The following is a 102370-nucleotide window of genomic DNA, read 5'->3' on the forward strand; positions in this document are numbered from 1 at the left end:
TGTTATACCGCCCTCGGGGCAACCGCTCAAACTTACCTGGTCGGCTTCGCCAGCGCAAGATCCAAGATCTTGCCGGCACCGCCCAAATGTTTTCCCCACAAAACACACCCGCCGTCTGAGCGGATAGTTCGTAGAGGTGGCCCAGTAGGACCGGCCGACGATCGCAACTTGGCGATCAGTCCGCCCGGCTCCCTGCGGGCTTCGTAACTCTACCCGGTCGATCTCGCTGGCGCAAATCCCGATTTCCCGGATCTTCGAACCAGCCTCGCCCGAGGCTTCAGCAAGCTTAGCGCCTGCCTCAGCCGCCCGTCGAATCCCCTCCGGCCCGTCACTTTCGTGCCGTTCCGTCCGGGTTTCCCTCGGGCAAAGAGAAAGTTACGTGATCACCCACCGCCTATGCAAATCGACCCCCGTGCCCGTCTGTCCCGCGAGGCCCCCGCAGCGGGTCGCTGACCATGAAAGAGTGGGCTCATGGGTGAATCCCCGACGCTGGCTGCCGACGCACTACTCGATCTCGTCTTCCCCGTCTGGCAGTTCGTGATCGGAGCACTTGTGCTGGTCACGCTCGTGGTGTCGGTGCAACGAATGGTCCGTCGTGGCCCGTCGCGAATGGGCGGCGCGATGCTGCTGGCCGGCGGCGCGGTGATCGGCGTAGCGGTGATCGGCTATCTCGTGCAGATGCTGTGACCCGCACTACCCCACCCGCATGACTCACTAGAGCCGCCGGTTGGCGAGGCTCGGCAGCTCGGTGCGGATCAGCTCGAGGCGGGCCAGGTCGAGGTCGGCGGTCACGATCCCCACCGCGTCGGGCGCCTGCGCGACAACCGTCCCCCATGGGTCGATGACCATGCTGCGGCCGAAACAGGTGCGGCCCGGCTCGTGGTCACCGATCTGGCCGGCCGCGACCACATAGCACTGGTTCTCGATCGCCCGGGCCCGCAGCAGCACCTCCCAGTGGTCCCGCCCGGTGTGGAGCATGAAGGCAGCGGGCACCACCAGGATCCGGGCGTCACCCTGCACGGCGAGACGCCGGTAGAGCTCGGGGAAGCGCAGGTCGTAACAGATCGACAGCCCGGTGCGGACACCGGCGACGTCGGCCACCACGGTCTCGTCGCCGGGAGCCACCGAGCGCGACTCCTGATAGGAGACCCGGCCGGCGATCTCCACGTCGTACAGGTGGATCTTGCGGTAGGTGGCCGCGAGATCTCCCTGCGGGGAGAAGACCAGGGAGGTGTTGTACGTGCGGTGCTCGTCGGGGCCGGCCTCGTGGAACGAGCCGGCGTGCACCCAGAGGCCAAGCTCGCGCGCGGCGGTGGCGAAGAACGTGGCGAACTCGCCGTCGACGCCCTCCGGCTTGGGCGCGGTCGCGCCAGGACCTAGATAATCGACATACTCCGGCAGTACGGCCAACTCGGCGCCGGCCGCGGCCGCCCGCTCGAGCATGCCCCGGGCCACGGAGAGGTTCTGATCCCGGTTCTCCCGGGAGTTGACCTGACAGACGGCAACGCGCATAGGACGAAGCCTACGGCGACGCGAGGCGTGGTTGTAGGGCCGCGAACGGCCCTACAACGTCGATCAGGCCGACTTCTCCTCGCGGTCCGGGCGACGGCGACGGCCGACGAACTCCCGGGGCACGATGGTCGGGTTCACGTTTTCCAGCACGACCTCGCCGGTGATGACCACCCGGGCCGCGTCGGGATTGCTGGGCACCTCGTACATCACGGAGAGCAGAACCTCTTCCATGATCGCGCGGAGGCCACGAGCACCCGTGCCACGCAGCATCGCCTGGTCGGCGATCGCTTCGAGCGCGTCGAAGTCGAACTCCAGCTCGACCCCGTCCAGCTCGAACAGGCGCTGGTACTGCTTCACATACGCATTTCGGGGCTCGGTGAGGATCTTGATGAGCGCCTCACGGTCGAGGTTGCGCACCGTGGTGATCACCGGTAGCCGGCCGATGAACTCGGGGATCAGCCCGAACTTCAGCATGTCTTCCGGCATGACCCGGCTGAAGATGTCGTCGGTGTTCCGCTCGGAGATCGAGCGCAGGTGCGCCCCGAACCCGACACCGCCGTGCCCCACCCGGGACTCGATGATCCGGTCCAGGCCGGCGAACGCGCCGCCCACGATGAACAGCACGTTCGTCGTGTCGATCTGGATGAACTCCTGGTGCGGGTGCTTACGGCCACCCTGCGGCGGAACGTTCGCGACCGTACCCTCGAGGATCTTCAGCAGAGCCTGCTGGACGCCCTCGCCGGACACGTCCCGGGTGATCGACGGGTTCTCGCTCTTACGAGCGATCTTGTCGACCTCGTCGATGTAGATGATGCCCTGCTCGGCGCGCTTGACGTCGTAGTCGGCCGCTTGGATCAGCTTGAGCAGGATGTTCTCGACATCCTCCCCGACGTAGCCGGCCTCGGTCAGAGCGGTCGCGTCAGCGATCGCGAACGGGACGTTGAGCATGCGGGCCAGGGTCTGCGCCAGGTGTGTCTTGCCGCAGCCGGTGGGGCCGATGAGCATGATGTTGGACTTGGCCACCTCGACGTCGCTGCCCCCACCGGGAGCGCCACTCGACTCAGCCTGAATCCGCTTGTAGTGGTTGTAGACCGCTACCGAGAGTGCTTTCTTCGCCTGTTCCTGTCCGACAACGTAGTTGTCGAGGAAGGCGCAGATCTCCATCGGCTTGGGAAGCTCTTCCCACTTCACCTCGCCGGTTTCGGCCAGCTCTTCTTCGATGATCTCGTTGCAGAGGTCAATGCACTCGTCGCAGATGTAGACGCCTGGGCCCGCGATGAGCTTTTTGACCTGCTTCTGGGACTTCCCACAGAAGGAGCACTTCAGTAGGTCGCCGCCGTCGCCGATCCGTGCCACCTACGTTCTCCTTGAGCTCATCGGCCGGCTTACGCCGTCCTGGTCCGAGGACCCTGGTTCGAGGGTTGAGTGCCTCGTTGCCATCTCATCGTCTGCCGAACCGCGTAACTGAGGCTGCATGCTCGACGTTACCCGCAAAGAGGCTGTTCTCCGACCCCCCAAAACGGGCGTGTCAGGGGTCGGCCAGTTTAGCGTGCACCGGCCGACCCCTGACACCACGCTTCTCAGCTGCCGGAACCGACGGCCTGCAGCGTCTTCTTCCGGCTGGCCAGGACGGTGTCGACGATGCCGTACTCCTTGGCCTCGGCCGCCGTCATGATCTTGTCACGGTCGATGTCCTTGCGGACCTTGTCGACCGCCTGGCCGGAGTGGTGAGCGATCATCTCCTCGAGCTGGGTGCGCATCCGGAGGATCTCGCGCGCCTGGATCTCGATGTCCGACCCCTGGCCGTAACCACCCTCGGTAGCCGGCTGGTGGATCAGGACCCGGGAGTGCGGCAGCGCCAGGCGCTTGCCGGGGGTGCCACCGGCCAGCAACACCGCGGCGGCGCTGGCGGCCTGGCCCAGGCAGACCGTGGAGATGTCCGGACGGACGTACTGCATCGTGTCGTAGATGGCCGTCATGGCCGTGAACGAGCCGCCCGGCGAGTTGATGTACATCGTGATGTCGCGGTCGGGGTCGGAGCTCTCCAGCGTCAGCAGCTGGGCCATCACGTCGTTGGCCGACGCGTCGTCCACCTGGACGCCGAGGAAGATGATCCGGTCCTCGAACATCTTGTTGTACGGGTTCGTCTCCTTCATCATCCCGTTCGAGGAGCGCTCGACGAAGGACGGAAGGACGTAGCGGTTGTGCACCGGAGCGAACCCGGGAGGCATGGTCAGGTCGGTCATTGTTCCGCTCCTCAGTTCAGCGTTCCGGCGCCCTCAGGCACCTCGGTGGCCGTCGTGATCACCTTGTCGATGAAGCCATAATCCTTGGCCTCCTGCGCGGTGAACCAGCGGTCCCGGTCGAAGTCCTCTGCGATCTGATCCTGGGACTGACCCGTGTGAAACGCGATCCGCTCCTGGAACATGCGCTTGGTGTACAGCATCTGCTCGGCCTGGATGGCGATGTCGGCCGCGGTGCCGCCCATCCCACCGGACGGCTGGTGCATCATGATCCGCGCGTGCGGCAGCGCGAAGCGCTTGCCCGGAGCACCGGCGCAGAGCAGGAACTGGCCCATCGAGGCCGCCATGCCCATCGCGACGGTCTGCACGTCGTTGTCGATGAACTGCATGGTGTCGTAGATCGCCATGCCGGAGTAGACCGAGCCACCGGGCGAGTTGATCCAGAGGTTGATGTCCCGCTGGGGGTCTTCGGCGGAAAGCAGCAGCAGCTGCGCGCAGATTCGGTTGGCAACCGAGTCGGTCACCTCGCTGCCGAGGAAAATGATGCGCTCACGCAGCAGGCGGTTGAAGACCGAGTCGTCGAGGTTGCCACTGAGGGTGTCGCCCCCACGCAGCACAGGGCTCGCGGGGATGTGGAGATCGGTCATGGCAGCCCTTCACAGCTGACTGTGCCGGCCTAGGTGCCGGTCGGCAGGTTGTCCGTCGTACGACCAACCTAACCGGTCGAATGCGCATCAGCTTCCCGCTCGGGCAGGTGTTCGCTGACAGCGCACGGACCCCGGAAAGACCGACCGGCCGCCGCCAAAGGGGCAGCGGCCGGTCGCCAGAGCCAAATTAGTGGTTGTGGCCGGCGTGCTCGTCCTCGCTGGCGGCCCGGAGGTCGTCGAGGGTGAGCTCGGTGCCTTCCGAGTCCTTCATCGTGACCTGCTCCATCACCGAGGCGAGCGCCTTGCCGCGGCGCACGTCGCCGAACACGGCGGCCGCCGCACCCGACTGAACGAGCTGGTCGTAGTACTGCTGGGGCTGCATCTGGGCGCGCTGGGCCCGGTGCACGATCTCGTGACCGAACTCGTCGTCGGAGACCTGGACGTCCTCGGCGTCGGCGATCGTGTCGAGCAGCAGCTGGATGCGAACGCCTTCCTCGGCGGCCTCGGTCAGCTCCTGGTCGATCTGCTCCTCGGTCTTGTCCTCCGAGGTCAGGTAGTCGGCCAGGGTGGCGCCGATGCGCTCCAGCTGGTCGGTCATGGCCTGCTTGCGGCCCTCGACCTCGTCCTTCACGACGCCCTCGGGGGCCGGGATCTCGGCGGCCTCGACGAGCTGCTTGAGCGCCTCGTCCCGGGCCGCGTAGATCTGCTCGACCTTCTTCACCTTGGTCAGCCGCTCGCGCAGGTCGCCGCGCAGCTCCTCGAGGGTGTCGAACTCGCTCGCCAGCTGGGCGAACTCGTCGTCGATCTCGGGCAGCTGCTTGTCCTTGACGCTGCGCACGGTCACCTTGACCTCGGCCTCGCGGCCGGCGAAGTCGCCACCCACCAGCTCGGTGGTGAAGTTGGCGTCGGCGCCGGCGACCAGGCCCACCAGGACCTCGTCGAGGCCCGGGAGCAGCTGCTTGCTGCCGACCTCGTGGGAGATGTTGGTGGCCGAGCCACCCGGCACCTCTTCGCCGTCGACGGTGGCGTTCAGGTCGAGCTGGACGTAGTCGCCCTCCTCGGCCGGCCGGTCGACGGTCTTCAGCGTCGCGAAGCGCTCGCGCAGGCCCTTGATCTGCTCGTCGATCTCCTCGTCACCGATCTCGACGGCCGGGACGGTCACCGAGATCGTGGACAGGTCAGGGATCGTGATCTCGGGGCGGACGTCCACCTCAGCGGTGAACTTCAGCGGCTCGTTGTCGCCGAACTCAGTGATCTCCACCTCGGGCCGGCCCAGCGTCTTGACGTCGTGCTCACGAACCGCCGCGAGGATCTGCTGCGGAATCGCCTCCTGCACGGCCTCGTTGAGGACCGCGCCGCGGCCGACACGCTGATCGATAACCGCAGCCGGGATCTTGCCGCGACGGAAGCCTGGCACCTGAACCTGCGCGCCGATCTCCCGGTACGCCTTCTGCAGGCTCGGCTTGAGCTCGTCGAACGGCACCTCGATGGCGAGCTTCACCCGAGTCGGGCTCAGAGTCTCGACGGTGCTCTTCACAGGCGTACTCCTTGTTGCTGCGGAATAGTTGACGTCAGTCGGGGTGGCGGGATTTGAACCCACGGCCCCTCGCTCCCAAAGCGAGTGCGCTACCAAGCTGCGCCACACCCCGTGGCGGTGGCCAGTGTATGCGGTCCGCTTTCCTGCGCGTGCGGTGGAGTCCACCTGGTTCGCGCGGGCGGGAGATGGTTCGTTAAGCTATGCGGGTGTCCCGGTCTCAGACCGGTCCGCGCGGGCGTAGCTCAATGGTAGAGCCTCAGTCTTCCAAACTGATTACGCGAGTTCGATTCTCGTCGCCCGCTCCACGTTTGACCTGCTAGGCAGCATGATCAACAAAAATTTGATCAAGCTCAGCGCAGCAATTGTTGGGGAACTTGATGGGAAACGAGCATCGACACAGGTGTCAGCTCTGACCCCAGATGGCACCGGCGCCACACGCGTGTCTGCGATGCATCCAGCTCAGCCCCAGCTCACAGCGGTCCTCCTCCACCGGCACGAACGCCGACCGGGCAGGGCTTCGACGGCCCAATTGGCATCCTCAGTTAAGACAAACTGATGGTCACGCTTCGAACTCCGCCCAGGTGCCCCGAGCCAGAACCTAGGCCAGCCCCGTGGCCTGTGACTACGACGATCGAGGCCCACCTGGCCGGACAGGTCCTGCAGTCGCAGCACTAGGTCGCCCGAGCCGACCGCACGGCTCAGCGAGCTGGCGCAGCGATGCAGTTGGGCCTTCGGCATCGGCTGGGCCAGAGGGCGGCCGTCCAGCAACGGCTCGACCACTGTCCGGTGATCAATGACGCTTCGGCACGGCCGTCGAGGAGCCCTCGAAAACTGCGCCTCTCGGTTGAGGGCGGGCGGAGAACGCCCCCGCCTAGAACCAGCACAGGGAGCAAGCTGGCGGCGGCGTTGCCCGGGAACAACCGCCACGTCGGACGGTCGCACCCGGCGAGGTGGCGCACAGGCAAGGAACGCCGCACGCCAGGACCGCGGGGCCTCAGTGCGGATCTCATTGCGAGCCGTCGCCGCACCTGCAACGGCTGCGGTACGAACAGGTCATCCTCGCCGCGCGGTCGACGTTGCTGGGCGGCTCACCAGCCTCAGCAGGACACCCGGCAGGGCCAAGTCAAGCGCTCGCCGACGAGCAGCTTGGACGGGTGTGATCACTGGGGCAGTGGTCGGGCGGGTGCCGCCGTGGTCGTGGCCGGCCGCCCGTCCACACCCGTCGGTGACGCTGTCGTGTCGCCGATCACGGTCTGGTCCTCGGCGACGGTCGGTTCGGGCTTGAGCTGGCCGCGCCGGGTGTCCCAGATGTCCCGGGCGATGATCTGAATGATGCCGGCCACCGGGATGGCAAGCAGTGCGCCCAGGATCCCGGCCAGCTCGACCGCGATGAGAATTGCGATCAGCACGGTCAGCGGATTTACCTGCACCGTTCGAGCGAAGATCAACGGTTGCAGCAGGTGATTCTCCAGCTGCTGGTAAAGCACGAAGAAGACGATCACGACGATCCCGGCCGTGGTCGATTCGACGAAGCCGGCCAGGGTGGCGACGATCGCGCCCAGTGTCGCGCCGACCAGCGGGATCAGATCGACGAGCCCCACGAACAAAGCGATCAGACTGGCGTACGGGATGCCCATGATGGCAAGTACGGCGTAGGTGAGTGCCCCGCAGATGACGCTGATGAGCAGGTTGCCGGTGATGTAGCCGGTGATCGTCTTCGCGCAGTCGTGGCCGACCCGGCGGATCCGCTCGGCGCGCGGCTGGTCGAACAGGGCGAGGAAGCCGGCGACGGCCTTCGGCCCCTCCAACACCATCAGATAGGAGAGCACGAAGATGGTCACGATGCCCGCGACGCTGGTGGCGGCGCCGCGCAGAATGGTAAGTGTGGGCGCGCCGAGGGTACCGGCGTACTCCCGGAACCGGGCGGCGTTCTTCTGCGCGTACTCCACCAGGTTGAACCGGTCGATCAGGCCGCCGACCGGTCCGCGTCCGGCCCGGGCGTCGTCCACGATCTTCGGCAGGTTGGCTGCTACCTGTGTTCCCTCATGGACGAGCGGCACGACGAAGAGCGTGACCAGCCCGCCGAGCAGGACGAGCGCGACGACGAACACCAGCAGCGTGGCAAGCCAGCGCTTGCCGAACGCCGCGCGGCGCTGAACCCAAGTGACCGCCGGGTTGAGCGCGACAGCGAAGAACCCGGCAATCACGATCCAGATCATCACCTGGCTGGTGGCCCGCACCAGGTAATAGAGCAAGAGGGTGGCCCCAACCAGACCAATGACGATCATCGTCCGCCGGGCGGTCAACCGGGTGTCATCACTACTCACTAAATTTTCATACCCCACCTATCAAGATCCAAACTGGCGCGACCACGTCTATCCGGGGGGCTCCGGTCGAGCGTGCCCGCCCCGCGCCAAATGCCACGCTCGGCCCTCCCGGAGAAGGACTCGTTGGGCGCTGTGGCGACCGAGGCCGTCAGCCAGGGTGGCAATCGTGGCCTGCAGGCTCGTCAAGGGCCTGTCGAGTGAGGGCGGTCAGGACTTGCCGAGCAGAGGGGTCGGCCGGCGGCCGAAAATCGCGAGACGTCGAGACCGGCGGCGAGGCTCGCGGCCGGTGCCGGCGCCCCCGTTGCCAGAGCGCCTCGGTCATGGTCGAAGCCAGGCCGGCCCACTTGAACACCGCGCGCTTCCGCAGCTCACCGTGGTTCGCGACGCCGCTGCGGAACCGGGCGCCGGACTCTCGCCGCTCCTTGGTGAAGAGGGCACGCCGTCATCGAGCGTCATTCTCCTACGCCGTGGTGGGTGTGCACATCGACGTGGTCGGGCGGGTGCAGCGCGAACACCTGCCCGGCCCGAGTAGGTGTTCGGCTGCGCGTGATACCGAACGGGCACCGCGGCTTGACTGGCGGGTGTGCTTCCATACGGCAGATCGCGCCCTACGCGCATGGTGTCCTGGCAGCGTTCAATCAGCGAGTGATGGGGCCACCGTCGGGTCGGGAGCGGTCAATCTGAACGGCCGAGTTGTCCTTGGCTTCGACCGCAGGACCGGGCTTGTTGAAGGTGACAGCGACGGTCTCGAAGCCTTTGCTGCGCTGAGCGACGGCTTGGCCTGTGTAGGCGCGATGGTCGCCCCTGGTCAATTCAACGTCGTCGGTGAACGGAGTGAGCAGCGCCCGTGGGTAGAGCCGCTCGACGCGTACGACATTGATCTCGGCGCACAGCACCACCGCGACCGCGGTCACGTAGAAGAAGGCCAGCAGGCCGAGTACCAGCGCGAACACGCCGTTGGTGGCGCTGGCGCCCTTGACCACATGCCCGAAATAGGCCACGCCGAAGGTCTGCAACAGCTGCCAGATCACCGCCGCACCGATCGCGCCGGGCGCGACGTCGATCACGCTGAGATGCCGGGCGGTCGCGAGCCGGAAGAAGAACACGAAAACGACCGCGTTGATCACCACCGACGCCACCAGCAGGACAATCTTCAGTACGCCGGCGAGAGAACCCGCGTCGCTGCTGCCGAACGTGGACAGCGTGGTCGTCCCGATAACGGCGACGCCGGCGGTTAGAAGCAAGAGGAGGCTGCGGCCGCGGGCTTTAAGCGGGTTGGGCCTATTGTTGCGCGGGACCCGCCAGACTGAATTCATCGCGTACTGCACCGCTTGCGCCACTCCGAGACCGCCGTACAGCGCTCCGAGAATGCCGATCACCAGACCGGTGGCTCCGCCACCGATCCGGGAGGGATCGTGCAGTTGGCTGCCGACGACCGGGAACTGACTCAATGCGGAGGTGAGGATGTGCTGCTGCAGGTCCGGATTTCCGGACAGAACGTAGCCCAGAATCGTCGCGGCCAGCAGCAGCAACGGAAACATCGAGACGAACGCATAGTAGGCGATCAGCGCTGCCAGATAACTGCCCTGGTCGTCGAAGAACTTGTACAACACGGCCAGCGGGAATCCCGTCCAGGCGTGTTCACGCTGGAACCTGTCAACCCGACCAGAATCGTTCATCCCACATGACCTCTCACGCCGACGGTCCGGCGCGCTGGAGCGAAGAACCGAGCGGTGCTCAGCCCACCGCCTCGTCGACGACTCAGCCGCAAGTACCCGTGAGGTCCTCGTCGCCACCTCTGAAGCGAGGTTGGCCGGGTTCCGCCGCCGCTCGCGGCCGCCGATGGGTGGCAAACAAGATCATCTGTTTAGCGGCATTGGCGTAGGCCAGAGGTCCGACCAAGCCGGCGACGAGCAGTCGTCGACGCCCGAGTGGCGAGGCGACGGTGGTTACCGGCTGAACGCCAGGCGGAAATGGCAGCTCCTGGGCGACGGCGCTGGACCATTCGATCGTGATGCCAGCGTGGTCGTCGGTCTAGGTCTCGGTGCTGTCCAGGCTGGGCTCGACCTGCTAAAGGCGCCCGCAGAAGGTATGCCCCGATGCGGGGAGGGTAAACGACTTGATGGGCCGCTGTCGGCGTAGGCGTCCAAGCCGTGATCCGGACAGTGATCGTGTCGAACGACAGGGTGCATCGACTAAGGCTCGGTCCGGGCATACCAACCCCGCCCGGGCGGGGCAACCCCGCCCGGGCGCTGAAGAATGCCAAGGCGTCGTGCCGGGTCTCGACCTCGGCGTCCAGAAGCATGACCTTCGGCTCGCTGCGCAGCTCGCTCACTATCAGCAGTTGGGCGAACCGCTGCGGGAAGCCGGACGGCGCCTTCTATGAGTACCTCAGAACCCGCAGCTCATCTTCGGATAATGGTCGCCGCCGGGTGACGACGCGGTCGGACGCACCCGCGCGATCGGCGAGTACGTCCGAAAGGCGCTTACCGCGGTCTTAGTAGGTCTTGCCGTTGGTTACGGCCGGCTGGACCAGCAGGGCCACTGGGGTCGTCGGTGTGGCTGGTCCGATCTTCGCTGCGGCGTTCTCCCGGGCGAGGAACGAGCCGAGTTCGCCGATCGTGCACATCAGCGGAGCCGGGAAGACGACCGTAGTGTTCTTGTCGACACCCAGCGTTGGCGGGCCACGGTCATGCTGCGCCCGTTCGGGCCGACCGTCTGGTCGGCGTAGATCAGCGCGTCGGACACGGCGAGGATTCCCGCGGGAAGCCGACGATCTGGCTGCCAAGCCCTCGCGCTCGAGCCACGCATAGCGCGGCGGAGTAGTGCGCGACCAGGCCGACGATCCGGCTCGGCCAGCCCGCGGCCTGCAGGTACCGGGCGCCGTCGATCGGGTGAAACCGGTGTCCTCCAGCACGGCCGTGTATCCGATGTCGTGCAGCCATCCCGCCGTGAGCAGGATGTCGCCCTCGCCGCGCGTACCGGTGGCGCCGGCGACCTGCTCGGCCGTGACCGTTTCGTGACCAAGTGAATTTGTTGTCGCATCGGTCGACGTCATCCGCGAACAGTCGTAGCCTGGCCGTTCGGCAAAGCCCTGGGTAACGGACGGTAACGCGATGAGCGACGCGACGGTCGACGTCGAGACCAGCCCGGACGGCACCCTGGTCGTCCAGCCCCACGGCGTCCTCGACGCCGACGACGCGGTAGACCTGCGGCGAACCCTGGTGCACGCCATGCGCCGGCTGCGCCCGATGCGACTGGTCGTCGACCTGCACGACGTACGCGACCTCGATCCCATCAACCTGGGCACCCTCGCCGCGGCCTGCCACCTCGGCGACGACCAGCATGTCGCGGTCTTCCTCGACCGCTGCTCCCGGGCGATCGCCGAACGACTCACCGCCGCGGGCGTCCCCGCTCACCGGCTGCGCTACACCACATCGGCGGTCTGAACCGATCGCCCGGTGTATGTCGGTTGATCGTGGCTGCATCGGCCAGCAGGCGGGTTGAGCCCGTGCACCCACCGGTAGACCGTGGCGTGATCGAACCGGATACCGCGTTCGGCGAGTAGTTCCTCGACGTCGCGGTAGGGGACTGTAAAGAGTTTCTTGACACTCGCTGCCCTGCTGTGTGTCCAGCACGGGGGCGTGGAGGACGAAAGCAGTCCGAGGGACGCGGCCCTCGGAACGCCGATGCCGGGGCTGGCGCTGGTGCCACGGATGTGCACATTCTGCTATCGGACATCCCAGGAGTGGATGTGGCGCATGAGGGTCCGGCTCTTGGTTTGTACCTCGCTCATCCGGGCGAGGATGTCGTCGAGGGTTCGGATGGCGTCGGTGATGTGTGGCCCCTTGTTGAGCATGACGCAGTCGGCGCGTTCACCGGCGGCCGCGTCAGTGATCTCGGCCCGTGCGGGTTGCCCGGTCTTGGCGAGGGTTTCCAGGACCTGGGTCGCCCAGATGACCGGCACGTGGGCGGCTTCGCAGAGCGCGAGGATTTGCCGGGGTACTTCGGCGAGCCGTTCGAAGCCGATCTCGACGGCCAGATCTCCCCGGGCGATCATGACGGCCACGCGTGGGTGCCGCATGGCGACCAGCATGATGGCGGGGAGGTTCTCGAAACCCTGCCGGGTCTCGATCTTCAGCACGAGGCCGAGGTGATCAGCATTGGCGGCGTGGAGCCGGTCGAGTACGTGTTCGACGTCGCCAGCGGTGCGGATGAAGGACACGGCGACCATGTCGGCGTGGGCGGCAATGAACGGCAGGTGCGAATCGTCCTCGGGGGTCAGTGCGGTCAGCGCCAGGACGGTGTCGGGCAGGTTGATGCCTTTCTCCGCGCCGAGATGCGATCCGCCGGGCTGGGCCTGGGTGATGCGTACGGTGGCCTCCCCGGGTTCGACGGACTCGACGACCGCGGCTATCCGGCCGTCGTCGAACAGCACCGGGTCGCCGGGGCGCAGCGCGGCGATGGCTTCGGCCAGCGTGCAGCCCAGGCGTGTCAGGTGCCCAACGCTGGCCATGTGGGACGGCGCGAGATCGGTGGTCAGCACGAGTTGCTGACCGGTGTTGAGGGTCAGTCGCCGGATGACCGGTGGGATTCCCCCGGCGGTGGTCGCGCTATCGGAGCACCACAGCTTCGCGCCGTTGTCGAGATAGGTGTTGTGGTGTCCCTGCGCGAGCACGCCGTCCGGGCTGACGGTGGTCACGGTGAAGGTGCGTTCGGGTCCGCGGGTGTCGTGCAGGGTGATGACGTCGCCGGGACCGCGGGCGGAGAGCCAGGCTTCGTCGACGTGCACCGCGAGAGCCGGATGCCGGGCCGGGGCGGCCGGTGCCGGAGGGGATGCGGGGTGGTGCGCGGGGGTCAGCCAGAGTCCTGCGGGGGCGAGCACGTGTCCGGACTCGTCGCGGGTGACCCGGGCGCGGCCGACTGCCGGCCCGTCGAGGATCGGACCCGTGCGCAATTTCGGGCCGGGAAGATCCATCGAAACCCGTACGCTTCGCCCGGCTGTCGTGGCGGCGGCCCGGACGTTGGCGGCCATCCGCTGCCAAGCGGCGGGCTCATCGTGGGCGCAGTTGACACGGGCAACATCCATGCCCGCGTCGACCAGTGCCGTCACGAGTCGGGGATCGTCCGCGGCCTCGCTGGGAAAGGTCACCATGATTCTGGTGGGCCGGTCGGGGCGCATCGGCCCGAACAGAGCGTCCGAATTGGCCTTCAGGATCGCGTCGCCGCCGTCGAGAGCACTGTTGATCGCGTCAAGGTTCCACGGGCCGGTGTCGCCGCGCAATGCGGCCAGGACGTTACGGCCAGCGTGGACTTTTGCCTGAACGTTGGCTTCAGCGGTGGCCAGCGAGGTGGCGCCGATGTCCATCAGGTCGTTCTGCAGTTCTCGTCGATCGCGACGGCGCAGAGTCGTGTAGTGCACGAGGTTCACCGCCCCGGCACGATGTTGCGGCGCGACGGCGGCGATGGCAACGGACTGCGCCGCCTCAGCATCTGACAGATCGTCGAGCAGAGTGTCGAGCCTGGCGATCAACATATCCAGTGACTGTTGCATGATCTTGCTGTTCCTTCCGACACGGCGAGCTTGACAAGGCCGTTTACGAGCCACGTCCACGCGGGGTCAGGACGCAGAGACGCTGGTGTGCTGGCAACTCGGGTGTGGCCCTGCCCGGCACGGATACCTACGGTTTGGCGGTAGGTGTCTCAATTGAGCGGCGTACGAGCCGCTCGACAAAAATGCCCACAAAACTGCGGATACGGGCGGTGGCAAAGCCGCTGTAGAACGTGCGTACCCGGCTGGTGAGCTCGGCGGTCGAGATCTGATCCCGGGTGTACCGCCGCCCGAGTCGGCTGACGATCTCCACAATCTGGTCCTCGTCGTTCCGTTCCTTTGCCGGCGAGGCGACCTGGGCCACTTCTGTCACGGGCGGCACGAGAAGGGAGGACCGGGCGGTGATCTTCCGAACAGGTGGTTCAGGCATGACGTCAGCGCCTCATATAGGTAATTCCAAGCCTTACACGCCCGCCGTGTTCGGCCCCCGATGCCGTCATGAACAGTCGAAGTCGGCACGAGTGAACTCCGGCGAAAGTCGACTCGGGTAATGCCAGACGACGGCAACCCCATGCCAGGGACCTAACCGGACGGCAGCGAACACACCTCTGAAGTCTGCAGGCCGTTCGCGTCCATGGTCTCCTCCTCCAGGATTTGCCGGTTGCGCAGCTAGGCCACTTGATCAGCCAAATTTGATCAAGACCCAGAACAGCTATTTTTGGGGACCTTGGCGGGAAACAAGCGTCGGCACAGGAGCCGAATCGGGTGACGGACACGGTCGGACGGACCCGCGCGATCAGCGAGTACGTCCGAAAGCTGCCTACCGCGGTCTTAGGAGGTTTTGCCGTTGGCTGTGGCCGGCTGGACCGGCAGGGCCACCGGGGTCGGCGGGGTAGCCGGCGTGTTTGGTCCGGCCGTCGCCGCGGCGTTCTCGCGGGCGAGGAACGAGCCGAGTTCGCCGATCGTGCTCATCAGCGGCGCCGGGAAGACGACCGTGGTGTTCTTGTCGACACCCAGCTCGACCAGGCTCTGCAGGTTCCGCAACTGCAACGCGAGCGGGTGGGCCATCATGATGTCCGCAGCCGTGCCCAGGGCATCCGCGGCGAGCGCTTCGCCTTCGGCGGCGATGATCTTCGCGCGCTTCTCCCGCTCAGCCTCGGCCTGCCGCGCCATCGCCCGTTTCATGCTGTCGGGCAGCTGGATGTCCTTGAGCTCGACCAGCGTGACTTCGACGCCCCAGTCCTCGGTGGCGACGTCGAGGATCGTCTTGATGTCGATGTTGATCCGGTCGGTCTCGGACAGGGTCTCGTCGAGGGTGTGCTGGCCGACGACCTTGCGCAGGGTGGTCTGGGCGATCTGGTTGATGGCCGCGTTCACGTTCTCGATCGCAACGACCGATTTCACCGGGTCGACGATCCGGAAGTAGGCGACAGCGGAGACGTCAACGCTGACGTTGTCGCGGGTGATGATGCCCTGCGACTGGATCGGCATGGTGACGATCCGCAGGCTGACCCGGTTCAGCACGTCGATGAACGGGATGATCACGGTGAGCCCGGCCTGCCGGGTGCCGATGACCCGGCCGAGGCGGAAGAGAACACCCTGCTCGTACTGCTTGACGACCTTCACAGCGAGCGTGAGCAGGAGGAGCCCGGCGATAGCGATGGTGACGATGATCCAGATGGCTGGCATGGCAGAGTTCCTGACCCCGGCGCTGGGCCGGATGTCTGTGCTGCGGGGAGGTGCAGGACCAGCCGGCGCGGGGCGCATCGGCCTGGTCGTCTGGTGGTCAAGGGCGCCCCACCGGGTGGTGAAGCGGCAGCCACCGGGGTCTCGAGCGACGGCCCCAACGATACGCCGGCTCCTCCCCGAAGGAAGCAGCCGGCGACGGTGCTGAGGTCAGATGAGCCAGCGGTTCTTCTGGACGAAGGTCAGCTGCGCCCACCGACGGCCCAGGCCCCAGGTGTGCCCGGCGTAGGTCAGGGCGAGCACGACCAGGCCCACGGCGTACACGAAGTGGTAGTCGATGATCGGATTGGACGATCCGCTGGCCTCGCCAGATGCGGTGTGCTGGGCGAGGGGGAACTCGGCGAACCACATCATCGCCAGCACGAGCACGCCGGCGCCGGCGGCGATCCGCATGCCGATGCCGGCGATCAGAGCGATGCCGACGGCGAGCATGGCCAGCATGAACAGGCCGTTGGCGTACCAGGTGCCGGCCATCGTGTGGAACATCGACTGGAACGGGCCGACGTCAACCGACGACAGGAAGCCCTTGGTGGGTGATCCGCCGTTGATCCACGCCTTGGCCGACGGTGTCGAATAGCCGAGGCCGAAAGTCTTGTCGAGGAAGGCCCACAGGAACACGAATCCTGTGGAGATCCGCAGAACGGCCAGGGCCTTGGCGGCGGCGGCCGTGAGCATGGAACCTGGTGCCTCGACGTATTCCAGAGCGTGGGTGGCGGTGGGGGTGGGCCTGACGACGCTCATGGGTTCTCCTCGGTAAATGTAGACATTCATCACTCTCGTCCCCGCTGTACCGGAGCGCGCGGGCTACAGGGCCCTACCGGACGGGACTAAAGTCCCGCCGCCGCCCAAGGTCCGGGACCGCGACGGGAGCCGTCGGCCGCGGATGACCGATAGCATGAGTCGCGTGGCCGGTGAACCGGAGGCAGACCACGGCGGCCCGCAACGCGACCCGCCGTCGCTCGGTCTGACCCCGCTGTCCCGGATCCGCCTCGACGAGTTGCTGCGGGAGATGCTGGATCGCGTCGGTGACGTGGTCGCCAGTCGCGAACGGCTCCGCTCGCTGCTCAATGCCGTCGTGGTCATCGGCGGCGACCTGGAGTTGCGGACCGTGCTGCAACGGATCGTTGCCGCTGCCTGCGGGCTGGCCGGGGCCCGCTATGCGGCGCTGGGCATCGTCGGGTCCGATCGGCAGCTGTCCGACTTCATCACCCACGGCATCGACGAAGATCTGCACGCGGCCATCGGCGAGCTGCCGCACGGCCGCGGGGTGCTGGGCCTGTTGATCAGTGACCCGAGCGCGGTCCGGATGCCGGACATCACCCAACATCCGCGATCGCACGGCTTCCCGCCGAACCACCCGCCGATGCACAGTTTCCTCGGCGTCCCGATCAGAATCCGCGACCAGGTCTTCGGCAATCTGTATCTCTCGGAGAAGCAGGGCGCGGCGGAATTCACCGAGGACGACGAGGAGATCGTTGTCGCGCTCGCCGCGGCCGCAGGCGTAGCGATCGACAACGCCCGACTGTTCGCGCTGGCTACTCGGCGGGAGCGTTGGGTCACCGCCGCCGCTGAGATCACGGCAGCCCTGCTCGGAAAGGTGCGGCGGTCCGAGGCGCTGCACCTGATCGCCCGCCGCGCCCGCGAGGTGGCGGACGCCGACCTGGTGATGGTGCTGCTTTACGACGACGCGGCCGGCCAGTTCACCATCGAGGCTGTTGCCGGCCCGGGCACCGTCACGCCAGGACTGCTCGGCGCCGTCCTGGCGGCGGCCGACACGACCTTCGTCGATGCGGTGACGAGACCGCAGCGCATGCTGCTGGACGACCTTCGCGGATCGGCGCCGTGGCCTGTCCCCATGCCGGACGGCCCGGCCATGGTTGCCCCACTGGGAGGTTCGGACGTCCTGCACGGGGTCCTGATCGTCGGCCACGGCGCCGAGAACGACGCCCGCGACGACGACGTTGTCCTGCTGTCGAGCTTCGCCGACCAGGCCGTTCTCGCTCTGGAACGCGCCCAGGCCCAGGACGAGCGGGAGCTGCTGGTGGTACTGGCGGATCGCGAGCGAATCGCCCGCGACCTGCACGACGTCGTCATCCAGCGGCTGTTCGCCACCGGAATGGAACTGCAGAGCACCGTGCCGCACACGACGCGACCGGAGGTCGCCAAGAGGATCAACCATGCCGTTGACGCCCTCGACGAGACCATCCGCGACATCCGCCGGTCGATCTTCGAGCTGCGTACTCCGGTAGGGGCGTCCCTGCGCACCGAATTACACGACATCGTGGAGGCAGCCACCGAGGTGCTCGGATTCCGGCCCGTACTGGACACCTCCGGGCCGGTCGACAGCGCCGTGCCCGACGACGTGGTCCCGCAGATCGTGGCGGTCCTGCGCGAAGCACTCGCCAACGTCGCCCGCCACGCCAAGGCCAGCACAGTGCGAGTCACGGTGCGCGCCGCCGGCGATCAGATCACGGTGATCGTCGAAGACAACGGCGTGGGCACTGATCCGGCACTCGCCCGTGGCGGTCTCGTCAATCTGCAGGACCGCGCCAGCGACCTCGGCGGCACCTTCGAGGTACGCCGCGGAGAGGGCGGAGGCACCGTTCTCCACTGGCGGGTGCCCCTGACCGGCTGACCCGGGTCGAGCCGGCGCCGGCGAAATTCACCCTACGGACCAGGTTCTCCGGCCCGGCCTACCTGTCCCTCCGCGTCCAGCGATGGATCACGGCGTCCACGTCCAGTTGCGCACCTCGGGCAGGTCCTCGAAGTTCTCCCGGATGTAGTCGTGATGCCGGGCCAGCATCTGTTCACAATGCCGAGCCAGGTCAAGACCCTTCTCCGGTACGCGGCGGGAACGGCGCAACGCCTCCAGGACCAGGTGGTAGCGGCTCATCCGGTTGAGCACGACCATGTCGAACGGTGTGGTCGTGGTGCCCTGCTCGTTGAAGCCCCGGACGTGGAACCGGCCCGGGTGCACGCGTCCGTGCAGCAGTTCGTGGACCGCTCGGGGATATCCGTGGAATGCGAAGACCACGTCGGTGTCGCGGGTGAACATGTCCTCGAAGGCCTGCTCGTTGAACCCGTGCGGGTGATCATCGGCGGGCAGCAGCGCCATCAGATCGACGACGTTGACGACCCGGACCCGCAGGTAGGGCACCCAGTTGCGGAGCAGCTGGGCCGCGGCCAGGATCTCCAGGGTGGGGGTGTCACCGGCCGCGGCCAGGATGACGTCGGGCTCCTCGCGACGTTCCGGCGAGGCGGTTTCCGTGCCGGCCCAGTCCCACACCGAGGCCCCGGCCGCGCAGTGCGCGGTCGCCTCGTCCATCGTCAGGTACTGCAGGTGTGGCTGTTTGTCGACCACGATCAGGTTGACGTGGTCGCGGCTGCGCAGGCAGTGATCGGCGATCGACAGGGTGGTGTTCGCGTCCGCCGGCAGCCAGATCCGCACGACGCCGGGCGCGAGTGGGATCGCTGTGTCGATCAGGCCCGGTCCCTGATGCGAGAACCCGTTGTGGTCGTTGCGCCAGCAGGTCGAGGTGAGCAGCACGTTCAGCGACGCGACCGGCTCGCGCCACGGCAGGTCGGCGGCGTGCTGCAGCCACTTGGTGTGCTGGATCAACATGGACGCGGACACCATCGCGAACGCCTCGTAGGTGGCGAACATGCCGTGCCCGCCGGCCAGAAGGTAGCCCTCGAGCCAGCCTTCACAGAGGTGTTCGGAGAGCACCTCCATGACCCGGCCGTCCGGGGACAGATGGTCGTCGGTGGCCAGGACCGGCGCCTGCAGGCAGCGGTCGGTCACTTCGAAGACCGCGGCGAGGCGGTTGCTGGCGGTCTCGTCGGGGCAGAACAGCCGGAAGTTACCGCCGCCGTCCTGCGCCCGGGTCGAGGCCGTGTAGACGTCGCGCAGGAGCTGACCCAGCGGCTGGGTGTTCTCGTGCGAGCTGACGCCGGGCGTCTCCACCGGCAGGGCGTACCGCTGCAGGGCCGGTACGTCCAGGTCGTGCAGCAGCCGGCCCCCGTTGGCATACGGTGAGGCGGACATCCGCTTGTCGCCGTCCGGGGCGAGCGCGGCCAGTTCCGGGACCAGGCGCCCGTCGTTGTCGAACAGCGTTTCCGGCTGGTAGGAGTGCAGCCACCGCTCCAGCAGCCGCAGGTGTTCCGGGTTCTCCCGGACCTTCGACAGTGGCACCTGGTGGGCGCGGAACGTGCCCTCGATCTGTACTCCGTCGACCACGTCCGGTCCGGTCCAGCCCTTCGGCGTACGCAAGATGATCGCCGGCCAGCGCAACGTTCCCGCCGCCGCGACCGCGCCGGGTTCGCGGGCCTGCTGCTGGATGGCGCGGATCCGCGCGTGTGCGGCCGCCAGCTCGCGCTGAAGGTCGGTGAAGACCGTCGCGGGGTGGTCGCCGGCGACCACGACCGGGTCCCAGCCCTGCGCGGCGAGCAGGGCGATCACGTCGGCGTCGTCCGCTCGGCCGAGCACGGTAGGTCCGGAGATCTTGTAGCCGTTGAGGTGCAGGATCGGCAGGACCGCCCCGTCGCGGCGCGGGTTGAGGAACGCCGGGATCTTCCACGATCCGGCCAGAGGCCCGGTCTCGGCCTCCCCGTCGCCGACGACACAGGCGACTGTCAGGTCCGGATGGTCGAAGGCAGCACCCGCGGCATGGGCGAGGGCGTAGCCGAGTTCGCCACCTTCGTGGATGCTGCCCGGCATCTGCACGCTGACATGGCTGGGCACCCCGCCGGGGGTGGAGAATTGCCGCACCAACGCGGTCAGCCCGTCCAGGCCCTGGGAGATGTCCGGGTAGACCTCGCTGTAGGTGCCCTCGAGATACACATTCGCGAGCAGGGCCGGCCCGCCATGGCCCGGGCCGGTGACATAGATGTAGTCGGCGCCGGTGTCCCGGATCAGCCGATTCAGGAGTGTGTAGATCATCGACAGACCCGGGCTGGTTCCCCAGTGGCCCAGCAGCCGTGGCTTGATGTCACCGGGCATCAGCGCATCACGCACCAGTGGGTTCGCCTTCAGGTAGATCTGGGCGACGGTCAGGTAGTTCGCGGCCGCCCACCAGCGCAGGTCGAGGTCCCGATCCCGGTCGGCGTACGTCGGCGTCGCGGTCACCGGTTCGGACAGCGTGTCCATCGGTTGCTCTTTCCTGGTGCTTCGTGTGAGGGCGCCGGGTGCTGTTACTTGTGCAGCAGTACTTTGAGCGCGCCGGTGCCGGCGGCCCGGCTGAACACGTCGTAGGCGTCGATGACCTGGTCGAGGCCGAACCGGTGGGTGATGAACTTCTCCGGCGCGAGCTGACCGGTGCGCAGCAGCTTCAGCAGTGTCGGGGTGGACCAGGTGTCGACCAGGCCGGTGGTGATGGTGACGTTGCGCGTCCACAGGTCTTCCAGGTGCAAGGTGGCCGGTTTGCCGTGCACACCGACGTTGGCGACGTGGCCGCCGGGGCGGATCAGCCGGGTGCACATCTCGAACGTGTCGGCAATGCCGACCGCCTCGATGGCCACGTCGACGCCGAGCCCGTCAGTCAGCCCGGCGATGACCTTCGCCGGGTCCTGCCGGGACGGATTGACGGTGACGTCCGCGCCGAACTGCTTCGCGGCCTCGAGCCGGGTGTCGGCCAGATCGATGGCGATGATGTGGCTCGGGCTGTACAACCGGGCGCCCATGATCGCAGACAACCCGATCGGGCCGGCGCCGACGATCGCCACGGTGTCCCCGGGCCGGATGCCGCCGTTGACGACGCCCACCTCGTACGCGGTGGGCAGGATGTCGGAGAGCATGAGTACTGCCTCGTCGCTCAGGCCGGCCGGGATCAGGTATGTCGAGGTGTCGGCGAAGGGAACCCTGACGAATTCGGCCTGAGTGCCGTCGATCTGGTACCCGAGGATCCAGCCACCGCCGCCGAGGCACTGCCCGTACCGGGCTTCGCGACAGTAGCGGCACCGGCCGCAGGCGCTGACGCAGGAGACCACTACGCGGTCACCCGGTTTGATGGTGGTGACGGCGACGCCGACGGCTTCGACGGTGCCGACGGCCTCGTGACCGAGGATCCGGCCGGCGGTGGTGTCCGGCAGGTCGCCCTTGAGGATGTGCAGGTCGGTACCACAGATCGTGGTGGCGTCGACGCCGATGATGGCGTCGGTGCTGTCGACGATGCGGGGGTCGGGTACGTCGTCCCAGCTTTTCTGTCCGGGACCGTGATAGACGAGTGCCCTCATGGCAGTTCTCCGCTTCATTGCTGCTGTGCGATGGCATCGTGTGATGGCATCGGTCCGCACGTGCCTCGCTGCGCAGGCTGACCGTTACGCCGCCCGAAGGTTGCTGCGTCCCCGGGCTGCTCGATCCGTCGGATCGGTTGCCTTTGCCTGCCGGGCGAGCCCGGCCGGTGAAAAGAGAACGGCGGCGCTGAACATGAAATGCGAGCATGGCGGACGCGCGAATACGGCGTAGGAAAGCCGATCATCGGGTTCCTGAGCGCGAGTCCGGGTGGCCGAACGGCCTGCGGACCAGCAGGTCAAGGGGTGGGCGGCGAAGTGAATGGGCAGCCACCGGGGACCTGAGCGACCCCTTCACCGTACGCCTCTTTGGCCCTCGGGTGCAGAGCCACGTGGGTCGGCCTTCGAACATCGAGGGTCTCGTGCACACCTGCCGCAGCGGGTTCGGTCGAGTGGGGTCTTTCGGCCCTTATCCAAAGCTGTTGAGAGCGAGACAGTGGAAGGAAACTACATACGGAGGTTCCAAATGTCCGCATCAGCAGAGCGCCTGACGAGCCGCGAGACGACCACCGTCCTCGAGAGTGCAGCCACGGCATCGCTGCACGCTCCATCGGTGTTCAACACCCAGCCGTGGAACTGGCGCATCGCTGGTGAAATTTTGGAACTGTCCGCCGACCCCACCCGTCAACTCGACGCCACTGACCCAGACGGTCGGCTGCTGCTGATCAGTTGCGGCACGGCTCTGCATCACGCCCGGACTGCTTTGGCCGCTGCCGGTTTCGCCGTCACCGTGGAGCGTCTCCCCGATCCGGCCCGGCCGGGCCTGCTGGCCCGCATCCACCTGGGTGCTCCGATCCCGCCAGACCCGGAGGCTCAGCGGATGGCCGCGGCGATCCCCCGCCGGCGGACCGACCGGCGTGCCTTCGGTGACCGGCCGGTGTCCGAGGAGATGCTGACCCGGCTCCGCCGTTTCGTCGAGGCCGAGGGCGCCTACCTGCACCTGGTACCGCAGGATCAGGTGCCGATGCTGGCCGCCTCCACCGAGCATGCCGCCGACGCGGAGCTTGACGATCCCGCCTATCGCGCAGAGCTCGACCGCTGGACGAACCGGGCGGAGTGGCGTGGCGACGGCGTTCCGCCCTCTACCGCGGTGCAGCCCACCCTGCGCCGGGTCGGGGTCCGAGACTTCGTCCCCGAGGGCGCGACCGCCGGATTGACGGCCGGGGAGGGCGTCGACAAGGGCGCGGCGTACGTCGTGGTGTTCGGCATGGGCGACCAGCCCGCCGACCTGCTACGCGGCGGCGAAGCGGTGTCAGCGCTGCTGTTGCTGGCCACGGCGGAAGGGCTGGCCAGCGCGCCGCTCAGCGAAGCCGTCGAAGTGACCTGGCCCCGGCACCTGCTGCGCGGTCTGCTGTCGGACATCGGGGAGCCCTACCTCGTCGTGCGGCTCGGCTACCGGGTGTCAAAGACGCCGCTGCCGGCGGTTCCGCGTCGCGCCGCCGGCGATGCCGTCACGATCGAGAATCCGGAGTTGCGGGTCTAGGAGCTGGCGATGAGTCAGCTGGTCAGCGGGCCTGAAGGCGTGATCGACGGCTGGCTGGCAATGTTTGCTCTACGGGCGAATCGGCGTGGCGTCGCTGCCGTGAGCGTAGCGCTGCTTTGCGGATCTCATCCGCGAGCAGCAACAGAATTCCGCAGGCCACCAGGATCGCCCAGTCCGCCCCGGACAGCGGTGCGGTGTGGAACAACCGCTGCAACACCGGCACGTAGCTGATCGCACAGATCGCCACCAGGCTGAGACCCTGAGCAGCGAGCATTCGCCCGCTGGAGCGCAGACCGAGGGTGACGATGCTGAGCCGGTCGCTGCGCAGGGTCAGCCCGACGAAGATCTGGCTGATCACGATGCCGGCCTGGGCCATGGTCAGGGCTTCCCGGTAGACCGGATTGGCCGCAGTGAAGGAGCTGAAAGGCAGCCCGGCGCTGTGGATGTGCCAGAAGAAGACGGCGGTGACCCCGGCGGCCTGGATACTGCCCAGGAACAGGATCCGGCGGACGACCGCGGCGGAGAACAGTGACTCGCGGGGACTGCGTGGCGGTTTGTCCATTGTGCCCGGCTCGGGCTGGAGGGTGCCCAGCGCGAGAGCGGGCAGCACGTCCGAGCCGAGGTCGATCGCGAGGACCTGCACGGCCGACAGCGGGACGAGCGGGAACCCGGCGAAGGTGGCCACCAGGATCGGCACGAGCTCGCCGACGTTGGACGTGAAGACGTAGATGAGGAACGTACGGATGTTCTGGTAGACCGACCGTCCGCGCTCGACCGCGGCGGCGATGGAGGCGAACGAGTCGTCGAGCAGCACCATGACGGCGGCTTCGCGGGCCACGTCCGTGCCGGAGGCCCCCATGGCCACGCCGATGTCGGCACGGCGCAGGGCGGGCGCGTCGTTGGCGCCGTCGCCGGTGACGGCGACGATCTCGCCCAGGTCCTTGAACGCGGACACGACGCGCATCTTGTGTTCGGGCTTGACCCGTGCGAACAGGACCGGTGACGGGTCGGCCAGCAGCGTACGCAGCTGTTGTTCGTCGAGATGGTCGAGATCTGCACCCGTCAGGGCGCGGGGCGACGCCCCGGTGATGAGACCGACCTTGCGGGCGATGGCTTCCGCGGTCAGCGCGGAGTCGCCGGTCACCATGACGATCCTGATGCCGGCGCGTTCACAGGTCGCGATCGCCGCGGACACCTCGGGGCGGGGCGGGTCGAGCATGCCGATCAGGCCCAGAAGGATCAGGTCCTGCTCGGCGTCGGCCTGGCCGGCGTCCGCCGAAACCGGCCGGTAGGCGACACCCAGCACGCGCAGCGCGTCGCGGGACATGTCGTCGTTGACCGCTGCGACCCTGGCACGCATCGCATCGCTGATCGCGACGACACCCTCGTCGCCTTGCACGATGCGGGTGCAGCGGGCGAGCAACTCCTGCGGGGCCCCTTTCACGTACGCGATGGTCGTCTCGCCGGTGCGGTGCACGGTCGTCATCAGCTTGCGGTCCGCGTCGAACGGGAACTCCTCGATGCGGGGCGCTGCGCGTTGTTCCGCGGTGAGGTCCACGCCGGCCTTGGCGGCCGCGACGAGCAACGCGCCTTCGGTGGTGTCCCCCAGCACTCGCCAGCCACCCGCGGAGTCCGGCGGCAGGAGCCTGGCATCACAGCACAGGACGGCGGCTTGCAGCGTGCCGCGCAACGGCTCAGGGTCATCGACGTCACCGACCGGCTCGTAGCCTGCCCCGGACACCGCGTGGGTCCGGTCGGGGACCCAGACTGCCTGCACCGTCATCTCGGCCTTCGTCAGGGTGCCGGTCTTGTCGGTACAGATCACCGTGGTGGACCCCAGAGTCTCCACCGCGACCAGCTTCTTGATCAGCGCCTTGCGGTGCGCCATCCGCCGGACCCCGACGGCCAGGGCAACGGACATCGTCGCCGGAAGGCCTTCGGGGACCAGCGCGACCATGACGCCCAGGGCGAAGACGAACGAGGTCACCAGCGGACCGCCCAGCGGCAACCGGATCGCGAAGACCAGGGCGCCGAGGCAGAACGCTCCGGCGGCCACCCGGCGCGCCATGCCGGCGACCTGCCGCTGCAGCGGGCTGTGCTCGGTGCGGGTCTGGGCGGTGAGCTGGTAGATGCGGCCGAACTCGGTGTCCTTGGCGGTCGCGACGACGACCGCGCGGGCAGTACCAGCGGATACCGTCGTGCCCATCCACACCAGATTGCCGGCGTCCAGGGGTGGGCCGTCGGCCGCCACCGCGTCCGGGGTACGCCGGGCGGGCTCGCTCTCGCCGGTCAGCGCGGAGTTGTCGACCGTCAGGCCATGGGCCTCGATGACGCGGGCGTCGGCCGGCACCGCGTCACCGGCCTCGAGCACCAGGATGTCGCCGACGACCAGGCTGACCGCCGGCACATCGACCCGTTCGCCGTCACGCACGACCACGGTCCGATGCGGCACCATGGCCCGCAACGCCTCAGCCGTACGCTCGGCGGCGAACTCCTGCCCGAAGCCGATCACCGCGTTGAGCAGCACCACCGCCAGGATCGCCACCGCCAACTGCAGGTTCCCGGTGTCACGGGGCCGGCCCAGCTCGTAGGCAACGAGCGTGATCACGGCCGCGACCAGCAGCATCACCGCGAACAGGTCGGTGAATTGGGCCGCGAACCGGCGAAGCATCGACGGGCCGTGGGCTACCGGAAGTTCGTTGGGCCCATCCCGTGTCAATCGCAGCGCCGCGTCGTCGGCCGACAGGCCCCGCGAGGTCACCCCCAACCGGTCGAGGGCCCCCGCCACGTCCGGCGATGCGAACCCGGGCCGGCTCTGCGGTACGGCCGTCTGCGTGCCGGACCTCGCCATGGCTCCCCCTTCGACCGCTCCGAGCGGCTCTGGGACGAATGCACCGACGGGAGCGACGACGACCTGGTCGGGGCGTGGCGATCCGCGGCGCTGTCTACATGATCGCGGCGCGAGGTCCGGGCACCGGTGGCACACAATGGCCGCGTTCAACGTACGCCCTCACGCCCGTCATCTGGCGACCCGTGCCTTGGCGGCGTCGCCGGCTTGTGCTCGACGCCGTCTGCCGGCGGGCAGAACTGCGCGTAGGGTTGTGGTGTCGCCCTGGTCCCCGGTGGCTGCCCGCCACCGCCACCGCCGCCTACGCCCAGGTCATGACAATCCGGCAGAAATCGAGCTGCTCGTACGCCCTGGCGTGCGGATGTCATCTCCCACGTCGCGTTTCGCGCTGCGCGCCTGGGCATCACAAGGTTCATCGCCGCTGTCGGGTTGGCCAGTCAGGTCCTTCGACCCTTCTGGCTATCCAGATCCCGATACGCCCTTGTTCGGAGGCGTTCTATCGACGGCCGGCGTCGTGGACCCCGGATGTGCCACCACACCGATCAGGAGATGGACATGACAGTTCACGCTGCCGACAGCACCCACCGCATCGTCGTGGGAGTCGACGGATCGCAGGGATCGAAGACCGCACTGAAGTGGGCAATGAACCAGGCCGGCCTGACCGGCGCCTCCGTTGAGGCCATCACCACCTGGCAGGACCCGGCCCAATACGGAACCGCCTACGGGTGGACGACCACCGCGTTCGAAGGCGACACCTACGCCACCGCCATGGTCAAGGTCCTCGACGACACCATCGCCGAGGTCGCTGCCCAGATGCCGCACCCGGTCACGGTGCTCGCGCAGGTGATCGAAGGCCACCCGGTCGAAGCTCTGTTGCACGCGGCCGCAGGTGCCGAGCTACTCGTGGTCGGCAGCCGCGGACACGGCACCTTCGCGGGCATCATGCTCGGCTCGGTCAGCCAGCACTGCGTACAGCACGCACCCTGCCCGGTCGTCGTCGTCCCGTAAGCCGATCAGGCCACGTCGCCGGACGACCGGTCCAGGTCGAAACCCAACTACTTTTGAGAGGTCGACGATGAGCACCGTAGCTGGAGCCGCAGTAGTCGTAGGCGCGGACGGATCGACATGCAGCCTTTCCGCGATCCGAGCAGCCGCATCCGAAGCCGTCGAGCGTGGGCGGCCGCTGCGTATCGTGCACGCCTTCATCTGGCCGGCGCTCGGCGTTGCTGTTGGCCCCGCCGTCAACGGACCGTCCGACATGGGGATGCGAACCACCGCCGAACACATCCTGACTGAGGCCGTCATCGAGGCGGAGAAGGCCGCACCCGGCGTTCACGCCACCGCCGCCCTGGTTGACGGGGCGCCGGCCCCGGTGTTGCTCGGCGAGTCCCGCAACGCCGTACTGCTGGTGATCGGCGACCGAGGACTGGGCGGATTCGGCAGCCTGATGCTGGGCTCGGTCGCCCTGCACACCACCGCCCACGCTGCCTGCCCCGTCCTGGTGGTCCGCGGCCAGGAACGTGCCACCGGACCCGTCGTCGTCGGTATCGACGGTTCACCGGGATCCGAACTAGCGGTCAGCTTCGCTGTCGAGGAAGCGGCACGGCGGAAGACCGGCCTGACCGCGGTGCACGCGTGGGATTCCTTCGACGCCCGCGGCCAGAAGGACGCACTTCCGCTGGTGTACGAGCCGGGCGCGCTCGAGGGTGAGGAGCACCGCCTGCTGAGCGAGGCGCTGGCCGGCTGGGGGCAGCAGTATCCCGAGGTGGCCATCCTGCAGGAACTCGTTCGCGGGCGTCCGGCAGCGATCCTGATCGAACGATCGCAGAACGCTCAGCTTCTGGTGATCGGGTCCCGGGGGCGTGGCGGTTTCACCGGGCTGATGCTCGGTTCGGTCACCCAGACTGTGCTGCACCACGCCGGCTGCCCCGTGGCCGTCGTGCGAGCCTCGTAGTCCGAAGTCCGACCTGAGGTTGTTCGAGCGGGCGGGCTGCGCTTCGCGTCATATGTGCCCACTACGGTGGTGATCATGCTTAGCGGTCTGTCGGCCCTGCGCCGATGAGCTGGCAGACCTGCATCACCGGATGGCCGGCACTCTGCTCTGCGTCGTCCTGGGCGCAGTGATCCGGGTTCTCGTTATCCCCGGACCCGAGGTCTTGGCCACCTATGAGGTCGCGCTCGTGCTGCTTGTCGATTCCTCCGGAGCCGTACTGATGCAGCATCGCGATGATCAGACCTCGGTCTCCCCGAATCAGTGGAGTCTGCCCGGTGGCCACGTCGAGCCCGGAGAGACGTCCAGGTACGCGCGGCGCATCGGGAACTGACTGAGGAGACCGGCCTGAAAGTGGCCGGACTGCAGGCGATGTGGAGCGGCCCGCGGCCCTACGAGGCCGGCTTCCCGCACACGGTGACCGTGCACGTCTTCCATGGCACGACCGACGCTCAGCAGCAAGACGTTGTGGTCGGCGAAGGCCGAGCCATGGTGTTCGTGCCTAGAGACGAGGTTCCTCGGCTGCTGGTCGGCTGCTCGTATCGTTGGGCGTCGGGTTGGTGATCGAGATCAGCACGACAGTGTCTCCGAGCGTCTGGTTCCGCTTGAGTCGACCCATCAGGCGGCTGATCCGGCGGACGAGCGGAATCGTCCGCCCGTATTTGGCGCGTATCTTTACTTGGACGTCAGTGAAGAGCGGGCCAGCCGAGACGATCTCAGCAAGGCCGTGGTAGACGGGCGCTCCTCGCTTGGTATGCCCGCGCGGTGAGCAGGCTTGAATAGTGACGTGAGGGTTGCGGCGCATTCGCTTGAACTTGCCGGTTCCGGCGGCAGTCCACATGCCGACCCGACCGTTGTCTGCCGGTACCGTCCATACTGGCGTGGCCACCCCTTCTCCGCTGGAGCGAAAGGTGGTCAACAGCATGTGGCGTTCCCTCGTGATTGCGGGCGTCATGGGGGAATCCCTGCTCTCTGGATCGACTGTCGCGGTGAATGGGGACCATATGATTCGTGGTCATGGATGGTGCCGTTTCGGCCGGGCGGCCACCCGTCATGCGGGAGTCAGGTGCAGATAGAACTCGGCGACTCCGTGGTCGGCGAGTGATCCGAGGGAGCCGTAACCACGTGGCGGCTGGATGCCCCAGTCGGCCAGCACGATGGGGACGGAACCGGTGGCCTCGACGGTGGCCGTGCTGCCGCGGCTGGTGAAGGTGACCCGAACCGCCCGGGTAACACCGTGCAGGGTCAGCCGGCCGGGTGCTTGAGCGGCACCGGCGGCGAGGTCGACCGGTGCGGTCAGCGTGAAGGTCGCCGTCGGGAAGTCGGCGGTATTCAGGCTGTCGGCGAACTGCTTCGACGGTTCGCCGTTGACCGTGATGGCGTCGAGCTGAAGGATGCATTCCGCTGCGGTGATGCGGTCCCCGGTAACGGTGGCGGTGCCGGAGATCTGGTTGGTGCGGCCCGCGACGTCGCCCTCGCGTCCGAGCGTGGTCTCGCTGAGGCGGAAGCCTGCCACCGACCCCGGGCCGACGGCCCACGTGCCGTCACGGGGCTTTCCCGTCGTGATGGTGGTAGCCGATGGCAGGCCCAATGCGGGCGGGGCGGCCTGCGGTGTTCCACCGATCAGGATCACCGTCAGGACCAGCAGAGTCACCGCGGCCGCAACAGCCCAGAGGGTTCGGCGCCGCCGGCTTCGTCGCTTCACTCTTTTCTCTTGGACGAGCGTCATGTCTGATCACATTCCTTCGGTGAGACGTCCCCGAGGACTCGGAAGACGGAAAAGCGGTCGGCGACCGCGCCGAGTTCGATACCTCTGCAGCAGGCACCAACAGTCCGAGCCGGAAAATCAGGCTTCAGAACCGTGCCCGACAGCGGGCAGCCGGGCCACCCGCGTACATCCGACGGCCTCGTCCGCCCAGATCGGCGATCACGTCACCGCTTAAACCTTACACCGATGTCAAGGAAAGTGGGACGCTAAGATTGGCAACCATGTCAGAGTTACGCCAAGAGCGGCGTCGGCCGCGCTCGGACGGGATCCGCAGCCGTGAGGCGATCCTGGCTGCCGCCATGGCACTGCTCTGCCGGCGTGCCGACGTGACGGTCGATGAGATCGCTTCCGCCGCCGGGGTCAGTCGTCAAACGGCGTACGTGCACTACCCATCGCGGGAGACGCTGCTGCGCGCGGTGAACGACCGGCTCGGCACCGAGGCCGCCGCCGTGCTGGATCCGGTAGAGGCGATGACCGGCCCCGTCACGGAGATACTCGCCCGCTGGCTGGAAGGAATCTGGGAACTGGTCGGGCGATACCCGCTCCTGCTCAGTCCCGCACTAGCGTCCCTGCCCGCGTGCGAGCAGAAACCTCTGACCAGCCGATGTTTCGAACTGCTGGAGCGAGGACGCCACGCGGGTGAGATCGACTCCCGGACGCCGACGTCCTGGATGGTTCTGGTGATCATGTCGCTGGGCTATGCCGCCGCGCAACAGGTCGCTTCACGGGAGCTGACCGCCGACGAAGCCGGGCACCTGTTCCGCGACAGCGCGCTGCGCGTCTGCCTGCCCGGCCGATAAGCCATGATCACGACTCCCGGATATCGCTGATCGATGCGGTGGTCCGGCGGGTCGCCACCGGCGGGTACCTCGACGAGGCGCCTGCCAATCGCCCGGACCGTAGTGTCAACGGTACGTCCGCCGTCCCACCGCGGACGGCATCGAGACCGCGCCTCGACCTCCCTCGTCGAGTATGGAGGCCCTCTTCTAGATACGTATCAGTTCAGTGGCACACGGACAGGCTTCGTTGGCAAAGGACACTCTGCTACCCGACTGCGCGTGACGTGGGTGGCCGGGCCGGGCGTTTCGCCGGGTGCACGAGGCGGTCGAGTCTGATCGCGGCGTAGCCGAGACTGGAGCAGGCCGCGACGATCAGCAGGTCGCCGATGGCCAGCGACTGGGTGCCCAGCAGGTCCTGCAGCACCGGCAGATAGATTCCGGCGAGTTGCAGGGTCAGGGCGACTCCGACCGCCGCGAGCAGCATCGGGTTGGCCCACGTACCCGGACGTGCCCGCGAGCCGAGCGCGACGGTGAGCTGGGTAGCACCAAGAGCGAGGAACGTCAGGGTCTGCCAGGGCCGGTCGGTCGCATGCGCCCATATCCCGACGCCGACGGTGACCGCAGCGATGACCGCACCGACGCGCATGATGCGCTGCCACAGGCCCGCGCCGAGCACCGTCTCGGACGGTGGGCGGGGTGGGCGCCGCATGATGTCCGGGTCGACAGGCTCGCTGCCCAGAGCCAGGCCGGGCAGGCCGTGGGTGATCAGGTTGATCCAGAGCAACTGCGCCGGAAGCAAGGCTAAAGGCAGGCCGACGAAGGGTCCGGTGAGCATCACCACGATCTCGGCGGTGCCACCGGACAGGGCGTAGAGCAGGAATCGGCGGATGTTGGCGTATACGCGGCGGCCCTCCTCGGCCGCGGCGACAACGGTGGCCAGTTCGTCGTCGGCCAGCACCAGGTCGGCGGCCTGGCGGGCGACCTCGGTGCCGCGTTTACCCATCGCGACGCCGATGTCGGCGCGGTGCAGGGCAGGACCGTCGTTGACGCCGTCACCGGTCATCGCGACAACCTGCCCGCTCGCGCGCAGCGCGTCGATGATGGCGACCTTTTGTTCCGGGGTGGCCCTGGCGAACACGCGGGTGCCCTGTGCGGCGCGGGTGCCAGGATCGGTGGTGCGGCAGTCGACGACGTCGTCACCGGAAGCGATGATGCCGAGCTCGGCCGCGATCGCACCGGCCGTGGCCGGATGGTCGCCGGTGATCAGCACCGGGGTGATTCCCGCCTGCCGGCACGCGGCGATCGTGCCGGCTGCGGAGTCCCGGGGCGGGTCGAGGATCGCGACGAGGCCGAGCAGACGCAGGCCGTGTTCTGCGTCGCCGGCGTCGGTGCCGGCCGGGCGGTCGGTCTGGGCGACAGCCAGTACCCGGTAGCCGTCGCCGGCGAGTTCACCGGCCCGCGCGGTGGCGCAGGTGATCAGCTCGGGCGGGTCGTTGAGGACAGCGGCCTGCAGCACGGCCTCGGGTGCGCCCTTGCAGATCGTCCGGGTCCGGTCGTCGGGCAGCTGGTGGGTGGTCGACATGCGTTTGCGGATGCTGTCGAACGGCATTTCACTCACCCTCGGCAGTTCCGCGCGCACCGCCCGCCGGTCGATGCCGAGCTTGGCGGCTGCCGAGATGAGGGCGACCTCGGTCGGATCGCCGACCGGGAGCCAGTCGGGGTGGGTGGCGTCCGGAGCCTGCAGGGATCCGTCGTTGCACAGCGCTGACGCGCGCAACAGTTCCACCAGATCGAGCGCCTCGCCACCCACGACCTGGTCGTGGCGGTGCAACTTGCCCTGCGGTGCGTAGCCGGTGCCGTCGACGAACGCATCGCCCTGAGGCGTCCAGAGCCGGCGTACGACCATGGTGCCTTCGGTAAGGGTTCCCGTCTTGTCGGTGGCCAGGATGGTCACCGAGCCGAGGGTTTCCACGGCGGGCAGGCGCCGGATGACGGCGTGCCGGGCGGTCATCCGGCGGGCGCCCAAGGCGAGGCTCAGAGTGACGACGGCCGGCAGTGATTCCGGCACCGCCGCGACCACGAGGGTGATCGCGGTGATGATCATCAGCTCGAGAGGCTGATCGCGCCACAGTCCGAGAGCGAGCACGACAGCACACAACCCGACGGCGAACAGAGCTAGCATCCGGCCCACCCCGGCGAGGCGGCGCTGCAGCGGTGTCATGCCCGGCGCTGCCACCAGCATCGCCGCGATCCGGCCCATCGCACTGGCCGTACCGGTGGCGGTCACTGTCGCACGGCCTCGGCCACGCACCACCACGGTTCCGGACGAGACCACGTCGCCCGCGCCCGACGACCCGGCGGCCTTGTCGACGGGGGCGGATTCCCCGCTGAGCGCGGACTCGTCGATCAGCAACGCGACTGCCTCCTGCACGTGTGCGTCCGCGGGGACGACGTCGCCCTCGGCCAGCACGAGCAGGTCCCCGACGACCAGGTCCGCAGCGGGGACCTCGTGTTGTACGCCGTCACGCACGACCCGGGCGTCCGGTGCGGTCAGCGCGGACAGTGCGGTGATCGCGCGTTCGGCTTTGACCTCCTGCACCACGCCGACGATCGTGTTCACGACGATGACGAACAGGATGACCGACGCATCGGTGAAGTCGGCGGTGGCCAGGGTGAAACCGGCGGCGGCCAGCAGAACCAGGACGAGGGGATCCCGTAGTTGGGACAGGACGCGGCGCCATAGCGGCGTCGGCCGGCGCGCCGGGAGAACGTTGCCACCATCGCGGTCCAGCCGCATCGCGGCCTCCTGCGATGACAGCCCGGCCGGGTTTGTCGTCACGTCCGGTGGTGCGGGATCGGACTGCGGGTGGGTGAGTTGCAGTTCGGGGGTGCCCATGCCGGCTCCGGTCTCTGCGCGGGAAGGACTTCGCTGGTGGCGCTGAGATACCGGTCGCGGGTCAATCGGTCGTCCGCTCGACCGTCTGGTCGGTGGGAAGGCGTGGGGTGTGCGGGGCTCCGGCTCCGGCCGGGTCGAGGACGCCGAAGCGCAGCACGAGAAACGGGTGGCCGGCATCGCCGAGCAGCTGCCGCACGGTCTCGCGGGTGTCGGGGACCTCGATGGTCACGCTCAACGGCAGGACCGACACGTCAAGCTCGGTGGCCGTGAGCCAGGCCGCGGAAAGCGCCTCGCCGGCCCGTAGCCAGTTCAGTGGGCGATCTTCGGGACCGTAGAGGATGGCGAAGATGGCGGTGCGGTCATGGGCCTCGGCGATCACCATGTCGCTGCGGTGCCCGAAGTCGCGGCTGATCACGGTTGTCGGCGTGGTGCCCTGCGGGATGGCCGTGTCCGGAAGCCCGGTTTTGCGTGGCCGGGCACCGCCGGCCCACTGCTGGAGCTCCGCCTGCCAGCCGGCCTGGCCGGACTCGGTGCGTACGGCGAAATCCGTTGCCGCTGCCAGCTCGAAGGCCTGATGAGGTCTCAGCAGATGCAGCGAGGCGCCTTGCGACTCTGCTGCCGCCGCGATGGAACGCAGTTTGTCGGCATCGATGTGATCGCCCTGGATGGGCCGCCGATCGGTGTACCGCAGCCCGATGGTCCGCAGATGGGCAACCGATTCGGGTTCGATCGGGATCCGCCCGTCGACACGCACCGTGGCGAGGTGCCCGGCGTGCCCTGCGGTGGCCGACCGGGTCACCGTGGCCTGCCAGCCGCCGGCGGCCAGGCTGATGAGGGCGTGGTGCAGTGCCGCACCACAGCTCACGACAGCCAGCCGGCTGTCGGGGTCGGTGACCGCGAGCAGGCGAGCAGGGTCGACCGAGAGGTCGAGGGTGTCATCGTGCGATCGCCAGTGCCACGGCTGGGTGTTGAGAACCGACGGCGCATGACCCGCCGCCGAGACAGCATCGTCCATAGCCCGAGTCCTGGCCCGAGCCTCACCAGGCCGGGCCGAAGCGTTGCTGATCATGAAAGGTCCGTCTCCCGCCATACAGCCTCGAACAATCACGCGGCCAGGCCTGAGTGTGTGGATCTCGTCCACGAGGGGCGCCCACCAGGCGGCGAAGCGTCAGCCACCGGGGTCTAGAGCAACTACGCTGAAGACTACGCCTGTTCGCGAGGTCGACGTCCGGCAACCTGAATCGCATACCGGCCGAGCACGGCTATGGCGCGAGGTTCGTCATGCTGTGATCTCCTCGAGGTCCAAGGATGCGAAATGCCTGTTCGTCACGGGTCGCCGGAACAAGGGCAGGTAGACGTACGTGGTCATCCCGGCCAGCAGCACCGCCACCAGGGTCGAGCTGACTACGGTGGCCACGGAGGCGTCGGGGTCGTGCCGGGCAGCCATGGTGATCGCCATGGCGGCGACCGACGCGCCGATCAACGTGTACGCCCCCAGCACCGCGTAGACCGGTTTACGGGCCCACGGGCGGTGCCGCAACGCACCGACTCCGACGACAATGGCCGCCGGCACGACGATCCCCAGGTCCATGAATTTGACCAGCCAGAACGCTGTCGGGCTGGTCAAGTACTGCACGAAGGAAGGGTGATCGCGCATCGCGTCCAGGTAGTTCGGTAGATGAAGACCGAAGACGACGAACGCCGCGATAACCAGCAGAAGAGCGCCAGCCGTACGATCGACGGCCGCGGACGTTGCCGGCAGCTGCTGCGCGGGAACGCTGTTCCACGCGCGCAGGGCGATCGCGGCAGCGAGGACGAACACAGCGAGCAGAAGGGGGAAGAACCGCTCCACGTTGCCCGGCAGCCGCAGGTACTCGTTGCCGAGGATCAGCTGGGTGTAGGTGTAGACGACGAAAATGGACGGCGCCAGGGCCAGCACCGCAGCGGCCGGGTGACCGCGGACCGCCAGAACCCGATCGCGACAGTCACCGGCACGACCACGACCAGCGCGGCGGCGTCACTCCCGACGATCTGATTCAAGCTCGTCGCGGAGATGCGGTAGCGCAGAACGCCCAGCAAGAGCGGGCCGAGCACCGCCACGGCACCGACCCCCGCACCCAGGGCGATCAGTCCCGCGGCGAGTAGACGGCTACCTGTTCTCATCGCGTACCTCCAGCCGGTGTTGTTGCTGCGAGTCTGCGCCCGGCCGGCCGTAACGGGTCAGGGCCAGATGGCCCCTCATGGATCCCTGGTCTCGTGAAGTGGGGCCGGTCGGCCCTGGTAGCGCGTCCGCGGCCGCTCTACGTTTCGTGGGAGACACGAGATTTCCTGTCTCCGAGACGCAGGATGAAGACAGGAAAACGATGTCGATCGTCCATCAGTTCTACCGGTGGATGTACCCGCACGGTCGGGCGAACCGCCTGGCTCGGGTGCTGAACCGCGTGTCCGCCGTCCAGTTCACCCACGGCATTTTCGCGCCTTCCGGTTGGGTGACGCTGGAGGTTGCCGGGCGCCGCACGGGCCGGCCGGTCAGCTGCCCACTCGTCGTCGCCGACTACCGGGATGAGCGCTATCTGGTGTCGATGTTCGGCGTCGACGCGAACTGGGTGGCCAACGTCCGAGCGGCCGGCGGTCATGCCGTCCTTCACCACCGGTCCCGCGAGAACGTGTTCCTGTCCGAAGTTACCGATGGGACCCGCCCCGGCATTCTGCGCGCCTACCTCAACGCCGCGCCTGGAGCCAGGCCGCACATACCTGTCGACCGGCAGGCACCGCTGCCGGCCTTCGAGCGAATCGCGGCACGCTACCCGGTCTTCCGGGTGACCACCGACCGGACGCTGCCGTGACCATCCGGCCGGCCCTCGGCCACTCGACCCTGGATCGGCGTGAGGAGCCATGATCTAGGGGGCACGACAACGGTCCCGGTCGTGGGGGAAGGCGGAGACGATGGCGTTGCATTCCGGTAAGTGGCCACCTGAGCAGCCTGGACCGCGGGGCGGCAACCCCTTCGTGACAGTTGCCAACCCAGCCGTCGCGCAGCAGGTCGCACCCCCGCTGCACGCGCTCGCCGAGGCCCCGGTCCCGGCCGACACCGCCTGGCAGCTCGTGCACGACGAACTGATGCTCGACGGCCGGTCCCGGTTGAACCTCGCCACGTTCGTCACTACCTGGATGGAACCTCAGGCCGGCCTTCTGATGGCCGAATGCGTCGACAAGAACATGATCGACAAGGACGAGTACCCGCAGACCGCCGAATTCGAGCGCCGCTGTGTCAACATCCTGGCCGACCTGTGGCAGGCCCCCGACCCGGCCGACGTGATCGGTTGCTCCACGACCGGCTCCAGCGAGGCGGCGATGCTTGCCGGGATGGCGCTGAAACGCCGGTGGGCGGCCCGGCAACCGGCGGGATCGACGGCCCGGCCGAATCTGGTCATGGGGATCAACGTGCAGGTCTGCTGGGAGAAGTTCTGCAACTACTGGGAGGTCGAACCCCGGGTGGTGCCGGTCGACGGCGACCGGCTGCAGCTGGGCGCCGACGAGGCAGCCGCGCTCTGCGACGAGAACACCATCGGCGTCGTCGCCGTCCTCGGCTCCACCTACGACGGCAGCTACGAGCCCGTCGCGGAGATCGCCGCCGCCCTGGACAAGCTGCAGCAGCGCACCGGCTGGGATGTCCCCGTGCACGTCGACGGCGCCTCCGGGGCGATGATCGCCCCGTTCCTCGACCCCGGCCTCGTCTGGGACTTCCAGCTGGATCGGGTCGCGTCGATCAACACCTCCGGCCACAAGTACGGCCTCGTCTACCCCGGTGTCGGCTGGGTTCTGTGGCGTTCACGTGCCAACCTGCCGGAAGAACTGATCTTCAACGTGAGCTATCTCGGCGGTGAGATGCCGACCTTCGCCTTGAACTTCTCCCGCCCCGGCGCCGAGGTCGTCGCCCAGTACTACACGTTCTTCCGGCTCGGCCGGGCCGGCTTCCGCGCCGTCCAGCAGGCCTCCCGGGACATCGCCGTGCACCTGGCGAGCGAGATCGAGGCGATGGGCGCCTTCCGGCTCATCAGCCGCGGCGACCACGTGCCCGCGTTCGCCTTCACCACCAGCGCGGACGTCACCGCGTTCGACGTTTTCGACGTCTCCCGGCGCCTACGGGAACGCGGCTGGCTGGTGCCGGCCTACACCTTTCCCGCCAACCGTACGGACCTGAGCGTCCTGCGTATCGTGGTCCGCAACGGATTCACCCGGGACCTGGCCGACCTACTGCTGGCCGACCTACGCCGTCTCCTGCCCGAACTGCTGGCGCAGCCGGGGCCGCTGTCGGCGGTCTCCGGGGCGGCCGGCTTCCACCACTGACCCCGGCTGCTTCCCGGCCGGGCCGACGGTGAGCAGGTCCAACTCCTGCTGGAGCCGAGCCTGCAGGAACGGCAGGTCAGGGCACCGCAGCGGATCCCCGACGACCGTGAGAACGACCGTGCCCGCGTACGACAGAACGGCGAACCCGACCGTGACATTGCCGGTGATCGGCGACACCGGCAGGACGTCGATGATCGGCGCGGCGAGGAAGGAGAGGCGAACGTCGGGGCCGCGCAGGTTGGTGACCATGGTGGTCACCTGGCGCTGCCGGTCGACGAACCACCGGAAGGCGCCCACCCGGGCGAGCAGGCGGAACACCGGGCCGAGCAGCGCGGCTGAAGTGGCGGGATCCGCCGGCCGGCGGGCGCGGGTAGTGCGGGCGACCGCCGCGAGACGCTGGACCGGATCTCCGGTCACGGCCACCGGGACCGGCATCACGCCGACCTGGTTGCCGAGGTGGCCGGCATCGTCGTCGCGGCGTACGGCGACAGCTACGGAGACAACGAACCGGTCGACGGTCTCCCCCCGATGCCGCAGCACCGTATGCAGGTCACCGCGGTGAGCACGACGTCGTTGACTGTTGCGCCGTGCGAGTGCGCTACCCGCTGGACGGCGCCCAGGTCGGCTCGGGCGCTGCCGCAGCCGCGGCACTGCCCGGATGCGTTGCCCGATCGCGCGGCGTACCGCATTGAGGGCCGACGCCGAGGCCGCACCCAGGACGAGGACGGCCGCGGCCTGCATCGGCGAGCCGGGAAGGTCGGAGGCCAGTTGCATCAGGTCGGTCGGACTCGTCCGACCGATCACCGGCCGCGGCTGCGCGCAGGTTCCGCCGCTCGTTGTGCGTACCTCCAGAAGGTGCCTTTCCGAACCCCGTTCGGAGGCTCTTTGTCACGGCCGGCGTTGGTCAGCTCATCGGGTTGTGGCCTGGCTCAGTTCGGCGGCGACGTGCTTCGCCCAGGTGGTGATCTCGGCCCAGGACCAGTGCGTCGTACGACCTCGTGTCACCGACGTCGGCGGCGGGGAGCACCTCGACAACGGTGTCGTCGGGCAGGTCGGCCCGGAGAGCCTCGGCGATGTGCGTCGCGAACTGCGTAGTGGATCCGTGTCTGCTTGCTGCGCTGACGAGAATCTTCACGGTCGTCGCTCAACTCTGTTTGAGTGGGTGTGTTGCTCGGCGCGGTCGCGGATGCCGCGCAGCATGCGCTGGCTCATGACGAAGCTGACGACCGTCACCGGCTCCACAATCAGGCGTGTCCACCATCGCGTGAAGGCGTAACGCTCCCGGACGACCAGGCGGGTCGTGGCCTCCGAGACGGGTGACAGGTCGAAGGTCCAGGTGAAGTCGTACGGCGCGGTGGCCGCTCCCGGCCAGACCCCGCCCTGCAGGACCAGCGTTCGGGGTGGTTTGACGACCGCAACAGTCAAGGCGACCTCGGGTGCGAGCCGCACGGTGTCGCCGACGTCGAGGCGCTGCCAGTCAGGGTTGATCTGCAGCGCGCTGTGAATGTCGCAGCCGATGAGGTTTTCCAGGCTGTCGTAGCTGTAGAAGCCGCCTCGTCCCTGACCGAGTTGGACGATCCAGGGCCACACGTCGTCGATACCGGCGTGGATCGTGATCGCCCGGTCAGCCGTCAGGTCCGGGTCCGGAACCAGTTCGTCGCCCGGCCGGGGTTCGGTGATCTCAGCTGCGGTCGCGCCCCACCGCAACTGCTGCCTCCTCAAGACCGCAGTTGCGACGACGATGGTCATCGACGTGATGAGAGCGACGGCGCGCGATGTCCTGCTCATCGTATGGTCGTGGATTTGCCGGCGTCCGGTATGACGATCACCGGGCACGGCGCGTGCTGGGTGCAGTGCTGACTGACCGACCCGAGCAGCATGCCGGCGAAAGCACCGTGGCCGCGGCTACCGACGACCAGGAGTTCCGCACCGGCCGCGGCCTCGAGCAGGACCTGGGCGGCCGGACCGTGAGCGACCTTGATGCGTACGTCGACGGGTTGTGCCGCCGTCCCGACGACCTCCGCGACCGTTTCGGCGAGGATCTTCTCGGTGATGGCGGCGATGCCGTCGCCGGGAGACGGGAACGGAAGCGCGCCGTAGGAGTATTCGTAGGTCGCCGGCTGCTGCCAGGCGGCTACTGCCTCGACGGCTGCGCCGGTCAGCCGGGCCTGGGTCAACGCCCAGCCCAATGCGGCCCGGGAGCCTTGCGAGCTGTCGACGCCGACGACGATGTACCGGTTCTCGAGATCTGTCTGGGCGGTCATGTCTACCTCTCGATGGTGTCGGTGCGGGCGGCCATTCCGCCCGCAGTGAGCCCGGTGGCCGCAAGCGGCATCGTGCCGCCAGTCGCCAAGGCCACCAACGGCTCGGCGACCGGCCCGTGCGGCTCGGCAACTGTGCTGGTCTGCGGACGATCCGCGTCGCCGGGCTGATGGGACAGCACATCGACGGGACTGGTCGGGACGGGACTGGGCTCGTCGTCGCCCTGGTCGAGCCGGAACGGCGGGTACTGGTCGGTCAGCAGCATCAGGTAGGCGATCGCCCGAAGGCTCCACCGGGCGATACCGAGCAGCAGGTCGTACAGGCCGCGGGGATAGCGGCCGGTGAACAGCAGGCTGATCCCGGCGATGAGCAAACCGAGGCTGACGGCACCGAGCGGCACCGAAGAACCGGCGCCATCCTGGAACTGCCAGGTGGCGGGGCCGGTCAGCGCGGCAACGAGTAGCAGGTGCGGGACGGCGAACAGCCACGCCACCAGCGGCAGCCACCGGGGCAGCCGGGAAGGCGGATCGACCTGCAGCCGGGCCGGGAAGTCGGCGACGTCGGCCAAGGTGAACGGCGGGTACCGGTCCGTGCCGAGCGCCTGATAGCCGTAGTAGTTCACGCGCCAGCTCCACCGCAGCACACCCAGATTGAACGCGAAGATCGCCCGCGGGTAGCGGCCAGTGAACAACACCGCGACATAGGCGACCAAGGTCACCACAACCACAGCGATCCACAATCCGAACAAGATCACGTAGTGCGGCACCAGCAGAAGCCACTTCACCAGCCACAACCAGCGGCTGAGGCGAGGATCGCGGTAGGCGTGCACCTGAACGGGATAACGATTCATGACATCTCCGGAATCTGTTACCCCGAGTAGGCACCGCACTACCGGACGCCGATAGTGCCGAACGGCCCCTCTCGTGCCAAATCTCGTTCTCCCCGGAGATCGACCGGATCGTGCATGCCGACCGATCGAGCCAGTTCGATCTTCCTGGGGGTCACCAGAATCCGGCCGTGAGACACCCCTAGAAATGAAGCCGGCGGCACCGGCGCGACACGCGAGTCGGTGATGCATCCCGCTAACACCGGCTGCCCTGCAGGGTGTCCCAGGAGACGCAAGCCTTGTCGTACCGGGCCACGGGCTCCTCGCCGCCATCACGGTCAATAATAGGGTGATCGACGCGAACGGCAGCTACCTGACCTTGGACATGGCCGTCTGGAAGGCGCCCTGAGTCACCGGGAAAGGGCGAGCCCGGGGCACCTCACACCTGGGCTACTGGCTGCCGTGGGACGCGACCCGACCGAACAAGACCGTCCTCGTCGTGCTGGACGTTGGCGCGAAGGTGCGTCCCGCGTTCACGGAGGTCATCGATCAGCCGCACGGGTTACCGGATTCAGGTCGGCGGACAGGGTCTTGAAGTATCGCTGTGCCGACCATGCCGTGCGATCACCGATGACATAGAGGCGGCGTTTGGCGCGGCTGACGGCGACGTTGAGGAGGTTGGGTCGGCTCGCGGCCCATCGGCGGGCACCGGGCCGGGCCGGGTTGCCGCCCAGGACCAGGATGACCAAGTCAGCTTGCTTGCCCTGAGCGGTGTGGATGGTGCCTGCGGTCAGGCCCGGATACCGCCGGGCACGAGCGCCGATCTGGCGGGCGATGTCACGGAACGGCCCGATGACCATCACTTCGGACATGTCGAAGTCGAGGCCGGCGAGCACGCGGAGGATACCGTCCAGCTTGCGGCCCTCGTCCGGGATCCAGTGGCCCTGCGCGGTGGAGCCGACGACGTCGATCCACTTGGATTCGGGCAGTGTCGGATACCTGGCGTTGAACCGCTCGCGAGCCGCGTCACCGGTGCGATTGATCATGATCCCGTCGTACGCGATGGTGTTGACGATGTCGAACATGGGCTGGTCGCATCGCCGGTGCACGATGAGTGGCACGCCGACCCAGATCCGCTCGTCGTCGCCGGGAAGGTAGGTTCCCCGGGTGGTGAGCCGGTCGGCCAGGTGTTGCACGGAGGTGCGGCTGGTCAGCCACTGCTCATCGACCCCGAGCTCGCCGCGGATGGCTTGTTCGGCCCGGAACGGCAGCATGGTGACGGACTCCAGCTGCAAAGGGTCGCCGACCACCACGGCGCGCCGGGTGCGCCACAGCGCCCCGGCGGCGTTCTGCGGGGTTGCCTGTCCGGCCTCGTCGATCAGCAACCAGCCCAGTGCTTCCCGACCCAGGTGACCGAACAGCCGGTCGTAGGAAGCGAAGGTGGTGGAGACGACGGGTACGACGAAGAACAGGCTCTGCCAGGCAGCGAGCGCGGCGTTCTCAGGGATGTCGCGCGGGGCATCGCCGCCGACGATGTCCATGGCGGCCTGCAGGTTACGGCGCAGTTCGATGGCGGCGTGCTGAACGAACACCTTATGCAGGACGAGAGCGGCAAGAAATAACTCGCTGCGGGCGATGTTCCACTCCGGATCCGTCCAAAGCGCGGCGGGCTCCCGGCGTTCGGGATCGGTCCACCAGGAGTCATCCGGGAAGTACTTACCCAGGGCAGCCGAGAACCTGGCAAGCCGTTTGTCCGCGGTGCGGAGGCGGCTCTCGGCGGATCGCCAGTCCGACTCGGCGGCGACCAGGTCCTGGGCTGCCGCAGTGACTTCCTGGTCGACGCGGGCCAAGTCCCGGCGGGCGACCACAAGTGGTTCGTGGATGACCTCTGGAGTCGGCACCCCCTCGGCCAGCAGGCGCGTCTCGGCGGCCAGCTCACGCTCGGCATCCGCGGCAGCCTGCCGGGACACGTCCACCTCCTGCTGGACCGCGTTCAGTCCGGCCTGCGCCACGCCCATCTCGTGCCGGGCGGCGGTGACCTGAGTGCCCAGCCACGTGTCCTGGCGTAGCCATTGCCGATTCGCCGCGCCGAGGGTCCGCAGAAACGCCCACCACCCCGGCCTGGATTGCTGGTGCGCGGCGTGGGCCTGCCATCGTCGGCTCAGCTCGGACTCCCAGGCTTGCAGGGACCGCCCGGCGTTGGCCAATCTGCCGCTGATGATTCGCTCGGCTTCGGTGCTGCGTTCGTCGGCGATCTGCTCGGCGTCGTGCCTGCGGCGCCATGCGATCCGCTCAGCTTCAAGTTTGCGATCATGCGCGATCTGCTCAGCCTCCGCGCATCGTTCGCGCTCGACGCGGACCGCGAGGTCACGTTGCCCGCGAGCGGTCTCCACCCTGGCCGCGGCGACCGGCACCCCCTTGGCCAGGCGGCCGACTTCCCGCTGCAACACGGCCCGTTCCTCGACCGCACGGTAGGCATCGGACCGCTCGCGGCGGATGGCTTCCACTCGGGCGTCGGCGGCGCGGAAATCGCTCACGGCCAGGGACCACGGTCGCTCCGGCGTGCTCTGTTCATAGCCCTTGAGCAAGGACAGAAGCCCGGACCACGCTTGATCGTCGGGCTCGTCAGAGGTGTGGTACCAGAACGCGTTGACGAACCGGCCGCGGTTGGTCTTGTTACCCAACCGGGCTGCCACCAGCGCCCAAGCTTCGGGTGGCGTCGGCGCAGCGCCCGCTCCGGGTGTCTCGCCGTCCGGCTCGGATGCCAGCAACGCGCCGGCGACCGCGGGAAAGTAGTCCACCTTGGCGGCCTGCTCGCGCCAGCACTCGGCGATCGCGGCCGCGGCCGGAATCTCGTCGGTGACATTCTGCACCGCGCCGTTGTTCGACGAAGCGACCACGACCTCGAAGCCGACGAGGTCCGGGCGCCAGGTGCTGACGACACGGTTGTACTGGCCGGTCTTCCAGCGCAGCTGCCGACCCGTGAACGCCTTCCGCGGCTCGGACAGCAGGGCCAGCTGTTTGGCCCGTTGCACCACGAGCGCGGCGACGAGGTCACGCAACATCGTGGTCTTGCCCGTCCCGGGCGGCCCGTTCACACCCATGATTCCCGCGTCGGCGAGACCCAGAGCACTGTTCACCGCCAGTTGCTGACTCAGCGCCAGTGCATGTTCCGGGTCGGTGGGCCACCGGCCGGCCGGCACGGTGTCCGGGGCGGTCTCCGCCAATACCCGATCGAGTCGATCACGCACGTCGATGCGCCCGCCGGCCGGGATCTCAGCCTCGGGACGTAGATAGTCGCGCAGCGCCGTGCCGAGGTTCCCTTTCGCGGCCTGCTCCGCGACCAGGGCGAGGTCGCGCACGATGAAGCTGTTGAGAAACTCGTGGCCGGTCACGTTGTCGGCGGAGCGACGGGCCACCTTCTGGCTGCTGATGCGTATTTCCACGCACGACAGGGCGGCGCCGGCACCTGCCGCCGCGACTGCCACGGCAAGACAAGCCAGCAGAGCGTCACCGTCGAGTACGCGTGGAGTCCGATCCTCGCCGTCGTCCCGCGGACCCTCTGCGGCGCTGGTGACCACCTCGCGCCACACCGCACTGAACGCCGCCGAAGCATCGCGGAACCGAGACACCCAGTCCGCCCCGGGCCCCTCGGTCAGTACCTGACCGGTGGCCCAGGCGCAGCTGGAAAGTACCTCGGCGCCCGGGACTGCACACCCGTTCTCTCCGACGACGAACGCGGCGAAGGCGCTCTCCCCGCCTGGGCGTTCGTCGTAGCTTTCCGGGTCCGGCTTCAGCACCGTTGAAATCGCATCAAATACTTCGTCGAGGGGGTAGATCCCAAGGTAGACGACGTGCCGCCAAGCCTGGTTCGGCCGCAGAGTGTGCCGGGCCAGTTCGTGACCGGGCTCCCACGGCAGTGGCCGGCCGGGACGGACGGCGAATACTCGACGCTCCTGATCGACCTTCTCCACCCGTTGCGGGCTGAACATCTCCACGGCTTGCCAGAACTCGAGCACCTGCGACCGTCTCGCGTCCGCCTGCCGCGCCAACTCTGACTCCGATCAATCAGGCGTCGTTCGAAGGCTACCGATCGTAGCGTGGCGGCCAGCTACGAGCTTCGATTTACGTCATGTCCTGGTGTCACGTCCTACCACCGGCCTGCGCCGGTGGGGAGGGCGGCGGCCTCGACCAGGAGGTGGCGGAAGGCCGGGTCGAAGCCGTCGGCGTTCGAGTGGCTCTTGAGGAGAGGGGCAAGGGTGCCGTAGACCGGGATGCGCAGAGCGTGGGCGAGCAGGCGGAGGGTACGGCGGCCGGCGTCGCTGACGGCGGTCTCGCAACCGAGGAGCCGGACCGCGGCGATGGTGGGCGGCAGCGTCAGGGTGCGGAAGAAGCGGGCGACGACCGGGTTGAGCATGTCGATCGGGGTGGCGCCGAGGCGCAGCAGGTGGTGGTGGCGGGTCGAGTGGCCGATCAGATCGAGGGTGATCAGGCCGGCGGCACGGTGCCGGGCGAGCACCCGGCGCAGGTCGGCCAGGCCCGCGGCGTGGTGCAGCCGCACGCATCTGGGGTGCAGGCCGGCGTAGAAGGCCTTGGCACAGTCGGGCGAGGCGACGTTGAGCGGCGGGTGGTCAGTCACTGGCACAGTCGGGGGCCTTTCGAACGCCGGGTGACTCGACCGTGATCAGGCAATCGTCACCGGGCGGCACGAGTCGAGGGACAGGACCTCTCTCCGCCCCCGCGACGTGCACGGGGACGGAGAGAGCCAGGAAGGCCGCGACCGGCGCTGCGGCGAGCAGCAGGACGACGGCGGGACGGGTGCGGCGCACGGGTCAGTCGCCCTTGTGGGGCGGTACTTTGACCTCGGTCGCGACCAGAATCGCCGTCGTCACCAGAACAGCGGTGCCGTGCAGGAGCGACGACAGTCGGCGGCGCGGGGCCGGAACTGGCTTGGGCATGGGTATCTCCTTATTCAGCCCTGGTAGGCGTCATGTCAGGTCGCCGAGGCGACCGCTGATCAGGAAGAGGGCGCCGCTCTTCGGCGCGTCCCCCACGCCGATCGCGGTCAGGCTGTCCGGTCCGGCGTCGCACTGGTCGGCCGAGGCGAGGTCGATCCACATCGTCACCGGCGTGGTGTGCGGGTGCAGGGCGCGGCCGGGCGGGTAGACCTCGACCTTGGCGAGCGACCCGCGTTCATCAACGATGTCGGCGTGGTGGCCGGTGTAGCGGTTGCCGGCGCGCGGGTCGGGCTGGTCCGGCCAGTAGACGGTGGTCGTGCACTCGTAGTCGTGGGCGTTGACGCCGGCCGGTGGGCAGGTCGGACGCAGCCGCTCCGGGAGCCGGGCCAGGAAGGAACGTTCGAGATAGACGGCGCCGGCCAGGCTGAGCTCGGGCCACCGGGGGCCGAGGGTGGAGCCGGCGACGACGCCGTTCGGGCCGGTGAAGCAGTCGTCGACCTGCACGTCCGCCCAGGAAATCTCCTTGGCCGCGGCGGCCGCCGGGCTCGCGGCCAGGTCGACCTCGATGAGCCGGTCGGGATCGAAGTCGTGGTCGGTCGGCTCCTCGGCCCAGAAGGCACAGCGGGTGTCGCTGTGGATCCGGCCGAGGAAGCCGGCGGTGCCGAGGAAAACGCAGCGCATGCGCTACCCGCCCTTCGGCACGGTGACCTGGGTGATCAGGTCAAGCAGGAGAGTGAGCATCGTGAGCTCCAGGTCAGAAGACGGCGATGGTGGTCTGGGTGATGTGGTAGGGACCCGGGTTGTCGGAGATCGCCGCGTACACCCACATGTCCCAGGTCATCGTGTTGCTGCCCTGCGGCGGGATCGCCCAGATGTTGGCCCGTGAGGTGGTGTTGACCTCCTCGGCCTCCACGAACCCCGGCCCGACCATCATCAGCGTGTAGGAGGGGCAGAAGATGCTCTGCGTCCAGCTCACCGTCAGATTCGCGCCGAACGGCACGCTGGTGACGACCACGCCGTTGGACTTGACAGTGATCTTGCCGCTGGACAGGTGGATGAACTGGCACTGGTCGTCGGCGTAGGCGGGCGCGGCCGCCACCCCGAGCGTGCCGGCGGTCAGTGCCAGCGTGGCCAGCAGCGTCCCGATGATCCTGAGCCTCTTCATCAACTCGTTCCCCGTTTCGGTTGTCGTCCGGCCATGACGGACTGCCGACTGTGGACAGTCCCCCGGCTGTCGCCTTTCGGCTATCGACGCCGGTCGGCCGCTGAAAGGATCGACCGGGATCATGGCCGGGCCGGTCAGTGCGCCCAGCAGACCTGTCCGGGGTGGTGTCCGGCGAGATTCCCGGACACCTCACGGACAGCCCACGGCGACATCGACATCCGGGAGCTGACGTGGACGATCCGGTGCAGGACTTCGCGGTACGGCTACGCGGGCTGCAGGTCGACTCCGGCGGGCCCTCGGTGCGCGATCTGGAACGGCTGACCGACAAGGTCGGCAGCCCGTACACCCGGGGCACGATCCAGGACAAGCTGACCGGGCGGTCGACCGCGGCGTGGGAGTTCGTGGAGGCGTTCGTACGGGCCTGCGCCCTGCACGCGGGCACGCCGAGCGAGCCGGACCTGCGGCCGTGGCGGGGCTGGCACGCGCAGATGGCCCAGGAATTGGCGGCGGCGCGGTCCGGCCGGCGGCGCGGGGTGCGGCCGGAGGTGTGCCCGTACCGGGGGCTGGAGAGCTTCACGGCCGAACATGCCCAGTGGTTCCACGGGCGGGAGACGGCGGTGCAGCGGGTACTGGCCGGGCTGGCGGCCCACCGGCGAGGCGTGCTGCTGCTCGGGCCGTCCGGTGCGGGCAAGTCGTCGCTGGTGCAGGCGGGGGTGGTGCCGGCGCTGGCGGCGGGCCAGCTGCCGGGCGGGGACCGGTGGTCGGTGGTGTCGGCCCGGCCGGGAGACGACCTCGCCGTCGCGGCCCCCACCGGCACCGACAGCCGGACGCTGCTGGTGGTGGACCAGTTCGAGGAGCTGCTGACCCCGGCCTCGGACCGCGAGGCCCTCGACCGGCTCACCGGGCTGGTCGGCCGACCCGGCCTGACCGTCCTGCTGATCATGCGGGACGACTTCTATCCGCGGCTGGCCTCGCAGGCGCCCGGCCTGCTGGAGGCGCTGGCCCTGGTCAACGTCCCGGCGACGCTGACCGTGCGGGACCTGCGCGACATCGTCACCCGCCCGGCCGAGGCGGTAGGCCTGCAGGTGCAGGACGGCCTGACCGACCGGATCGTCGCCGACGTGCTCAGCGCCGACCCGGACGCCGTCGAGGCCCGGCACTGCCCGACCACCGTCCTGCCACTGCTGGAGCTGACCCTGCAGCAGTTGTGGCAACGGCGGCAGGGTGGCGTGCTGACCCACGACGCCTATCAGCGGGTCGGCGGCGTGACCGGCGGCCTGGCGACGTGGTGCGACACGGTGCTGGAGCAGTTGCCGGCCGCGCGGCAGGGCGTGGCGCGGGAGTTGCTGACCGCGCTGGTCCGGCCCGCCGACGACGCCCACCGGGTGCCGGCCGTCCGGCAGCAGGTGCCGCTGTCGGCGCTGCGGGAGCTGGCCCTGCCGCCGGATCCGGCGGTCGGCGCGCTCCCGCCGCACCGGATGGTCGACGAGGTTCTGGGGGTCCTGACCGCGCACCGGGTGGTGACGACCCGGATCGTCCAGCCGGGTGCGGGACCCGGGGTGCCGGTGGCCGAACTCGTGCACGACTCGCTGATCCGGGACTGGGGCGCGCTGCGCGGCTGGGTGGAGCAGGACCACCGCTTCCAGGACTGGCTGCGCCGCGCCGGGGAGCAGTACGCCCGCTGGAGCGCCCACCGCGACCCGGGCGACCTGTTGCGCGGCACCGATCTGGCCGAGGGAGCGGACTGGTCGGCGCGCAGACGGCTGCCGGCCGCGACCGCGGAGCTGCTGGCGGCGAGCCGGGCGCATCAACGGTCCGGCGAGCGGCGGTCCCGCAGGTTCACCGCGGTGCTGGCGGCGCTGCTGGTGGTGGCGCTGGTGGCGACGGGGCTGGCACTGCTGCAGCGCTCGACGGCGGTGGACGCGCGGCGGGTGGCCCTGTCCCGTCAGCTGGCCGCGCAGTCGGCGGCGCTGCTCGGCTCGGACCCGGACCTGGCCGCGCTGCTGGCGGTGCGGGCTTATCGGACCGAGCCGACGGCCGAGGCGACGAGCAGCCTCTACGCGGCCTCGGCCCGCCCGCTGCGGCGCCGGTTGACCGGGCACACCGAGCTGGTGCGGGCGGTGGCCTTCAGCCCGGACGGGCGGACCCTGGTCAGCGCCGGCGACGACAACACCGCGCGGCTCTGGGACGCCGCCGGCGGCCGAACCCTGGCCGTGCTCACCGGACACACGAAGCCCGCGCTGTCGGTGGCGTTCAGCCCGGACGGCGCCTCGGTCGCGGTCGGCTCGAACGACCATTCGGTGCTGATCTGGCCCACCGCCGGTGGCGGCCCGGTCAGCACCCTGACCGGCCACACCGGCTCGATCTACTCGCTCGCCTTCGCCCCCGACGGGCAGACCCTGGCCACCGGTGGCGGCGACCGCACGATCCGGCTCTGGGACGTCGCGAGTGGACAGACCCGCCGCACGCTGACCGGCCACACCGGGATCATCTACGCGCTGGCCTACAGCCCCGACGGCCGCACCTTGGCCACCGCGAGCGTCGACAGCACGGTCCGACTGTGGGACGTCGCCACCGGCACGGTGCGCCGCACCCTGCGCGGCCACGACGGCTCCGTGCTCGGGGTCAGCTTCAGCCCGGACGGGCGCACCCTCGCCACCGGCGGCCAGGACAAGACCGTGCGGCTGTGGGACGTCGCGAGCGGACGAAGCAGGGCGACGATCACCGGCCACGCCAGCTACGTGTACTCGGTCGCGTTCAGCCCCGACGGGCACACCCTGGCCACCGCCAGCGACGACAACACCGCCCGGCTCTGGGACGTGGCCACCGGCCGGCCGCTGACCAGCCTCGCCGGCGCCTCGATGGCGGTTGCGTTCAGCACCGACGGCGACACCCTCGCCACCGCGGGCGTCGACGGCTCGGTCCGGCTCTGGGACGTGGCCGCCGGCCGGCCCCGCAGCACGCTTACCGATCCGGGCAATCCGGCCTACGCGGTCGCGTACAGCCCGGACGGGCGCACGCTGGCCACCGCCGGTGAGAAGGGCACGGTCACGGTGTGGGATCTGCCCGGCGGGCCGAAGCGGACCATCCTGACCGGGCACACCGGGGAGGTGCTGGCGCTCGCCTTCGCCCCGGACGGCCGCAGCATCGCCTCGACCGGCCACGACGGCACGATCCGCGTCTGGGACGTCGCCGGCGGCCCGGCCCGGACCGTCCTCGACGGAGACGAATCCCGCCCCGCGCTGGCCGTCGCGTTCAGCCCCGACGGGCGTCTGCTCGCCACCGCCGGCGACGACCGTACCGCCCGGCTCTGGCAGCTGCCCAGCGGCCGGCTGCAGGCCACGCTCACCGGCCACCTCGCCCCGGTGACCTCGGTGGCGTTCTCCCCGGACGGGCGCACCCTGGCCACCGGCGGCATCGACCGCGCGGTCCGCCTCTGGGAGGTCGCGGACGGCCGGCTGCGCGCCAAACTCACCGGCCACACCAACGCGATCGGCAGCGTGGCGTTCAGCCCGGACGGGCACACCGTCGCCTCCGCCGGCACCGACGGCACCACCCGCCTGTGGGACGTCGGCAGCGGCCAGCAGCGCGCCACCCTCACCGGCCACGACGGCGCCGTGAACGCGGTCGCTTTCAGCCCCGACGGCCGCACGCTGGCCACCGGCGGCGAGGACACGACGGCCCGCCTGTGGGACGTGGCCGGCGGCCGCCCGCTGACCCGCACCGGCCACACCGGCCCGGTGTGGGCACTCGCCTTCAGCCCCGACGGCCGGACCCTGGCGACCACGGCCGGTGCGGACGGCATCGTGCGCCTGTGGGACGTCACCCTCCAGGCCCCGCCCGCCGCCATCGACAAGATCTGCCGCGCGGTCGGCCGCGACCTCACCGACCAGGAACGCGCCCTGTACCTGCCGGCCAACGACCCGCGCAGCCCCCTCTGCTCCTGACAAAAGGGGCACAGCGCCGGGCCGCCACCCGGCGCTGTGCCGTCTCAACACCGACGAAGAGGAAGAACTCCGACGCCGGGGAGCATCTGACGCCCCGATGAACGGGGCGTGCCGGCGGATCTGGGAGCACTCCCAATCTTGAAGGTTTCCAGTAATCCGGCCGCCAACGTAACGCCCATCTTCGATGCGCGTCCATTAGGAGGTCCTTAAATCTGACCGGGAATCAGCAACTCGTCACACTGGGCGACGCCCTTGACATGTGACCTTTTGGTCACCTAACTTAGCGTCATGGATGACGACGACCGAGTGTTCAAGGCACTCGCCGACCCGAGTCGTCGGTTCCTGCTCGATCTGCTCTTCGAGCGGGACGGTCGCACCCTCGGCGAGCTGGAGTCCGAGCTCCCGATGACCCGTTTCGGGGTCGCCAAGCACCTCAAGGTGCTCGAGGAGGCGGGGCTCGTCGTCCCTCGCCGGTCCGGCCGGGAAAAGCTGCACTTCCTCAACCCCGTCCCGATCCGGCTGATCCACGACCGGTGGATCGACAAGTACACCGAGCACCACGTCACGACTCTCATCGATCTCAAGAACGCGCTGGAGGAGGACCAACCATGAGCGACACGACTCAGGTCTACCGGGTCTGGATCAAGGCCACGCCGGAGCGGATCTGGGCGGCCATCACAGATCCCGAGTGGAACTCTCGGTATGCGTACCAGTCGCCCGGTTACTACGAGTTGCACAAGGGCGGGTCATTCCGCCAGGCGGCCACCGCGGAGATGAAGGAGTTCGGCAAGGCCGGCGGCTTCGAGGTGCCGGACACGATCGTGGACGGCGAGGTGCTCGAGGCCGATCCGCCGCGGCGGCTGGTCCAGACCTGGCGGATGCTGATGGACCCGACCACGGCGGCCGAGCCGTTCACGACGCTCACCTACGAGATCGAAGAAGCCAAGATGCAGCCGGGCGTCTACAAGCTGACCGTCACGCACGAACTGACCGGCGCACCGGCCACCGCCGCGATGGTGGCCGGCACCGAGGACAGCGGGGCCGGAGGTGGCTGGGCGTGGATCCTCAGCGACCTGAAGACGCTGGTGGAGACGGGTAAGAACCTCGTCGAATGACGCATGCTGCCGGTTCGGCCCACCGACAGCGGTGGGCCGGGCCGGGTAACCTCCGCGCATGACCTGGCTCTGGAGTTCACTCATCGTGATCGGCGCAGCCATGATCCTGGCCGCGTTCTGGCCGAGCATCCGCGGCCGCAAGAAGAAAGACGAAAACGAGGAAGGCGTCGGATAGCGATTTCCCCCGGGCTGGCACACTGCCAAGGGTGAGCGACGAAGAGCTGGAGACGTACAGCCTCGTCGAGCTTGCCGTCGACCGGCTGCGGCGAGACATCTTGAGCGGGCGGAGCGATCCCGGCGAACGGCTCGTCGAGGAGCAACTGACCCGCCGTCTGGGCATCAGCCGGGCCCCGTTGCGCGAGGCCATGCGGCTTCTCGCCCAGCAGGGGCTGGTCGAGCACATCCCACGCCGGGGTGCGCGGGTGGCCACCCTCTCCGACGAGGACGTGGCCGAGCTCTACGAGGTGCGCGACGTCCTGGAGCGGCACGCGGTCGCCGCGATGCCGGCCCAACCCGACCTGACCGGGCTCCGCGCGGCGCTCGCGGTGATGCGCAAGGCCACCGAGGCGGACGACCGCCTGGAGCTGGCGAACGCGCACCGGCGGTTCCACACCGAGGTGGTGCGGCTCGGCGGCAACCGGCAGCTGGCCGATCTGTACGGGTCGGTCCTGGTGCGGATCCAGCTCTACATGGCGGTCAACATGCGGCGTGAGGCCGAGACCGCACGGGCCGAGGACGGCGTGGTGCGGCACGAACGCCTGTTCGCGGCGGTGGAGCGCGGCGACTCGGCCGGCATCCTGAAGGCGCTCGGCGAGCACGGCGCCCGGGCCTACCTGGCCTAGCGCAAGCCGCAAAAACACAGCGGGAAACGGCGACGTTACAAAACGAAGCTGTCGCCGAAACAGGATTGTCGACAATCGACGGTGTGGAAGCACACGAGGTCGTCGAGGAGACGCTCGCCCGGGTGAGCGCCAGTGAGGGTGTCTGGATAAGCACCTTCACCGCCGCTCAGCTGCACGAACGCGTGAACGAGATCGATCCCGCGCTGCCCCTGGCCGGGGTGACGTTCGCGGTGAAGGACAACATCGACGTCGCGGGACTGCCCACCACGGCCGCCTGCCCCGGCTTCGCCTACCGGCCGGAACGGAACGCCCCGGTCGTGCAGAGGCTGCTAGACGCCGGCGCGATCGTGGTCGGCAAGACCAATCTCGACCAGTTCGCCACCGGGCTGACCGGCGCCCGCTCCCCGTACGACAGTCCGGAGAGCGTCTTCGGCGGTGGGCTGATCTCCGGCGGATCGAGTTCCGGGTCGGCGGTCGCGGTCGCCAACAAGACCGTCGCGTTCTCGCTCGGCACCGACACGGCCGGCTCCGGCCGGGTGCCGGCCGCCCTCAACGGGATCGTCGGGATCAAGCCGACCCGCGGCCTGCTCAGCACTCTCGGCGTCGTGCCGGCCTGCCGATCGCTGGACTGCGTCTCGATCTTCGCGCCCGACCTCGACCTGGCCGGCCGGGTGCTGCGGGCGACACGTGGCCGGGTCGAGACGGATCCGTGGTCACGCGAGGGGAACCGGCCCCTGATCGCGGCACCGAAGGTCGCCGTACCGGAAAGCCTTGATTTTTTTGGAGATGCCGGGCAGGAGAAAGCGTTCGCGCGTTTCACCGGCGACCTGACGGTCGACATCGGACCATTGCTGGAAGCCGGTGACCTGCTCTATCGCGGGCCGTGGGTGGCCGAACGGCTGGCCGACCTCGGCGAGTTCCTCGCCGACCGGCCCGACGCGTTCCTGCCGATCACCAAACAAATTCTGGAGACCGGGTACGGGTTCAGCGCCGCCGATGCCTTCCGCGCCCAGCACCGCCTTCAGGAGCTGAAACGCCAGGCCGACCGGATCTGGCAGCAGGCTGACGTGCTGGTCCTGCCGACGATCGGCACCACGTACACGCACGCCGAGATCGCCGAGGACCCGGTCGGCCGCAATCTCAACCTGGGCCGCTACACCCAGTTCGCGAACCTGCTGGACATGGCCGCGGTGACCGTGCCGAACGGGTTCACCGCCGACGGCCGGCCCGCCTCGCTGACCCTGTTCGGCCCGGCCTTCAGCGACGAGACGCTGATGCTCTACGCCCGCTCGCTGCCGGTCGACGACAGCATGGCCGGGTCGCACTCGAGGACGGCACCGAGGTCACCGGCTTCCGCTGCGAGGGATACGCGGCGACCGGTGCCCAGGACATCACCGCCGGCGGCGGCTGGCGGAACTTCCGGTTGAAAGGAGCGAACTGATGACCGCGATGATCGGGCCGGTCAAGGCCAACCCGTATCTCTGGCCCTACGACGGGTCGGTTCCCGTGAGCAGGACCGCGCTGATCTGCATCGACTGGCAGGTCGACTTCTGCGGCAAGGGCGGCTACGTCGACTCGATGGGTTACGACATCGAGCTCACCCGGGCCGGGCTGCCGGCCACCGCCAAACTCCTGGCACACGTCCGGGAGCTGGGCATGCTTGTCATCCACACCCGCGAGGGGCATGACCAGGACCTGTCCGACCTGCCTCCCAACAAGCGCTGGCGATCGGCCCAGATCGGCGCCGAGATCGGTGCCGACGGCCCGTGCGGCCGGATCCTGGTGCGCGGCGAGCCGGGCTGGGAGATCGTGCCCGAGGTGGCCCCGGTGGCCGGCGAGGTCATCGTCGACAAGCCGGGCAAGGGCGCGTTCTACGCCACCAACCTCGACCTGGTGCTGCGCACGCACGGCATCACCCACATCATCCTCACCGGCATCACCACGGACGTGTGCGTGCACACCACCATGCGGGAGGCCAATGACCGCGGTTACGAGTGCCTGATCCTCAGCGACTGCACGGGGGCCACCGATCCGTCCAACCACACCGCCGCCCTGCACATGGTCACCATGCAGGGCGGCGTCTTCGGCTGCGTCGCCACCTCGGACGACGTGATCGCGGCAACGGAGGTCTGACGATGCCCACTGTGGACGCCCAACCCGGGCCTTTCTCGTTCGACAAGGACAGCACCGCGCTGGTCGTGATCGACATGCAGCGGGACTTCCTGCTCCCCGGCGGCTTCGGCGAGAGCCTCGGCAACGATGTGTCCCAATTGCGCAGAACGATCGAGCCGCTCGCGGCCTTGCTCAAAGGCTGGCGCGAGGCCGGCCTGCCCGTTATCCACACCCGCGAGGGCCACAAACCCGATTTGTCCGACTGTCCCCCGGCGAAGCTCAGCCGCGGCGCACCCAGCATGCGCATCGGCGACCCGGGCGCGTTCGGCCGCATCCTGATCCAGGGCGAGTACGGCCACGACATCGTCGACGAGCTCCAGCCGGTCGACGGTGAGGTCGTCATCGACAAGCCGGGCAAGGGTGCGTTCTACGCGACCGAGCTGAGCGACGTCTTGGACAAGCTCGGCACCAAGAGCCTGATCGTCACCGGCGTGACGACCGAGGTCTGCGTCCACACCACCGTCCGGGAAGCCAACGACCGCGGCTACGAGTGCCTGGTCCTGGCCGACTGCGTCGGCTCCTACTTCCCCGAGTTCCAGCAGGTCGGCCTCAAGATGATCGCCGCCCAGGGCGGCATCTTCGGCTGGGTCGCCGAATCCCCCTCAGTGATCGCTGCCATTCAGGAGTAGAGATGAGCACAATAACCACGGCCAAGCTGCCGTATTGGGTTCGCGGAGACACCAACGCCTTCTTCGGCTTCGGCGTCAACGTTCTGGTCAACGTCCTCACCCTCACCGGACTCTGCATCGGCGTCATCAAGATGCCGGCCGGCGACGTCTTCGGCGTCATCCTCCCGGCCCTCGGCATCGCCCTGGTGGCCGGCAACGTCTACTACACCTACCTGGCGCGGCGGCTGGCCGCGAAGGAGAACCGCACGGACGTCACGGCCATGCCGTACGGCCCGAGCGTCCCGCACATGTTCATCGTGATCTTCGTGATCATGCTGCCGATCTACCTGACCACCAAGAACCCGATCCAGGCCTGGACCGCAGGCATCGCCTGGGCGTTCATCATCGGTGTGATCGTGCTGATCGGCGCGTTCGTCGGGCCGTACATCCGTAAGTACGCCCCGAAGGCCGCGATGCTCGGCACCCTGGCCGGCATCTCAATCACGTTCATCTCGATGAACCCGGCCGGCAACATGTGGAAGGCCGCCTGGATCGCCCTGCCGGTCTTCGGCCTGCTGCTGATCGGCCTGCTCACCGACATCAAACTGCCGTTCAACTTCCCGATCGGCCTGGCCGCGCTCCTGGTCGGCACCGCGATCGGCTGGATCGGCGGCGCGATGAGCGTGCCCGACGTGACAAGCGCCGCCAAGGACATCGCGTTCGCGTTCCCGCACCTCAAGTTCGACCTGCTGATCGACGGCCTCAAGGACATGGCCCCGCTGCTGGCCACCGCGATCCCGCTCGGCGTCTACAACTTCACCGAGGCGATGACCAACGTGGAGAGCGCCGCCACCGCCGGCGACCGCTACAACCTGCGCAGCGTGCTGCTGGCCGACGGCGCCGGCGCGATCATCGGCTCCTGCCTCGGCTCGCCGTTCCCGCCCGCCGTCTACGTCGGCCACCCCGGCTGGAAGGCGGCCGGCGGCCGCACCGGTTACTCGATGGCGACCGGCGTGGTCATCGCCCTGCTCTGCTTCTTCGGCCTGTTCGGCCTGCTCGGCGCGATCTTCCCCACCCCGGCGATCGTCCCCATCCTGCTCTACATCGGCCTGCTGATCGGCGCGCAGGCGTTCCAGGCCACCCCCCGGGCGCACGCGGCGGCCGTGGTGGCGGCGCTGGTGCCGAACATCGCCCAGTGGGTCACCGGAATGATGGACAACGCCCTGTCCGCGGCGGGCACCACCGCCGCGCAGGTCGGCACGGAGGCCCTGGCCGGTGCCGGAGTCGTCTACGACGGCCTGAAAACGCTCGGCGAGGGCGCCATCCTGGCCGGTCTGGTGCTGGGCGCGATCGTCGCGTTCATCATCGACAAGCGGTTCTGGCACGCCGCGATCTTCGCGGGCTCGGGCGCGGTGCTCACCTTCGTCGGCCTGATCCACGCCGCGAAGGTGCAGTTCAACGCGAACGGGCAGGTGACACTGGGCTACCTGTTCCTGGGCCTGGTGTGCGTACTCTTCGCGCTCACCAAGCCGGCCCCGCGCGAACCCGACGCCGAGGAACTGAAGCTCCTCGAGTCGGAGGAAGTGCAGGGCAACACGTTCACCGAGGCTCCCGAGGGCGGCGTTCCGGTGCCGGCCAAGGCCTGACATCTTTCCGCGGCGGCCCGGCCCATGGCCGGGCCGCCCCCGACCGAAGGGAACGAACGTGGAGATCGACCGGCCGGACGTCATCGCCGAGGTCGGCGCCGCCTTCGAGGCCTACGAACGCGCGCTGGTGGCCAACGACGTCGAAGCCATCCTCGGCTTCTTCGCCCCCCGCGCGCTCCGCTACGGCATCGCCGACCAGCAGGCCGGAATCGAAGAACAGGCCGAGTGGCGACTCGCCCAGGGCGGTCTGCCGCCGGGCCGTCGTCTCAAGGACACCGACATCCAGGCGTACGGCGTAAGCACCGCGATAGTCACGACGCTGTTCGGTTACCCGGGCAGCGACGTGCTCGGCCGCCAGTCCCAGACCTGGGTGCGCCTGCCCGAGGGCTGGCGAATCGTGCACGCGCACGTCTCCGAACCGTCCGCATGATCCGGGTCTACCAGGGCATACCTCGTGCATGACTGATCCGCGCAGCAGATATCCCGGCCCGGCCCTCGACGGCGGCGACCAGCAGCCGCCCGGCTTGACCAGCGCCATGCCGGACCGGCCCGACCACGGCGAGGAGAGCTACCGCGGCAGCGGCCGGCTGACCGGCCGGGTGGCGCTGATCACCGGCGGCGACTCCGGGATCGGCCGGGCGGTGGCCATCGCGTACGCCCGGGAAGGCGCCGACGTGCTCATCTCCCACCTGGCCGAGGAGGAGGCCGACGCGCGGGACACCGCGGCGTACGTGGAGAAGGCCGGCCGCAAGGCGGTGACCGTGGCCGGCGACATCCGCGACGAACAACACTGCGCCGACCTGATCGAGCGGGCCGTCCGCGACCTGGGCCGGCTGGACATCCTGGTGAACAACGCGGCCTATCAGATGCAGCAGCCCGGCGGGATCGCCGACATCACCACCGAGCAGTTCGACCGGGTGCTGAAGACCAACCTGTACGCGATGTTCTGGCTGTGCCGGGCCGCGCTGCCGCACCTGCGACCCGGGTCGGCGATCATCAACACCGCGTCGATCCAGGCCTACCAGTCGTCGTTCGCGCTCCTCGATTACGCCACCACCAAGGGCGGCATCGTGTCCTTCACCAAGGCGCTCGCCGAGGAACTGGCCGGCAAGGGCGTGCGGGTCAACGCGGTGGCACCCGGGCCGATCTGGACGCCGCTGATCCCGTCGACAATGACCGACGAGAAGGTCGAGAAGTTCGGCGCCGACACCCCGCTCGGCCGGGCCGGACAGCCCGCCGAGCTGGCGCCGGCGTACGTCTACTTCGCGAGCGACGACTCCAGTTACACCACCGGCGAGGTGCTCGGCATCACCGGCGGCAAGCCGGTCAGTTGACCTGACCGCTCACCCAGTGGAAGGCGTCCATCACCCACTGGGTCTGCTGCAGGTCGGCGACGCCGACGCCGGCCAGGAACAGCGCGGTGATCAGGTGGGAGCCGCGGGCCGTGCGGCGCTGGCGGCCGAACGAGCGCTCCAGCACGTAATAGCCGACGACGCGGGCCAGGCAGAAGACGCCGACCGCGACGGCCAGGGTGACCGCGAACACGATCAGCGGGGTGCCCAGCACGCCGCCACCGGACGACAGCGACCACACGCCCCAGCAGACGAACGCGAACAGCACCGCCGCGGTGGTCCACTCGCTGCCGCGGCGCAGTTCGCTCCAGCGCCAGGTCATCCCCCGGTGCGGCGGGGCGTCGGCGCCCGGCCAGCCGATGCCGGTCGGCTCGTGCTCCGCGTACCGCTGCGTGTGGTGGATCTGCGGGTTTACCTGCGCGCGACCGCGACTGAACGGCGCCGCGTCAGGATCGGGCGGTGTCACCGGCCCCGGCGCCGTGGGCTGGTCGGCCCACGGATCCTGCGGCGGCATGTCGAGCGTCCGCTCAGACCACTGCGGTTGCTCCGGCATCAGTTCCCCCATTCGATCGGCCCCCACCAACGAGAGTAGCGAGCCAACAAATCATTGGCCGCAGAGCGCTCCGTCCGTTACACAGATGCACATGGACGATTCCGTGCGCCTGCGTCAGGCCACCGCCGATGACCATGCCGCGATCCTCGACATCGAGGGCTACGTCTTTCACCACGACTTCGACGACGATGCCCGCGAGTTCGACCGCCGCCTCTTCGAGCCCGAGCGATCCCTGGTCGCCGACGACAACGGCTCGGTTGTCGGCCACACCACCGCGCTGACCCGAGACCTCACCGTACCGGGCGCGGTCATTCCGGCCGCTCACGTCACCGGCGTCGGCGTGCTGCCCACCCACCGCCGTCGTGGCCTGCTCACCGCGATGATGCATCGCCAGTTGGCCGAGCTCGCCGAGGCCGGCCGCGAACCGGTCGCGGTGCTCTGGGCCAGCGAAACCACGATCTACCCGCGCTTCGGTTACGGTCCGGCGGCGGCGCGCCTCGAACTGAACGCGATGACCCGTGAGGTGCACATCACCCCCGCCGCGCCGTCGGCCGACGGCCGGCTGCGGCTCATCGAGCCCACCGAGGCGGCCGAAGATCTCAAGATGCTGTACGAGAGGGTGCGCCCCGCCCGAGTCGGGTGGTCGAGCCGTCCCGGCGCCTGGTGGGACCGCCGCCTGCGGGACCCGTCGGCCTGGCGCGACGGAGCCACCACCCGCAAGGGCGTGCTCTTCGAAGGCCCGAACGGCCCCGAGGGCTACGCGATGTGGCGGGTCAAGGACGGCTGGGACGACTACGGCCCGAACGGCCAGGTGCGGGTCACCGAGATCGTCGCCGACGATCCCGGGGTCTATGCGGAGCTCTGGCGTTTCCTGTTCGGCATCGACCTGACCCGCAGCACCAGCTACGACTTCGCCGCGCTCGACGAGCCGCTTCAATACCTGGTCGACGAGCCGCGCCGGCTCGGGCGTGGCTTCAGCGACGCGCTGTGGATCCGCCTGATCGACCTGCCGGCCGCTCTCGAGGCCCGCCGCTACCTGGGCCCGGTCGACGTGGTGCTCGCCGTCACCGACCCGCTGATCAGCGCGAACAGCGGCCGCTGGCGCCTGACCGCCGGCCCCGACAAGACCACCTGCGTGCGCACCACCGACCCGGCCGACGTGGCCTGCTCGATCACCGAGCTGGGCGCGGTCTACCTGGGCGGCACCACGCTGAGCGCGTTGCACGCGGCCGGCCGCGTGCAGCGCCTGACCGACAACTTCCCGGCCACCGCGTTCGGCTGGGACCGGCTGCCGAATGCCATCGAGGTGTTCTGAGTGACCTTCGCGGCGGTACCGTCGGCGACATGGCCGAGCCCGAACGCCGACGCCGCCGCGTGCGTCCCCCCTCGTCGTCCAGCGCGGCTGCGGCCGCGCCACCCACGGACGACGAGGCCGCCGTCCCGGCCGCGGGGAGCGCAACTACCAGCCCGGTAGCCGACCCCGACCCAGCAGCCGCCCCTGAGGCGGCAGGCACCCCCGCAATGGCCGGCACCCCCGGGCCGGTGGCCGCCCCCGAGGCGCAGCCGGAAACGGTGGAACAACGACGCCCGGACCATGTCGAACGGCCCCGGCCGGAAACCGGCGATCGACCTCGGCCGGAAAATGCCGATCGGCCTCGCCCGGAGAACGGCGAGCGGCCTCGGCCGGAGAACGGCGAGCGGTCTCGCCCGGCCTTTCCCCGCCGGCCTGCGGGCGCGCCGCAGCCGGGCGGGGCGCCGGGCCCGGCCGGCGATGAGCGCGAGTCCGAGCGCGGCCTGCGCGGGCTTGTCGGTTCGGGTTCGTCGCAGGTCAGCGTGGGTGCGGCGCTACGCGCCCGGGACGCGGCCCGCCCGAGCGAGACCCATCTGGCCGACGCCGACCGCAACCTGGTGATCGTCCGCCGCAACTGGGTCCCGCGCGAAGAGCTGCCCCGCAACCGCTGAGATTTCGCCCGTCAGGGGAAAAATCGGATGTGGGGGCGGGCCACCGCGCGCCGCGAGCAACGCGCGCGGCGCAACTGGCGCGGGCGAGGCGGGCGCCAGCCCGCGAGCCTGGATCGCCACCGGGTACGGGCCGGTAGCCGGGTGGTGGGCTTGCCACCCACCCGGCCGGCCGTGCGCCACGGGACTTTTCCTAGGGCGTACTTTTCTGGTGGTTTTGCTCTAAGAAGGTAGGTCGGGGAGCTTTCGCGTGCTTTCCCACTCGGTGAGTTGGGCGATGCGGCGGGCGTGGCGCGGGTTGCCGGAGAACGGCGTGGCCAGGAACGTCTCGACGAAGGACGTGGCGTCGTCGAGGGTGTGTTCGCGGGCGCCGATGCTGATCACGTTGGCGTCGTTGTGCTGGCGGGCCAACTGCGCGATCTCGGTGCGCCAGACCAGGGCCGCGCGGACGCCCTCGACCTTGTTGGCGGCGATCTGCTCGCCGTTGCCGGAACCGCCGATGACGATGCCGAGCGAACCCTCGTCGGCGACCACCTTCGCCCCGGTGTGCAGGCAGAAGGCCGGGTAATCGTCCTCCGGGTCGTAGACGTGCGGTCCCACGTCGACGACGTCGTGCCCCTGCTTGATCAGGTGGTTGACGAGGTGCATCTTCAGTTCGTAACCGGCATGGTCCGAACCCAGGTAGACACGCATGTCGGAAGTCTCTCAGAAGGTCAGGGCCGCGCGCAGCGAGGACGCTACTTGATCCGTCGCGGCGCGTGCGGCGTCGATCACCGCGAGCTTGCGGGCGAAGCCGTGATTCACCCCCATGTAGCGGGTGTGCACCACCGAGACACCGGCGGTGACCAGCGCGTCCGCGTAGTCGGCGCCCTCGTCGCGGAGGGCGTCGTATTCGGCCGTGATGATCAGCGTGGGTGGCATGCCGGCCAGGTCGGCGGTCGCGAAGATCGCCACGTCGGGGGTGAGCCGCTGCATCAGATCGGGGACATACGTTTCCCAGGCCAGCTTCATCGAGGCGCGGTCCAGGCCGTATTCGCCGAGCTCTTCGTAGGATTCGGCGGCGGTCATCGGATCGAGCGCCGGATAAATCAGGACCTGGTAGTCCAGCGGCATGGCGGCATCGCGCTGCCGCCGCGCCGCGATCGTGGCCAGTTGGGCGCCGGCGCTGTCGCCGCCGATCGCCAGCCGGGTTGAATCGACGCCCATGTCCGATTTACGGGCGTAGGAGATGACAGTCTCGACGTCGTCCAGCGCGGCCGGGAACACGTGTTCAGGGGCCAGGCGGTAGCCGACCGACAGGACGGCACAACCTGAGCGGTCGGCGATCCGGCGGCAGACCCGGTCGACCGTCTCGATGCTGCCGTAGCACCAGCCGCCGCCGTGCAGATAGATGAACAGCGGCGCATCCGGCTTTGTCGCATACAGGCGGCACGGGACGCCATCAGCGTCTACGTCCACCACTACCGGCAGCGGGATGGCCGGGCCGCACTCTAGGTCGACCGCCTCTTCCATCGCGGCCCGCGACTGCACCAGCCGCTCGTAGGGGTCGCCGTCGGCCGGTGGACGGCGGCGGAGCTTGTCCGCCGCCGTCACCTGTGGGTTAAGAGTCATTTTCCAGTCAAGGGTGGTGGTGGGGCGGCGGACGGTCAGTCGAGCTGGGCCAGGACGAGGCCGCCACGCGCCTTCGGAGTGAACCAGGTGCTCTTGCGGGGCAGCTTCTGCCGTTCCAGGTTGACGGCGACGAAGTCGTCGACCGTGACCGGCGCGATCAGCACCGCCAGCTCGGCGTGGGCGGCGTCGACCTCGCCACGCAGCCACTCGGCCGGGTAGTCGCCGCCGATGTAGGAGATTCGCTTGTCACCCGGGTCCAGGCCGAGCACGTCGCCCAGCAGTTCCCGCTCGACCAGCGCGTGATCCAGGTTTTCCACGTCGGGAAGGTTTTTGTCGACCGGCAGCTGGACGCCGAACGTGCGGCCGTCCAGGTAGATCTGGATCGTGCCCTTCACCAGGGTTTCCAGCTCGGCGAGCTCGATCACCTCGGCGCCCGATCCCCGCAGCCGGGTCAGGAACTCCTCGGGCGGCATCGGCAGCTCGCTGACCAGCCGGTTGTAGGGCTGGATGGCAACCGAGGCCGGGGTGGTGACCACGGCCAGGAAGCGCGGCAGGCGGCCGGTCTGGGCGGCCAGGCTGCGGTGGTTGCCGTCGGCAACCACCAGTTCGCCGCCGCCGGCGAGCGTGGTGAGCTCGTCCTGCAGCGGTCCGGGGCCGATCGGCCAGATGGCATGGGTGCGGCCGGTCTGGTCGGTGTCGGTCGCGGCGGGCTCGCCCGCCGACTCGGTCGCGGCCGCGAGGGCCGCGTGCAATTCGTCACCCTTGCCGGTCTGCAGCAGGAGTACGGGTGACAGCAGCGTGCTCACGGCGCGGGCCAGGGCGACCCGCTCGCGAACCTTCTCGATGAAGACTTCTTCGTTGCGGATGACCAGCCCCGCCTCGTCGGCGCTGGCGGAGATCTGGTCGGTGTCGACCATGCTCCACAGGCCGTACGCGGTGGGCTCGCCCGGTGCGGTGATCCGATAGAGCACGACGACGTGCTCAGACGGTGCGTAGCCGCCCTCGGCGCGCTCCAGCGCGAGCCGGGCAACCGCGTCGGGGAGGGAGTCGGTGAAGGACTTGCCCAGGCTGTCGGGCGCCAGGTGCGGCATCTCGACGGCGAGAGCGCTGTGCGGGTTGGCGGAGATGATGGCGGTGATTTCGGCGTCGTCGGCGAACTCGTCGTAGTTCTGCGCGCCGGTGGCCCCGGTGGTGAGCCAGGCCCGGCTGATCGAATGCACGACCGTCGTCATGGCGCGCAATTTACCTGGTCGGACGCTGATGCCGGGTAACCGGCATGTTCCCGCGTGACCTGGCTAACTGTGCTTTTCGCCACGCTCCGACCGGTCGGTCTACCGGAGTCGCCGAGACGCTCACCGGAGGCGCCACCATCGCCGCCAGCTCGGGCGTCAGATCGCCCCAGTCGCCGCGGTGCACGGCGATGCTTGACGACGCGACCGTCTCGGTCTCGGACATCTGGCTGCCTCCGGTCGTTCATGTGCGGTCTTCTACCCCCATCCAACGACCGGTAGTCCGCCCGGGTGGTGCGTTTACGTCAGAAGCATGCACTCCGGGTGCGCCTACGCATGGCGCGTCCGCTTAGTCTGGCGGGGAATAGCTTGTGCGCTCTTAAGGAGAGTGGCTGTGGCCGGAGTTCGAAACTTGACCCAGGTGGAGGCCGCCGATCGCGCCCGCCTGCTCGAGGTGACCGGATACGACATCGCGCTGGACCTGACCGACGGGTACGGCAATCCGGGCGACGGCACCTTCCGCTCCATCACCACCGTCACCTTCCGGTGCACCGAGCCGGGGGCCGAGACCTTCATCGAGGCCGCCGCCCAGTCGGTGCGGTCGGCCACGCTGAACGGCGCGCCGCTCGACCTGACCGGCTTCGCGGCCGAGAAAGGTCTGACCCTGCCGGGCCTGGCCGCCGAGAACGAGCTGGTGGTCGACGCCGACTTCGCCTACTCGGCGAGCGGGCAGGGCCTGCAGCGCAGTCTCGACCCGGTCGACAAGGAGATCTACCTCTACAGCCAGTTCGAGACGGCCGACGCGCAGCGGGTCTACGCGTGCTTCGACCAGCCCGACCTGAAGAGCGTCTACACCTGGCACGCGACCGTGCCGAAGCACTGGAAGGTCATGTCCAACATGCCGGCCGCGACCGTCGTCGAGGCCGGTCCGGGCGCCAAGGCCGTGCACTTCCAGACGTCGCCGCCGATGAGCACGTACATCACCGCGATCTGCGCCGGGCCGTACTACGAGGTGCGGCAGACCCACGACGGCGTCGACATGGGCTATTTCTGCCGCGCGTCGATGTCCCAGTACCTGGACGTCGAGGACCTGCACACGGTCACCAAGCAGGGCTTCGACTTCTTCCAGGAGCAGTTCGGGGTGCGTTACCCGCTGCCGAAGTACGACCAGCTGTGGGTGCCCGACTTCAACGCCGGCGCGATGGAGAACTTCGGCTGCGTCACGCACGCCGAGGCGCACTACATCTTCCGCTCGCAGGTCACCGACTTCGAGTACGAGCAGCGGGCCAACACGATCCTGCACGAGCTCGCCCACATGTGGTTCGGCGACCTGGTCACCATGCGCTGGTGGAACGACCTGTGGCTGAACGAGTCGTTCGCCGAGTGGGCCAGCCACTGGTGCAACTCCGAGGCCACCCGGTTCACCGACGCCTGGACGACGTTCCTGTCGGTGCGCAAGAGCTGGGGCTACCGGCAGGACCAGCTGTCCTCGACGCATCCGGTCTACACCGAGATGCCCGACCTGGAGGCCGTCGAGGTCAACTTCGACGGCATCACGTACGCCAAGGGCGCCGGCGTGATCAAACAGCTGGTCGCATATGTAGGTTTGGACTCGTTCCTCACCGGCCTGAAGTCGTACTTCGCCAAGCACGCGTGGGGCAACGCCACCTTCGACGACCTGCTCACCGAGCTGGAAGCCGCGTCCGGTCGCGAGCTGCGCAAGTTCGCCGCCCAGTGGCTGGAGACCGCGCAGGTCAACACGCTGCGCCCGATCATCACGCTGGCCGCCGACGGCACCTACGCGAGCGTGGTCGTGCAGCAGGAGGCCCCGGCCGACTACCCGACGCTGCGCACCCACCGGATCGGGATCGGCCTCTACGACGTCGAGGGCAACGGGCTGGTCCGCCGCGACCTGCTCGAGGTCGACGTGGCCGGCGAGCACACCGAGATCGCCGCCCTGACCGGGGTGCGCGCCGCCGACGTGCTGCTGCTCAACGACGACGACCTGTCGTACACCAAGCTGCGCCTCGACGAGCAGTCGATGGCCGCGGTGGTCACCCACATCGGCGGCATCGACTCGTCGCTGGCCCGGGCGCTGGTCTGGAACGCGGCGTGGGACATGCTGCGCGACGCCGAGCTGGCCGCCCGCGACTACGTCACCCTGGTCTGCTCGGGGCTGCCCCGGGAGACCGACATCAACCTGACCACCTGGACGGCCCGGCAGGCCGCCAGCGCGGTCGCGCAGTACGCCGACCCGGCCTGGCAGCCCGAGGGCTGGGCGAAACTGGCCGAGCTGGCCCGCACCTCGCTGGCTGCCGCCGAACCGGGCAGTGGCTGGCAGCTGAGCTGGGCCCGGTCGCTGATCTCGGCCACCCGCACCGAGGCCGAGCAGGCCGTGCTGCGCGGCTGGCTGGCCGGCGAGGGCGTGCCGGCGGGCCTGGTCATCGACACCGAGCTGCGCTGGAGCCTGTTGCAGTCGCTGGCCGGGCTGGGCGCGGTGTCCATCGACCAGATCGAGGACGAACTGATCGGCGACCGCACCGCCAGTGGCGAGCGGGAAGCGGCGGTCGCCCGGGCGCTGATCCCGACCGCGGAGAACAAGGCGACGGTGTGGGCCGAGCTGACCGGGGAGGCCGAGATCCCGAACTGGCTGAACCGGTCGCTGCTGTCCGGCTTCCAGAGCATCAAGCAGGTGGAGCTGACCGCGCCGTACGCCGCGAAGTTCTTCGACGTGGTGGGGGACGTCTGGGCCCGCTCGGACTCGGAGCCGGCCCAGGAGTTCGTGATGATGGGTTACCCGTACCTGCAGATCAACCCGGAGACGATCGCGCTGACCGACGCCTGGCTGGCTCGGGACGGGCACCCGGCGTCGCTGCGCCGGCTGGTGGCCGAGGGCCGGGACGGCGTGGTGCGGGCGCTCCAAGCACGCGCCCGCGACACGGCCGCGTCTGCTTAGGCCTCGCTAGGCCCAGGCCGCTGGGGCGATCCTGATCGGATAGGGGGCGTCGAGCTTGACCGGCTCGGCGCCCTCGATTCTGTGCTCCGCGCGGTACTGGACGCCGCTGAGGCGATAGGTCTGCAGGATCGGCGTGACGTGTCCTGGTTCGACCCGCCAGAAGGCGTGAATGCCGGCCTCCGCGTACAGCGTGGGCTTGAGGATGCGGTCGTAGCGGCGGGTCGCCGAGGTCTCCACCTCGACCACCAGGGCCACGTCGGCCGGGTCGGTCCAGATCGAACCGGACGAGCGCGGTCGCAGCACGGTGACGTCGGGAACCAGGTTGCTGTCACCGATCACGATCCCGCGCCGGTCGCAGACCCACCAGCCGGGCGGGGCGGCCGAGCGCAGCGTGCTGATGATCGCCCGGACCATCGCCTCGTGCGACTCGGGCGGGGGCGGGCCGGCGTGCAGGCAACCGTCGACGATCTCGTAGCGGTGGCCGTCCTGCGGGAAGAGATGGAGATCGGGCTCCGTCCAGACACCGTCGGGAGCACTCCAGCGGACCGGCGGGCTAGCAGCCTGCGTCGTCATCACACCTCCGTCATTGGGGTGTACGCGGAGTACAAGCCTACTAACAGTCGGTTGTTGCCGCCGGATTTCCGGTTGATTTGGCACATGAAAAAGGGGCCCTTGCGGGCCCCTTTTGTCGAAAGCTCAGTGCCGGCCGGCGTGCGAGGCCAGCTGGTCGATGCCGGCCAGGACTCCCCCGGCCAGGTCGCCACCCGCGAACGCGGCGGCCATCGACAGCCCGGCCAGTTTCGCGTCCCGGTCCGAGATGCGCTTGCGCGCCTCGTTGCCGGTGACGATCTCCAGCTTGCGCTGGTTAGGCGACACGGCCACGAGCACGGCGTAGTCGGCGTCCTCGATCTGCTTCTGCAGTTTCTCGACGAAGGCCCGGCTCGGGGTCTCCATCTCGCCGATGTAGACGCTGAACGTCAGGCCGGTCTGCTTGTCGGCCACCCGCAGCGCCTCGTCGAGGCGCAGCAGCTGCCGGGTCGTGAAGGGACCGTCACCGGCCGGGTCACCCTGGACCGGCCGGGCCAGCTCGGGTGCGGCCGACAGGGTTTCGCCGCCCGGCTTGGCCAGCGCGGTCAGCGGCTGATTCGCGTGCAGGTCACCAACTGTCACTTGCGCCTCCTGTAGGGCCGGGGAGGACCCGGGCACCCGAAGCGTCCTCGAGGAACGGTGCCTCGATCGCGGCCCGGTCGGGGTGCGCCACTGCGATGACCTGATCCGGCGAGGCCAGGAACCAGATCGGCTGGAAGTCGTACGGCCGGCCCGGGCGGTAGCGACGGGTCGGCTTGGTGCGGTCGCCGCCACCGAGGACGAGCGAAGCCACCAGCAGGATGACACCCGCCGGAATGATCACGAAGACCAGAACGGTGCTTGATATCGACAACCTCAACGCCCCCAGGCGCCTGTGTTCCCAGTTGATCCGAACAAGAGTCACGGTAGCGGAGAGCGAGTCCTGCCGGACCGTCGGGTGTCGAAACCCATGTTCCACGCCATCGGGATCTACGCGGAGATGGCATAGAGATGCGAAAATCACCCTCACGCGCCGTTCGTACCCTCGTGGCCACGGACGGCAGGAGGGGGATCTCATGCGACTGTCCGTCCCCGCCGCCCTGTCGGCGCTGCTCATGGGCCTGTTCGTCCTGTTCCTCGATGCGCCGGCGGCGCAGGCCGCGGCCATCTACCTCGAGATCAACCCCAGCACGGTGCCGGCCGGCGACCAGGTCGGGCTGCGTGCCTCGTGTGACGACAACCTCAAATCGGCGACGGTCTCCTCCGCGCTGTTCGGCGCACAGACCGTCACCCCGCAGTACGGCCTGCTGACCGCCACCGTGCGGATCCCGTCCGGCACCCAGCCGGGTGACTACAAGGTCGATCTGCGCTGCCCCGACGGCAAGACCGCCTCGGCCACCCTGCACGTGGTCGCCAAGGTCGAACCGGCCCGCGGCCCGGCCACCGGCGGCGGTGGCATGGCACCCGGCCGCAATGCGCCGATGCTGATCGGTTCCGGGCTGGCCGTCATCGGCGCCGGGGTAGCCCTGTGGGTAGTGACCCTGCGACGCCGGCGCTTCGGCTGAGTCCGCCGGTGCCCCGCCGACCGCCACCGGGGAACGGCGCGCGCATGCCCGAATCGGTGCTGCGCAAGCAGCCCGCCCAGGTCATCACCGCGCCCCCGCCCGGCACGATCACCGGACCGCTACCGGCTCCCCGGGCCCAGTCCGGGCGCCCTCCCTTCCGGGCCCCGCATCCCCGGGTCCAGCCGAAGACGCCACCACGACCCTTCCGCGGCAAGCAGCGCTGGCCGGTCGGCCTGATCGTGCTGGCCCTGGTCTTCTTCGGGCTGTTCCTGGTGGCGATGGGCATCGGCGCCGCGACCAGCATCGATCTACCGGACCTGTTCGGTTCGGAGTCCGACGAGCCGCCGCCGCGGGCGTTCCCGGTGCTCGACCCGAGCCGGCCGGAACGGCTGAACATCCCGTCGATCAAGCTGGAGGCACCGATCCTCGATGTCGGCCTGGCCACCGACGGCTCGGTGGCGGTGCCCCCGCTGCAGCGGCACAACGAGGCCGGCTGGTTCGACGGCGGGCCGACACCCGGGCAGTTCGGGCCGGCCCTGATCGTCGGGCACGCCGACACCCGGAGCGGTCCGTCGGTCTTCTACGAGCTGCCCAAGCTGAAGCCGGGCCAGAAAGTCGAGGTGCTCCGGGCCGACAACTCGGTGGCCGTCTTCGAGGTCAACTCGGTGGAGCACTTCGACAAGGGCAAGCTGCCGGTGCAGCGGGTCTACGGCGATTACAGCCGCCCCTCGCTGCGCCTGATGACGTGCGGCGGCGAGTGGATCGGCGGCAAGACCGGTTACCAGGACAACATCGTGGTCTTCGCGTCCCTGGTAGAGACCAGAAAGGCTTGAGCTGGCTGGCTCCGCTTCGCTCCGCGGGGGCGATTGCCCTTTAGGCCGATGAGGTGAGTCGCGGTTTTCCGCCACCCGCAAACCCCGCGGGCGTCGCAAAACCGCGGCTCACCTCATCGACGGCAATCGCCCAAAAGTATTAAGCCGCCTCGGCGCGTTCGGCCGGGGCGGCAGGGAGGTCGAGCCAGTCGGCCCAACGCGGGTCTGGGGTGCGGTGTCCGAGCACCCGCCAGGCCACCCCGCGTGGTGCGGCCGGCACCTGGTGCAGCCGCCAGCCGAGCTCCGCCGGTGTCTTGTCGCCCTTGCTGTGGTTGCACTTGGCGCAGGCCGCCACCACGTTTTCCCAGGCGTGCAGCCCACCACGGCTGCGCGGGAACACGTGGTCGATGGTCTCGGCCGAACCTCGGCAGTAAGCGCAGCGGCCGCCGTCCCGGGCGAAGATCGCGCGGCGGGACAGGCCGATGTGTGTGCGGTACGGCACCTTCACGTAACGCGTGAGACGGACCACTGAGGGAACTGGGAGATTGGTGTGCACCGAGTGCAGGATGCCCTCACCGTCGGAGACGGCCTCGGCCTTGGCGGTCAGCACCAGGATGGTCGCTCGACGCACCGATACGACGCACAGCGGCTCGTACGTGGCGTTCAGTACCAACGCGGATGAGCCAACTACGGGTCGTATGTCAGGCATCGCGATCACCCTTCGGTGTAGTTCGCGTCCAGGTTCCGTGCGCCAATAGTCCCTGACGAATGACCAAATTGCGAGCGCAATCCGTAGCCGTCCGGTAAACGTCTGAGGTCCGCGCGCTGTGCGACTCCTGAAAGCCGGCTCAGCCGCGCCCGGTACGGTGGCTTCCCGTGCTCCTTCTCGCCCCTACTCCCGGACCATCCGCGGCCACCTCCACGCCCGAGGTCTTCACGTCGATCGACACCACCAAGGTCTGCGACAACGACGTGTTGTGCAGCCGCGTCCTCGATTGGACAGGCAACCAGTGGCTGGCCAACTCCAGTTACTGGATCATCGTGAAGCCGCTCCGGATCCTGGCGATCATTCTGATCGCCCTGCTGATCCGCTGGCTGCTGCACCGGGCGATCAAGCGGCTCACCACCAGCACCAGCCGGGCGGCGATGCCGGCCCTGCTGAAGCCGCTGAAGGAGAAGACGGCCGCGGCGGTCGAGGACGGGCAGTACATCCCGGAACGCCGCCGGCAGCGGGCCGAGGCGATCGGCTCGGTGCTCGGCAGCTTCGTCACCGCCGTGGTCTTCACGATGGCCGTCCTGCTGGTCTTCGGTGAGCTCGGCTTCAACCTGGGCCCGCTGCTGGCCAGCGCCGGCATCGTCGGGGTGGCGCTCGGCTTCGGCGCGCAGAGCCTGGTCAAGGACCTGATCGCCGGCCTGTTCATGCTGCTCGAGGACCAGTACGGAGTGGGCGACACGGTCGACCTGGGCGAGGCGGTCGGCGTGGTGGAGACGGTCGGCCTGCGGATCACCACGGTCCGGGACATGCGCGGCGTGCTCTGGTACATCCGCAACGGCGAGATCGTCCGGGTCGGCAACAAGAGCCAGGGCTGGGCGCTCGTGGTGATCGATATCCCGATCGGCTTCGTCAACTCCGAGGAGGCGATCGCCGTGCTGCGGACGGCGGCCGAGACGGTGTCCGCGTCGCCCGAGCACGAGAAGGAGTTCATCGAGCCGCCGGACGTAATCGGGGTAGAGCAGCTGACCGTGGACGGCGCGGTGATCCGGACCATCGCCAAGACCACCGCGGACGGCCAGGCGGCCGTGCAGCGAGACCTGCGCCGCGCGCTGACCGAGGCGCTGGAGCTGGGCGGCTTCTCCGAACGCATCGCCGCATCTCGATTGATGCCACGCTCGGCGGTGCCGCCATCTTTCTTGCAACCTTCTGACCCGGATCAAAAATCTGAGGGTACGTCCTGAGCTGGGATTAGTTCTTCCGGGGGATACCGGTACTCCACCGAACGGCCGACATTCGTTCCGTACGCCCTAGCATCGACTCGGACGATCGGGCAGAATCCGCTTGAGCATCTGCACATGCGGCATCACGTCCCGCGGGTCAATCCCAGGGACGTACCCGGCGTTCGTCGCAACCCGGCGCGTGCCGAGATCGATGGAGGACCTGGGTGTCCCACAGACCCGCCGCACGGGGGCGGCACCGCGCCGAAACCGTGACGGAAAGAGACCAACCGGTTACGTTCCGGGAGGTCTTCGCCATCCGCGAGTACCGGGCGATCTATTCGTCGCTGCTCGTGAACTGGCTGGGTGACTACCTGTCCAAGGCAGCGATCACCGTGCTCGTCTACGAGCAGACCGAGTCGGTGCTCCTGTCGGCAGCGGCCTTCGCCGTCTCGTTCCTGCCCTGGATCATCGGCGGGACCCTGCTCTCCGCACTGGCCGAGCGATATCCGTACCGCCGGGTCCTGATCATCGCGGACCTGTCCCGGATGGTGCCGATCGCGCTGCTGCTGATCTCGCACCTGCCGATCTGGGTCATGCTGGTCCTGGTCTTCGTGGCCAGCCTCGGGACACCGCCCACCCAGGCGGCCCGGTCCGCGCTGCTGCCGCAGCTCGTCGGGCGGGACAAGCTGCCCACCGCGATCGCCGTCAACCAGACCACCACCCAGTCCGTCCAGGTCATCGGCTACCTCGCGGGCGCGACCATCGCGACCGCCATCAGCCCGCGGGTGGCCCTCGCCGTCGACGTGCTGACGTTCGCGCTCTCGGCCGCGTTCATCGCCCGCGGCGTACGCCCGCGGCCCCCCGCCCAGGCCCGCGGCCAGCGCAGCCACCTGCTGCACGAGTCCGGCGAGGGTTTCCGGCTGGTCTTCGGCCGGCGAGTACTGCGGGACATCGCGCTGATGGTGTTCGTGCTGAGCGCGTTCTCCATCGCGCCGGAGGGTCTGGCCGCCGCCTGGGCCGCCGAGGGCACCAGCGACCCGGCGGCCCGCGGCCTCAACCAGGGCCTGATCATGGCGGCCAGCCCGATCGGCTTCGTGGTCGGCGGCCTGCTCATCACCCGGCTGACCGGCCCGGCCACGCGCGAGCGGCTGATCCGCCCGTTCGCGGTCCTCAGCTGTCTCGCCCTGGTCCCGGCTGCCCTGGGCCCACCGATGCTCGCGGTGGTGGGTCTGGTGGCCCTCTCCGGGGCCGCCATCGGCGGGCTGACACCCACCCTCAACGGCAAGTTCGTGCTGATGCTGCCGCACGGCTACCGCGCCCGGGCGTTCGGCGTGATGCAGGCCGGCATGCAGCTGTCCCAGTTCGCCGGCATCATGATCACCGGCGTGCTGGCCGACCTGTTCTGGCTGCCGCTTGTGGTCGGGCTGACCGCCCTGGCCGGCACCGCGGTGATGAGTTACCTGGCCGCTCGCTGGCCCCGCGCGCAGGAGTTCGCCACGGCCGTCGAGGAAGCGGCCGCGACCGTGCCGCCCGACCCGCCCGCCGTGCCGTCGCCCTCGCCGGCCGCCCCGATCGAGCAGACCCCGATCGAGCAGGCTCCGGGCGCGACGACGAGCGTCACATCCGAGCGGCCGGCCGCGGCTGGCAGGATGGACGGGTGAGCGCACCCTCCCCGGAAGAAGTCACCTTCTACGAGGCGATCGGCGGCGAGCCCACGTTCCGCCGCCTCGTCGACAAGTTCTATGAGGGCGTGGCCGACGATCCCCTGCTCCGCCCGATGTACCCGGAGGAGGACCTGGGCCCGGCCGCCGACCGGCTGACCCTGTTCCTGATCCAGTACTGGGGCGGCCCGAACACCTACTCGGCGAGCCGTGGCCACCCCCGCCTGCGGATGCGGCACGCCCCGTTCGTGGTCGACGCCGCGGCCCGCGATGCCTGGCTGAAGCACATGCGCGACGCCGTGAATTCGATCGGTCTCCCGGAGCAGCACGAGAAGATGCTTTGGGACTACCTGGAGCGCGCCGCGTACTTCATGGTCAACGCCTGATCGTTTCCGTCGGCGGCGGTCGCTCGTTTTAGCGGATGACCCAATACTGATCATCCGCGCACTGGAGCCGCCCGCATGCGTCGACTGCTCGCCGCCGCCGTCATCGTTGCCGCCGCCGTGGCGTGCGCGCATCCGGCCCAGGCCGATTCGGCCCAATCCGCGGTGGTCTCGGCCAACCCGGTCGACTTCACCCCGCATGTCCTCGACGGCACCGTCTGGAGCATGGCGCTGGTCGGCGATACCGTCGTGGTCGGCGGTGCCTTCACGAAGGTCGCCGACAGCTCCCGCCAGCACACCTACGCCCGGAAGAACATCTTCGCGTTCGGGCTGAGTGACGGGGAGATCCGCTCCTTCGCCCCCGAGGTGGACGGCGCGGTCTACTCGCTCGCCACCGGCGCGGACAGCACGGTCTACGCCGGCGGCGCGTTCAAGTCGGTGAACGGCTCCTCTCAGCGCGGGGTGACCCGGCTGGGGCTGAACGGCGAGCGAGTCTCCTCGTTCAGCGCGCGGATCAACTGGGGCGACGTGCGCGCCCTCCAGGCTCGCGGCTCCAGCCTGTACGTGGCCGGGACGTTCTCGGCCATCAACGGGGTCAACCGGGATGCCCTGGCCCGGGTCAGCGCGTCCACCGGGGCGGTCGACACCGGGTTCGACGCTCGGCTCAGCGCGCCTGGGCTGAGCCGCACCCGGGTTGAGCACTTCGACATCTCGCCGGATGGCAGTCGGCTGGTCGCTATCGGGGCGCTGTTGAAGGCCAGCGGGTACGACCGGACCCAGATCGCGATGATCGGGGTGGCTGGGTCCAGTGCGGTGCTGCTCAACTGGTACACCGACGCTTACAAGCCGGCCTGTATGAAGGGCTTCGACACCTATCTTCGGCAGATCAAGTTCTCGCCGGATGGGAAGTACTTCGTGGTGGCCGCTACTGGGCGGGCTTCCTCGCCGGATCGGCTCTGTGACTCGGCTGCTCGGTTTGAGACCTCGGGTAATGGGCGGCATAACCCGACCTGGGTGCAGCGGACTGGTGGGGATTCGCTTTATGCGGTTGCCGTTACCGGGAGTGCCGTCTACCTGGGCGGTCACCAGCGCTACTTTGACAACCCTTATGGAACTGACGCTAAGGGGCCTGGGCCGGGTGCGGTCTCCCGGCAGGGCATCGGGGCGGTCAGCGCTACCACTGGGCGGGCTTTGAGTTGGAACCCGACTCGGTCTCGGGGGGTTGGGGTGCGGTGCTTCCTGGTGGTGCCTCACGGGCTTTTGGTTGGGTCGGACACCGACGAACTTGGGCGTGAGTACCACGGGCGGGTTGGGATGTTCCCGCTGTGAGGGCTGGGCTGGTTGCACACGGCTGCTGAGCTGGCTGGCCTCGCTTCGCTCGGCTGGCATTTTTGCCCCGGGAAGCTGATGAGTTGGTAGTCGTTTTTCTGCCGCCGCACACCCCGCGGCGTCAGAAAAACGGCTGCCAACTCATCAGCGGGCAAAAATGCACGGGTCCCGTGGCAATCGCCGCCCTTTGACAAACATGACCGTTGGGCGGGGGTTGCTCTTAGAGCAGTGCGCCCTCGTCATGGAGCCAATCGACGAAGCTGGTGGCCACCGCTGCTCCGCAGTCGAGCATCTCTACCACTAGAGCGTCGTGGGCACCTGCGGCCAAGGGGACCTGTAGCTCTGCGTATATCGGGAGTTGGCCTCTTTCGGTGGGGTCACCTACGTAGGCCTTGCAGAAGCGGCGGGTGTGGTTCCACTCGTTTACTACGCGGTATGCCCGGTCGGCCCAGTCTGGTGGGACCGTGGCGTGCGGGCGGGCTCGCATCACCAGGATCTCGTCGTCTGGGCCCTCCAGGGTGAACAGCACCGCGTGCCGCTCCCACATCGCCAGCAGGCTTCCGCCGCCGTCGGCCAGGAACCGGATGTCGAGCATGTCGAGCGCTTTGCCGATGCGCGTCAGCGTCACCGGAGCGATCTGCTCGGACTCTTCGGACTTGGTCGCATCGGGCGGAGGACTCACCCGGCTCGGCTCGCGCTGAGCCGGAACCCCGACGCGAACGGTGCTCCGCACCGCTGTATCACTACCAGAATCCGGCGCGTTACCCGCCGCCGAACCCGGACGCCATGACCACCACGGCATCGTTGTGCACCTCGCTCCCCAGCAGGACCCGCATCGCCGGACGTAGCGAAGTGGATCCGAGGGCCGACGGTACCCGTACAGGTCGCGGAGGTCATCCCCCCAACGGGAGGGCGCGACCGGATGGCCGATCTGGCATCACCCTTTCGGGTGACTCCCTATGGGCATAACGGTCAATTTACTAACCGCCTGTAGCCAGGCAACTCCATATGGTGCGGAAAGACCCACCCAGCGGCCGGCCACCCGCACTCGAGTATCCGGCACGTCGGCGCCTTCCGGGCCCAGGAAACCCATTCGAGATATCGCCTGAACGAGTCGCTGGGAGACCTCGACCGGCCGGCCGGCGGGCGGAGTCACCACCAGGGCCACGTGATCGAGCAACGCGTCGCGTACGGCTCGCTGACCGACCGCTCGGCCGGACAGGCCGCCCGCCGAGACCTCCCGCAGGGTGCCGGCCGCCGCGGCGGCCAGGCGGGTCAGCTCGGTCGCCGACACCGACTCCACCGTCTCACTCGCGGGCGGTGGGAGCGGCCAGCGCCACTGCGCGTCGCGCCGCTCGGGCAGTTGGTCGCCGCCCTTGGCCAGCACCGACAGCAGTTCCGAGGCCGACACCGTGGCGTCGTCCGGCCCGCGACCGGCCACCTCACGGGTGACCAGGACGTCCCACGGGAGCCGGGCCCACAACGCGGTACGGCCGGTCGAGCCGCGCAACCGCACCGGCGCGCCGGGGTCGAGCCGGGTCAGCCGGGCCAGGAAAGCGCCTGCGTCGGGAACCCCGACGAGGCCGTGCTCACTCATGACTCGCGGTAAGGCTCGAGGAACGCCAGCTCGGCTTCGCTGAGCCGGCGTGGATGGCCGTTGGCCAGGTTGTACGGCACGCAGACCGACTTCGCCCGGCTGGCCAGCACCCCGTCGTCGAACAGCTCGTACGCGACGGTGAACGAGGCGGCCCGGGTCTGCGAGATCCACATCTCGATGCGGACCGGGTCGCCGTAGTCGACCGGGCGCAGGTAGTCGATCTCGTGCCGGGCGATGACGATGCCCTCCTCGAAGGAGCCCAGGCCGTGCTTGCGGGCCCCGACGAAGAACATCTCGACGCGCGCCTCCTCGTAAAGGGTGAGGAAGCGCGCGTTGTTGACGTGCCCGTACGCGTCCATGTCGGACCAGCGCACGGGCACATCGGTGACAAATCTAGTCACGAGTCAGCTTGCGGTAGGTGACCCGGTGCGGGCGAGCCGCGTCGGCGCCAAGCCGGTCGATCTTGTTCTTCTCGTACGCGTCGAAGTTGCCCTCGAACCAGAACCACTTGTCCGGGTCCTCGTCGGTGCCTTCCCAGGCCAGCATGTGGGTGGCCACCCGGTCGAGGAACATCCGGTCGTGGGAGATGACCACGGCGCAGCCGGGGAACTCGAGCAGGGCGTTCTCCAGGCTGGAGAGCGTCTCGACGTCGAGGTCGTTGGTCGGTTCGTCGAGCAGGATCACGTTGCCGCCGATCTTCAGCGTCATCGCGAGGTTGAGCCGGTTGCGCTCGCCACCGGACAGCACCTTGACCGGTTTCTGCTGGTCGGGACCCTTGAAACCGAAGGCCGCCACGTACGCCCGGGAGGGCATCTCGACCTTGCCGACCATCAGGTGGTCGAGACCGTCGGAGACGACCTCCCACACCGTCTTGGTGCCGTCCAGGCCGGAGCGGTTCTGATCGACGTACGACAGCTTCACCGTCTCGCCGACCCGCACCTTGCCCGAGTCCGGCTCCTCGAGCCCGACGATGGTCTTGAACAGCGTGGTCTTGCCGACGCCGTTCGGGCCGATGATGCCGACGATGCCGTTGCGCGGCAGCGAGAACGACAGGTGATCGATGAGCGTGCGCCCGTCGAAGCCCTTGGTCAGCTCGTTGGTCTCGATCACGGTGTTGCCCAGACGCGGGCCCGGCGGGATCTGGATCTCCTCGAAGTCCAGCTTGCGGGTCTTCTCCGCCTCGCTGGCCATCTCCTCGTAGCGGTCCAGCCGCGCACGGCTCTTGGTCTGGCGCGCCTTCGCGTTCGACCGCACCCACTCGAGTTCCTCGGTGAGGCGCTTCTTCATCTTCGCGTCCTTGCGGCCCTCGACCGCGAGACGCTGCGCCTTCTTCTCGAGATAGGTCGAGTAGTTGCCCTCGTACGGGTACGTCCGGCCGCGGTCCAGCTCGAGGATCCAGTTGGCCACGTTGTCCAGGAAGTACCGGTCGTGGGTGATGGCGATGACGGTGCCCGGGTACTTCGCGAGGTGCTGTTCCAGCCAGCTGACGCTCTCCGCGTCCAGGTGGTTGGTGGGCTCGTCGAGAAGCAGCAGGTCGGGCGCCTGCAGCAGCAGCTTGCACAGCGCGACCCGGCGGCGCTCACCACCGGAGAGCTGGGTGACGTCGGCCTCCGGCGGCGGGCACCGGAGGGCGTCCATCGCCAGCTCGAGCTGGGAGTCGAGGTCCCAGGCGTTGGCGTTGTCGAGCTCCTCCTGGAGCTTGCCCATCTCTTCCATGAGCTCGTCGGTGTAGTCGGTCGCCATCTCTTCGGCGATCGCGTTGAACCGGTCGAGCTTGGCCTTGGTCTCGGTGACCGCTTCCTCGATGTTGCCGAGGACGGTCTTCGAATCGTTGAGCGGCGGCTCCTGGGCGAGCATGCCGACGGTGTAGCCGGGCATCAGCCGGGCCTCGCCGTTGCTGACCTGTTCCACGCCTGCCATGATCTTGAGCAGCGTGGATTTACCGGCGCCGTTCGGACCGACCACGCCGATCTTGACGCCCGGCAGGAAGCTCAGGGTCACGTTGTCGAGCACGACCTTGTCGCCGTGCGCTTTACGCGCCTTGTCCAGGACGTAGATGTATTGGGCCACGGTGTGCCCTACCTCCGTGATCATGATTTCTTGTGGCGGCCGAGGTGCCGAATTCAGGGGCAATCTTTCCAGGTCGCCCAACGGCCACCTTCGACAACCCCATCAGGCGCGTACGGATTCCCTCACTCGACCCGGTCCACGTCGCTCACCTGGGTCTTCCGTCCGTCCGCGAAGTGCACCTCGAGCTGCTGGCGGTTGACCACGAACTGGGTCCCGTTCTCGGCCGTGGCCAGGTATTCGTCCTCGCCCTCGCGGTTGACCTGGGACAGGAACAGCCCGTTCTTGCCCTGCACCAGCGGACCCTGGTCGCTCTTGGTCTGCGACTGGTAATAGAGCGAACCGGCGCCGTCCTGGCAGATCCAGACCACGGTCCGGTTGTCCGTAATGATCTTGAAAATCTGCCGCAGGTCGGACGGAAGGCCCAGGCTGTCGGCGGTCCGGATGGTCTCGTCCGGGCAGAGCGGCCCGGACGGCTCGGACGAAATGTCCGTAGTTGGGGTTTCACTGCCCGTCTGCACCGACGCCCGCACCCGATCACGATGCCGCTCACCGAGCAGGAACCCGACGGTCATGCCGATGATCGTGAGAAACACGGTGGCAATGACCACAGGGAAGAAGATCGGCCGGCGTGGCGGGGAAAGATCGGCGGACGGTGTCACCGGCCCAGGATGGCACCAGGCAGCCATCGCGGTCCATCTCAGCGGACTGAGACTGGCCGCGCCCCGGTGGTGCTACGCACAGTAGGCTCGGGGTGGGAACAGAAACGACCCGGAGGTGCACTCAGCGTGGCCGAACGAAGTTCCTTCGTCGTTGTCGCCAACCGTCTGCCCGTCGATGAGGTCACCGGCCCCGACGGCGAGAAGCAATGGCGCACCAGTCCCGGTGGGCTGGTCACCGCGCTGCATCCGGTGCTCACCGAGCACGGCGGCACCTGGATCGGCTGGGCCGGCGGCAACGGCGAGGCGCCCGAGCCGTTCGAGCTGGAGGGCATCAACATCCACCCGGTGCCGCTGAGCGCCGAGGAGCTGGAGCGCTACTACGAGGGCCAGTCCAACGCGACGATCTGGCCGCTCTACCACGACGCCGTCGAGACCCCGGTCTACAAGCGCCGCTGGCGCGAGGCGTACCGCCTGGTCAACCAGCGGTTCGCCGAGGCCGCGGCCGAGGTCGCCGAGGACGGCGCCACCGTCTGGGTGCAGGACTACCAGCTTCAGCTGGTGCCGGCCATGCTCCGCGAGCTGCGCCCCGACCTGAAGATCGGCTTCTTCCTGCACATCCCGTTCCCGCCGATCGAGCTGTTCATGCAGATGCCGTTCCGGGCCGAGGTGCTGCGCGGCCTGCTCGGTGCCGACCTGGTCGGCTTCCAGCAGCGGCTGGCGGCGCAGAACTTCGTCCGGCTGGCCCGGCACCTGCTCGGCCTGCGCTACGAGGGCCAGTCGATCCAGGTCGACGGCCGCAAGGTGAAGGCCGGCGCGTTCCCGATCAGCATCGACACCCGCGACATGGAACGGATGGCGGCCGACCCGGCCGTGCAGGCCCGGGCCAAGCAGATCCGCGCCGAGCTGGGCGACCCGGAGACGGTGATCCTCGGCGTCGACCGGCTCGACTACACCAAGGGCATCGAGCTGCGCCTCAAGGCGTTCCGCGAGCTGCTCGCCGACGGCAAGCTCAAGGTCGGCGACGCGGTGATGGTGCAGGTGGCCACGCCCAGCCGGGAGCGGGTCGAGCACTACCAGACGCTGCGGGTCAAGGTGGAGCGCGAGGTCGGCCGGATCAACGGCGAGTTCGCCCGGGTCGGCGTGCCCGCCGTCCACTATCTGCACCAGTCCTACTCGCGGCAGGAACTGGCCGCGATGTACGTGGCGGCCGACGTCATGATGGTGACCCCGCTGCGCGACGGCATGAACCTGGTCGCCAAGGAATACGTCGCGTGCCGCGGCGACACCGGCGGGGCGCTGGTGCTCAGCGAGTTCGCCGGGGCGGCCACCGAGCTGCGGCAGGCGTTCCTGTGCAACCCGCACGACCCGGACGGCGTCAAGGACGCGCTGCTGCGGGCAGTCGCCGCCGAGCCGGCCGAGCTCAAGCGGCGGATCCGGGTCATGCAGCGGCACCTGCGGCAGCACGACGTGGCCGAGTGGGCCCGCACCTTCCTCAACGAGCTGGCCGCCGCGGCCGATCTGGACGTACAGGCGGCGGCCCTCGAGGGCCAGGTCCCGGACGAGAAAGCGTCAGTCGAGAGCTGACACCACGTCGCCGATGACGACCGTGGCCGGTGGGCGCAGGCCCGCCGCCGCGGCGTCGTCGGCCACCGCGCCCAGGGTGCTGCGCAGCGAGCGCTGATCGGGCGTCGAGCCCTCCTGCACCACGGCCACCGGGGTGCCGGCCGGCCGGCCCTCGGCGATCAGCCGCGCCGCGATCTTCGGCAGGTTCTTCAGGCCCATCATCACCACGATGGTGCCGCGCAGCCGGCCCAGCGCCGGCCAGTCGACGAGCGACTGCGGGCTGTCCGGCGGCACATGCCCGGAGACCACCGTGAACTCGTGCGCGACGCCGCGGTGGGTCACCGGGATGCCGGCCAGCGCCGGCGCCGCGATCGAGCTGGTCACGCCCGGCACGACCAGGACCGGAACACCGGCGGCGGCGCAGGCGATGGCTTCCTCGCCACCGCGGCCGAAGACGTACGGGTCGCCGCCCTTCAGGCGCACCACGAACTTCCCCTCGAGCGCGCGTTCGACCAGGATCCGGTTGATCTCCTCCTGCGCCGCCGAGGGGCCGTAGGGGATCTTCGCGGCGTCGACCAGCTCGACGTCCGGCCGCAGCTCGCCCAGGAGCAGCCCGGGGATCAGCCGGTCGGCGACCACGACGTCGGCCGCCGCGAGCAGCCGCCGGCCCTTCACGGTGATCAACTCAGGGTCGCCGGGCCCGGCGCCGACCAGGGCAACCCCCTTGTACTCGGCCGAGGCCGGCGGGTCACTCTCCAAGGCATGAGCAACCAGATCCCGTACGGCCATCGCGCGCCGCCGGTCGCCCCCGTCGGTGACCGCCACGGTGACCTGGCCGTGCCGGGTGACGGCCGGAGTCCAGGCGGTAGCGGCGTCGCGGTCGTCCGCCCGTACGCAAAAGATCCGACGTTCTTCCGCGGCCGCGCTGACCTCGGCCGCCGCCGTGGGGTCGTCGATCGCCACGTGCACCAGCCAGGCGCCGGCGACGTCGGCCGGCTCGAACCGGCGCTCGTGCCACACGATCCGCCCGGCGTCCACGTGCCCGCGCAGGAACGGGGTCAGCTCGGGCGCCACCAGCTCCACCCGGGCACCCGCCGCGAGCAGCGCCGGCACCCGCCGGGTGGCCACCGCGCCGCCGCCGACGACGAGAACTCGCCGGTCGGTCAGCCGCAGCGCCAACGGATAAAGACTCATTTCTCCGACACTCCCGCCGAGTCGAACGTGGCGACCTCGTGCAGCACCCGCACCGCGGCCGCGACCACCGGCAGCGCGAGGACCGCGCCGCTGCCCTCGCCCAGGCGCATGCCCAGGTCGAGCAGCGGTTCGAGGCCGAGGTGGGACAGCGCCACGGCGGCGCCCGGCTCGACCGAGAGGTGGCCGGCGACCATGGCGGCGACGGCGTCCGGCGCGAACGCGGCGGCGGCCAGCGCGCCCGAGGCCGCGATCACGCCGTCGATGATCACCGGGACCCGGTGGGCGGCCGCGGCCAGGATGAAACCGGCGAGGGCGGCGTGCTCGAGGCCGCCGACCGAGGCCAGTACGCCGAGCGGGTCGTCCGGGTCGGGCGCGTGCCGGTCGAGAGCGGCCCGGACGACAGTGATCTTGTGAGCGTGGGTGGCGTCGTCGATGCCGGTGCCGCGCCCGGTGGCCTCCTCGGCGGTGCACCCGGTGAACGCGGCGATCAGGGCCGCGGCCGGCGTGGTGTTGGCGATCCCCATGTCGCCGGTGAGCAGGCAGGCCGCTCCCCCGGCGAGCAGCTGCTCGGCGACCCGGATGCCGGTCTCGACGGCGGCCCGGGCCTCGTCCCGGGTCAACGCCGGCTCGACGGTCATGTCCCGGGTGCCGCGCCGGACGTTGGCCTCGATCAGGCCGTCGCCGGCCGGCGGCGGGGTAGCCACGCCCACGTCGACCACGGTCACCTCGGCGCCGGCCTGGCGGGCGAACGCGTTCACCACCGCCCCGCCGGCCAGGAAGTTGGCCACCATCTGCGCGGTGACCTCCTGCGGCCAGGGCGAGACGCCCTGCGCGTGCACGCCGTGATCGCCGGCGAAGACCGCGACGGCGGCCGGGGCCGGCAGCGGCGGCGGGCAGGTGCCGGCCACCCCGGCCAGGCGCACCGACAGCTCCTCCAGGGCGCCGAGCGAACCGGCCGGTTTGGTGAGCCGGCCCTGCAACTCGCGGGCGGCGGCCATGGCCGGCTGGTCGGCGGGCCGGACGGCCGCCACGGTCGACTCCAGAGACACGTGGGTCACGCTCGCTCCTCGATCACGTCGGTCAGGGTCGCCACGAAGGCGTCGGTGATCGCAGTGTCGCGCACCGCGATCCGCAGCCAGTCGGGGCCCAGCCCCGGGAAAGTGTCGCCACGGCGTACCGCGTATCCGCGTTCTCGCAGCTCAAGACGTATTTTGTCGGCACCTGGCAGGCGTACCGAAACGAACGACGCCGCCGGGGAACCGGCGACCGTGAGGTTCGGCACGTGCGCGAGGCGGCGAAGCAGATGGTTTCGTTCGGCCGCGACGCGCGCCGCGATCTCGCGTTCCGCGGCGATCGCGTTGGGTGACGCGCAGGCGGTCGCGGCCGCGAGCGCGGGCGTCGAGACGGCCCACAGCGGCTGCGCGGCGGACAGCCGCGGCAGTAGTTCGGCCGGGCCCAGGAGGTAGCCGATCCGCAGGCCGGCCAGGCCCCAGGTCTTGGTGAGGCTGCGCAGCACGACCAGGCCGGGGAGATCCCGGCGACCGGCCAGGCTCTCCGGCTCGCCCTCGACACCGTCACGGAAGGTGATGTCGGCGAAGGCCTCGTCGACGACCAGCACGCGTCCGGGACGGGCGAGTTTCGCGATCTCCGCGGCCGGATGCAGCACCGATGTCGGGTTTGTCGGGTTGCCCAGAAAGATCAGGTCGGCGTCGTCCGGTATCAGCGCCGCGTCCAGCCGGAAGCCGTCCTCCGCGCGCAGCAGGACCCGATCGACCTGGTGCCCGGCGTTGCGGAGTGCCGCCTCCGGCTCGGTGAACTGCGGATGCACGACGACCGGGTGTTTCGCGTCGCGCAGCGCCTGGGCGAGCAGCACGAAGGCCTGGGCCGCACCGGCGGTCAGCAACACCTCCGATGAATCCCGGCCGTGCCGGGCCGCCACCGCCGCCGTCGCAGCGCGGCCGTCCGGGTAGGCCCGGAGCTCGGTCAGCGAATCCGCGATCGGCCGGGACAGCCAGGCGGGCATCGGCTCGTGCCGCACGTTCACGGCCAGGTCGATCAGCCCACCACCGACCTCCGTGTCGCCATGGTGCCCCAGCTCGTAGGTCATGGGTCTCAGGATGCCGCACGGTTTTCCCGGTCTCACTTCGGCCGTTTCGTGAGTACATGAACGCTTTTGTCATACCTTCGGAGGGTGGCTGCCGGAAAGATTGCTCCCCTCATCCGCGCCGGCCTGATCGCGGGCCTCGTGATCGCCGGTCTCGCCTACCCGCTGGCCGCCCTCGCCGGAATGGGTGTCAAGGCCGGCACCCAGGCCCTCAAGGGCATGCCCGACGAACTCATCGAGGTTCCGACGGCCCAGACCACCTACGTGTACGCCAAGGACGGCAAGACGCTCCTCACCATGTTCTACGAGGAGCACCGCCGGCCGACCCGGCTCGAGGACATGTCGCCGTACGTCACCCAGGCGATCGTCGCGTCCGAGGACAGCCGCTTCTACGAGCACAACGGCGTCGACGCGAAGGGCGTGGCCCGGGCATTCGTCGCCAACCGGCAGGCCGGCGGGGTCGCGCAGGGCGCCTCCACGCTGACCATGCAGTACGTGCGGATGGCGCTGCGGGACGGCGCGCAGACGCCGAAGGAGGCCCTCGAGGCCACCGAGCAGACCACCGCCCGGAAGCTGCGCGAGATGCGGCTCGCGGTCGAACTCGAGAACCGGCTCTCCAAGCAGCAGATCCTGGAGCGGTACCTGAACTCGGCGTACTTCGGGCACCGGGCGTACGGGATCTTCGCGGCCTCCCAGGTGTTCTTCTCGAAGGCCCCGAAATACCTCGACCTCAACGAGTCGGCCCTGCTCGCCGGACTGGTGAAGGCCCCGTCCGCGTACGACCCGGCGAACGGTGACCAGCAGTCGGCCATCGACCGGCGCAACTACGTGATCGACCAGATGCTCAAGATGCACACGATCACCGCGGCCCAGGCCACCGACGCCAAGGCCGCGAAGATCGAGCTCAAGCTGAGCTCGCCGCCGAACGACTGCCTGTCGATCGCCCCCAAGCACAACGACTGGGGCTTCTTCTGCGACTACTTCAAGTCCTGGTGGAAGGAGCAGCCCGCGTTCGGCACCAATCCCGAGGAACGCGAGGAGAACCTGCGCCGCGGCGGCTACCGGGTGATCACCTCGATCGACCCGGACATCCAGGCGTCGGCGATGGAGCACGTGCTGGACAAGGAGAAACTGCGCAGCCGGTACGCGCACGGCCAGGTGATCATCGAGCCGAACACCGGCCGGATCCTGAGCATGGCGGTCAACCGGACCTACTCGCTGGCGCCGAACAAGAAGAAGAACACGAACTACCCGAACACCGTGAACCCGCTGCTCGGCGGCGGCCGGATGGCCGGTTACCAGGCCGGGTCCACCTTCAAGATCTTTACGATGCTGGCCGCCCTGGACGCCGGGATGCCGCTGGGCACCGACTTCTACGCCCCCGAGCGGTACGTCTCGAAATACATCACCGCGCCCGGGCCGGCGACCTGCGGGAAGTACTACTGCCCGAAGAACTCCAGCAAGGCGATGACCGGCCGGCAGACCATGTGGAGCGGGTTCGGCAAGTCGGTGAACACGTACTTCGTGCAGCTCGAGGAGAAGGTGGGCGCGGACAAGGCGGTCGAGATGGCCGAACGGCTCGGCCTGCGCTGGCGCACCGACGTGGACCGCACGCTGGCCACCCCGGAACACGCGGCCGGGTGGGGTGCCTTCACGCTCGGCGTCAGCGACGTGACCCCGATCGAGATGGCGAACGTCTTCGCCACCCTCGCCGCCGAGGGCAACTACTGCGAGCCGCTGCCGGTCACCACCATCCGCAGCCGGGACGGCACGAACACCAAGTTCCAGGGCAAGCTGGTGGCGGCGCCGCGCTGCCACCGGGTGGTGAGCGCGGACGTCGCCCGGGCGGCGACGGACGCCGCCCGCTGCCCCACCGGGTACGGCTCGGCGAAGGGCTCCTGCGACGGCTGGGGAACATCCCCGATGGTGTACGCGACCCTGAAGCGCCCGGTCGCCGGCAAGAGCGGCACCACCGACAGCAACAAGACGGCGTGGTTCTGTGGTTTCACCCCGCAGCTGGCCGGCGCGACCTTCGTGGCCGACCCGGACGATCCGAACGACTACGTCGGCACGGGCCGCTCCACGATCTCCAAATACACCTTCGCGCAGACCCTGAAGGACGCGCTGAAGGGCCAGCCGAAGCTCAAGTTCACCCCGCCCTCCCGCAAGATCACCTGGGGCGGCAACCGCTCGTGGTCCTCCGACGACGACTCCGACTCGTCCGACTCCGGCTCGAACCGCTCACGCCGCTCGGACGATTCGGACCGCTCGGATGATTCGGACCGTTCGGCCACCTCGAACCGCTCACGCCGCTCGGATGATTCGGACCGCTCGGCCACCTCGGACCATCCACGCCGCTCGGCCACGTCGGACCGCCCCCGCCGCTCGGCGGAGTCGGACCGGCCGCGCCGTTCGGAGGACTCGGACCGCCCACGCCGGTCGGAGGACTCGGATCGGCCGCGCCCCTCGAACGACTCCGGCGGCGACTAGGCCGCCGGGGCCGCCCGCGCCCAGATGCGCGGCGGGCGGCGCCAGGACGGGTCGCGGCCGGCCAGGGCCAGGGTCTGATCGAGCAGGGTGGCCTCGCTGTCGGTGGGGACGACCGGGCCGAACAGGCCGGGCGTGCCCTCGGCCGGCCCCTGGGACAGGAACTCGACAAGGACCTCGAGGGTGCGCGGATCGGCGAAGTATTCCTGGCCGGTGGCCCGGGCGAGGTCCCAGCTGTGCATGACCAGCTCGTTCATCGCGACGATGCCGAGGCTCGCGGCCGGCATGGTCACCCCGCCGGCCCGGGACGTGCCGGTCCACGAGGCCGGGTCTTTCCACGCGTCGGCCAGCTCCTCCAGCAGCACTGGGAGGCGGCTGCGCCAATGCCGGGACAGGTGCTGGGCGGACGGGGCGGGCGGCGGCCCGTCGGTGCCGGGGGCGTCGGTGCGTTTGCGGGCGGCCTGGGTGAACGCGTAGGACAGGCCCATCAGATGATCGAGCAGGGCGGCAACGGTCCAGTCGGGACAGGGGGTCACCCGGCTCAGCTCGGCGGCGCCCACGCCCAGCAGAAGAGCTCGCAGCTTACGAACCGGCGGGTCGAAGTCCAGCGGCACACGATCGGCCACGGTCATCCTCCTTCGGGTCGTGAGTGTTAACCCCACGTTACGGGTGGGGTACGACACTTTTCCGTCCGAGGAAGACCGTTTTCGCGGCTGGGCGAGTTTCCCCTGGCTGCCGACCCGTACGGCCGGCCCGTGCGGCCGACCGTCAGGAGACGGTGATGTCCGCCGTGTCGGCGAGGTCGGGCACGCTCGCCACGCCGGATCCGGTGGCCGGCACCGGCCCGGACGCGGGCCGCGGCCCACCGGCCGGCGGCCGCGGGTTCCCGTGCGGACCTTCCGGTGGCCGCGGATTCCCGTGCTGGCCGTCCGGCGGCCAGACGTTCGAGTGCGGACCCTCGGGCGAGCGTGGGTTTCCGTGCGGACCTTCCGGCGGGCGCGGGTGGGCGTACGGGCCTTCCGGCGGACGCGGGTGCGCGCGCGGGCCCTCCGGCGGACGCGGATGCGAGTGCGGGCCCTCGGGCGGCCGTGGGTGCGGGTGCGGACCCGGCGGGTAGGGCGACTGCTGGCCGTGCGGCATGGCCGGGGAGGCCGCCTGGGCGTAGGCCACCGAGTCCTCGTCGGCGATCGCCGGGGACGCCGGCTGGCCGTAGGGCTGTTCGAACAGGACCTGCTGGTCGTGCGGCATCGCGGAGGACGCCGCCACCGGCACCATCGGCACGGCGTGCGCCATCGGGATCTGGATCGGCTGGGTGTTCTGCGGCGGCTGCAGGTGCTGCGGCGGACCCTGCAGGGCGGCCGGGCCGGCAATCGCGGCCGAGACCACCCGCTTCGCGATCTCGGGGGCGGCCGCCCAGTGCAGACCCAGCTGGGAGGCGTGCACCTGCCGCCAGACGAAGCCCTCGGGGTTGCCACCCGACCAGGTCCAGGCCGGCACCGCGCCGGCCCGCGGCGTCACGATGCCGCGGTGCTGTTTGTAGCCGGTGATCCGGGCCCCGGCCGGTGCCAGCAGCGAGGTGGTCGGTGCGGTCGCCTCGCGGTAGCCGGCCACGGTCTGGTCCCCGCTGACCGTCGAGGTGTCCAGGACCGCGCACATCGGCCGGCCGTCGAAGTCGCGGCCCAGCCAGGGCAGTGCCACGCCCTCGGCCACCACCGGCCAGCCGTCGTGCGCGAACTTGGCGACCGCGTTGCACAGCCGGCGATTGGCGGACAGCTCCTCGGCGTACCCCTCGGGCAGGCCGGCCCCGACGACCAGCGCACGCGTGCCCGCCGGGAGTGCCTCATCGCGCAGCGGGTCGACGACCACCACGTCGGCGCCGGCCGCGGTGAGCAGCTCGGCCGTCTCGACGTACGTGTAGGGGGCGCCCGGCCCGCCGGCCAGCGCGACGATCGGACGCTGCTCGAACACCTCCCCGCCGACCGCGTCGGCGGGCGTCCAGATCGGGCCGGGCACGGACGGCGCGGCGTTCGCGAGGCCCATCAGGCGTTCCAGGTCGAGACCGCCGGCGACGGCCTCGCCGAGCCGGCGCACCGCCCGGCTCGCCTCCACCGTGCGATGGGCCACCGGAACCGGGCCGTGCGCCCGGGACGGCAGGACATTCGGCAGGTCGCCGCGGCGCAGCGCGCCCAGCACCGGCATGCCGATGTCGTCGAGCGCGGTGCGCAGCATCTGCTCGTGCCGGGGCGACGCCACCCGGTTGAGGATCACCCCGCCCAGGTGCACCATCTCGTCGAACATCCGGAAGCCGTGCACCAGCGCGGCCAGCGAATGCCCCATCGCCGCGACGTCGACGACCAGCACCACCGGTGCGCGCAGGCTGGCCGCGACCGCGGCGGTCCCGTCCACTTCGGGCTGGCCGGTCAGCGAGTCGAACAGGCCCATCGCGCCCTCGATGACGGCGAGCTGGGCGCCGGCCGCGCCGTGCGCGAAAAGCGGGGCAATGCGTTGCGCACCCACCAGGCGGGGGTCTAGGTTGCGGCCAGGACGGCCGGCGGCGAGACCGAGGTAAGCGGCGTCGGTGTGATCCGGTCCGACCTTGAAACCGGCGGCCGGGATGCCACGCGCCACACAGGCCGCGAGCAGTCCGACGGCAACGGCCGTCTTACCGTGCCCCGACGAGGGGGCGCTCACGACCAGACGGGGCTGGGCGGTCATCACTGGTTCTCCCGACGCTGAACTGGTCCGGCGTGCCCACGAACAGGTCCACCGGACGGCACAGTACCCGGCTGCGGCAGTCGCTGCCCGGTCGCCGGGTAGCCTCAGAGGGTGTACCGGTTCCTGCTGACGCCGCGCTGGCTGGGCGCCGCCGTGCTGACGATCGTGGCTTCAGTGATCATGGTCATGCTCGGCAACTGGCAGCTGCGGCGATATGAGGAACGCAGCGCCATCAACAACCGCATCGACGCGGCTGACTCGACGCAGGCGGTCCCGCTCACCTCGATCCTGACCCCGCCGGTCGGCGCCGGCACCGCGGGCGCCTCCCCCGGTAAGAGCCTGGCCTGGACAAAGGTGACGGTCACCGGGCAGTACGACGCGACCCACGAGATCCAGGCCCGCGGCCGGACGGTGAACAGCGACGTCGGCTTCGAGATCGTGACGCCGCTGGTGCTGGCCGACGGCACCGCGGTGCTTGTCGACCGGGGCTGGGTGCCGGCCCCGGCCAGTGGCGCCAGCGCGGCTCCGACCGTGCCCGCGGCCCCGACCGGCGAGATCACCGTGGTGGGCCAGCTCCACCTGTCGGAAAGCCGACCGGCCCCGATCGAGCACCGGGACGGCCGTCTGGACACCCGGCGGATCGCGGTGCCCCGGCTCGCCCACGAGATGCCCTACCCGGTGTACGGGGCGTACGTGCTGCTCACCGAGCAGACGCCGGCCGCCGACCCGGCGTTCACCGGGATCCCGATCGACCACGAGGACGCCTGGCAGAACGGCGGTTACGCGGTCCAGTGGTGGCTCTTCTCCCTGATGGCCCTGATCGCGTACGGCGTGCAGGTGCGCAAGGAGGCGCAGGGGTCGTCGGCCCCCGCCCCGGAGAAGAAGCCGACGCTGCGCGACCGGGTCGCCGAGGCGGACAAGAAACGGGAGTCCGCCCGGCTCGCCGCGCTGCACGAGCCGGTCGACCGGGTCGAGGAGGCCGACCGCAAGGCGGCCGCCAGGCTCGCGGCGCGGAACGGCCAAGACTAGGGTCTCGTTCATGACCTCCCCGAGCGACCCGTGGGGCCCCTCCCCGGACGATCCGTGGACCGTGCCGAGCCCCTCGCCGGTCACCCCGGAGCTGCCGGTTTCCGGGCCACCGGCCGCGCCCGGCCCGGTCATCGTGCAGATCGCGGAGATCGCGGTCACCTCGACGACCGTGCACACCCCGGCCGGTGACATCCCGCTCGCCGGGTCACAGTGGCTGGTCAACGACTACTGGCACAGTCAGCAGCGCATCCCCAAGTGGGCGATCGTGCTGGCCATCGTCGGCTTCTGCGTGCTGACCGTGCTCAGCCTGCTGTTCCTGCTGATCAAGGAGACGGTGACGCAGGGCACGGTGCAGGTGACCGTGACCAACGGCACCCGGCAGTACGTGGCGCGCATCCCGGTCACCGACCAGGTCGCCGTCACCACCATCAACCAGCAGGTCAATTACGTCCGCACGCTGGCGGCGCTCTAGGCGTTTCTAGGCGCCGAGTTGCAGCGACCGCACGGTGTCGATCGTGTCGGCCTCGCTCGCCGGCTTGTCTTCGCGGTAGCGCAGCACCCGGGCGAACCGCAGCGCCACCCCGCCCGGATAGCGCGGCGACGTCTGCACCCCGTCGAACGCGATCTCGACCACCTGCTCGGGCCGCACCCGCACCACCCAGCCGTCGTCCTCGGTCCTCAGCTGCTGGAACCGCTCGGTCTGCCAGCGCAGCAGCTCGTCGGTGAGGCCCTTGAAGGTCTTGCCGAGCATCACGAACCCGCCGGTGGCCGGATCGAGCGCGCCCAGGTGGAGGTTGGACAGCCAGCCCTTGCGCCGGCCGTGCCCCCACTCGACGGCGAGGACGACCAGGTCGAGCGTGTGCCGGGGTTTGACCTTGACCCAGGCCGAGCCGCGGCGGCCCACGTCGTAGGGCGCCTCGAGGGCCTTGATGACCACGCCTTCCTGGCCGGCCGCGAGCGCAGCAGCGAAGGCCGCGGCCGCCTCTTGTTCGCTGGTGACCGTGCTGCGGCCGACGAGCAGGCCGGCCGGCAGCGCGTCGGACAGCGCGGCCCAGCGCACCCGGCCCGGCTCGTCGAGCAGGTCGGTGCCGTCGAGGTGGAGCAGGTCGAAGAAGTAGGGCACCAGGGCGGCGGTGGTGGCACCGCGGGTGGCGGCCCGGCTCGACGTCTCCTGGAACGGGCGGGGACGGCCGTCCGCGCCGAGGGTCATCGCCTCGCCGTCGAGCACGGCCTCGCGCAGCGGCAGCGCGCGGACCGCCGCAACCACCTCGGGCATCCGGCCGGTGATGTCGTCGAGGCTGCGGCTGAAGACGGCCACCTCGTCACCGGACCGGTGCACCTGGATGCGGATGCCGTCGAGCTTGACGTCGACCGCGGCGGGCGCGCCGGTGGCCAGCAGCGCGGCGCCCACGTCGGGGGCGCTCTGGGCGAGCATCGAGGTGAGCGGGGTGCCGACCCGCAGGTTGATCTCGGCGAGTGCGGCCGCGCCGCCGGTCAGGGCGGCCACCGCCACCTGCTTGAGATCGCCGGAGAGCAGCAGTGCCCGGCGCACCGCGACCAGCGGCACCTCGGCCGCCTTGGCGATCGCGTCGGCGAGCAGGCCGGCCTGGGCGCCCTGCCGCAGCTCGCCGGAGAACAGGCCGATCATCAGCCGCTGCTCGTCGACGGTCGCCGCACCGAACAGCGCGCCGAGCAGCTCGCGCCGCCGCGCCTGCGAGCCGGCCCCGGCCACCACCGAGATATCGGCGATGGCCGCGTCGACCGCGCCGACGGTCAGCGTCGGCTCAACGGCCGGCGGCGGCCGGTCGCGCAGGCTCGCGTAGCCGACGCCGGTCTGCCGCTGCCGCAGCTCGCCGGCAAGGTAGGCCGACCCGGCCGCGATCTCACCCGGGTCGAGCCGGCGGAGCGCGTCGGCCAGCAGCTCGATCTTGGCCTTGCGCCCCGAGATGGCCGATATGGCAGCCGAGGTGGCCGCCAGGTCTAGGAACCGCACGGGCTCATCCTGGCAGCCACCTCTGACATTTTCTTCTCATCGCGAAGCTCCCGGCCCCCAGTCTCTTCGCGATTTTCTTCGCGCACTCCCCCGTTGCAAGGGCGCGAGATCAGGCCGCGAGCGGCTCGGCGATGCGGAACCCGCGGGCCCGCACCGCGTCGGCGACGCGGGTCAGCTGCGCGTCGATGGCGCACAGGGTCTGGGAAATCTCGTCGAGGTGATCGTTGAGGGCGGAGTCATCCCACCCGGTCACGTCGACCTCGTCGAGCGCGCGCACGGCGGCACGCAGTCGGACGATGGACTCGAGGCGGTCACGGGAGCGAAGTCGATCGATGGCGTGGCGCGGCCCGACGGGCATCGGACGCACCACCAGGGACACCGAGGCAGGCACATCATTCGAACGCATGTTCGAGATCCTAACAGGATCGCGGCGCCGGTTACACCTGCATCAGCGGACCGAACGCCTGCGCGGCGTCGACCGGAAGAGCCTCGGCGGCGACGAACCCGTCCGGCCGGACAAGGTACAAATTCCCTGGTCGCAGCGCGGTTTTCGGGGCCGCCGGGAAAACGTGGACCGGGATTCCCAGGTCGGGCACCTCGGTCGCGGCCACTCCCCCGTAGGCGTGAATCTGCCACTGGAGTGAGCGCAGCGCGGCGAAGTTGTCACCGCTCCACGGCAGCCGTCGGCCCACCACCGGATCGCGCCGCCCGCCGACCTTCGCGAACTGCATCCGGTAGTGGATGCGGGTCTGCGAGACGTACTGGAACAGGCGCGAACCGCCCGGGGTGGACGGCAGCACCCGCACGCCCACCGGCGCCGCGAGCGGCACCACGGCCCGGCGCAGGGCACGGGACACCGGCGACTGCGAGGTGATCGCGCCGAAGATCCGGTCGGTCGTGCCGACCAGGCGTTTCGCCACCGGGCGGCGCTCCGCCTCGTAGCGGTCGAGCCAACCGTCCCGGCGCCGGCCCAGCACCACGTCGGCCAGCTTGAAGGCCAGGTTGTGGGCGTCCTGCAGGCCGGTGTTCATGCCCTGGCCGCCGACTGGCGAGTGCACGTGCGCGGCGTCGCCGGCCAGGAAGAACGGGCCGTCCCGGAACTGGGCGGCGATCCGGTGGTGCACCCGGTAGGTGGCGAACCAGCGGGACTTCTCGTAGGTGACCGCGAACCGGCGCAGCCGCGGCCGGACGTCGTCCTCGGTCAGCGTGCCGTCGCCGTCCGAGTCACGGACCAGGCCGATCAGCCGCCAGGTGCCCCGGCCGCGCATCGGGAAGCCGAGCAGGAAGTCGTCGGTGCCGGGCCGGACGTTGATCGCGCCCTCGACCATGCCGGCCGTGGCCAGGGCGTCGATCACGTAGAACCGGTGCGGGTTGGTGATGCCCTCGAAGGCGATCCGGCGGGCCCGGCGAACGGCGGAGTTCGAACCGTCACAGCCGACGCAGAACCGGGCCCGGACGGTGTCGTTGCCGGCCTTCACCTCGACCCCGCTGTCGGTCTGCACCACCCCGGTGATCGGGGTCTCCCAGCGCACGTCGACGCCGAGCTTCTGCAGGTTCTCGTAGAGGATCTCCTCGTTGCGGCTCTGTTCGAGGATCTCGATGTACGGGTACGGCGTGACGCCCTCCCCCAGGCGCCCGAGCGGAACCCGCCCGTAGACCCGGTCGAGGAAGCCGGGCGCCACCGCGTCGGCGCGCTGGGCCGCGGACAGCACCAGGTCACCGAGGCCGAGCTGGTCGTAGATCTCGAGGCTACGAGCCTGGACGACCAGAGCCCGGGATTCCCGGGTCGGGCCGTCCTTGCTGTCCACCACGATCACATCGACCCCGAGTTTGACCAGCCAGTTGGCCAGCATCAGCCCGGTCGGACCGGCGCCCGCCACCAGCACGTCGCACGTCAGGTCGGCCATCGGCGACCCGCCTCCTTCAGTTCGTGAGCGCCTCCGCCACGTTCTTGAGCAGCAGGGCCTCGGCCAGGCAGACCCGCTCGAACTCGCCGAGGTGCAGGCTCTCGTCGGGGCCGTGCGCGCCGGAGTACGGGTCTTCCACCCCGGTCACCAGGATCGCGGCGTCCGGGAACAGCTCCTGGAAGGTGGCGATGAACGGGATCGACCCGCCGACACCCATGTCGACCGGGGCGGTGCCGTCCCACGCGCTCGCGAACGCGGCGCGGGCCGCGTCGTACGCCGGGCCGGTCGCGTCGATGACGCAGGGCGAACCGCCGGCCTCCAGGGTGACCTCGACCTGGGCGCCCCACGGAACGAACTTCTCCAGGTGGGCACGGACCGCCGCGTACGCCGAAGTGGGGTCGTCGCCGGGGGCGAGCCGCACGCTGATCTTCGCCTTGGCGGCGGGCTGGAGGGCGTTCGCCGCCTCGAAGGTGCGCGGGGCGTCGATGCCGAGCACCGAAATGGCCGGCTTGGTCCAGATCCGATCGGTGATGGTGCCGTGGCCGAGTAGCTTCACGCCCTCGACGACGCCGCCCTCCTCCCGGAACCGGTCCTCCGGGTAGTCGACGCTGGCGCCCTCGCGACCCACCAGGCCGTCGACGGCGACGTCACCGTCCTCGTCGTGCAGGGTGGTCAGCAACCGCGCCAGGGTCATCAGGGCGTCCGGGATCGGGCCGCCGAACATGCCGCTGTGCACGGCGTTCTTGAGCACCCTGACCTCGGCGAACAGGTTGACGATGCCGCGCAGCGAGGTGGTCAGCGCGGGCTGGCCGATGTCCCAGTTGCCGGAGTCGGCGATCACGATCACGTCGGAGCGCAACTTCTCGGTGTGCGCCTCGATGATGTCGTTGAGCGAGTCGGAGCCGTACTCCTCCTCGCCCTCGACGAAGACCACCACGCCCACCGGCAGCCGGTCGCCGAACGCGCGCAGCGCGGCGACGTGCGCCATCACGCCGGCCTTGTCGTCGGCCGCGCCGCGCCCGTAGAGGCGGCCATCCCGCTCGACCGGCTCGAACGGATCGCTGGTCCAGAGCGCCACGTCGCCGGTCGGCTGCACGTCGTGGTGGGCGTAGAGCAGCACGGTGGGCGCACCGGCCGGGGCGACCTTGCGGCCGATGACCGCGGGCTGGCCGCCGTGCCGCACGATCTCGGTCTCGAGCCCGCAGCCACGCAGCAGCTCGGCGACGGCCGTCGCGGACCGCTCGACCTGGGTGTGGTCGAAGCCCTCGAAGGCGATGCCAGGGATCCGGACCAGGTTTTCCAGGTCGGCACGGACCCCGGGCATCTCGCGCGCGATCGCGGCGCGCAGATCGGTTTCACTCAAGCTCATGGACCGATCCTAGGGCTTCAGTCGGACGAATCACGCCCTCGGTTGGAGGCCCAGTCGCGGGCACCGCGGGCGGCCGAGCCGGCCAGGTCGGCAGCGCCGCCACCGACCTTGCGCACCAGGTTGACCAGCGGGTCCTGCGAGGTGGTGAAGGTTTCGCGGTACGAGTTGGCGGCGGCCTTCACGTCCTCGGAGACCGAGGCGTTGCCGTCGTCGTCGCGACGCGGGTATTCACCGCCGAGAATTCTCGCGTACTCCCCGGAGTCGACCCATTTGCGCAGGTCGGCGGCGCGGGCCACCGGGACCGGGTGGGTGCTGCCCACGGTGATGCCGATCTTGTGGATGCTGTCCCGCAGATCGCCGCCGCTCTCGTACTCGGCGGCCTGCTCGAGGAAGGCGGCCGTGTCGATCTGCGACAGGTCTCCGCCGCCGGCCAGCTTCATCAGCAGCCGAGTCGAGGCGGCCGGGTCCTGACCGGCGAGCAGGCCGGCCCGGTCGGCGGACAGTTCGGCCTTGCGCCACCACTCCAGCATCGCCGCGATGATCCCGCGCAGCGCCAGCACACCCACCGGCAGCCAGCTCACGTTCGCGGTCCAGGCGGTGAGGATCATCATGATCGTCTTGTAGACGGCGTGGCCGCTGAGCACGTGGCCCAGCTCGTGCCCGAGCACCGCGCGCAGCTCGTCGTCGTCGAGTTTCTCCACCGCGGCGGTGGTGATCACGATGAACGGCTTGTTGAGGCCGATGGCCTGCCCGTTGATGATCGGCGACTGGTTGACGTAGAGCTCGGGCAGCTCGGCCACGTCGAGGGCGCCGGCCGCCTCGGTGAAGCGCTGATAGACCCGTGGGTACTGCCGGTGGTCGACCCGGATCGCGCCGGCCAGGAACTGGAGGCGGAAACCGCGCTCGTTCCACATGCCGAAGAACGCTTTCACCAGGTCGTCGAAGCCACGCAGCTCACGCAGCGCGGTAAGTGCGCCGCGGTCGGCCGGGTGTTCCCAGGCCCGCGAGCTGATTCCGGTGAGCGTGACCCGCCGGCGTACCGGACGGCTTTCCTCGTCGGTCATGAATCCCCGCCTCTGAGCTGTCGGACACCTCCGTCGACGGTACGCCGGGAACGCAACGCCAGGGCGGGTGTCGGAGTAGGGCCGAAGCGAGGCGAGGCCCAGGTGTCGTCTGGGTGTGCGGCGCGGGCGCCCGAATACCGGGGTTGTATTCGGGTGTTCGCGCCGTGCGGCCAGGCGGCGGCTGGGCCACGCCGCAGCCCGGTCCTACTCCGACACCCGCCCTGAGGGGGCGCCCGGCGGGACGAACGGCAGGTCCACCGGCGGGCCCTGCTCGATCAGGCGCCACAGGGCGGCGGTGTCCAGGTGTTCCTCGACCAGGTCGCCGAGCACGTCGAGGGCCCGCTCCCGGACGGCCGCGAACCGGGTGTCCGGAGCCACCGTGAACCCGTGCCGCCCGGCCAGCCGGGCGGCCTCGACCAGGAACCGCCGGCGGAACTCGTCGTTCTCGAAGGTGCCGTGCCAGTGCGTCCCGAAGACGTTGCCGGCCACCGCCCCCTCGGGGCGCCCGTCGGCGTAGTGCAGCAGCGGCTCGACGTCACCGGCCAGGACGTACCCATGGTGGATCTCGTAGCCGCGCACCGGCGCGCCCAGCCCGTCCCCGGCCGGCCGGGCCAGGGTCTTGCGGGCGGCGAAGGCGATGTCGACCGGCAGCAACCCGAGACCGTCGACCGTGCCGACGCCGCTCTCCACCTCGTCGTCGATGCTGCGGGCCAGCATCTGGAAGCCGCCGCAGATGCCCAGCAGCGGCTTCCCGGCCGCCGCGTGCTGCCGGATCGCCTGGTCGAGACCCTGCTCCCGCAGCCAGCCGAGGTCACTGACGGTCGCTTTCGACCCGGGCAGCACGACCAGGTCGGCGTCGACGATATCGCCGGGTTCGACGGTCAGATGCACCCGTACGCCCGGTTCGGCGGCGAGCGCCTCGGCGTCGGTGGCGTTGGAGATGCGCGGCAGTCGCACCACGGCCACCCGCAGCCACTCGCGGCCGCGCGGCGCGGCGGGCCGGCCGAGCGTGCGCCCGTAGGCGAGCGAGTCCTCGGCATCGAGCCAGACGTCGGGGTGGAACGGCAGGACGCCGTGCACCGGCCGCCCGGTCGTCGCCGTGATCATGTCGAGCCCCGGTTGCAGCAGGCCGAGGTCGCCCCGGAACTTGTTGATCACGAAGCCGCTGACCAGCGCCTGGTCCTCCGGGCTGAGCAGGGCGACGGTGCCGAACAGGGCCGCGAACACGCCGCCCCGGTCGATGTCGCCGACCACGATCGCGGGCAGGCCGGCCGCGCGGGCCAGGCCCATGTTGACGAAGTCGCCGTCCCGCAGGTTGATCTCGGCCGGGCTGCCGGCCCCCTCGCAGATCACCGCGTCGAAGTCTTTCCGCAGGCCGGCCAGCGTCTCGAAGGCGGTTTCCGCCAGTCGCTCACGCATCGCGCGGTAGTTGCGGGCGGTGACCGTGCCGACCACCTCGCCGAGCAGCACGACCTGGCTGGACCGGTCGCTGCCCGGCTTGAGCAGCACCGGGTTGAACCGCACCTCCGGTGCCAGCCCGCAGGCCGCCGCCTGCATCGCCTGGGCCCGGCCGAGCTCCCCGCCGCGCCCGTCCGGGCCGACCACCACGGCCGAGTTGTTGGACATGTTCTGCGCCTTGAACGGCGCCACCCGGACCCCGCGCCGGTGCAGCCAGCGGCAGATCCCGGCGGTCAGCACGCTCTTGCCGGCGTCCGAGGTGGTGCCGGCCACGAGCAGGCCGCCGGTCATGAACGCGCCCAGGCGATCCCGGCCGCGAGCACCGCGGCCACCGCACCGACCGCCCCCGAGACGCGGGCGGCTCGGCGCAGGTGCACGGCCGACGGCCGCGGCCCGTCGCCGAGGAACGGCCGCACCTCGCTGCGTCCGAAATAGACGTTTCGCCCACCGAGCCGCACCCCGAGCGCCCCGGCCATGGCCGACTCGCACTGCCCGGCGTTGGGCGACGGGTGATCGTTGCGGTCCCGCTTCCAGACTCGCAGCGTCTCTTTCGGCCGCCCGCCGGCGATCGGCGACACCGCGATCGTCAGCAGCCCGGTCAGCCGGGCCGGAGCCAGATTGAGCAGGTCATCGAGCCGGGCCGAGGGGGTGCCGAACCGGGCGTACCGCGCCGAGCGGTGCCCGACCATGGCGTCCAGTGTGTTCGCCGCCCGGTAGGCCAGCAGGCCCGGCAGCCCCAGCAGGCCACCCCAGATCAGCGGCGCCACCACGGCGTCCGAGGTGTTCTCGGCGACCGACTCGACAGTGGCCCGGGCCAGCTCGGCCGAGTCCAGCGTCGACGGGTCCCGCCCGCACAGATGGTTGAGCCGGCCCCGGGCCGCGGGCAGGTCACCGTGGTCCAGGTGGCCCGCCATGATCCGCGACTCGCGCCGCAGGGTGCGGCCGCCGAGCACGGTCCAGGTCGTGGCCGCCACCAGGGCCGCCCGGGCGACCGGGCGCCGCCGGGTGGCCGCCGCCCCGGCGAGCCCCAGCAGTGCGGGCCCGCCGACGGCGACGGCCGTGAAAACGGCACCGGACCGGCGGTCCGGCGCATACACCTTCTTCTCGAGCGCGCCAGCCGCCGTGCCGAAACCGGCGACCGGGTGGAACCGGCGTGGATCACCGAGCACCGCGTCGAGCAGAAACCCGGCGAGCAGCCCGGCCGCGTCCGCTTTCACGGGCACAGGTCGCAGACCCACACCGGCTGCTCATCGGCATCCGGCCCGGGTTCGAACGGCACCGGCTCCAGCTGACCCCAGGCGATGGCGCCCGGCGCCCGATCCACCAGGAACTCGGTGACGATCGGGTGCAGGTCGCTGGTGGCCCGGTAGGGCGAGCCGAACGGCAACGCGTCCTGCCCGCAGGTGCGGGTCGAACAGCGCAACTGCCCGGCCTCCCCGTCGTGCCAGACGTAGAACGTGACCGGCCCGGCCTGCTTCGCGGCCGACACCTGGTCGCGCAGCAGTTCGGCGGTCTCCTCGAAGGCGGCCACCACCTCGTCCGACGTCAAGCCCATGCGCTCGTGCGGCGGAGCGCCGAACCAGCTGGTGTTGGCGAGCTCGGCGTCCTGGTCGTGCGGCGAAAGCACCAGCGTCTCGCCTGCGATCGCGCGGATCTCTTTCAACAGCACTGGTTCAGTCTGCCCGCCCGACCCCGGACCGGACCAACCGGGCGGGTCCTCCGGGTGGCCCGATCCCAACCGACGATCGGGCCACCCCGTTCGAGGGGGTGAATCAGGCCGCCACCGGCTCCCGCTTCGGCCGCCGGGACCGGCGCGCGGCCGCCGGCTGCTCCGCGACGAGCCGCTCCACCTCGAGCGTGAGGTCATCCTCTTCCGCCGGCGAACCCGAAGGCGAATCCGAAGGCGCGGCCGAAGGCGCGGCCGGCACCTCCAAAGGCAGCGGCTCGGCGAAGGTCGGCGGTTCCTCGATCGAGAGCGGCAGCCCGTCGCCGAAGCCGATCGGGATCTCCTCGGCCGGCACCGGCTCGGACAGCTCGCCGGTCACCATCGCCTCCGACTCGGCGTCCTCGACCGCGACGACCTGGGCGGCCTTGTGCCGGAAGAACTTCCCCCGGCCGCGGGCCAGGTCGTGACCGATCGACATCGCCTCCATCTCGTAGGAGACCCGCGGGTTGTTGTCCTCGTCGGTCCAGTCGCGGGTGAAGAGCCGGCCGTAGATGACCACCGGGTCACCCACCGCCAGCGACGCCGCGACCCCCTCGGCCAGCCGGCGCCACGCACTGACCCGGACCCGCAGGCTGTTGCCGTCGATCCAGCGGTTGTTGTCCCGGTCGAAGCGCCGGGACGTGGAGGCGACCCGGAAGTTGGCCACCAGCGATCCGGTGCTGGCGATCCGCCGCCACTCGGGTGCCGTGAGCACGTTGCCCACGATTACCAGGTTCGTGTCGAACACTTTTGCCCTCCAGGGTTGGGACGTTTGAGGGGCGAGCATCTCGGCACCGGCGTACCGCTGGGGGATCTTGATCGTCGGCCTGTGGATTGGGGATATCGGCCGCTGGGCCGACGGATCTGGTATGACGACGGCCTACGCATGGGTAGCCTGACGCTGTGGAGATCGACGTCCTGGGACCGCCCTACGAGCGGCACACCATCGATTTGGGCACCGACGACGAGGGTCCGGTGGTCGCTACCCTGGTGCGCCGCCGTGGTGACCAACCGAGCCGCCGCGCTGTGCTCTATGTGCACGGCTTCGTGGATTACTTCTTTCAGACACATCTGGCCGATTTCTTCGTCGAGCGCGGCTGGGACTTCTACGCCCTCGACCTGCGTAAGTACGGCCGGAGCCTGCTCCCGCACCAGACGCCGAACTTCGCCCGCAGCCTGACCGACTACTACCCGGAACTGGACGAGGCGGCCCGGATCATCCGGGAGGAGGACGGCCACGACCAGATGCTGGTGGCCGGCCACTCCACCGGCGGCCTGATCACGGCGCTCTGGTCGCACTCCCGGCAGGATCGGGGCATCGTCGACGGCCTGTTCCTGAACAGCCCGTTCTTCGACTTCAACATCCCGTGGCTGGTCAAGCGCCCGCTGATGTCCGCGCTGCTGAGCGTCAGCGGCCGCACCCCGTACCGGAAAATCCCCACCGCCGGCCTGAGTGTGTACGGCGAGAGCCTGCACAGCGACCACCGTGGCGAGTGGACATACGACCTGGCCTGGAAGCCGATCGAGAGTTTCCCGGTGACGGCCGGCTGGCTGCGGGCGATCCGCCGGGGCCAGAGCCGGCTGCGGGCCGGCCTGTCCATCGACGCTCCGGTGCTGGTGGCCTGCTCGACCCGCACGTTCCGGGGCCGCGCTTGGTCGGAGGACGTCCGCCTGACCGACGCGGTGCTGGACGTCGAGCACATCGCGCGCTGGGCGCCGGGCCTGGGGCCGCGGGTGACGATCGCCCGCTTCGACGGCGGCATGCACGACCTGACGCTCTCCGGCAAGGACGTGCGCGCGGAGGTGTTCCGCGAACTGGGCCGCTGGGTGGACGCCTTCGTCCCGGCACCCGGAACCCCGGAGATCGAGGTACCACCGGCACCGGAGGACAAGGCGGACGACAAGGATTCCGCGACCGCTTAGGATGTCCGTGGCCAGCGCTCGTAGCTCAGCGGATAGAGCAACGGACTTCTAATCCGTCGGTCGCAGGTTCGAATCCTGCCGGGCGCGCCATAGATCAACGGCGGGCGGCGCAGAT

91 protein-coding genes, 3 tRNA genes and 4 pseudogenes are annotated in these 102370 nt (G+C 69.5%); 38 read left to right on the forward strand and 60 right to left on the reverse strand.

The window, feature by feature from the left end:
• Positions 1–471: 471 nt before the first annotated feature.
• Entirely contained in the window at positions 472–687 is a 216-nt protein-coding gene (locus Ate02nite_RS07645) for a hypothetical protein (RefSeq protein ID WP_203801220.1), read from the forward strand.
• Positions 688–714: 27 nt separating this feature from the next.
• Here the strand turns inward: Ate02nite_RS07645 and Ate02nite_RS07650 are convergent, their stop codons facing one another.
• The 6 genes from Ate02nite_RS07650 to Ate02nite_RS07675 all read right to left on the reverse strand — a co-directional run bounded on the left by Ate02nite_RS07650 (position 715) and on the right by Ate02nite_RS07675 (position 6051).
• On the reverse strand, positions 715–1512 hold the full coding sequence (locus tag Ate02nite_RS07650; protein ID WP_203801222.1) for a carbon-nitrogen hydrolase family protein: 798 nt from the start codon (positions 1510–1512) through the stop codon (positions 715–717).
• 63 nt (positions 1513–1575) lie between these two features.
• Positions 1576–2868: an ATP-dependent Clp protease ATP-binding subunit ClpX gene (clpX, locus tag Ate02nite_RS07655; RefSeq protein ID WP_203801224.1), complete on the reverse strand. Its 1293-nt coding sequence runs from the start codon at positions 2866–2868 to the stop codon at positions 1576–1578.
• 224 nt (positions 2869–3092) lie between these two features.
• Positions 3093–3758, reverse strand: a complete 666-nt coding sequence (locus Ate02nite_RS07660) for an ATP-dependent Clp protease proteolytic subunit (RefSeq protein ID WP_203801226.1) — start codon at positions 3756–3758, stop codon at positions 3093–3095.
• A gap of 11 nt (positions 3759–3769) precedes the next feature.
• Complete coding sequence (locus tag Ate02nite_RS07665) at positions 3770–4402, reverse strand: ClpP family protease (protein WP_203801236.1); 633 nt, start codon at positions 4400–4402, stop codon at positions 3770–3772.
• Between the two features lie 187 nt (positions 4403–4589).
• Positions 4590–5939: a trigger factor gene (gene tig, locus Ate02nite_RS07670; protein ID WP_203801238.1), complete on the reverse strand. Its 1350-nt coding sequence runs from the start codon at positions 5937–5939 to the stop codon at positions 4590–4592.
• 38 nt (positions 5940–5977) lie between these two features.
• Positions 5978–6051: transfer RNA gene (locus Ate02nite_RS07675), tRNA-Pro, on the reverse strand.
• 119 nt (positions 6052–6170) lie between these two features.
• Here Ate02nite_RS07675 and Ate02nite_RS07680 point away from each other — a divergent pair.
• Positions 6171–6244 (forward strand) — tRNA-Gly (locus Ate02nite_RS07680).
• A gap of 855 nt (positions 6245–7099) precedes the next feature.
• Here the strand turns inward: Ate02nite_RS07680 and Ate02nite_RS07685 are convergent.
• The 3 genes from Ate02nite_RS07685 to Ate02nite_RS07695 all read right to left on the reverse strand — a co-directional run bounded on the left by Ate02nite_RS07685 (position 7100) and on the right by Ate02nite_RS07695 (position 11324).
• Positions 7100–8266, reverse strand: a complete 1167-nt coding sequence (locus Ate02nite_RS07685) for an AI-2E family transporter (RefSeq protein WP_239147204.1) — start codon at positions 8264–8266, stop codon at positions 7100–7102.
• A gap of 638 nt (positions 8267–8904) precedes the next feature.
• Positions 8905–9945, reverse strand: coding sequence for a YihY/virulence factor BrkB family protein (locus tag Ate02nite_RS07690; RefSeq protein ID WP_203801240.1), 1041 nt, complete (start codon positions 9943–9945; stop codon positions 8905–8907).
• A gap of 818 nt (positions 9946–10763) precedes the next feature.
• Positions 10764–11324, reverse strand: a complete 561-nt coding sequence (locus tag Ate02nite_RS07695) for a hypothetical protein (protein WP_203801242.1) — start codon at positions 11322–11324, stop codon at positions 10764–10766.
• A gap of 58 nt (positions 11325–11382) precedes the next feature.
• Between Ate02nite_RS07695 and Ate02nite_RS07700 the strand changes: the two genes are divergently transcribed.
• Entirely contained in the window at positions 11383–11715 is a 333-nt protein-coding gene (locus Ate02nite_RS07700) for an STAS domain-containing protein (RefSeq protein ID WP_203801244.1), read from the forward strand.
• Here Ate02nite_RS07700 and Ate02nite_RS48640 read toward each other — a convergent pair.
• From Ate02nite_RS48640 to Ate02nite_RS07720, 5 genes and pseudogenes are all read right to left on the reverse strand, one after another.
• A pseudogene (locus tag Ate02nite_RS48640) lies at positions 11714–11864 on the reverse strand (IS6 family transposase); the annotation flags it as partial. The gene Ate02nite_RS07700 and the pseudogene Ate02nite_RS48640 sit on opposite strands and share 2 nt — an antisense overlap.
• A 132-nt stretch (positions 11865–11996) precedes the next feature.
• Positions 11997–13880 (reverse strand): pyruvate kinase, encoded by a 1884-nt coding sequence (locus Ate02nite_RS07705; RefSeq protein WP_203801246.1) that lies wholly within the window; start codon positions 13878–13880, stop codon positions 11997–11999.
• A gap of 67 nt (positions 13881–13947) precedes the next feature.
• Entirely contained in the window at positions 13948–14190 is a 243-nt protein-coding gene (locus Ate02nite_RS07710) for a three-helix bundle dimerization domain-containing protein (protein ID WP_203801248.1), read from the reverse strand.
• Positions 14191–14648: 458 nt separating this feature from the next.
• Positions 14649–15506, reverse strand: a complete 858-nt coding sequence (locus tag Ate02nite_RS07715; RefSeq protein ID WP_203801250.1) for a slipin family protein — start codon at positions 15504–15506, stop codon at positions 14649–14651.
• 207 nt (positions 15507–15713) lie between these two features.
• Complete coding sequence (locus tag Ate02nite_RS07720; protein ID WP_203801252.1) at positions 15714–16304, reverse strand: DoxX family membrane protein; 591 nt, start codon at positions 16302–16304, stop codon at positions 15714–15716.
• 268 nt (positions 16305–16572) lie between these two features.
• Between Ate02nite_RS07720 and Ate02nite_RS07725 the strand changes: the two genes are divergently transcribed.
• A complete protein-coding gene (locus Ate02nite_RS07725) occupies positions 16573–18198 on the forward strand; it encodes a sensor histidine kinase (protein ID WP_239147214.1) in 1626 nt (541 codons plus the stop codon).
• An 87-nt stretch (positions 18199–18285) separates the two neighbouring features.
• Here Ate02nite_RS07725 and Ate02nite_RS07730 read toward each other — a convergent pair whose 3' ends face one another.
• Together Ate02nite_RS07730 and Ate02nite_RS07735 are read right to left on the reverse strand one after the other, a co-directional pair.
• Positions 18286–20709 carry a phosphoketolase family protein gene (locus Ate02nite_RS07730; RefSeq protein ID WP_203801258.1) on the reverse strand — a complete coding sequence of 808 codons (2424 nt, stop codon included), beginning with the start codon at positions 20707–20709 and terminating at the stop codon, positions 18286–18288.
• 44 nt (positions 20710–20753) lie between these two features.
• Entirely contained in the window at positions 20754–21794 is a 1041-nt protein-coding gene (locus Ate02nite_RS07735; RefSeq protein WP_203801261.1) for a zinc-dependent alcohol dehydrogenase family protein, read from the reverse strand.
• A gap of 523 nt (positions 21795–22317) precedes the next feature.
• On the opposite strand from Ate02nite_RS07735, the gene Ate02nite_RS07740 reads away from it, so the two are divergent.
• A complete protein-coding gene (locus tag Ate02nite_RS07740; RefSeq protein WP_203801263.1) occupies positions 22318–23334 on the forward strand; it encodes an Acg family FMN-binding oxidoreductase in 1017 nt (338 codons plus the stop codon).
• Positions 23335–23356: 22 nt separating this feature from the next.
• Here the strand turns inward: Ate02nite_RS07740 and Ate02nite_RS07745 are convergent, their stop codons facing one another.
• Positions 23357–26335 (reverse strand): cation-translocating P-type ATPase, encoded by a 2979-nt coding sequence (locus tag Ate02nite_RS07745; protein ID WP_203801265.1) that lies wholly within the window; start codon positions 26333–26335, stop codon positions 23357–23359.
• A 402-nt stretch (positions 26336–26737) separates the two neighbouring features.
• On the opposite strand from Ate02nite_RS07745, the gene Ate02nite_RS07750 reads away from it, so the two are divergent.
• From Ate02nite_RS07750 to Ate02nite_RS49390, 4 genes are all read left to right on the forward strand, one after another.
• Positions 26738–27190, forward strand: coding sequence for a universal stress protein (locus tag Ate02nite_RS07750; RefSeq protein ID WP_239147205.1), 453 nt, complete (start codon positions 26738–26740; stop codon positions 27188–27190).
• A gap of 67 nt (positions 27191–27257) precedes the next feature.
• A complete protein-coding gene (locus Ate02nite_RS07755; RefSeq protein WP_203801268.1) occupies positions 27258–28136 on the forward strand; it encodes a universal stress protein in 879 nt (292 codons plus the stop codon).
• 130 nt (positions 28137–28266) lie between these two features.
• Positions 28267–28506: an NUDIX domain-containing protein gene (locus Ate02nite_RS49385; protein WP_275422806.1), complete on the forward strand. Its 240-nt coding sequence runs from the start codon at positions 28267–28269 to the stop codon at positions 28504–28506.
• Between the two features lie 38 nt (positions 28507–28544).
• On the forward strand, positions 28545–28736 hold the full coding sequence (locus Ate02nite_RS49390; protein ID WP_275422815.1) for an NUDIX hydrolase: 192 nt from the start codon (positions 28545–28547) through the stop codon (positions 28734–28736).
• Here Ate02nite_RS49390 and Ate02nite_RS07765 read toward each other — a convergent pair.
• Together Ate02nite_RS07765 and Ate02nite_RS07770 are read right to left on the reverse strand one after the other, a co-directional pair.
• The gene (locus Ate02nite_RS07765; RefSeq protein ID WP_203801270.1) at positions 28675–29127 is read right to left on the reverse strand and encodes a PPOX class F420-dependent oxidoreductase; all 453 of its coding nucleotides are present in this window, start codon (positions 29125–29127) and stop codon (positions 28675–28677) included. The genes Ate02nite_RS49390 and Ate02nite_RS07765 overlap by 62 nt on opposite strands.
• Before the next feature lie 96 nt (positions 29128–29223).
• Entirely contained in the window at positions 29224–29877 is a 654-nt protein-coding gene (locus Ate02nite_RS07770) for a YceI family protein (RefSeq protein ID WP_203801271.1), read from the reverse strand.
• A 284-nt stretch (positions 29878–30161) separates the two neighbouring features.
• Between Ate02nite_RS07770 and Ate02nite_RS07775 the strand changes: the two genes are divergently transcribed.
• The gene (locus Ate02nite_RS07775; RefSeq protein ID WP_275422807.1) at positions 30162–30740 is read left to right on the forward strand and encodes a TetR/AcrR family transcriptional regulator; all 579 of its coding nucleotides are present in this window, start codon (positions 30162–30164) and stop codon (positions 30738–30740) included.
• Between the two features lie 244 nt (positions 30741–30984).
• Here Ate02nite_RS07775 and Ate02nite_RS07780 read toward each other — a convergent pair whose 3' ends face one another.
• The 4 genes from Ate02nite_RS07780 to Ate02nite_RS07795 all read right to left on the reverse strand — a co-directional run bounded on the left by Ate02nite_RS07780 (position 30985) and on the right by Ate02nite_RS07795 (position 35778).
• Positions 30985–33615, reverse strand: coding sequence for a cation-translocating P-type ATPase (locus tag Ate02nite_RS07780; protein WP_203801275.1), 2631 nt, complete (start codon positions 33613–33615; stop codon positions 30985–30987).
• A 61-nt stretch (positions 33616–33676) separates the two neighbouring features.
• Positions 33677–34630 carry an Acg family FMN-binding oxidoreductase gene (locus tag Ate02nite_RS07785; protein ID WP_239147206.1) on the reverse strand — a complete coding sequence of 318 codons (954 nt, stop codon included), beginning with the start codon at positions 34628–34630 and terminating at the stop codon, positions 33677–33679.
• A gap of 264 nt (positions 34631–34894) precedes the next feature.
• The gene (locus Ate02nite_RS07790; RefSeq protein WP_203801279.1) at positions 34895–35554 is read right to left on the reverse strand and encodes a hypothetical protein; all 660 of its coding nucleotides are present in this window, start codon (positions 35552–35554) and stop codon (positions 34895–34897) included.
• The gene (locus Ate02nite_RS07795; RefSeq protein ID WP_203801288.1) at positions 35503–35778 is read right to left on the reverse strand and encodes a hypothetical protein; all 276 of its coding nucleotides are present in this window, start codon (positions 35776–35778) and stop codon (positions 35503–35505) included. Before Ate02nite_RS07795 ends, Ate02nite_RS07790 begins: the two co-directional genes overlap by 52 nt.
• Positions 35779–35924: 146 nt before the next feature.
• Between Ate02nite_RS07795 and Ate02nite_RS07800 the strand changes: the two genes are divergently transcribed.
• On the forward strand, positions 35925–36461 hold the full coding sequence (locus Ate02nite_RS07800) for a nitroreductase/quinone reductase family protein (protein WP_239147207.1): 537 nt from the start codon (positions 35925–35927) through the stop codon (positions 36459–36461).
• 163 nt (positions 36462–36624) lie between these two features.
• Positions 36625–37965, forward strand: coding sequence for a glutamate decarboxylase (gene gad, locus Ate02nite_RS07805; RefSeq protein WP_239147208.1), 1341 nt, complete (start codon positions 36625–36627; stop codon positions 37963–37965).
• On the opposite strand, the gene Ate02nite_RS07810 is transcribed toward gad, so the two are convergent.
• The 10 genes from Ate02nite_RS07810 to Ate02nite_RS07850 form a co-directional block, all read right to left on the reverse strand.
• Positions 37885–38769: a WS/DGAT domain-containing protein gene (locus tag Ate02nite_RS07810; protein WP_203801301.1), complete on the reverse strand. Its 885-nt coding sequence runs from the start codon at positions 38767–38769 to the stop codon at positions 37885–37887. The genes gad and Ate02nite_RS07810 overlap by 81 nt on opposite strands.
• Positions 38770–38869: 100 nt before the next feature.
• A complete protein-coding gene (locus Ate02nite_RS07815; RefSeq protein WP_203801303.1) occupies positions 38870–39100 on the reverse strand; it encodes a flavodoxin family protein in 231 nt (76 codons plus the stop codon).
• Positions 39097–39714 (reverse strand): SRPBCC family protein, encoded by a 618-nt coding sequence (locus Ate02nite_RS07820; protein WP_203801306.1) that lies wholly within the window; start codon positions 39712–39714, stop codon positions 39097–39099. The genes Ate02nite_RS07815 and Ate02nite_RS07820 overlap by 4 nt, the downstream gene beginning before the upstream one ends.
• Before the next feature lie 35 nt (positions 39715–39749).
• Positions 39750–40229 (reverse strand): universal stress protein, encoded by a 480-nt coding sequence (locus Ate02nite_RS07825; RefSeq protein WP_203801309.1) that lies wholly within the window; start codon positions 40227–40229, stop codon positions 39750–39752.
• 2 nt (positions 40230–40231) lie between these two features.
• Positions 40232–41077 (reverse strand): DUF4389 domain-containing protein, encoded by an 846-nt coding sequence (locus Ate02nite_RS07830; RefSeq protein WP_203801312.1) that lies wholly within the window; start codon positions 41075–41077, stop codon positions 40232–40234.
• 518 nt (positions 41078–41595) lie between these two features.
• Positions 41596–45072 carry an AAA domain-containing protein gene (locus Ate02nite_RS07835; RefSeq protein ID WP_203801338.1) on the reverse strand — a complete coding sequence of 1159 codons (3477 nt, stop codon included), beginning with the start codon at positions 45070–45072 and terminating at the stop codon, positions 41596–41598.
• Between the two features lie 131 nt (positions 45073–45203).
• Complete coding sequence (locus Ate02nite_RS07840) at positions 45204–45692, reverse strand: hypothetical protein (protein ID WP_203801341.1); 489 nt, start codon at positions 45690–45692, stop codon at positions 45204–45206.
• 193 nt (positions 45693–45885) lie between these two features.
• Entirely contained in the window at positions 45886–46011 is a 126-nt protein-coding gene (locus Ate02nite_RS49395; protein ID WP_275422808.1) for a hypothetical protein, read from the reverse strand.
• Between the two features lie 30 nt (positions 46012–46041).
• Positions 46042–46692: a hypothetical protein gene (locus tag Ate02nite_RS07845; protein ID WP_203801344.1), complete on the reverse strand. Its 651-nt coding sequence runs from the start codon at positions 46690–46692 to the stop codon at positions 46042–46044.
• Positions 46693–46765: 73 nt separating this feature from the next.
• Complete coding sequence (locus Ate02nite_RS07850) at positions 46766–47176, reverse strand: hypothetical protein (RefSeq protein ID WP_203801347.1); 411 nt, start codon at positions 47174–47176, stop codon at positions 46766–46768.
• Between the two features lie 230 nt (positions 47177–47406).
• Here Ate02nite_RS07850 and Ate02nite_RS07855 point away from each other — a divergent pair, with 230 nt between their 5' ends.
• From Ate02nite_RS07855 to Ate02nite_RS07900, 11 genes and pseudogenes are all read left to right on the forward strand, one after another.
• Positions 47407–51123 (forward strand): nSTAND1 domain-containing NTPase, encoded by a 3717-nt coding sequence (locus tag Ate02nite_RS07855; RefSeq protein WP_203801350.1) that lies wholly within the window; start codon positions 47407–47409, stop codon positions 51121–51123.
• A 288-nt stretch (positions 51124–51411) separates the two neighbouring features.
• Positions 51412–51735 carry an ArsR/SmtB family transcription factor gene (locus Ate02nite_RS07860; protein WP_203801353.1) on the forward strand — a complete coding sequence of 108 codons (324 nt, stop codon included), beginning with the start codon at positions 51412–51414 and terminating at the stop codon, positions 51733–51735.
• On the forward strand, positions 51732–52238 hold the full coding sequence (locus Ate02nite_RS07865) for an SRPBCC domain-containing protein (protein ID WP_203801362.1): 507 nt from the start codon (positions 51732–51734) through the stop codon (positions 52236–52238). The genes Ate02nite_RS07860 and Ate02nite_RS07865 overlap by 4 nt, the downstream gene beginning before the upstream one ends.
• Before the next feature lie 206 nt (positions 52239–52444).
• Positions 52445–53080, forward strand: a complete 636-nt coding sequence (locus Ate02nite_RS07870) for a GntR family transcriptional regulator (protein ID WP_203801365.1) — start codon at positions 52445–52447, stop codon at positions 53078–53080.
• Between the two features lie 122 nt (positions 53081–53202).
• Positions 53203–54354: pseudogene (locus Ate02nite_RS07875) on the forward strand (allophanate hydrolase); the annotation flags it as partial.
• A gap of 86 nt (positions 54355–54440) precedes the next feature.
• Positions 54441–54521, forward strand: a pseudogene (locus Ate02nite_RS49945) (hypothetical protein); the annotation flags it as partial.
• Positions 54521–55213 carry a biuret amidohydrolase gene (gene biuH, locus Ate02nite_RS07880; RefSeq protein WP_203801379.1) on the forward strand — a complete coding sequence of 231 codons (693 nt, stop codon included), beginning with the start codon at positions 54521–54523 and terminating at the stop codon, positions 55211–55213. The pseudogene Ate02nite_RS49945 and the gene biuH, both read left to right, overlap by 1 nt.
• A gap of 2 nt (positions 55214–55215) precedes the next feature.
• Positions 55216–55881, forward strand: coding sequence for a cysteine hydrolase family protein (locus tag Ate02nite_RS07885; RefSeq protein WP_203801382.1), 666 nt, complete (start codon positions 55216–55218; stop codon positions 55879–55881).
• Between the two features lie 2 nt (positions 55882–55883).
• Positions 55884–57506, forward strand: a complete 1623-nt coding sequence (locus Ate02nite_RS07890) for a SulP family inorganic anion transporter (protein WP_203801384.1) — start codon at positions 55884–55886, stop codon at positions 57504–57506.
• Between the two features lie 58 nt (positions 57507–57564).
• Entirely contained in the window at positions 57565–57936 is a 372-nt protein-coding gene (locus Ate02nite_RS07895) for an AtzH-like domain-containing protein (RefSeq protein ID WP_203801386.1), read from the forward strand.
• 28 nt (positions 57937–57964) lie between these two features.
• Positions 57965–58840 carry an SDR family oxidoreductase gene (locus tag Ate02nite_RS07900; RefSeq protein ID WP_203801388.1) on the forward strand — a complete coding sequence of 292 codons (876 nt, stop codon included), beginning with the start codon at positions 57965–57967 and terminating at the stop codon, positions 58838–58840.
• Here Ate02nite_RS07900 and Ate02nite_RS07905 read toward each other — a convergent pair.
• Positions 58833–59411 carry a DNA-directed RNA polymerase II gene (locus Ate02nite_RS07905; RefSeq protein ID WP_203801390.1) on the reverse strand — a complete coding sequence of 193 codons (579 nt, stop codon included), beginning with the start codon at positions 59409–59411 and terminating at the stop codon, positions 58833–58835. The two genes, Ate02nite_RS07900 and Ate02nite_RS07905, sit on opposite strands and share 8 nt — an antisense overlap.
• A gap of 91 nt (positions 59412–59502) precedes the next feature.
• On the opposite strand from Ate02nite_RS07905, the gene Ate02nite_RS07910 reads away from it, so the two are divergent.
• Positions 59503–60726, forward strand: a complete 1224-nt coding sequence (locus Ate02nite_RS07910) for a GNAT family N-acetyltransferase (protein ID WP_203801392.1) — start codon at positions 59503–59505, stop codon at positions 60724–60726.
• Between the two features lie 257 nt (positions 60727–60983).
• On the forward strand, positions 60984–61373 hold the full coding sequence (locus Ate02nite_RS49950) for a hypothetical protein (protein ID WP_438871165.1): 390 nt from the start codon (positions 60984–60986) through the stop codon (positions 61371–61373).
• A gap of 219 nt (positions 61374–61592) precedes the next feature.
• Here the strand turns inward: Ate02nite_RS49950 and Ate02nite_RS07920 are convergent, their stop codons facing one another.
• The 3 genes from Ate02nite_RS07920 to Ate02nite_RS07930 are packed head-to-tail and all read right to left on the reverse strand — an operon-like array spanning position 61593 to position 64213.
• Positions 61593–62063 (reverse strand): ribose-5-phosphate isomerase, encoded by a 471-nt coding sequence (locus tag Ate02nite_RS07920; RefSeq protein ID WP_203801406.1) that lies wholly within the window; start codon positions 62061–62063, stop codon positions 61593–61595.
• A 12-nt stretch (positions 62064–62075) separates the two neighbouring features.
• On the reverse strand, positions 62076–62981 hold the full coding sequence (locus Ate02nite_RS07925; RefSeq protein ID WP_203801408.1) for an alpha/beta hydrolase: 906 nt from the start codon (positions 62979–62981) through the stop codon (positions 62076–62078).
• 35 nt (positions 62982–63016) lie between these two features.
• The gene (locus Ate02nite_RS07930) at positions 63017–64213 is read right to left on the reverse strand and encodes a DUF1015 family protein (protein WP_203801410.1); all 1197 of its coding nucleotides are present in this window, start codon (positions 64211–64213) and stop codon (positions 63017–63019) included.
• 391 nt (positions 64214–64604) lie between these two features.
• Between Ate02nite_RS07930 and pepN the strand changes: the two genes are divergently transcribed.
• A complete protein-coding gene (pepN, locus tag Ate02nite_RS07935) occupies positions 64605–67166 on the forward strand; it encodes an aminopeptidase N (protein ID WP_203801412.1) in 2562 nt (853 codons plus the stop codon).
• Between the two features lie 6 nt (positions 67167–67172).
• Here pepN and Ate02nite_RS07940 read toward each other — a convergent pair whose 3' ends face one another.
• From Ate02nite_RS07940 to ctaJ, 3 genes are all read right to left on the reverse strand, one after another.
• Entirely contained in the window at positions 67173–67739 is a 567-nt protein-coding gene (locus Ate02nite_RS07940; RefSeq protein WP_203801414.1) for a Uma2 family endonuclease, read from the reverse strand.
• Positions 67740–67862: 123 nt separating this feature from the next.
• On the reverse strand, positions 67863–68270 hold the full coding sequence (locus tag Ate02nite_RS07945) for a DUF5130 family protein (protein ID WP_438871166.1): 408 nt from the start codon (positions 68268–68270) through the stop codon (positions 67863–67865).
• 52 nt (positions 68271–68322) lie between these two features.
• Positions 68323–68577, reverse strand: coding sequence for an aa3-type cytochrome oxidase subunit CtaJ (ctaJ, locus tag Ate02nite_RS07950; protein WP_239147210.1), 255 nt, complete (start codon positions 68575–68577; stop codon positions 68323–68325).
• 232 nt (positions 68578–68809) lie between these two features.
• Here ctaJ and Ate02nite_RS07955 point away from each other — a divergent pair, with 232 nt between their 5' ends.
• A complete protein-coding gene (locus Ate02nite_RS07955; RefSeq protein ID WP_203801416.1) occupies positions 68810–69298 on the forward strand; it encodes a hypothetical protein in 489 nt (162 codons plus the stop codon).
• A gap of 44 nt (positions 69299–69342) precedes the next feature.
• Positions 69343–70131, forward strand: a complete 789-nt coding sequence (locus Ate02nite_RS07960; protein WP_203801418.1) for a class F sortase — start codon at positions 69343–69345, stop codon at positions 70129–70131.
• Positions 70132–70270: 139 nt separating this feature from the next.
• Here the strand turns inward: Ate02nite_RS07960 and Ate02nite_RS07965 are convergent, their stop codons facing one another.
• Complete coding sequence (locus Ate02nite_RS07965; protein ID WP_203801421.1) at positions 70271–70819, reverse strand: HNH endonuclease; 549 nt, start codon at positions 70817–70819, stop codon at positions 70271–70273.
• Positions 70820–71052: 233 nt separating this feature from the next.
• Between Ate02nite_RS07965 and Ate02nite_RS07970 the strand changes: the two genes are divergently transcribed.
• From Ate02nite_RS07970 to Ate02nite_RS07985, 4 genes are all read left to right on the forward strand, one after another.
• Complete coding sequence (locus Ate02nite_RS07970) at positions 71053–72066, forward strand: mechanosensitive ion channel family protein (protein ID WP_239147217.1); 1014 nt, start codon at positions 71053–71055, stop codon at positions 72064–72066.
• 248 nt (positions 72067–72314) lie between these two features.
• Positions 72315–73706, forward strand: a complete 1392-nt coding sequence (locus Ate02nite_RS07975) for an MFS transporter (protein WP_203801425.1) — start codon at positions 72315–72317, stop codon at positions 73704–73706.
• A complete protein-coding gene (locus Ate02nite_RS07980; protein WP_203801427.1) occupies positions 73703–74092 on the forward strand; it encodes a globin in 390 nt (129 codons plus the stop codon). Before Ate02nite_RS07975 ends, Ate02nite_RS07980 begins: the two co-directional genes overlap by 4 nt.
• Before the next feature lie 75 nt (positions 74093–74167).
• Positions 74168–75418: a delta-60 repeat domain-containing protein gene (locus tag Ate02nite_RS07985; RefSeq protein WP_203801429.1), complete on the forward strand. Its 1251-nt coding sequence runs from the start codon at positions 74168–74170 to the stop codon at positions 75416–75418.
• Positions 75419–75638: 220 nt separating this feature from the next.
• Here the strand turns inward: Ate02nite_RS07985 and Ate02nite_RS07990 are convergent, their stop codons facing one another.
• The 5 genes from Ate02nite_RS07990 to Ate02nite_RS08010 form a co-directional block, all read right to left on the reverse strand.
• Complete coding sequence (locus Ate02nite_RS07990) at positions 75639–76220, reverse strand: type III secretion system chaperone family protein (RefSeq protein WP_203801431.1); 582 nt, start codon at positions 76218–76220, stop codon at positions 75639–75641.
• Positions 76221–76355: 135 nt separating this feature from the next.
• Complete coding sequence (locus Ate02nite_RS07995) at positions 76356–77015, reverse strand: DUF8185 domain-containing protein (protein ID WP_203801433.1); 660 nt, start codon at positions 77013–77015, stop codon at positions 76356–76358.
• Complete coding sequence (locus tag Ate02nite_RS08000; protein ID WP_275422814.1) at positions 77012–77416, reverse strand: acyl-CoA thioesterase; 405 nt, start codon at positions 77414–77416, stop codon at positions 77012–77014. Before Ate02nite_RS08000 ends, Ate02nite_RS07995 begins: the two co-directional genes overlap by 4 nt.
• Positions 77409–79085 carry an energy-dependent translational throttle protein EttA gene (gene ettA / locus Ate02nite_RS08005; RefSeq protein WP_203801528.1) on the reverse strand — a complete coding sequence of 559 codons (1677 nt, stop codon included), beginning with the start codon at positions 79083–79085 and terminating at the stop codon, positions 77409–77411. The genes Ate02nite_RS08000 and ettA overlap by 8 nt, the downstream gene beginning before the upstream one ends.
• Before the next feature lie 122 nt (positions 79086–79207).
• Positions 79208–79744 carry a hypothetical protein gene (locus Ate02nite_RS08010; RefSeq protein ID WP_203801436.1) on the reverse strand — a complete coding sequence of 179 codons (537 nt, stop codon included), beginning with the start codon at positions 79742–79744 and terminating at the stop codon, positions 79208–79210.
• A gap of 126 nt (positions 79745–79870) precedes the next feature.
• Here Ate02nite_RS08010 and Ate02nite_RS08015 point away from each other — a divergent pair, with 126 nt between their 5' ends.
• The gene (locus tag Ate02nite_RS08015; RefSeq protein WP_239147211.1) at positions 79871–81328 is read left to right on the forward strand and encodes an alpha,alpha-trehalose-phosphate synthase (UDP-forming); all 1458 of its coding nucleotides are present in this window, start codon (positions 79871–79873) and stop codon (positions 81326–81328) included.
• On the opposite strand, the gene cobA is transcribed toward Ate02nite_RS08015, so the two are convergent.
• Genes cobA through cobC form a run of 3 tightly spaced genes read right to left on the reverse strand, consistent with a single transcriptional unit; the run spans position 81314 to position 84608 of the window.
• Positions 81314–82501 carry a uroporphyrinogen-III C-methyltransferase gene (gene cobA, locus Ate02nite_RS08020; RefSeq protein ID WP_203801449.1) on the reverse strand — a complete coding sequence of 396 codons (1188 nt, stop codon included), beginning with the start codon at positions 82499–82501 and terminating at the stop codon, positions 81314–81316. The two genes, Ate02nite_RS08015 and cobA, sit on opposite strands and share 15 nt — an antisense overlap.
• Positions 82498–83550 (reverse strand): nicotinate-nucleotide--dimethylbenzimidazole phosphoribosyltransferase, encoded by a 1053-nt coding sequence (gene cobT / locus Ate02nite_RS08025; protein WP_203801532.1) that lies wholly within the window; start codon positions 83548–83550, stop codon positions 82498–82500. Before cobT ends, cobA begins: the two co-directional genes overlap by 4 nt.
• 5 nt (positions 83551–83555) lie before the next feature.
• Positions 83556–84608, reverse strand: coding sequence for an Rv2231c family histidinol phosphate aminotransferase CobC (gene cobC / locus Ate02nite_RS08030; RefSeq protein WP_203801451.1), 1053 nt, complete (start codon positions 84606–84608; stop codon positions 83556–83558).
• A gap of 66 nt (positions 84609–84674) precedes the next feature.
• Between cobC and Ate02nite_RS08035 the strand changes: the two are divergent.
• A pseudogene (locus Ate02nite_RS08035) lies at positions 84675–86777 on the forward strand (transglycosylase domain-containing protein); the annotation flags it as partial.
• 314 nt (positions 86778–87091) lie between these two features.
• On the opposite strand, the gene Ate02nite_RS08040 reads toward Ate02nite_RS08035, so the two are convergent.
• Both Ate02nite_RS08040 and Ate02nite_RS08045 read right to left on the reverse strand, forming a co-directional pair.
• On the reverse strand, positions 87092–87724 hold the full coding sequence (locus tag Ate02nite_RS08040; protein WP_438871163.1) for a TIGR03086 family metal-binding protein: 633 nt from the start codon (positions 87722–87724) through the stop codon (positions 87092–87094).
• A 136-nt stretch (positions 87725–87860) separates the two neighbouring features.
• On the reverse strand, positions 87861–89807 hold the full coding sequence (locus Ate02nite_RS08045; protein ID WP_239147213.1) for a cobyrinic acid a,c-diamide synthase CobB: 1947 nt from the start codon (positions 89805–89807) through the stop codon (positions 87861–87863).
• Positions 89808–89918: 111 nt separating this feature from the next.
• Here Ate02nite_RS08045 and Ate02nite_RS08050 point away from each other — a divergent pair, with 111 nt between their 5' ends.
• Both Ate02nite_RS08050 and Ate02nite_RS08055 read left to right on the forward strand, forming a co-directional pair.
• Complete coding sequence (locus Ate02nite_RS08050; protein ID WP_203801456.1) at positions 89919–90836, forward strand: SURF1 family cytochrome oxidase biogenesis protein; 918 nt, start codon at positions 89919–89921, stop codon at positions 90834–90836.
• A 10-nt stretch (positions 90837–90846) separates the two neighbouring features.
• A complete protein-coding gene (locus Ate02nite_RS08055; RefSeq protein WP_203801459.1) occupies positions 90847–91308 on the forward strand; it encodes a hypothetical protein in 462 nt (153 codons plus the stop codon).
• A gap of 6 nt (positions 91309–91314) precedes the next feature.
• On the opposite strand, the gene Ate02nite_RS08060 is transcribed toward Ate02nite_RS08055, so the two are convergent.
• The 9 genes from Ate02nite_RS08060 to Ate02nite_RS08100 all read right to left on the reverse strand — a co-directional run bounded on the left by Ate02nite_RS08060 (position 91315) and on the right by Ate02nite_RS08100 (position 101080).
• Positions 91315–92829 carry an ATP-dependent DNA ligase gene (locus tag Ate02nite_RS08060; protein ID WP_203801470.1) on the reverse strand — a complete coding sequence of 505 codons (1515 nt, stop codon included), beginning with the start codon at positions 92827–92829 and terminating at the stop codon, positions 91315–91317.
• Between the two features lie 109 nt (positions 92830–92938).
• Complete coding sequence (locus Ate02nite_RS49955) at positions 92939–93235, reverse strand: hypothetical protein (protein WP_438871164.1); 297 nt, start codon at positions 93233–93235, stop codon at positions 92939–92941.
• Positions 93236–93266: 31 nt separating this feature from the next.
• Positions 93267–94736: an FAD-dependent monooxygenase gene (locus tag Ate02nite_RS08070; RefSeq protein WP_203801473.1), complete on the reverse strand. Its 1470-nt coding sequence runs from the start codon at positions 94734–94736 to the stop codon at positions 93267–93269.
• A 16-nt stretch (positions 94737–94752) separates the two neighbouring features.
• Positions 94753–96105, reverse strand: a complete 1353-nt coding sequence (locus Ate02nite_RS08075) for a dipeptidase (RefSeq protein ID WP_203801476.1) — start codon at positions 96103–96105, stop codon at positions 94753–94755.
• A gap of 17 nt (positions 96106–96122) precedes the next feature.
• Positions 96123–97169 (reverse strand): M48 family metallopeptidase, encoded by a 1047-nt coding sequence (locus tag Ate02nite_RS08080; protein ID WP_203801479.1) that lies wholly within the window; start codon positions 97167–97169, stop codon positions 96123–96125.
• Positions 97170–97373: 204 nt separating this feature from the next.
• Positions 97374–98918, reverse strand: a complete 1545-nt coding sequence (locus tag Ate02nite_RS08085) for a cobyric acid synthase (RefSeq protein ID WP_203801483.1) — start codon at positions 98916–98918, stop codon at positions 97374–97376.
• Complete coding sequence (locus Ate02nite_RS08090; protein ID WP_307873274.1) at positions 98915–99844, reverse strand: cobalamin biosynthesis protein; 930 nt, start codon at positions 99842–99844, stop codon at positions 98915–98917. The genes Ate02nite_RS08085 and Ate02nite_RS08090 overlap by 4 nt, the downstream gene beginning before the upstream one ends.
• Positions 99841–100296 carry a hypothetical protein gene (locus Ate02nite_RS08095; RefSeq protein WP_203801499.1) on the reverse strand — a complete coding sequence of 152 codons (456 nt, stop codon included), beginning with the start codon at positions 100294–100296 and terminating at the stop codon, positions 99841–99843. Before Ate02nite_RS08095 ends, Ate02nite_RS08090 begins: the two co-directional genes overlap by 4 nt.
• A 103-nt stretch (positions 100297–100399) precedes the next feature.
• A complete protein-coding gene (locus tag Ate02nite_RS08100; protein WP_203801511.1) occupies positions 100400–101080 on the reverse strand; it encodes a single-stranded DNA-binding protein in 681 nt (226 codons plus the stop codon).
• A gap of 155 nt (positions 101081–101235) precedes the next feature.
• On the opposite strand from Ate02nite_RS08100, the gene Ate02nite_RS08105 reads away from it, so the two are divergent.
• Together Ate02nite_RS08105 and Ate02nite_RS08110 are read left to right on the forward strand one after the other, a co-directional pair.
• Positions 101236–102255 (forward strand): alpha/beta hydrolase, encoded by a 1020-nt coding sequence (locus Ate02nite_RS08105; protein ID WP_203801512.1) that lies wholly within the window; start codon positions 101236–101238, stop codon positions 102253–102255.
• A 14-nt stretch (positions 102256–102269) separates the two neighbouring features.
• Positions 102270–102345 (forward strand) — tRNA-Arg (locus tag Ate02nite_RS08110).
• Positions 102346–102370 lie beyond the last annotated feature (25 nt).

The organism is Paractinoplanes tereljensis, assembly GCF_016862435.1.
Taxonomy (GTDB): domain Bacteria; phylum Actinomycetota; class Actinomycetes; order Mycobacteriales; family Micromonosporaceae; genus Actinoplanes; species Actinoplanes tereljensis.

Excerpts from the sequence above, each read along its gene's own strand:
- Ate02nite_RS07645 (WP_203801220.1), top strand. The coding sequence starts at position 472 with ATGGGTGAATCCCCGACGCTGGCTGCCGACGCACTACTCGATCTCGTC.
- Ate02nite_RS07650 (WP_203801222.1), bottom strand. The coding sequence starts at position 1,512 with ATGCGCGTTGCCGTCTGTCAGGTCAACTCCCGGGAGAACCGGGATCAG.
- Ate02nite_RS07660 (WP_203801226.1), bottom strand. The coding sequence starts at position 3,758 with ATGACCGACCTGACCATGCCTCCCGGGTTCGCTCCGGTGCACAACCGC.
- Ate02nite_RS07665 (WP_203801236.1), bottom strand. The coding sequence starts at position 4,402 with ATGACCGATCTCCACATCCCCGCGAGCCCTGTGCTGCGTGGGGGCGAC.
- Ate02nite_RS07690 (WP_203801240.1), bottom strand. The coding sequence starts at position 9,945 with ATGAACGATTCTGGTCGGGTTGACAGGTTCCAGCGTGAACACGCCTGG.
- Ate02nite_RS07695 (WP_203801242.1), bottom strand. The coding sequence starts at position 11,324 with ATGACGTCGACCGATGCGACAACAAATTCACTTGGTCACGAAACGGTC.
- Ate02nite_RS07700 (WP_203801244.1), top strand. The coding sequence starts at position 11,383 with ATGAGCGACGCGACGGTCGACGTCGAGACCAGCCCGGACGGCACCCTG.
- Ate02nite_RS07715 (WP_203801250.1), bottom strand. The coding sequence starts at position 15,506 with ATGCCAGCCATCTGGATCATCGTCACCATCGCTATCGCCGGGCTCCTC.
- Ate02nite_RS07720 (WP_203801252.1), bottom strand. The coding sequence starts at position 16,304 with ATGAGCGTCGTCAGGCCCACCCCCACCGCCACCCACGCTCTGGAATAC.
- Ate02nite_RS07725 (WP_239147214.1), top strand. The coding sequence starts at position 16,573 with ATGCTGGATCGCGTCGGTGACGTGGTCGCCAGTCGCGAACGGCTCCGC.
- Ate02nite_RS07730 (WP_203801258.1), bottom strand. The coding sequence starts at position 20,709 with ATGGACACGCTGTCCGAACCGGTGACCGCGACGCCGACGTACGCCGAC.
- Ate02nite_RS07735 (WP_203801261.1), bottom strand. The coding sequence starts at position 21,794 with ATGAGGGCACTCGTCTATCACGGTCCCGGACAGAAAAGCTGGGACGAC.
- Ate02nite_RS07740 (WP_203801263.1), top strand. The coding sequence starts at position 22,318 with ATGTCCGCATCAGCAGAGCGCCTGACGAGCCGCGAGACGACCACCGTC.
- Ate02nite_RS07750 (WP_239147205.1), top strand. The coding sequence starts at position 26,738 with ATGACAGTTCACGCTGCCGACAGCACCCACCGCATCGTCGTGGGAGTC.
- Ate02nite_RS07755 (WP_203801268.1), top strand. The coding sequence starts at position 27,258 with ATGAGCACCGTAGCTGGAGCCGCAGTAGTCGTAGGCGCGGACGGATCG.
- Ate02nite_RS49385 (WP_275422806.1), top strand. The coding sequence starts at position 28,267 with ATGGCCGGCACTCTGCTCTGCGTCGTCCTGGGCGCAGTGATCCGGGTT.
- Ate02nite_RS49390 (WP_275422815.1), top strand. The coding sequence starts at position 28,545 with ATGTGGAGCGGCCCGCGGCCCTACGAGGCCGGCTTCCCGCACACGGTG.
- Ate02nite_RS07765 (WP_203801270.1), bottom strand. The coding sequence starts at position 29,127 with ATGACGCCCGCAATCACGAGGGAACGCCACATGCTGTTGACCACCTTT.
- Ate02nite_RS07775 (WP_275422807.1), top strand. The coding sequence starts at position 30,162 with ATGTCAGAGTTACGCCAAGAGCGGCGTCGGCCGCGCTCGGACGGGATC.
- Ate02nite_RS07780 (WP_203801275.1), bottom strand. The coding sequence starts at position 33,615 with ATGGGCACCCCCGAACTGCAACTCACCCACCCGCAGTCCGATCCCGCA.
- Ate02nite_RS07785 (WP_239147206.1), bottom strand. The coding sequence starts at position 34,630 with ATGGACGATGCTGTCTCGGCGGCGGGTCATGCGCCGTCGGTTCTCAAC.
- Ate02nite_RS07795 (WP_203801288.1), bottom strand. The coding sequence starts at position 35,778 with ATGAGAACAGGTAGCCGTCTACTCGCCGCGGGACTGATCGCCCTGGGT.
- Ate02nite_RS07820 (WP_203801306.1), bottom strand. The coding sequence starts at position 39,714 with ATGACCATCGTCGTCGCAACTGCGGTCTTGAGGAGGCAGCAGTTGCGG.
- Ate02nite_RS07825 (WP_203801309.1), bottom strand. The coding sequence starts at position 40,229 with ATGACCGCCCAGACAGATCTCGAGAACCGGTACATCGTCGTCGGCGTC.
- Ate02nite_RS07830 (WP_203801312.1), bottom strand. The coding sequence starts at position 41,077 with ATGAATCGTTATCCCGTTCAGGTGCACGCCTACCGCGATCCTCGCCTC.
- Ate02nite_RS49395 (WP_275422808.1), bottom strand. The coding sequence starts at position 46,011 with ATGCCCAAGCCAGTTCCGGCCCCGCGCCGCCGACTGTCGTCGCTCCTG.
- Ate02nite_RS07845 (WP_203801344.1), bottom strand. The coding sequence starts at position 46,692 with ATGCGCTGCGTTTTCCTCGGCACCGCCGGCTTCCTCGGCCGGATCCAC.
- Ate02nite_RS07850 (WP_203801347.1), bottom strand. The coding sequence starts at position 47,176 with ATGAAGAGGCTCAGGATCATCGGGACGCTGCTGGCCACGCTGGCACTG.
- Ate02nite_RS07860 (WP_203801353.1), top strand. The coding sequence starts at position 51,412 with ATGGATGACGACGACCGAGTGTTCAAGGCACTCGCCGACCCGAGTCGT.
- Ate02nite_RS07865 (WP_203801362.1), top strand. The coding sequence starts at position 51,732 with ATGAGCGACACGACTCAGGTCTACCGGGTCTGGATCAAGGCCACGCCG.
- biuH (WP_203801379.1), top strand. The coding sequence starts at position 54,521 with ATGACCGCGATGATCGGGCCGGTCAAGGCCAACCCGTATCTCTGGCCC.
- Ate02nite_RS07885 (WP_203801382.1), top strand. The coding sequence starts at position 55,216 with ATGCCCACTGTGGACGCCCAACCCGGGCCTTTCTCGTTCGACAAGGAC.
- Ate02nite_RS07890 (WP_203801384.1), top strand. The coding sequence starts at position 55,884 with ATGAGCACAATAACCACGGCCAAGCTGCCGTATTGGGTTCGCGGAGAC.
- Ate02nite_RS07900 (WP_203801388.1), top strand. The coding sequence starts at position 57,965 with ATGACTGATCCGCGCAGCAGATATCCCGGCCCGGCCCTCGACGGCGGC.
- Ate02nite_RS07905 (WP_203801390.1), bottom strand. The coding sequence starts at position 59,411 with ATGCCGGAGCAACCGCAGTGGTCTGAGCGGACGCTCGACATGCCGCCG.
- Ate02nite_RS07910 (WP_203801392.1), top strand. The coding sequence starts at position 59,503 with ATGGACGATTCCGTGCGCCTGCGTCAGGCCACCGCCGATGACCATGCC.
- Ate02nite_RS07920 (WP_203801406.1), bottom strand. The coding sequence starts at position 62,063 with ATGCGTGTCTACCTGGGTTCGGACCATGCCGGTTACGAACTGAAGATG.
- Ate02nite_RS07925 (WP_203801408.1), bottom strand. The coding sequence starts at position 62,981 with ATGACTCTTAACCCACAGGTGACGGCGGCGGACAAGCTCCGCCGCCGT.
- Ate02nite_RS07930 (WP_203801410.1), bottom strand. The coding sequence starts at position 64,213 with ATGACGACGGTCGTGCATTCGATCAGCCGGGCCTGGCTCACCACCGGG.
- Ate02nite_RS07940 (WP_203801414.1), bottom strand. The coding sequence starts at position 67,739 with ATGACGACGCAGGCTGCTAGCCCGCCGGTCCGCTGGAGTGCTCCCGAC.
- Ate02nite_RS07955 (WP_203801416.1), top strand. The coding sequence starts at position 68,810 with ATGCGACTGTCCGTCCCCGCCGCCCTGTCGGCGCTGCTCATGGGCCTG.
- Ate02nite_RS07960 (WP_203801418.1), top strand. The coding sequence starts at position 69,343 with ATGCCCGAATCGGTGCTGCGCAAGCAGCCCGCCCAGGTCATCACCGCG.
- Ate02nite_RS07965 (WP_203801421.1), bottom strand. The coding sequence starts at position 70,819 with ATGCCTGACATACGACCCGTAGTTGGCTCATCCGCGTTGGTACTGAAC.
- Ate02nite_RS07985 (WP_203801429.1), top strand. The coding sequence starts at position 74,168 with ATGCGTCGACTGCTCGCCGCCGCCGTCATCGTTGCCGCCGCCGTGGCG.
- Ate02nite_RS07990 (WP_203801431.1), bottom strand. The coding sequence starts at position 76,220 with ATGCCGTGGTGGTCATGGCGTCCGGGTTCGGCGGCGGGTAACGCGCCG.
- Ate02nite_RS07995 (WP_203801433.1), bottom strand. The coding sequence starts at position 77,015 with ATGAGTGAGCACGGCCTCGTCGGGGTTCCCGACGCAGGCGCTTTCCTG.
- cobA (WP_203801449.1), bottom strand. The coding sequence starts at position 82,501 with ATGAGTCTTTATCCGTTGGCGCTGCGGCTGACCGACCGGCGAGTTCTC.
- cobC (WP_203801451.1), bottom strand. The coding sequence starts at position 84,608 with ATGACCTACGAGCTGGGGCACCATGGCGACACGGAGGTCGGTGGTGGG.
- Ate02nite_RS08040 (WP_438871163.1), bottom strand. The coding sequence starts at position 87,724 with ATGACCGTGGCCGATCGTGTGCCGCTGGACTTCGACCCGCCGGTTCGT.
- Ate02nite_RS08045 (WP_239147213.1), bottom strand. The coding sequence starts at position 89,807 with ATGACCGCCCAGCCCCGTCTGGTCGTGAGCGCCCCCTCGTCGGGGCAC.
- Ate02nite_RS08055 (WP_203801459.1), top strand. The coding sequence starts at position 90,847 with ATGACCTCCCCGAGCGACCCGTGGGGCCCCTCCCCGGACGATCCGTGG.
- Ate02nite_RS49955 (WP_438871164.1), bottom strand. The coding sequence starts at position 93,235 with ATGCGTTCGAATGATGTGCCTGCCTCGGTGTCCCTGGTGGTGCGTCCG.
- Ate02nite_RS08070 (WP_203801473.1), bottom strand. The coding sequence starts at position 94,736 with ATGGCCGACCTGACGTGCGACGTGCTGGTGGCGGGCGCCGGTCCGACC.
- Ate02nite_RS08075 (WP_203801476.1), bottom strand. The coding sequence starts at position 96,105 with ATGAGCTTGAGTGAAACCGATCTGCGCGCCGCGATCGCGCGCGAGATG.
- Ate02nite_RS08080 (WP_203801479.1), bottom strand. The coding sequence starts at position 97,169 with ATGACCGACGAGGAAAGCCGTCCGGTACGCCGGCGGGTCACGCTCACC.
- Ate02nite_RS08085 (WP_203801483.1), bottom strand. The coding sequence starts at position 98,918 with ATGACCGGCGGCCTGCTCGTGGCCGGCACCACCTCGGACGCCGGCAAG.